At 66.7% G+C, this 113,434-nt stretch carries 101 protein-coding genes and 4 pseudogenes (1 of these 105 cut by a window edge); 49 read left to right on the top strand and 56 right to left on the bottom strand.

Annotation, left to right across the window (positions count from 1 at the left end; translation table 11 throughout):
* Positions 1-693, bottom strand: partial view of a LamG-like jellyroll fold domain-containing protein gene (locus C5O79_RS17080; protein ID WP_122477127.1) — the start only. Its footprint begins 1,581 nt before the window's first position; 693 of the gene's 2,274 nt are visible here — the first part of the coding sequence; its start codon is at positions 691-693; its stop codon lies beyond the left edge, outside the window.
* Positions 694-1,291: 598 nt separating this feature from the next.
* On the bottom strand, positions 1,292-2,782 hold the full coding sequence (locus C5O79_RS17075; RefSeq protein ID WP_046548753.1) for an alanine/glycine:cation symporter family protein: 1,491 nt from the start codon (positions 2,780-2,782) through the stop codon (positions 1,292-1,294).
* Positions 2,783-3,109: 327 nt separating this feature from the next.
* Between C5O79_RS17075 and dapF the strand changes: the two genes are divergently transcribed.
* Positions 3,110-3,934 carry a diaminopimelate epimerase gene (gene dapF, locus C5O79_RS17070; RefSeq protein ID WP_122477130.1) on the top strand — a complete coding sequence of 275 codons (825 nt, stop codon included), beginning with the start codon at positions 3,110-3,112 and terminating at the stop codon, positions 3,932-3,934.
* 92 nt (positions 3,935-4,026) lie between these two features.
* Here dapF and C5O79_RS17065 read toward each other — a convergent pair whose 3' ends face one another.
* The 3 genes from C5O79_RS17065 to C5O79_RS17055 all read right to left on the bottom strand — a co-directional run bounded on the left by C5O79_RS17065 (position 4,027) and on the right by C5O79_RS17055 (position 7,325).
* The gene (locus C5O79_RS17065) at positions 4,027-4,455 is read right to left on the bottom strand and encodes a PRC-barrel domain-containing protein (RefSeq protein WP_122477132.1); all 429 of its coding nucleotides are present in this window, start codon (positions 4,453-4,455) and stop codon (positions 4,027-4,029) included.
* 225 nt (positions 4,456-4,680) lie between these two features.
* The gene (locus C5O79_RS17060) at positions 4,681-5,811 is read right to left on the bottom strand and encodes a 3-deoxy-7-phosphoheptulonate synthase (RefSeq protein ID WP_122477135.1); all 1,131 of its coding nucleotides are present in this window, start codon (positions 5,809-5,811) and stop codon (positions 4,681-4,683) included.
* Positions 5,812-6,008: 197 nt separating this feature from the next.
* Positions 6,009-7,325, bottom strand: coding sequence for a lipase family protein (locus C5O79_RS17055; protein ID WP_122477138.1), 1,317 nt, complete (start codon positions 7,323-7,325; stop codon positions 6,009-6,011).
* A gap of 403 nt (positions 7,326-7,728) precedes the next feature.
* On the opposite strand from C5O79_RS17055, the gene C5O79_RS17050 reads away from it, so the two are divergent.
* Together C5O79_RS17050 and C5O79_RS17045 are read left to right on the top strand one after the other, a co-directional pair.
* On the top strand, positions 7,729-8,178 hold the full coding sequence (locus C5O79_RS17050) for a hypothetical protein (protein WP_236862348.1): 450 nt from the start codon (positions 7,729-7,731) through the stop codon (positions 8,176-8,178).
* Positions 8,178-9,443 (top strand): hypothetical protein, encoded by a 1,266-nt coding sequence (locus tag C5O79_RS17045; RefSeq protein WP_122477561.1) that lies wholly within the window; start codon positions 8,178-8,180, stop codon positions 9,441-9,443. Before C5O79_RS17050 ends, C5O79_RS17045 begins: the two co-directional genes overlap by 1 nt.
* A gap of 91 nt (positions 9,444-9,534) precedes the next feature.
* On the opposite strand, the gene C5O79_RS17040 is transcribed toward C5O79_RS17045, so the two are convergent.
* Positions 9,535-10,242 carry a YceH family protein gene (locus C5O79_RS17040; RefSeq protein WP_047851368.1) on the bottom strand — a complete coding sequence of 236 codons (708 nt, stop codon included), beginning with the start codon at positions 10,240-10,242 and terminating at the stop codon, positions 9,535-9,537.
* 401 nt (positions 10,243-10,643) lie between these two features.
* Here C5O79_RS17040 and C5O79_RS17035 point away from each other — a divergent pair, with 401 nt between their 5' ends.
* Positions 10,644-11,408: an SDR family oxidoreductase gene (locus tag C5O79_RS17035; RefSeq protein ID WP_046548758.1), complete on the top strand. Its 765-nt coding sequence runs from the start codon at positions 10,644-10,646 to the stop codon at positions 11,406-11,408.
* Positions 11,409-11,445: 37 nt separating this feature from the next.
* Here C5O79_RS17035 and C5O79_RS17030 read toward each other — a convergent pair whose 3' ends face one another.
* From C5O79_RS17030 to C5O79_RS17020, 3 genes are read right to left on the bottom strand one after another with little or no spacing between them, the layout of a single operon-like run.
* Entirely contained in the window at positions 11,446-12,153 is a 708-nt protein-coding gene (locus tag C5O79_RS17030) for an MOSC domain-containing protein (protein ID WP_122477141.1), read from the bottom strand.
* Positions 12,150-13,046, bottom strand: coding sequence for a dihydrodipicolinate synthase family protein (locus C5O79_RS17025; RefSeq protein ID WP_122477143.1), 897 nt, complete (start codon positions 13,044-13,046; stop codon positions 12,150-12,152). Before C5O79_RS17025 ends, C5O79_RS17030 begins: the two co-directional genes overlap by 4 nt.
* Before the next feature lie 49 nt (positions 13,047-13,095).
* Entirely contained in the window at positions 13,096-13,878 is a 783-nt protein-coding gene (locus tag C5O79_RS17020; protein WP_122477146.1) for an aldolase, read from the bottom strand.
* A gap of 134 nt (positions 13,879-14,012) precedes the next feature.
* On the opposite strand from C5O79_RS17020, the gene C5O79_RS17015 reads away from it, so the two are divergent.
* Complete coding sequence (locus tag C5O79_RS17015) at positions 14,013-14,555, top strand: XRE family transcriptional regulator (protein WP_039340426.1); 543 nt, start codon at positions 14,013-14,015, stop codon at positions 14,553-14,555.
* A 30-nt stretch (positions 14,556-14,585) separates the two neighbouring features.
* Positions 14,586-15,323, top strand: a complete 738-nt coding sequence (hutC, locus tag C5O79_RS17010; RefSeq protein WP_039340424.1) for a histidine utilization repressor — start codon at positions 14,586-14,588, stop codon at positions 15,321-15,323.
* 82 nt (positions 15,324-15,405) lie between these two features.
* On the opposite strand, the gene C5O79_RS17005 is transcribed toward hutC, so the two are convergent.
* Together C5O79_RS17005 and C5O79_RS17000 are read right to left on the bottom strand one after the other, a co-directional pair.
* Positions 15,406-16,254, bottom strand: a complete 849-nt coding sequence (locus tag C5O79_RS17005) for a phytanoyl-CoA dioxygenase family protein (protein ID WP_122477149.1) — start codon at positions 16,252-16,254, stop codon at positions 15,406-15,408.
* 39 nt (positions 16,255-16,293) lie between these two features.
* Positions 16,294-17,097, bottom strand: a complete 804-nt coding sequence (locus tag C5O79_RS17000) for an ABC transporter substrate-binding protein (RefSeq protein ID WP_047851373.1) — start codon at positions 17,095-17,097, stop codon at positions 16,294-16,296.
* Between the two features lie 477 nt (positions 17,098-17,574).
* On the opposite strand from C5O79_RS17000, the gene C5O79_RS16995 reads away from it, so the two are divergent.
* From C5O79_RS16995 to C5O79_RS16985, 3 genes are all read left to right on the top strand, one after another.
* Positions 17,575-18,054, top strand: coding sequence for a helix-turn-helix domain-containing protein (locus C5O79_RS16995; RefSeq protein ID WP_039340418.1), 480 nt, complete (start codon positions 17,575-17,577; stop codon positions 18,052-18,054).
* Positions 18,051-18,740 (top strand): nucleotidyl transferase AbiEii/AbiGii toxin family protein, encoded by a 690-nt coding sequence (locus tag C5O79_RS16990; RefSeq protein WP_122477564.1) that lies wholly within the window; start codon positions 18,051-18,053, stop codon positions 18,738-18,740. The genes C5O79_RS16995 and C5O79_RS16990 overlap by 4 nt, the downstream gene beginning before the upstream one ends.
* A gap of 190 nt (positions 18,741-18,930) precedes the next feature.
* Positions 18,931-19,791, top strand: a complete 861-nt coding sequence (locus C5O79_RS16985; protein ID WP_046548765.1) for a LysR family transcriptional regulator — start codon at positions 18,931-18,933, stop codon at positions 19,789-19,791.
* Between the two features lie 98 nt (positions 19,792-19,889).
* On the opposite strand, the gene C5O79_RS16980 is transcribed toward C5O79_RS16985, so the two are convergent.
* From C5O79_RS16980 to C5O79_RS16970, 3 genes are all read right to left on the bottom strand, one after another.
* Positions 19,890-20,363: a nuclear transport factor 2 family protein gene (locus C5O79_RS16980; protein ID WP_122477151.1), complete on the bottom strand. Its 474-nt coding sequence runs from the start codon at positions 20,361-20,363 to the stop codon at positions 19,890-19,892.
* A gap of 68 nt (positions 20,364-20,431) precedes the next feature.
* Positions 20,432-21,616: an amidohydrolase family protein gene (locus C5O79_RS16975; protein WP_122477154.1), complete on the bottom strand. Its 1,185-nt coding sequence runs from the start codon at positions 21,614-21,616 to the stop codon at positions 20,432-20,434.
* Between the two features lie 85 nt (positions 21,617-21,701).
* Complete coding sequence (locus C5O79_RS16970) at positions 21,702-22,901, bottom strand: amidohydrolase family protein (protein WP_131931501.1); 1,200 nt, start codon at positions 22,899-22,901, stop codon at positions 21,702-21,704.
* Positions 22,902-23,349: 448 nt separating this feature from the next.
* Between C5O79_RS16970 and C5O79_RS16960 the strand changes: the two genes are divergently transcribed.
* The 4 genes and pseudogenes from C5O79_RS16960 to C5O79_RS16940 all read left to right on the top strand — a co-directional run bounded on the left by C5O79_RS16960 (position 23,350) and on the right by C5O79_RS16940 (position 27,075).
* Positions 23,350-23,997, top strand: coding sequence for a glycine zipper 2TM domain-containing protein (locus tag C5O79_RS16960; protein ID WP_046548769.1), 648 nt, complete (start codon positions 23,350-23,352; stop codon positions 23,995-23,997).
* 324 nt (positions 23,998-24,321) lie between these two features.
* Positions 24,322-24,426 (top strand): annotated as a pseudogene (locus tag C5O79_RS16950) (transcriptional regulator); the annotation flags it as partial.
* 135 nt (positions 24,427-24,561) lie between these two features.
* Positions 24,562-25,071, top strand: coding sequence for a GNAT family N-acetyltransferase (locus tag C5O79_RS16945; RefSeq protein WP_122477159.1), 510 nt, complete (start codon positions 24,562-24,564; stop codon positions 25,069-25,071).
* Positions 25,072-25,716: 645 nt separating this feature from the next.
* Complete coding sequence (locus C5O79_RS16940; protein ID WP_122477161.1) at positions 25,717-27,075, top strand: aspartate aminotransferase family protein; 1,359 nt, start codon at positions 25,717-25,719, stop codon at positions 27,073-27,075.
* A 144-nt stretch (positions 27,076-27,219) separates the two neighbouring features.
* On the opposite strand, the gene C5O79_RS16935 is transcribed toward C5O79_RS16940, so the two are convergent.
* Positions 27,220-28,395, bottom strand: a complete 1,176-nt coding sequence (locus tag C5O79_RS16935) for a M20 aminoacylase family protein (RefSeq protein ID WP_122477166.1) — start codon at positions 28,393-28,395, stop codon at positions 27,220-27,222.
* A gap of 39 nt (positions 28,396-28,434) precedes the next feature.
* Entirely contained in the window at positions 28,435-29,667 is a 1,233-nt protein-coding gene (locus tag C5O79_RS16930; protein WP_122477169.1) for a diaminopropionate ammonia-lyase, read from the bottom strand.
* A 158-nt stretch (positions 29,668-29,825) separates the two neighbouring features.
* Here C5O79_RS16930 and C5O79_RS16925 point away from each other — a divergent pair, with 158 nt between their 5' ends.
* The gene (locus tag C5O79_RS16925) at positions 29,826-30,302 is read left to right on the top strand and encodes an Lrp/AsnC family transcriptional regulator (RefSeq protein ID WP_039340400.1); all 477 of its coding nucleotides are present in this window, start codon (positions 29,826-29,828) and stop codon (positions 30,300-30,302) included.
* Positions 30,303-30,383: 81 nt separating this feature from the next.
* On the opposite strand, the gene C5O79_RS16920 is transcribed toward C5O79_RS16925, so the two are convergent.
* The 14 genes from C5O79_RS16920 to C5O79_RS16855 all read right to left on the bottom strand — a co-directional run bounded on the left by C5O79_RS16920 (position 30,384) and on the right by C5O79_RS16855 (position 48,336).
* Positions 30,384-32,108: a tannase/feruloyl esterase family alpha/beta hydrolase gene (locus tag C5O79_RS16920; protein WP_131931497.1), complete on the bottom strand. Its 1,725-nt coding sequence runs from the start codon at positions 32,106-32,108 to the stop codon at positions 30,384-30,386.
* A 33-nt stretch (positions 32,109-32,141) separates the two neighbouring features.
* Positions 32,142-33,290 carry a porin gene (locus C5O79_RS16915; RefSeq protein WP_122477177.1) on the bottom strand — a complete coding sequence of 383 codons (1,149 nt, stop codon included), beginning with the start codon at positions 33,288-33,290 and terminating at the stop codon, positions 32,142-32,144.
* 62 nt (positions 33,291-33,352) lie between these two features.
* The gene (mhpT, locus tag C5O79_RS16910) at positions 33,353-34,558 is read right to left on the bottom strand and encodes a 3-(3-hydroxy-phenyl)propionate transporter MhpT (protein ID WP_039340395.1); all 1,206 of its coding nucleotides are present in this window, start codon (positions 34,556-34,558) and stop codon (positions 33,353-33,355) included.
* Positions 34,559-34,759: 201 nt separating this feature from the next.
* Entirely contained in the window at positions 34,760-36,652 is a 1,893-nt protein-coding gene (locus C5O79_RS16905; RefSeq protein ID WP_131931495.1) for a feruloyl-CoA synthase, read from the bottom strand.
* 11 nt (positions 36,653-36,663) lie between these two features.
* A complete protein-coding gene (locus C5O79_RS16900) occupies positions 36,664-38,112 on the bottom strand; it encodes an aldehyde dehydrogenase (RefSeq protein WP_046548779.1) in 1,449 nt (482 codons plus the stop codon).
* 71 nt (positions 38,113-38,183) lie between these two features.
* Positions 38,184-39,014 carry a p-hydroxycinnamoyl CoA hydratase/lyase gene (locus C5O79_RS16895; RefSeq protein WP_046548780.1) on the bottom strand — a complete coding sequence of 277 codons (831 nt, stop codon included), beginning with the start codon at positions 39,012-39,014 and terminating at the stop codon, positions 38,184-38,186.
* A 221-nt stretch (positions 39,015-39,235) separates the two neighbouring features.
* Positions 39,236-39,736: a MarR family winged helix-turn-helix transcriptional regulator gene (locus C5O79_RS16890; RefSeq protein WP_046548781.1), complete on the bottom strand. Its 501-nt coding sequence runs from the start codon at positions 39,734-39,736 to the stop codon at positions 39,236-39,238.
* A gap of 172 nt (positions 39,737-39,908) precedes the next feature.
* A complete protein-coding gene (locus C5O79_RS16885) occupies positions 39,909-40,811 on the bottom strand; it encodes an SMP-30/gluconolactonase/LRE family protein (RefSeq protein WP_047851386.1) in 903 nt (300 codons plus the stop codon).
* A 51-nt stretch (positions 40,812-40,862) separates the two neighbouring features.
* Positions 40,863-41,882, bottom strand: coding sequence for an L-arabinose ABC transporter permease AraH (araH, locus tag C5O79_RS16880; RefSeq protein WP_039340382.1), 1,020 nt, complete (start codon positions 41,880-41,882; stop codon positions 40,863-40,865).
* A gap of 32 nt (positions 41,883-41,914) precedes the next feature.
* Complete coding sequence (gene araG, locus C5O79_RS16875) at positions 41,915-43,477, bottom strand: L-arabinose ABC transporter ATP-binding protein AraG (protein WP_047851387.1); 1,563 nt, start codon at positions 43,475-43,477, stop codon at positions 41,915-41,917.
* A gap of 20 nt (positions 43,478-43,497) precedes the next feature.
* Positions 43,498-44,511, bottom strand: a complete 1,014-nt coding sequence (locus C5O79_RS16870; RefSeq protein WP_046548784.1) for an arabinose ABC transporter substrate-binding protein — start codon at positions 44,509-44,511, stop codon at positions 43,498-43,500.
* A gap of 74 nt (positions 44,512-44,585) precedes the next feature.
* Positions 44,586-45,515 carry a Gfo/Idh/MocA family oxidoreductase gene (locus tag C5O79_RS16865; RefSeq protein ID WP_047851388.1) on the bottom strand — a complete coding sequence of 310 codons (930 nt, stop codon included), beginning with the start codon at positions 45,513-45,515 and terminating at the stop codon, positions 44,586-44,588.
* Positions 45,516-45,551: 36 nt separating this feature from the next.
* Positions 45,552-46,481: a dihydrodipicolinate synthase family protein gene (locus C5O79_RS16860; RefSeq protein WP_046548786.1), complete on the bottom strand. Its 930-nt coding sequence runs from the start codon at positions 46,479-46,481 to the stop codon at positions 45,552-45,554.
* Between the two features lie 103 nt (positions 46,482-46,584).
* Entirely contained in the window at positions 46,585-48,336 is a 1,752-nt protein-coding gene (locus C5O79_RS16855; RefSeq protein WP_046548787.1) for an IlvD/Edd family dehydratase, read from the bottom strand.
* A gap of 114 nt (positions 48,337-48,450) precedes the next feature.
* Between C5O79_RS16855 and C5O79_RS16850 the strand changes: the two genes are divergently transcribed.
* Positions 48,451-49,401 (top strand): LysR family transcriptional regulator, encoded by a 951-nt coding sequence (locus tag C5O79_RS16850; protein WP_046548788.1) that lies wholly within the window; start codon positions 48,451-48,453, stop codon positions 49,399-49,401.
* A gap of 24 nt (positions 49,402-49,425) precedes the next feature.
* Here C5O79_RS16850 and C5O79_RS16845 read toward each other — a convergent pair whose 3' ends face one another.
* Positions 49,426-49,902 carry an OsmC family protein gene (locus C5O79_RS16845; RefSeq protein ID WP_122477188.1) on the bottom strand — a complete coding sequence of 159 codons (477 nt, stop codon included), beginning with the start codon at positions 49,900-49,902 and terminating at the stop codon, positions 49,426-49,428.
* 131 nt (positions 49,903-50,033) lie between these two features.
* Between C5O79_RS16845 and C5O79_RS16840 the strand changes: the two genes are divergently transcribed.
* Positions 50,034-50,675, top strand: coding sequence for a GntR family transcriptional regulator (locus tag C5O79_RS16840; RefSeq protein WP_047851393.1), 642 nt, complete (start codon positions 50,034-50,036; stop codon positions 50,673-50,675).
* A gap of 105 nt (positions 50,676-50,780) precedes the next feature.
* Here C5O79_RS16840 and C5O79_RS16835 read toward each other — a convergent pair whose 3' ends face one another.
* Positions 50,781-51,821: a LacI family DNA-binding transcriptional regulator gene (locus tag C5O79_RS16835; protein WP_131931493.1), complete on the bottom strand. Its 1,041-nt coding sequence runs from the start codon at positions 51,819-51,821 to the stop codon at positions 50,781-50,783.
* A 189-nt stretch (positions 51,822-52,010) separates the two neighbouring features.
* Here C5O79_RS16835 and ugpC point away from each other — a divergent pair, with 189 nt between their 5' ends.
* The 7 genes from ugpC (at position 52,011) to C5O79_RS16800 (ending at position 59,407) form a co-directional block, all read left to right on the top strand.
* The gene (ugpC, locus tag C5O79_RS16830; RefSeq protein ID WP_131931491.1) at positions 52,011-53,159 is read left to right on the top strand and encodes a sn-glycerol-3-phosphate ABC transporter ATP-binding protein UgpC; all 1,149 of its coding nucleotides are present in this window, start codon (positions 52,011-52,013) and stop codon (positions 53,157-53,159) included.
* A 9-nt stretch (positions 53,160-53,168) separates the two neighbouring features.
* The gene (locus C5O79_RS16825; RefSeq protein ID WP_131931489.1) at positions 53,169-55,154 is read left to right on the top strand and encodes a beta-galactosidase; all 1,986 of its coding nucleotides are present in this window, start codon (positions 53,169-53,171) and stop codon (positions 55,152-55,154) included.
* Between the two features lie 63 nt (positions 55,155-55,217).
* Positions 55,218-56,477, top strand: a complete 1,260-nt coding sequence (locus C5O79_RS16820) for an extracellular solute-binding protein (RefSeq protein WP_131931487.1) — start codon at positions 55,218-55,220, stop codon at positions 56,475-56,477.
* Between the two features lie 54 nt (positions 56,478-56,531).
* Complete coding sequence (locus C5O79_RS16815) at positions 56,532-57,485, top strand: sugar ABC transporter permease (RefSeq protein ID WP_047851398.1); 954 nt, start codon at positions 56,532-56,534, stop codon at positions 57,483-57,485.
* Positions 57,486-57,502: 17 nt separating this feature from the next.
* Positions 57,503-58,354 carry a carbohydrate ABC transporter permease gene (locus tag C5O79_RS16810; RefSeq protein ID WP_046548796.1) on the top strand — a complete coding sequence of 284 codons (852 nt, stop codon included), beginning with the start codon at positions 57,503-57,505 and terminating at the stop codon, positions 58,352-58,354.
* Between the two features lie 45 nt (positions 58,355-58,399).
* The gene (locus C5O79_RS16805; protein WP_131931485.1) at positions 58,400-58,816 is read left to right on the top strand and encodes a hypothetical protein; all 417 of its coding nucleotides are present in this window, start codon (positions 58,400-58,402) and stop codon (positions 58,814-58,816) included.
* Between the two features lie 48 nt (positions 58,817-58,864).
* A complete protein-coding gene (locus C5O79_RS16800; protein WP_122477202.1) occupies positions 58,865-59,407 on the top strand; it encodes a hypothetical protein in 543 nt (180 codons plus the stop codon).
* 89 nt (positions 59,408-59,496) lie between these two features.
* Here C5O79_RS16800 and C5O79_RS16795 read toward each other — a convergent pair.
* Positions 59,497-59,943: pseudogene (locus C5O79_RS16795) on the bottom strand (DUF6306 domain-containing protein); the annotation flags it as partial.
* Between the two features lie 251 nt (positions 59,944-60,194).
* Positions 60,195-60,965, bottom strand: a complete 771-nt coding sequence (gene glcC / locus C5O79_RS16790) for a transcriptional regulator GlcC (RefSeq protein WP_046548799.1) — start codon at positions 60,963-60,965, stop codon at positions 60,195-60,197.
* A gap of 219 nt (positions 60,966-61,184) precedes the next feature.
* Here glcC and glcD point away from each other — a divergent pair, with 219 nt between their 5' ends.
* From glcD to C5O79_RS16740, 10 genes are all read left to right on the top strand, one after another.
* Entirely contained in the window at positions 61,185-62,684 is a 1,500-nt protein-coding gene (glcD, locus tag C5O79_RS16785) for a glycolate oxidase subunit GlcD (protein ID WP_122477206.1), read from the top strand.
* Positions 62,684-63,760 (top strand): glycolate oxidase subunit GlcE, encoded by a 1,077-nt coding sequence (gene glcE, locus C5O79_RS16780; RefSeq protein ID WP_122477208.1) that lies wholly within the window; start codon positions 62,684-62,686, stop codon positions 63,758-63,760. The genes glcD and glcE overlap by 1 nt, the downstream gene beginning before the upstream one ends.
* A 24-nt stretch (positions 63,761-63,784) precedes the next feature.
* Positions 63,785-65,005 carry a glycolate oxidase subunit GlcF gene (glcF, locus tag C5O79_RS16775; RefSeq protein WP_046548802.1) on the top strand — a complete coding sequence of 407 codons (1,221 nt, stop codon included), beginning with the start codon at positions 63,785-63,787 and terminating at the stop codon, positions 65,003-65,005.
* Positions 65,006-65,025: 20 nt separating this feature from the next.
* The gene (locus tag C5O79_RS16770; RefSeq protein ID WP_122477211.1) at positions 65,026-65,430 is read left to right on the top strand and encodes a heme-binding protein; all 405 of its coding nucleotides are present in this window, start codon (positions 65,026-65,028) and stop codon (positions 65,428-65,430) included.
* 44 nt (positions 65,431-65,474) lie between these two features.
* Positions 65,475-67,649, top strand: a complete 2,175-nt coding sequence (locus C5O79_RS16765; protein WP_122477213.1) for a malate synthase G — start codon at positions 65,475-65,477, stop codon at positions 67,647-67,649.
* A gap of 529 nt (positions 67,650-68,178) precedes the next feature.
* Positions 68,179-69,741 (top strand): sensor domain-containing diguanylate cyclase, encoded by a 1,563-nt coding sequence (locus C5O79_RS16760; RefSeq protein WP_046548805.1) that lies wholly within the window; start codon positions 68,179-68,181, stop codon positions 69,739-69,741.
* A gap of 159 nt (positions 69,742-69,900) precedes the next feature.
* Positions 69,901-71,298, top strand: a complete 1,398-nt coding sequence (locus tag C5O79_RS16755) for a cache domain-containing protein (protein ID WP_046549479.1) — start codon at positions 69,901-69,903, stop codon at positions 71,296-71,298.
* 17 nt (positions 71,299-71,315) lie between these two features.
* Positions 71,316-71,960: a response regulator transcription factor gene (locus tag C5O79_RS16750; protein ID WP_011353642.1), complete on the top strand. Its 645-nt coding sequence runs from the start codon at positions 71,316-71,318 to the stop codon at positions 71,958-71,960.
* 205 nt (positions 71,961-72,165) lie between these two features.
* Positions 72,166-72,729 carry a PAAR domain-containing protein gene (locus C5O79_RS16745; RefSeq protein ID WP_046548806.1) on the top strand — a complete coding sequence of 188 codons (564 nt, stop codon included), beginning with the start codon at positions 72,166-72,168 and terminating at the stop codon, positions 72,727-72,729.
* Positions 72,729-73,355 carry a type VI secretion system amidase effector protein Tae4 gene (locus C5O79_RS16740; protein ID WP_122477215.1) on the top strand — a complete coding sequence of 209 codons (627 nt, stop codon included), beginning with the start codon at positions 72,729-72,731 and terminating at the stop codon, positions 73,353-73,355. Before C5O79_RS16745 ends, C5O79_RS16740 begins: the two co-directional genes overlap by 1 nt.
* 531 nt (positions 73,356-73,886) lie before the next feature.
* Here the strand turns inward: C5O79_RS16740 and C5O79_RS16735 are convergent.
* On the bottom strand, positions 73,887-74,483 hold the full coding sequence (locus C5O79_RS16735; protein WP_039340326.1) for an ABC transporter substrate-binding protein: 597 nt from the start codon (positions 74,481-74,483) through the stop codon (positions 73,887-73,889).
* A gap of 323 nt (positions 74,484-74,806) precedes the next feature.
* Here C5O79_RS16735 and C5O79_RS16730 point away from each other — a divergent pair, with 323 nt between their 5' ends.
* Together C5O79_RS16730 and C5O79_RS16725 are read left to right on the top strand one after the other, a co-directional pair.
* A complete protein-coding gene (locus C5O79_RS16730) occupies positions 74,807-77,440 on the top strand; it encodes an MMPL family transporter (RefSeq protein WP_122477217.1) in 2,634 nt (877 codons plus the stop codon).
* Entirely contained in the window at positions 77,433-78,419 is a 987-nt protein-coding gene (locus C5O79_RS16725; RefSeq protein ID WP_124494005.1) for a VacJ family lipoprotein, read from the top strand. The genes C5O79_RS16730 and C5O79_RS16725 overlap by 8 nt, the downstream gene beginning before the upstream one ends.
* 113 nt (positions 78,420-78,532) lie before the next feature.
* Here C5O79_RS16725 and C5O79_RS16720 read toward each other — a convergent pair whose 3' ends face one another.
* The 5 genes from C5O79_RS16720 to C5O79_RS16700 form a co-directional block, all read right to left on the bottom strand.
* On the bottom strand, positions 78,533-79,189 hold the full coding sequence (locus C5O79_RS16720) for a phosphorylase (RefSeq protein ID WP_236862390.1): 657 nt from the start codon (positions 79,187-79,189) through the stop codon (positions 78,533-78,535).
* Positions 79,190-79,240: 51 nt separating this feature from the next.
* The gene (shc, locus tag C5O79_RS16715; RefSeq protein ID WP_122477224.1) at positions 79,241-81,214 is read right to left on the bottom strand and encodes a squalene--hopene cyclase; all 1,974 of its coding nucleotides are present in this window, start codon (positions 81,212-81,214) and stop codon (positions 79,241-79,243) included.
* Positions 81,215-81,229: 15 nt separating this feature from the next.
* Positions 81,230-82,483, bottom strand: coding sequence for a hydroxysqualene dehydroxylase HpnE (hpnE, locus tag C5O79_RS16710; RefSeq protein ID WP_122477226.1), 1,254 nt, complete (start codon positions 82,481-82,483; stop codon positions 81,230-81,232).
* Between the two features lie 13 nt (positions 82,484-82,496).
* Positions 82,497-83,345 carry a presqualene diphosphate synthase HpnD gene (hpnD, locus tag C5O79_RS16705; protein ID WP_046548814.1) on the bottom strand — a complete coding sequence of 283 codons (849 nt, stop codon included), beginning with the start codon at positions 83,343-83,345 and terminating at the stop codon, positions 82,497-82,499.
* 259 nt (positions 83,346-83,604) lie between these two features.
* Entirely contained in the window at positions 83,605-83,937 is a 333-nt protein-coding gene (locus C5O79_RS16700; protein WP_046548815.1) for a hypothetical protein, read from the bottom strand.
* 174 nt (positions 83,938-84,111) lie between these two features.
* Here C5O79_RS16700 and C5O79_RS16695 point away from each other — a divergent pair, with 174 nt between their 5' ends.
* Positions 84,112-84,996, top strand: a complete 885-nt coding sequence (locus C5O79_RS16695; RefSeq protein WP_122477231.1) for an alpha/beta fold hydrolase — start codon at positions 84,112-84,114, stop codon at positions 84,994-84,996.
* Between the two features lie 54 nt (positions 84,997-85,050).
* Here the strand turns inward: C5O79_RS16695 and C5O79_RS16690 are convergent, their stop codons facing one another.
* From C5O79_RS16690 to C5O79_RS16680, 3 genes are read right to left on the bottom strand one after another with little or no spacing between them, the layout of a single operon-like run.
* Positions 85,051-85,989, bottom strand: a complete 939-nt coding sequence (locus C5O79_RS16690; protein ID WP_046548817.1) for a diguanylate cyclase — start codon at positions 85,987-85,989, stop codon at positions 85,051-85,053.
* Positions 85,986-86,612 (bottom strand): chemotaxis protein CheC, encoded by a 627-nt coding sequence (locus tag C5O79_RS16685; RefSeq protein WP_039344650.1) that lies wholly within the window; start codon positions 86,610-86,612, stop codon positions 85,986-85,988. Before C5O79_RS16685 ends, C5O79_RS16690 begins: the two co-directional genes overlap by 4 nt.
* A complete protein-coding gene (locus C5O79_RS16680) occupies positions 86,605-86,973 on the bottom strand; it encodes a response regulator (RefSeq protein ID WP_039344648.1) in 369 nt (122 codons plus the stop codon). The genes C5O79_RS16685 and C5O79_RS16680 overlap by 8 nt, the downstream gene beginning before the upstream one ends.
* Here C5O79_RS16680 and C5O79_RS16675 point away from each other — a divergent pair.
* Together C5O79_RS16675 and C5O79_RS16670 are read left to right on the top strand one after the other, a co-directional pair.
* Complete coding sequence (locus tag C5O79_RS16675; RefSeq protein WP_236862349.1) at positions 86,961-87,335, top strand: hypothetical protein; 375 nt, start codon at positions 86,961-86,963, stop codon at positions 87,333-87,335. The two genes, C5O79_RS16680 and C5O79_RS16675, sit on opposite strands and share 13 nt — an antisense overlap.
* Positions 87,336-87,443: 108 nt before the next feature.
* A complete protein-coding gene (locus C5O79_RS16670; protein WP_046548818.1) occupies positions 87,444-89,702 on the top strand; it encodes a hybrid sensor histidine kinase/response regulator in 2,259 nt (752 codons plus the stop codon).
* Between the two features lie 46 nt (positions 89,703-89,748).
* On the opposite strand, the gene C5O79_RS16665 is transcribed toward C5O79_RS16670, so the two are convergent.
* Positions 89,749-90,303, bottom strand: a complete 555-nt coding sequence (locus tag C5O79_RS16665) for an NAD(P)H-dependent oxidoreductase (protein WP_122477233.1) — start codon at positions 90,301-90,303, stop codon at positions 89,749-89,751.
* A 367-nt stretch (positions 90,304-90,670) separates the two neighbouring features.
* Between C5O79_RS16665 and C5O79_RS16660 the strand changes: the two genes are divergently transcribed.
* A complete protein-coding gene (locus C5O79_RS16660; RefSeq protein ID WP_122477236.1) occupies positions 90,671-91,270 on the top strand; it encodes an RNA polymerase factor sigma-70 in 600 nt (199 codons plus the stop codon).
* A complete protein-coding gene (locus C5O79_RS16655; protein WP_047851412.1) occupies positions 91,248-91,469 on the top strand; it encodes a zf-HC2 domain-containing protein in 222 nt (73 codons plus the stop codon). Before C5O79_RS16660 ends, C5O79_RS16655 begins: the two co-directional genes overlap by 23 nt.
* Positions 91,470-91,609: 140 nt before the next feature.
* Here the strand turns inward: C5O79_RS16655 and arsC are convergent, their stop codons facing one another.
* Positions 91,610-91,969, bottom strand: coding sequence for an arsenate reductase (glutaredoxin) (arsC, locus tag C5O79_RS16650; RefSeq protein ID WP_122477239.1), 360 nt, complete (start codon positions 91,967-91,969; stop codon positions 91,610-91,612).
* Positions 91,970-92,925: 956 nt separating this feature from the next.
* On the opposite strand from arsC, the gene parA reads away from it, so the two are divergent.
* Both parA and C5O79_RS16640 read left to right on the top strand, forming a co-directional pair.
* A complete protein-coding gene (parA, locus tag C5O79_RS16645) occupies positions 92,926-93,588 on the top strand; it encodes a ParA family partition ATPase (RefSeq protein ID WP_011353621.1) in 663 nt (220 codons plus the stop codon).
* A gap of 23 nt (positions 93,589-93,611) precedes the next feature.
* Positions 93,612-94,673, top strand: a complete 1,062-nt coding sequence (locus C5O79_RS16640) for a ParB/RepB/Spo0J family partition protein (protein WP_039344630.1) — start codon at positions 93,612-93,614, stop codon at positions 94,671-94,673.
* A gap of 90 nt (positions 94,674-94,763) precedes the next feature.
* On the opposite strand, the gene C5O79_RS16635 is transcribed toward C5O79_RS16640, so the two are convergent.
* The gene (locus C5O79_RS16635; protein ID WP_011353619.1) at positions 94,764-96,131 is read right to left on the bottom strand and encodes a replication initiation protein; all 1,368 of its coding nucleotides are present in this window, start codon (positions 96,129-96,131) and stop codon (positions 94,764-94,766) included.
* Between the two features lie 1,822 nt (positions 96,132-97,953).
* On the opposite strand from C5O79_RS16635, the gene C5O79_RS16625 reads away from it, so the two are divergent.
* Positions 97,954-99,135: a DNA-binding protein gene (locus tag C5O79_RS16625; protein WP_131931483.1), complete on the top strand. Its 1,182-nt coding sequence runs from the start codon at positions 97,954-97,956 to the stop codon at positions 99,133-99,135.
* Between the two features lie 136 nt (positions 99,136-99,271).
* Here C5O79_RS16625 and C5O79_RS16620 read toward each other — a convergent pair whose 3' ends face one another.
* The 3 genes from C5O79_RS16620 to C5O79_RS16610 all read right to left on the bottom strand — a co-directional run bounded on the left by C5O79_RS16620 (position 99,272) and on the right by C5O79_RS16610 (position 101,526).
* Positions 99,272-100,291 (bottom strand): tyrosine-type recombinase/integrase, encoded by a 1,020-nt coding sequence (locus C5O79_RS16620; RefSeq protein WP_039344623.1) that lies wholly within the window; start codon positions 100,289-100,291, stop codon positions 99,272-99,274.
* 102 nt (positions 100,292-100,393) lie between these two features.
* The gene (locus tag C5O79_RS16615; protein WP_039344620.1) at positions 100,394-100,774 is read right to left on the bottom strand and encodes a DUF2471 family protein; all 381 of its coding nucleotides are present in this window, start codon (positions 100,772-100,774) and stop codon (positions 100,394-100,396) included.
* Between the two features lie 140 nt (positions 100,775-100,914).
* Entirely contained in the window at positions 100,915-101,526 is a 612-nt protein-coding gene (locus tag C5O79_RS16610; protein ID WP_039344617.1) for an XRE family transcriptional regulator, read from the bottom strand.
* Between the two features lie 161 nt (positions 101,527-101,687).
* Here C5O79_RS16610 and C5O79_RS16605 point away from each other — a divergent pair, with 161 nt between their 5' ends.
* Both C5O79_RS16605 and tdh read left to right on the top strand, forming a co-directional pair.
* Positions 101,688-102,887 carry a glycine C-acetyltransferase gene (locus tag C5O79_RS16605; RefSeq protein WP_122474599.1) on the top strand — a complete coding sequence of 400 codons (1,200 nt, stop codon included), beginning with the start codon at positions 101,688-101,690 and terminating at the stop codon, positions 102,885-102,887.
* A 13-nt stretch (positions 102,888-102,900) separates the two neighbouring features.
* Positions 102,901-103,929, top strand: a complete 1,029-nt coding sequence (tdh, locus tag C5O79_RS16600) for an L-threonine 3-dehydrogenase (protein ID WP_011356765.1) — start codon at positions 102,901-102,903, stop codon at positions 103,927-103,929.
* A gap of 403 nt (positions 103,930-104,332) precedes the next feature.
* Here tdh and C5O79_RS16590 read toward each other — a convergent pair whose 3' ends face one another.
* Together C5O79_RS16590 and C5O79_RS16585 are read right to left on the bottom strand one after the other, a co-directional pair.
* Positions 104,333-104,749, bottom strand: coding sequence for a hypothetical protein (locus C5O79_RS16590; RefSeq protein WP_046548822.1), 417 nt, complete (start codon positions 104,747-104,749; stop codon positions 104,333-104,335).
* Positions 104,746-105,384, bottom strand: coding sequence for a GNAT family N-acetyltransferase (locus tag C5O79_RS16585; protein ID WP_122474600.1), 639 nt, complete (start codon positions 105,382-105,384; stop codon positions 104,746-104,748). The genes C5O79_RS16590 and C5O79_RS16585 overlap by 4 nt, the downstream gene beginning before the upstream one ends.
* Before the next feature lie 181 nt (positions 105,385-105,565).
* On the opposite strand from C5O79_RS16585, the gene C5O79_RS16580 reads away from it, so the two are divergent.
* Complete coding sequence (locus tag C5O79_RS16580) at positions 105,566-106,210, top strand: TetR/AcrR family transcriptional regulator (protein ID WP_122474601.1); 645 nt, start codon at positions 105,566-105,568, stop codon at positions 106,208-106,210.
* A 13-nt stretch (positions 106,211-106,223) separates the two neighbouring features.
* Positions 106,224-106,703 (top strand): annotated as a pseudogene (locus C5O79_RS16575) (nuclear transport factor 2 family protein).
* A 487-nt stretch (positions 106,704-107,190) separates the two neighbouring features.
* Here C5O79_RS16575 and C5O79_RS16570 read toward each other — a convergent pair.
* Positions 107,191-108,276: a tartrate dehydrogenase gene (locus C5O79_RS16570; RefSeq protein ID WP_039344597.1), complete on the bottom strand. Its 1,086-nt coding sequence runs from the start codon at positions 108,274-108,276 to the stop codon at positions 107,191-107,193.
* A gap of 117 nt (positions 108,277-108,393) precedes the next feature.
* Here C5O79_RS16570 and C5O79_RS16565 point away from each other — a divergent pair, with 117 nt between their 5' ends.
* A complete protein-coding gene (locus C5O79_RS16565) occupies positions 108,394-109,317 on the top strand; it encodes a LysR substrate-binding domain-containing protein (protein WP_046548825.1) in 924 nt (307 codons plus the stop codon).
* Between the two features lie 159 nt (positions 109,318-109,476).
* On the opposite strand, the gene argC is transcribed toward C5O79_RS16565, so the two are convergent.
* Positions 109,477-110,424 carry an N-acetyl-gamma-glutamyl-phosphate reductase gene (gene argC, locus C5O79_RS16560; protein WP_122474602.1) on the bottom strand — a complete coding sequence of 316 codons (948 nt, stop codon included), beginning with the start codon at positions 110,422-110,424 and terminating at the stop codon, positions 109,477-109,479.
* 120 nt (positions 110,425-110,544) lie between these two features.
* Between argC and C5O79_RS16555 the strand changes: the two genes are divergently transcribed.
* Positions 110,545-111,429: a LysR family transcriptional regulator gene (locus C5O79_RS16555; protein ID WP_122474603.1), complete on the top strand. Its 885-nt coding sequence runs from the start codon at positions 110,545-110,547 to the stop codon at positions 111,427-111,429.
* Positions 111,430-111,504: 75 nt separating this feature from the next.
* On the opposite strand, the gene C5O79_RS16550 is transcribed toward C5O79_RS16555, so the two are convergent.
* The 3 genes and pseudogenes from C5O79_RS16550 to C5O79_RS16540 form a co-directional block, all read right to left on the bottom strand.
* On the bottom strand, positions 111,505-111,969 hold the full coding sequence (locus C5O79_RS16550) for a hypothetical protein (RefSeq protein WP_089443707.1): 465 nt from the start codon (positions 111,967-111,969) through the stop codon (positions 111,505-111,507).
* 60 nt (positions 111,970-112,029) lie between these two features.
* Positions 112,030-113,247, bottom strand: a complete 1,218-nt coding sequence (locus tag C5O79_RS16545; RefSeq protein WP_039344582.1) for a patatin-like phospholipase family protein — start codon at positions 113,245-113,247, stop codon at positions 112,030-112,032.
* Positions 113,244-113,434 (bottom strand): annotated as a pseudogene (locus tag C5O79_RS16540) (3-hydroxybutyrate dehydrogenase); the annotation flags it as partial. The gene C5O79_RS16545 and the pseudogene C5O79_RS16540, both read right to left, overlap by 4 nt.

The raw sequence follows: 113,434 nt of genomic DNA, 5'->3' as shown, positions 1-113,434 counted from the left end.
GTAGAAGACATTGCGCATCATGGCCTGGAACGCCGCGAGTCCGGCCGGACTCCAGCCGCTGTAGCCGCGCATGATTTCGGCTGCGTTGGCGAACTCGTAGCCGTAGATGCCGGCGGCGAGCGCCACGTCGCTGCCGCCAAGCGTCGTCAGCTTCGCGGCCCATTGGTCCAGATACTCCACGGCTTTGTCGGCATAGCGTGTGTCGTCCGACACCTTCCAGCGCAGCGCGTCGCCATAGGCGGCGGCGATGTCGTTGTAAAGCGCGCCGTAGTTCTGACCATGCGTGGGATCGTTGCCGCGATAGATGCCGACCTGCGGGTTCGGCTTGTTCGTGAGGCGCGTGTGACCGTTGGCGACGAGCACGTTCCAGCTGTCGATCCACGGGGAAGCGTGAGCCCCGACCTTAGCGCGCATGCGTTCGAAATCCGCCTCGGTATGCAGCAAACCGGGATGCGTGAAGGCGCGGGTCTGGGCAATGCCTGCCGACGTCGCCCCTGCGTCGATACCATTCGAAGCTGGAGCACCTCGGGACGCCTGGCCGGTGCCGTTTGCCGATGCACGCTCACCGCCTGAAACCGCGTTGCTTCCGTCGCCGCCGCACCCGGCCAGAAGCGTTGCGCCGAGCGCCGTCACGAAATGGCGTCGTGCAATATTTTCGATGTCGCCGAGTGGGACGATTTCCTCGGGTAGCATCGTCGGTGCTCCGTTGTCTCGCATGTCTGGATCCCCAGTTTTTTAGCTATGGTCGAAGCAACAAAAATGTACGAACCATTCCGTATTCGTCAGGAACGCGTAGCATTCTATCCAATACGATAGGGATGTAATCAAGCGAAAAAAAACATATTCATCAATGACACGCACGTGTCACATCGGTGATGCACGGATTGAGGATTGCGCGAAGCGGCTGGGCGCCGCCGTAGAACAAGACAACATCGATCGTGGGTATGATCTGTTGTCCGTAGCGCGCTCACGGCGGAGCACGCCATCTCGAATCCGACGACCCACCTGCCAATAGAAGTTCGGCGTCGACGGCTGCGGCCGCGATCCCGCCCACATCCTCGCCGTATTACCAGCAGGCTCCTGCGAGCCGCTACGGTCTGATTGATCGCATGTCACGGCAAGCACAAATTCATGCAACCCATCGGAAGGAGCGGGAAACGCGCCGGCCCGCCCGGCGCGGCACGATGCAAAACGGCCGGCAACAGATGTGCCGGCCGCTGGTGTGAAACGAATGAATCCCGCATCGCGCGCCGCCGCCGTCGCAGACGGTGCAGCGCCACGGGATGCGTTGCTACGACTGCCGTTCGGCTGCCGCGACCGGCTCCGCCCGGCCGTCGCGCGTGCCGCTTGCCGCCGCCGGCTTCTCCCAGAACGTCGCATTCGCGATGCCGAGCGCGGCCGGATCGAACGTCGGCTCGCGTCCCGCGCGCTTCTGCGCCTCGTAGTCGCGCAGCGCCTTGAGCGCCGGCTTCTGCAGCAACAGGATCGCGACGATGTTCAGCCACGCCATCAACCCGACGCCGATGTCGCCCAGCGCCCATGCGACGCTCGCGCTCTTCACCGCGCCGTACAGCGTCGCGAGCAGGATCACCGCACGCAGCACGAACGTGCCGGCGGCGCTGCTGCGCGCACGGCTCAGGTACGCGACGTTGGTTTCCGCGATGTAGTAGTACGCGAGGATCGTGGTGAACGCGAAGAAGAACAGCGCCATCGCGACGAACGCCGCACCGAAGCCCGGCAGCACCGATTCGACGGCCATCTGCGTGTAGCCGGGGCCGGCCTCGATGCCGGCCGCGCCCGAGAACAGCGCGCGGCCACCCGGCGCGACCACGTTGTACGCGCCGGTGATCAGGATCATGAAACCCGTCGCCGAACAGACGAACAGCGTATCGACGTAGACCGAGAACGCCTGCACGAGCCCCTGCTGCGCCGGATGCGTCACTTCCGCGGCCGCCGACGCGTGCGGGCCCGTGCCCTGCCCCGCTTCGTTCGAATAGACGCCCCGCTTCACGCCCCACTGGATCGCCATGCCGAGCACCGCGCCGAAGCCGGCCTCGAAGCCGAACGCACTTTCGAATACCAGCCTGACGACACCCGGCAGACGCTCGATGTCGAGCGCGATCACGACGCACGCGATCAGGATGTAGCCGAGCGCCATGAACGGCACGACGATCTCCGCGACGCGCGCGATCCGCTTCACGCCGCCGAAGATGATCATGCCGAGCAGCAGCACGAGCACCGCCCCGGTGACGGGCTTCGCGATGCCGAAGGAATTCTCGATCGCGGACGAGATCCCGTTCGCCTGCACGCCCGGCAGCAGCAGCCCGCACGCGAGCACGGTGGCGATCGCGAACGCCACCGCATACCAGCGGATGCCGAGCCCCTTCTCGATGTAATACGCGGGGCCGCCGCGATACTGCCCTTCGCGCCGCACCTTGTAGATCTGCGACAGCGTCGATTCCACGAACGCGGTGCTCGCGCCGAGGAACGCGACGAGCCACATCCAGAACATCGCGCCGGGGCCGCCGAACGTGATGGCCGTCGCGACGCCCGCGATGTTGCCCGTGCCGACGCGCCCCGACAGCGACATCGCCAGCGCCTGGAACGACGACACGCCTTCCGCCGAGGCCTTGCTGCCCCGCATCAGGCGCAGCATCTCGATGAAGTGGCGAACCTGCGCGAAGCGCGTGCGCAGCGAAAAGTACAGCCCCGCTGCAAGACAGAGAAAAATGAGCGCGGGGCTCCAGATGACACCGTTGAGCGAATCGACGAGTTGTTCCATGGGGCGTTTCTGTTGAAGGTGCGAATGACGCGTGGGCGGACGGTCGGATCCGTTACGCGAGCGAACGGGCGTCACGACTACGGACAAATCCGAATTTGTCTTTCATTTATATTACATGCCTTACGATTTCATTCGGAATCGGGGTGTCCCCCTAGCGGCGCGTGACGCGTCCGGACGGCGTCGCAACGACGTGATCGTCAATCTGGCAGCCCGCCGTGCGTCGGGCTGATTGAATCTTCCGGCGCTGCGCCCCGCGGTGCCCGAACGGCATTGATCCCGGCCGGCGCGCACCGTACAGTGTTCGCCTGCCTCGATACAGGAATCGCCATGCCAATCGGATTTCGGAAGATGCACGCGAACGGCGACGACTTCGCGATCGTCGACCTGCGCGGTCAGGATCACGCGCACGCGATCGATGGCAACCTCGCGCAACGCATGGGCGACCGCAAGCGCGGCATCGGCTTCAATCAGCTCGCGGTCGTGTCGGACTGCGACGACGCAGCAGCCCGCGTCGCGTTCTGGAACGCCGACGGCTCGCCGCTCGACACCTGCGGCAGCGCAACGCGCGGCGTCGCGTGGCAACTGATGCGGGAAACCGGCCTGTCATCGCTCGTGCTGCGAACCCGCCGCGGGTATCTCGAGTGCTCGACGGAGGCCAACGGCCTGATCACCGTCGAGATGGGCCGGCCGCTCACCGGCTGGCGGGACGTGCCGCTCGCGGAGGCACTCGACACGCTCGCGTTGCCGCTGCCCGGCGCCCCTGCCGCGTGCAACATGGGCAATCCGCATTGCACGCTTTTCGTCGACGATCTGCGCACGATCGATATCGCGGCGCTCGGCCCGACCATCGAAACGCATCCGCTGTTTCCGCAGAAAACCAACGTGCACTTCGTTCAGGTCATCGATCGCACGCATATTCGCCTGCGCATCTGGGAGCGCGGCGGCGGCGTGCCGCTCGGTTCGGGATCATGTTCGTGCGGGGCGGTCGTCAATGGCATCCGGCGCGGGTTGCTGGATGCGTCGGTGCGCGTCGAATGCGACGGCGGCGACGTGACGGTGCGTTGGGATGGTGCCGGCAGTGTGCTTCTGAGCGGGCCGGTCGCGTTCGGGTTCAGCGGAAACTGGCTGGGCGAGCAGACGCCCGGAGCCTGACGGCCCGGGCCGGCGGACGCGCCTCGCAGGCGCGCGGCCGACCGGACCCAGCCCGGCGCATTGCGCGCCGGGCCGTGCCAATCCGTGCTGGCTCAGTGCTTGTCGTCGAGCTTCTTCGGCTTCGGCGGCGACGGCACCTTCGCGTACTGGAATGCGGGCGTCGCCTTCAGCGCATCCTTCGTCGCGCCCGGCAGGTAGATGTTGCCGTTGCGCACGTCGAGCGATGCGATCGGCACCGCGACGTCGTGCGCGGCCACGCCGAGGAAGCCGCCGGCCGACACGATCGCCGCCGATACCGAGCCGTCCGGCGCGACGATCAGGTCGCGCACGGTGCCGACCTTCTGGTTCTCGTCGTTGTAGACGGCCTTGCCGAGCACGCTCTTCTTCACGCTCCAGCCTTCGAGCAGCGCCTGCGATTGTTCGACGGTCACGCTGATCGGCTGCGCGCCCGCGATCTGTGCGTGCGCGCTGACGCTCGAGGCGAGGGCGGTTGCTGCGATGAGGGTCTTGTAGAAAGCCATGCTGTTATGCACTCCGGTGAATTGTTGTCGGTGTCGGCGGCCGGCCAAGCCGCCTCCGTGCATGCGCCGCGTGAAACGAGAAGGCCTCTGTACGACGCATCACACCGGCCCATGTTAGCGCCACTCGCGAAACGCTGCATTGGACGTGATGACGCAGTCGCTGTCAGGCGCCCCTTGTGATGGCGACATTACGGACACCGCAGCGAATCGCGTACATCGCCGCCGTCACGCGTTGCGAGAATACACGCGCCGGTGCCGCACCGCCTCCGCCAGCACGTCGAGCACCGGCTCCGTCTGCGTCCAGCTCAGGCACGCATCGGTGATCGACACACCGTACTTCAGCGGCACGCCCGGCTTCAGGTCCTGGCGCCCGGCCTCGAGATGGCTCTCGACCATCACGCCGACGATCCGATGCTCGCCCTGCGCCAATTGCCGAGCGAGATCCTGCGCGACCTCGATCTGCCGCTCGTGCGACTTGTTCGAGTTCGCATGCGAGCAATCGACCATCACCTGTTCGCGCAGGCCGGCCTTGCGCAGCACCGCGCAGCTCGCCTCGACATGCTCGGCGTCGTAGTTCGGCCCGTTCTTGCCGCCGCGCAGGATCACGTGCGCATCGTCGTTGCCGCGCGTCTCGAAGATCGCGGCCATCCCCATCTTCGTCATCCCCATGAACGCATGGCTCGCCGCTGCCGCGACGATCGCGTCGGACGCGACCTGCACGCCGCCGTCGGTGCCGTTCTTGAAGCCGATCGGGCAGCTCAGGCCCGACGCGAGCTGTCGATGGCTCTGGCTCTCGGTCGTGCGCGCGCCGATCGCGCCCCACGCGATCAGGTCGGCGATGTACTGCGGGCTCAGCAGGTCGAGGAATTCGGTCGACGCCGGCAGGCCCAGCGCGTTGATGTCGAGCAGCAGTTGCCGCGCGGCGCGCAGCCCTTCGTTGATGCGGAAGCTGCCGTCGAGGCGCGGATCGTTGATGTAGCCCTTCCAGCCGACCGTCGTGCGCGGCTTCTCGAAGTAGACGCGCATCGTGATCAGCAGGTCGTCCTTCAGCGCATCGGCGGCCGCCTTCAGGCGGCGCGCGTAATCGAGCGCCTGGTCGTGATCGTGGATCGAACACGGGCCGACGACGAGCAGCAGCCGGTCGTCGCGGCCGTGCAGGATGTCGCCGATCGCGCGGCGCGTATCCTCGACGAGCGCCTGCGTGGCGGCCGGCACCGGCAGCTCGTCCAGCAGCAGTGCGGGGGAAATCAGCGGGCGCACGGCGCCGATGCGGACGTCGTCGATGCGCGTGGTGTCCTGCGTCGCGTCGGCGCTGCCTACCTCGCGATCGTGGGAAGGATTGTCGAGGTTCTGCATGGTGATTCTCCGGGGGACGTCTGTCTGGAATGATGGGCAGGCTCGATTATGGCACCCGCGCCGGACGGTGGCGGGTCGCGGCGGGGGAGCGGGCGCGGCTGCATGGCGGCCGCGCGACGCAGATCAACAGGCGAAAAGAAAAAGGCGACCCGCGAAGGGTCGCCCGGCCGTGCGCCGCATCACACGCGGCGTGGCGGCTAGTGCAGCGTCTCGGGCGCCAGCGAATTGCTCGGCAGCATCGACGTCAGCCAGCAATTGCTCGGCGCCGCTTTCCCGTTGAAACGGTCGTAGAGCCACGGCAGCATGCCGACCACCCACGGCACGATCGCGCCCGCATGTTCGAGCGGATACTCGTTGTACGTGACCGGCGTGCCGCCGGCACAGAACTTCTGCGCCAGCGCGCGCACGTCGTACGCCATCATCACGCCATCGCCCATCTGGCTGCTGAAGGTGCCGTCCAGCGCACCCGCCGTGCCCTGGCCGATGAACATCGGAATCGTCGGCGATGCGGCCAATCCCGCATTCACCTTGTTCGCGTATGTCACGTACACGGGAATGCTGTTGATGTCGCTCGCGTATTGCGGCTTGAACAGCGTTCCCCAGTGCAGCCCCGTGTACTTCGGCAGGATGTACGCGAGCGACTGGCTCTGGATGTCCTTGAGCACGGCGACGCCGGTATCGCTGAGATAAGGCGTCAGGTCGAAGCCGTAGCCGCGCGACAGCCCGGCCAGCGCGGCCGCGGCCACGCCGCCCCAGACGATGCTGCCGTCGACGTAGCGCAGGTTGTGCGCGGGGTCGACCAGCACGCCGCCTTCCGCCGCGCCGACGAGCTGCCTGTTGATCTCGGGCGCATAGCTCGGCGCGAGCTGAGCGGCCCAGTTCGTCGCGATCGCGCCGCCGGAATAGCCGATCATCGCGACCTTGCTCGACGGGTTCAGGCCCGTGGACGGCGTATTGAGCGCAGCGCGGATCGAATCGAGCGTGGTCATTCCGTATTCGGGGCCGGCAGCGAAGTCGGCCGTCTGGCCCTCCGTATCGGGCACGATGACGTTGTAGCCGAGCAGCAGCAGTGTCGACAGCGGAATCGATTCCGCGCTGTAGAGCAGCGTGCCGACATTGATGACCTTGGTCACGTCACGGTCGCCGGCGATCACCTGCGACGGCTCGTCGTACGGGTTCAGCGAATCGTAGGCCGACTGGTACGAGATGGCCTGGCCGTTGCTGACCTGGCTCCGGATCACGGACGTCACGTTGACGACCGGCTGGTTCAGCGCATTATTGGTGCGATACAGCAACTGCTGCGCGGTCAGCGCGGTGGGGATGCCGGCCACGTGATAGACGACGTTGCGCGTCTTGAGCACCGTGCCCGGTGGAATCGATGCCAATGGCGTCGCGCCGGTGTATGTGTAGAACGGGTCGGATACGGTCGGCGCGGCGGCGCCGGCCAGCGGAGTAGCAATGGCCAGCGTGGCGGATACTGCCGCCGCGGCCATCATGAAACGTCTGGAGGACATGGTTGGGGCCCCTGGGATAACCTGCTTTCATCGAAGGAAGTTCGCGGTGTTGCAGACCACCGTGTGTGCTGCTTCAAAACCGGTTCCGAGCCATCGACTGTCTCCTGTGAATTAGCAATCCGGGCTGTTCTGAATTCGTCGTTTTAGTAGGAGTACAAACCGGATGAATTGAAGCACAACGAGCACGCACTCGATGGGCGTTTTCCGTTGTTTGAAGGTAAACGTCTAAACCCGTCGGCGCGCGATGCCGAGTCGCTTCGGCGATTCTGCCGACTGTCCGCGTTTTGTCGAAGTGCCGTACGATCACGGCTGTCGGGTACCGAAGGCCACGTCGTGCGATGCCGGCCGCGCCGCACGCCGACTGTCCATAACCGATCGATCCCTGCCCAACCGACACGCCACGATGACCGTCTCCGAACTTCTCCGTGCCATCCGCCAACCGTATGCCGCCCTGCTGCTCTGCGCGTCGCTGCCCGCGTTCGCCAAGGTCTCCACCGAGGTGTACTGCTTCAAGTCGGAGGGCGAAAAACCGGTGCGCTTCGAAATGCGCACCTATTACGACGATGCCATCGATTGGTCGGGCGGCATGGTCCGCTATGCGAAAGCGAAAACGGCGCTGCCGCTGGTGGTCGAGCACGTGGACGAGGAAGTGATCGCCGAGGGCCGCCCGCACCAGTTCACGACGACCTGGGTCGAGATGGTCGACGGCAGGATCAATGGACGGTACGAGATGATGTCGCAGGGCGCGATGATCTATTCGATGACCTATACCAGCGCGCGCACCGGCAAGCAGACAGCGTTCGGCAGGGTACTGGACGTCGACGCGTCCGAACAGACCGGGTGCCGCTGGTGATGCGCCCGATGATCCGGGTCGTACTGGCGCTGATCGCGCTACGCGCGGGTTGCGTCGATGCCGCGCCGCGCACGGTCTACGAAGGAACGCTGCAAGGCGCCGGCGCCGTCGTGATGGAACTCGACGATCGCCCGGCTGCGGATGGTTCGATCTCGGGCCGCTACTTCTATGCGCAGCACGGCGTCGATATTCCGCTGCACGGCACGCCTGCGGAACTGGTCGAACCGCTCGCGCGAACGCAGTTGCCGGACGATGCGCGCAGCCCATTGGGATTCGGCCAGCAAGCCGATTTCGATCATGCCGCAGCCACCTGGCAGGGCACGCGGGACAAGGCCGGCTATCGCGGCCGCTGGACCGATGCGCGCTCTGGCAAGTCACGCACCTTCGCGTTGCGCCGCGTCGCCGCATACGATCCCGACGCAGTCGCGCCCGGCGCCGTCGAAGCGATCACTGCCGTGTCCGGGAGTGGTGTCGGCAGCGGCATCGCGCGCAGCGCGGACATCGATATGCAGCACGCGCCGTATGCCACGCTGAAGCTTGCCGGGCATGCACGGCCGGTGGGCCCGGAGATCGGCGACAGCACGGTCGCGTACCGGATGTGGAGCGACACGCGCACGGTGCTCGCATATCCGCGGCTGACCCGATACCCCGATCCGGCCGTGATGGCGCGAGTCAACCATCTGCTGGAACAACGGCACTGGCAGATGAGTCTCGCGGCGCTCGAATGCGCATCGACGCGCTATAGCGACGACGGGTCGGCATCCGGATCGCTCGGCGGCTACGACGACGAGCAAGTGACGGTCACGTGGCTGTCGCGTGCGGCAATGGGTATCGTGGAATCGGGCAGCCTGTTCTGCGGCGGCGCGTACCCGGACAATCACTACGATCCTGTCACGTTCGACCTACTGCGCGGCGCGTACCTCGACTGGAACCGCGTGATCGACGCAACCGCGGCGGGCAAGGACGGCAATCCGGAAACGAGCCCCGCGCTGGCGGGTTTCATTACGCGATTGCGCGACAAGACAACACACGGCCTGCAAGTGACGGACGGCAAAGGCGATTCGCTGTCGTGCGCCGACGTGTTCCCCGAATATCTGGCGTTCGAGCTCGATGCCCCCGGCAAGCTGTCGTTCGCCGTATCCGGGATTGGCCACGCGGCAGGCGCCTGTCTCGGGCCGCAACTCGATGCGCCATTTGAGGCGCTGGCGCCGATCCTGAAGCCGGGCGGTTCGCGCTATCTCGTACCGGGCGTCAAGCTGAAGTAACGGCGGCGGTGCGGGTAGTCCCCGCAACGCACCCCGACCCGGCTGTGCTGCGACGTGGCCATCCAGTGGCGGGCCACCGCCGCCATCTACATCAGCCCGCGTCGCCTTGCGCATCGACGTCGATGCCCAGCTCGCCGGCCATCCGCAGAACCAGCGCATTCAGCCGCGCCACTTCATCCGCGAGGCGCTTCTGTTCGGCCTTCAGCGCTTCGAATTCGGAAGGCGGCACGGAATCCGCACCGCCGGCATCCGCGCTCGCGAAATCGGCCATGTTCACTTCGCCGCACATCAGGTGCATCCAGCGGTTCTCGCGCGCGCCCGGCGCACGCGGCAACCGGACGACGAGCGGCTGCGTGCGCGCCGCGAGTTCGTCGAGGAACGCCTCGACCGACGAGATATCGGCGAAGCCGTGCAGGCGCGCGCTGTTCAGGCGCAGTTCGGCGGCCGTCTGCGGGCCGCGCAGCAGCAGGATCGTCAGCAGCGCGATCGCCTGGCTCGGAATGCCGAGCACGCGGTTCATGTTGTGCTCGAAACGCGGCACGCGGCTGCTGCTGCCTTCCATCACGATGCTCAGGTGCTTCAGCCCGTCGAGCGCGGTCGTGACCTCATCCTCGCTGACGTTCATCACCGGCGAGCGCGCGGTTTTCTGGTTGCAGCCCGCGGTCAGCGCATTCAACGACAGCGGATAGGTGTCCGGCACCGTGTGCTGTTTCTCGACCAGCACACCGAGAATGCGGGCCTCGAGGGGCGTGAGTTCGCGAAGGGCGCGTGGCGTGGGCGTATCCGGCGTGGTGTTCATGGTGGCGTCGCAGCGTGCAGCAGGTGAAGGGAAACGATCGCGGCCCGTCCGGCATCGCGCACGGGCGAGCCATATGATAGCTCGCGTCGCGTGGCCCGGCGCCGCGCGACGTGCCGGCGCGCGCACTTGCCGCAGCCGGCTTTCGTCCAACGTATCGGCAAGCGGGTGCCGCGCGGCGTGGGATACGCATGGCACAGCGGATTCCGCGTCCGCACGCACGGGGGCGTTTGCACGCCGCGCATGCGGGCGCTACGATATGCGTCACCCCGGCGTCTGCGGCGCCGCGCAACCGCCTTCGCACGCAGTACCACGCATCGCCCGTCACGCACGCCATGCCGCCACGCATGCGCGCCGCTCGTCGACGCCACTCATCCGTTCACCCCTTCGCCCCGTTCATCGCCATGACCGCATCCTCCTCCGCACCGCACGTACGCGCCATCGTCACCGGACACACGCGCGGCCTCGGCGCGTCGCTCGCCGAACAATTGCTGCTGGAAGGCGTCGCCGTGCTCGGCGTGTCGCGCAGCCGCCATCCGTCGCTCGCGTCACAGGCCAGCGACCGCTTCGCCGAAATCGAACTCGACCTGTCGGATACGTCGGCCGTCGCGGCCTGGCTGGCGGGCGACACGCTGCGCCGCTTCGTCGACGGCGCGTCGATCGTGCTGCTGTTCAACAACGCGGGCATCGTCGATCCGATCGGCCCGCTCGCTGCGCAAGACCCGGCGATCGTCGCGCGCGCGGTCGGCGTGAACGTCGCGGCGCCGCTGATGCTGTCGGCCGCGCTCGCGCAAGCGGCATCGGCCACGACCGAATGCCGGATCCTGCACGTGTCGAGCGGCGCGGCACGCAACGCGTACGCGGGCTGGAGCGTCTACTGTGCGACCAAGGCGGCACTCGATCACCATGCGCGCGCAGTCGCGCTCGACGCGAACCGCGCGCTGCGGATCTGCAGCGTCGCGCCGGGCGTCGTCGATACGGGCATGCAGGCGACGATCCGCTCGACCAGCGAAGACAACTTCCCGATGCGCGAGAAATTCGACCAGCTGAAGTCGAGCGGCGCGCTCGCGACGCCCGAGGCGGCCGCGCGACAGCTGATCGGTTATGCACTGAGCGACGCATTCGGCTCGGTGCCGACGGCCGACGTGCGGGAACTGCCGAGCCACTGAGTCACGCGGCTACAAAAACACAAGGACACACGGCCCGTCAATGTCCTTCGAGTCGCTTCGTCCAGTCTTCGACCTGCCGTTCCGTCCGGCGCCTTTCGAGCATCGTGCGCCAGCCGGGCGGCAGGTTCGGGACTTCGTACAGCGCATCGAGCGCGGCCATGTCGAGCGTGCGCCGGTACAGCACATCGAGCACCGTCGCCAGCGGCCATTGCGGGTAGCGGCGCTCATGCAGCGTCAGCACGTCACCCGATTCCACCCAGCCTTCCTGCAGCACGCGGTAGTACCAGCCGGTCCGGCCGCTCTGCTGCACGAGCGCGGCCATCCGCGGATGATCGAAACGTGCGTTGAGCTTCCAGCACGGCTGCCGCGACTGCGACACCTGAAGCACGGCACCGCCCAGCGTGAACGCATCGCCGAGACACACGTCGTGCTCGGTCACGCCGTGCGTCGACAGGTTCTCGCCGAACGCGCCCGGTTGCGCGAGCACGTCGCGCGCGCCGATCTGCTCCGACCACCACGCATAGTGATCGTGCGCATAGTGGTGCACCGCCTTGTCAGGCCCGCCATGATGCCGCGCATCGGCCTGCTCGTCGCCGGCGAAGCCGAGCGTGCCCAGCCACAGACGCACGCCTGCCGGCTGCTTGTCGATCGCGCTGGCGTGCGGCGTGCCGGCCAGCGGCCGGCTTTTGCCGACCCGCACCGCGCCGATGGCGGCCGAGATCAGCGGCCGTGTCGCATCGCTCATGTCGCCGCACCGTCGGGCAGCGCCGCGAGCAGGCGTTCGAGCTCGCGCGTACGCGCGTCGCCGAGCGGCATCAGCGGCTTCCTCGGTTCGCCCGCGTCGAATCCGCGCAGGCGCAACCCGGCCTTCACGGTCACCGGCAATCCGCCGTTGACGATGAACTGCAGCAGCGGCAACTGCGCATGAAAGACCGACCTCGCCCGCGCGAGATCGCCCGCCTGCATCGCGTCGAACAGCGCCAGCGGCAACGCCGCATTCAGGTTCGGCGCGGCCGTGCACCATCCGGCCGCGCCCGCTGCAAGCGCGGCAAGCGCCATCGGATTGCTGCCGTTGTAAAACGGAATCGCGCCGTCGCTCAGCTGCGCGAGCCGGTGCATCCGCCCGATGTCGCCGGTGCTCTCCTTCACCATCGTCACGTTGTCGACGGTCCGGCAGATCGTCGCGATCAGGTCCGGTGACATGTCGACACCGCTCGTCGCGGGGTTGTTGTACAGCATGATCGGAATGCCGATGGCAGCACCGATCGCGCGATAGTGCGCGACGATCTCGTCGTCGGCGAGCTTCCAGTACGACACCGGCAGCACCATCACCGCATCGGCGCCGGCCCGTTCGGCGAAGCGCGCGCGACGCACCGCGCCCGCGGTGGTGAGATCGGAAATGCCGACGACGGTCGACACGCGTCGGCGCACCGCACGAATCGACGCGGAGGCGACCGCCTCCCATTCGGTGTCGGACAGGTACGCGCTTTCGCCGGTACTGCCCAGCGGCGCGATCGCGTGGACGCCGTCGGCAATCAGCCGCTCGATCAGCGCGTCGAGCGTTTTCAGGTCGACGCCGCCGTCAGCGGAGAACGGCGTAACCGGGTAGGCAATGATGCCTTTCAGCAGGATGGACACGATAGGTATTCCTCAATGATGATCGATAACAGAACGACGAATCGTCCGCTCATGCGACGCAGTCCTGATGCGTACGCAACGCCCGGCGTGCGTAGTAGTCGAACGTCACCGCATCGCGCTTCGGCTTCGAGATCCAGTCGTGCGCTTCGCGCGCCAGCGCGGGCGGCACCGGCTTGATCTCGCCGGCCGCCATCGCGAGCAGCTGCAGCTTCGCGGCCCGCTCGATCAGCAGCGCGAGGATGCAGGCTTCCTCGATCGTCTTGCCGACCACCAGCTGGCCGTGATGCGACAGCAGGATCGCGCGCTTGCTGCCGAGCGCCTTCGAGATGATCTCGCCCTCCTCGTTGCCGACCGGCACGCCGGGCCAGTCCTTCAGGAACGCGCAATCGTCGTATAGCGGGCAGGTATCCATGTGCGACACGACGAGCGGCTGCTCGAGCATCGACAGCGCCGCGACATGCGCCGGATGCGTATGAATGATGCAGTTCACCTCCGGGCGCTCGCGGTAGATCCACGTATGGAACCGGTTGGCCGGATTCGGAATGCCTTCGCCGTCGACGACGTCGAGATCCTCGTTGACGCGCAGCAGGTTCGCGGCCGAGATCTCGTCGAAGCCGAGCCCGAGCCGCTGCGTGTAGTACGTGCCGGCTTCGCCCGCGCGGCAGGTGATCTGCCCGGCCAGGCCCGAATCGTGACCGGCGTCGAACAGGATCCGGCACGTGAGCGCGAGCTTCTGCCGCGCGGACCAGCCGCTGTCGCCCACCGCGTTGTCCAGACGCCGCTCCGCCAGCGCGACCAGTGCCTCCTTCGTCAGATTCAGCGTTTCCGCCATGTTCACCTCCTGAATGGATCGGGTCGGTCGCGCCGTCCGCGGCCGCTTTCCCGGGAAAACATGACACACGATACACCACAGGACACGTTGTGTCATGCGTTACAATCGGTTTTTCGAAGGACACCTGGCGCCCCATGACGATTCGCCTGAAGCTGCTCAGAAAACAGAAGGGCTGGACGCTCGACGTGCTGGCCGACGAGACGGGCCTCACCAAGAGCTACCTGTCGAAAGTCGAGCGCGGCCTGAGCGTGCCGTCGATCGCGGTCGCGCTGAAGCTGTCGAAGGCACTGAATGTCGACGTCGAGCAGTTGTTCTCGGAAAGTCACAACCGCGAGCTGATCACGGTCACGCGCGCCGGCGAGCGCACGGCGATGGGCGCGGCAGCCGACAGCCAGGCCCACCGTTTCGAAAGCATCGCGGCCGGCGTCGCGCCGAAGAAGATGTTGCCGTTCGTCGTGCATCCGCCGCACGAATTCGTCGCGTCGACGTTCCGCGAGCACGAAGGCGAGGAATTCCTGTTCGTGCACAAGGGGCGCGTCGAAATCGAATTTCCGAACGAGACGGTGCAACTCAAGGCCGGCGATTCAGTCTATTTCAACGCACTCATCCCGCACCGCACGCGCAGCCTCGGCACCGCGCAGGCGGAGATCCTGGTCATCGTCAGTCACGACGACTAGCATCGTCACCTTTTCGCGCAAGGATCCCCGATGGTCACGAAGGCCACCGCACCGTTCCAGCAGATCAAGACACTCGTTCGCCAGAACGTCGAATCGGGCGACTGGCGCCCCGGGGACCGCATTCCGTCCGAGCTCGATCTCGCCGCCCAGTTCGGCGTCGCACGCATGACGGTCAACCGTGCGCTGCGCGAGCTGACCGAGGAGGGCGTGCTGAAGCGCATCGCGGGCGTCGGCACCTTCGTCGCCGAAGTGAAGCCGCAGTCGAACCTGCTGATGATCGCGCACATCCGCGACGAAATCCGCGCACGCGGGCACGAATATCGCTGCCGCGTGCTGAGCCAGTCGAGCGAGCCCGCGTCGTTCGACGTCGCGGCCGCGTTCGGCCTGCCGGTCAACACGCCGGTGTTTCATGTGGTGTGCGTGCACGAGGAAAACGGCCGCCCGATCCAGCTCGAGGATCGCTACGTGAACCCGGCCGCCGCGCCCGGCTTCATCGACCAGGATTTCCAGGTCGAACCGCCGTCCGAGTACCTGTTCAACAACGTGTCGCACTACGAACTGGAGATCGAGCACGTGGTCGATGCGTCGTTGCCGACCGGCGAGCAGGCGCGGCTGCTCGACATGCGTGCGGACGAGCCCTGCCTCACGCTCACGCGGCGTACCTGGACGAACGGGCAACCCGTCACGTTCGTGCACTTCCTGCATCCGGGCAACCGCTACCGGCTCGGCTCGCGCTTCAAGCCGGGCGCCGGACGCCACCCGACCTGATCCTTTTCCCCGAGTACAAAAGCGTGCGGCGGCCGTTTCGTCAGGAAACGGCCGCCGCGTTCGTCATGCACACCCGCCCACGTCAGATCGCGCGCACCTGCCCCGCGCCGCGCGACCACACGACCGGAAACAGCGGGTGATCGAGCGGCGCGCCGTCGGGCAGCTGCTCGGCGAGCCCCGGGAAATCGGGCGACGTCTTCCAGCGGCGCGGCGCATGACGGATATCGTCGCCGACGAAGCGGATCGAGAACGCGCGCCGACGGTTCTGCGTTCCGCCCGACGCGTGCAGCGTGAGCATCCGGAAGCACACCATGTCGCCGGGCTCGAGCGCCCAGCGACGGATCGGGAAGGCCGCGCGATCGCCTTCGATGTCCGGCAGGTCAGCCAGGCTGCCTTCCGGGAACCACTTCGCTTCCTTGTCCATGAACGTGCGCGGCATCAGCCACGGCCCGAGATGCGAGCCCGCGACGAATTCCAGCGTCGATTCGAGCGGCACGGGATCGACCGGAATCCACATGCTGACGTTGTCGTCGCCTTCGATGTTGTAGTACGGCTGGTCCTGGTGCCACGGCGTGCGTTGCCGCGTGCCGGGCTCCTTCACGAGCAGGTGGTCGTGATGCAGCCGCACGTTGTCGGTGCCCATCAGCGCGGCGGCCACCGACGGCGCCGGCGAGCGCACGATGAAGTCGCGATACGCATCGTTGTGCTGCCAGTTGCAGAAATCCTCGAAGAACCAACCCGGATCGTCGGGCCGGCTCGCGACTTTCGCGCGCTCGCTCGGTTGCGCGAGATTCGCGTCGATGCCGGCGCGCAGCGCGGCGACTTCGTCGGGCGAGAAGATGCCCTTGATGCAGACCGCCCCGTCCTCGCGGAACGCGGCGATCAGTTCGGACGTCACGGCCTGCGCGACGCGATCCTGGATACTCGTCATGGTGTGCCTGTCGATGGAATGAATCACGGAATCACGGATTCACGGTGCGGAAGTCAGCTGCTGCTTCGCGCCGTAGATGTCGAAGTCGAAATATTTGGCGGCGATCTTCTGGTAGGTGCCGTTCGCGCGGATCGCGACGATCGCGTCGTTCAGCCGCTTCTTCATCGCTTCGTCGCCCTTGCGCATGCCCATCGCGACGCCGTAGCCGGTGATCCGCACGTCGGTCACGTCGGGGCCCGCGAATGCGTAGCCCTTGCCGCGCGGCGTCTTCAGGAACGAGTAGCCGGCCTGCGTCTTGTCCTGGAAGGTCGCGTCGAGGCGCCCGTTGACGAGATCCTGATACACCTGGTCCTGGTTCTGGTACGAGACGATCGTTACGCCCTTGGTCGCCCATTCGGCCTTCGCGTACGCCTCCTGCGTCGTGCCCTGGTCGATCCCGATGCGCTTGCCCGCGAGCGACGCGGCGGTCGGCAGCAGCGTCGAGCCGACCGGCGCGACGAGCGCGCCCGGCGACGCATACAGCTTGTTCGAGAAGTCGATCTGCTTGAGTCGCTCGTCGGTAGCCGTCATCGCGGACATGATCACGTCGAACTTGCGCGCGCGCAGCGCCGGAATCATCCCGTCGAAGCCCTGCTCGACCCACACGCACTTCGCATGCAGTTGCTCGCAGATCGCATTGCGCAGGTCGATGTCGAAGCCGGCGAGCGAGCCGTCGGGCTGCTTCGCCTCGAACGGCGGATACGTGGGGTCGATGCCCCAGCGGATCGTCGACGTGTCCTGCGCGAACGACGCGAGCGGCGCGAACGCCAGCGCGGTAACGAAAAGCTTTGCAGTGCGGTTCATGGCGGGTCCTTGAAGGTCTTGACGCGGCGGGCGAACGCCGGCGTCCGATGGGGAGCGCTGCGCCGGATCACCCGGCGCGGTGCGCGAAAGACAGGGACTTCGATGAAACTGCGTTGCAGTCTAGACCGCTCAATTTTCGAGCGCAAGCGGGGGAACCGGGGGCGGGGTGGATGGAGGATCGAATCGGGAAGGAAGAATGCGGCGAGGCTTGGAACATGACTGCCCGACGCGGATTTCATCGCATTCCGAGGTGTTTACCCTGCACGATGCACTCCCGCCACAGCGCGTGTTTTTCCGGATATCTGTGGGATGACGAAGTCTATACCGGCGATCTCGGCGCGGCCTCGACCAAGCTTTTCCGGTGTTATGGGCGACGCGCCCTATACCACGATGGAATTCTCGGAGGACGAAAACCCATCCAAAGATGTAAGATATACCTTACATCCTAGATCGCTGTATCCGCGCCGGGAGGTCACCATGCAACTCTATGAAATCGGTCAAGCCGTTGCGAAACGGCGGGCAGAACTCGACCTCACACAGGCCCAACTTGCGAAACTCGCCGGCTTGTCTCGCCTCACCGTGAACCAGCTCGAATCGGGCAAAGTCAAGGATCTCGGCGTCAACAAGCTGATTCCGCTGCTCAGCGTGCTCGGCATTGAACTCCTTGCGCTACCGCGGCAGCCGCAAAACGGTCTCTACAAGGCCGTCGTGAGTTCAAACGTCAGCTACAAGGGCGAATTGACCGAACGGCTGCTAGCCGACGCGTTGGCTACCGGACGGATTCCCACGGGCTACGAATCGCAGTTTTCCGTCATCCTCGACGAAGTGCCGCTGCCGGTGGTGGTGAAAGCCGCCGAGGAAGCCGCCGAGCGCTCGGGCACGCCCCTCCGGACCATCTGGAAGAATCTCGCCGCATGGTCGAAGGATCTTCACCTGTACCGGGAGGTATGGGCATGACTGCACCATCCACCTCGCCCGACGGCCCATGGCAAGGTCTCTTCCGTCACGCGCTGGCACTGATCGAAGAGATACGGAAGCACGGCACGTCGAATCCGTTCTGGACGTTTGGTGGTGGCACAGTCCTGATGCTGCGCCACGGCCATCGCGTCAGCAAAGACGTCGACATCTTCGTACCCGATCCGCAGTATCTCGGGTACGTGAATCCCCGCATCAGCGATGCTGCAGCCGACATCGCGACGAACTACGAGGAACACGCCGGGTTCGTGAAGCTCGTGCTGCCCGACGGCGAAATCGACTTCGTGGTCTCCCGGAATCTGATGTCTCCCGGCTACGACGAATGGATGCTGATGGATCACGTCGTCAAGGTCGAGACTTCCGCGGAGATCGTCGCCAAGAAAATGTGGCACCGTGGCGATCGACCGACCGCGCGGGACCTGTTCGATCTGTGCCTGGTCATCGAGCGTGAACCGGAGAGCCTGATGGCAGCCGGTGCATTCCTCGTCAGGCATCGTGATACGTTTCTGCGTCTGCTACACGAGCGTCGGGCGTTCGTACGGGCACGCTTCGATGACATCCAGACACTCGGCTATTCGCCATCGTTCGACTATTGCGTCGAACTGGCCGAAGCATTCCTGCAGAAACTTCCCAATGGCGCACCCGAACAAAAATCACGCCGCCGGTGACCCCTTCGGCGCCTGATCGCCACCAGCCTCCGTTTGACCACTCCTTACCCGCGGCGAGCAGGATCGCTTCCAGCACCCCGCACCGCCACGCCCCGTCCGGCGAAACCGCGATTGCCCACGCCGTCCGGCCATGTTAAAAGTCGTCGCACGCATTTGGAAATGAAATGCTCGAATCCGCAAAAGTGCAGAAATGAATAGACCCCTGTTCGACCTCGACCTGCTGCGCGCGCTCGTGATGGTCGCCGACTGCGGCAGCTTCACGACGGCGTCCGCGCGCCTGCATTCGACGCAGTCGACGGTCAGCCAGAAGGTGCGCCGGCTCGAGGAAATCGCCGGGCACCGCCTGCTCGACCGCGGCACGCGCGACGTGCGGCCGACCGACGCGGGCGTGACGGTGCTCAGCTATGCGCGGCGCATGATCGCGCTGAACGACGAAATGCTGGAAGCGCTGTCGGGCGCCACGGTCGCGCTGACGATCCGGCTCGGCGTGCCCGACGATTTCGCGGCAGGCCGCACGACGCATGCGCTCGCGGCGTTCAAGCGCGCGCATCCGCAGGTGAAGCTCGAAGTGATGTGCGGGCTGAGCCGCGACATCAGCGCCGCGTACGACCGCGGCGAACTCGACCTCGTGCTGATCAAGCAGCGGCGCGACAGCCGCGAGGCCGTCGTGCGCTGGCCCGAGAAGCTGCGCTGGATCGACAGCGCGAAGCATCCGTCGATCGACCTCGACCCGGTGCCGATCGTCGTGTTTCCGCCGCGCGGGCTCTATCGCGACGACATGATCAAGGCGATCGAGGAACGCGGCCGCCGCTGGCGGATCAGCTTCACGACGTCGAGCCTGAGCGGCATCCAGGCCGCCGTCGCGGATGGGCTCGGCATCAGCGTGTTGCCCGCGCGCGTGGTGACGGACGAGCACGTCGTGCTGACCGCGAAGCAGGGCTTCGCGCCGATCGAGCACATGGATATCGCGATCCTGCATCGGCCGACGGCCGACCCGATGGTCAGCGAACTGACGAAGGCGCTGGCGACGATGCTGGAGCTCGAGGAGTAGCAAGCAGGCGGGATGCGGCGGCAATGTGAAGGACGCCGCGGCACAGCCGTTGCGACGAGGCCGCCGGCGCGTCGACACGCCCACACGCCCGGTAAGCGTCAGAACATCGTGTTCCCGTTCGCGGCCTGCTCGGGCACGGGTTGGTTGACGTCCCAGTGTTCGACGATCTTGCCGTTCTCGAGCTTGAAGATGTCCACGATCGCGCTGCCGCGCGTGCCGGGTTCGCGCACCGCGTGCACGTGCAGGATCACGTAGTCGCCGTCGACGAACGAGCGCTTGATCTCGCTGTGCGACTGCGGATACTTGTCGCGCAGGAATGCGACGAACTTGCGGAAGCCGTCGCGGCCGTCGGCTGCGTTCGGGTTGTGCTGCACGTAGCGATCGCCGACGTAGGCGAGCGCGGCGTCGGCATCCTTCTCGTTCAGGCCTTTTTCGTAGAACGCGAGCACCGTCCGCCGGTTGGCTTCCTGCTGTGCGCCCGTTGGCCCGGCCGCTACCGCGTGCGCGGCGGTCACGGCGAACAGGGCCGCCGCCATCCATCGTGCGGCCCGTGCCGCTGTCGTGCGTCGCATCGTCGTCTCCCGGGAAATCCCGCTGAAAACCGGATCATACCGGGGGCGACGCCGCACTCACGCTTCATTCAGACCAGCGCACCGTTGCGCGCAACGATCTTCCCCGACGACACGACGAGCCGCCGCACCGGCCGCGCGACGACGGCCTCGGCCAACGTCAGCGCATCGACCAGCACGACGTCCGCGCGGCTGCCCGGCTGCAGCCCGTAACCGTCGAAGCCGCAACCGCGCGCCGCGCCGTGCGTCACGCAGTCGAGCGCGACCTCGAGCGCATCGTCGCGGCGGAAATCGTTGCGCATGCCGATCAGCATCGCACGTTCGAGCATGTCGGGCGACCCGTACGGCGTCCACGTATCGCGCACGCCGTCGTTGCCGCCGATGACCGTCACGCCCGCCGCGCGGCACGCGGCCACCGGCGGCACCGGCACCGCCGCCGGCGCGGTCGTGACGAGCCCGACGCCGAGTTCGGCCATCCGCGCGAGCAGCGCATCGCGCTCGCGTTCGCCGATATCGCCGAGACAGAACCCGTGGCTGATCGTCACCTTGCCCTGCATGCCGTGTGTAGCGGTGCGCTGCAGGATCAGGTCGAGCGAGTACGCGCCCATCGATCCGCGCTCGTGCAGGTGAAGGTCGAGCCCGCGGCCGTGGCGCTCGGCGATTGCGAACAGCACGTCCACCGCCTCGACCGGATCGCCTTCGATCGCGCACGGGTCGAGCCCGCCGAGGAGATCGGCGCCGGCGGCGAGCGCGTCGGACAGCAGTGCGTCGGTGCCCGGCCGCTTGAGCACGCCCGATTGCGGAAACGCGACGATCTGGATTTCGACTGCCCCGCGCAGCGTCTCGCGCGTCGCGAGCACGCCGTGCAGATGCCGCAGCCCGGCTTCGGTGTCGATGTCGACGTGCGTGCGGATGCGCGTCGTGCCGGCCGCGAGGAACGCGCGCGCCAGTGCGAGCGACGCGGCGCCCGCGTCATGGCCACTCGTCGCGCGATAGTGGCGCTCGTTCTCGATGCGGTCGACGAGGCGCGGCCCGACCTGGTTGCGATACCACGGCATCCCCCAGTGCGTCTTGTCGAGGTGCGTGTGGCCTTCGACGAGGCCGGGCAACGCGAGTGCGCCCGCGCCTTCCTCGATCGCGCAGCCGGCGGGTGCGTCGAGCGACGGGCCGATGCGCGCGATGCGATCGCCTTCGATCAGGATGTCGAGCGCAGCATCGGCGCTCGGGCGGACGTTGCGGATCAGCAGGTTCGTCATGTCGGTTCCGGTGGGGTCGGTCAGTGCAGTCAGTGCGTTCGGTGCGAAGGGGGTACGGCGCGTGCCGTGCCGCCGGTCAGGTCGGTCAGCGCGTGAAGCGCAGCGCGGGGGCGAACGGCGCGCCGGTGTCGCTTTCGCCGCGGCGGAACACCCAGCGCTCGGCCGGCACGCCCGCGACGGCCGCCGCCGCATTCGGCGCCCGTACCGCGACGAACGTCGCATCGCAGCCGACTGCGATTCCATAGTTGTCCTTGCCGATCACGCGCGCGCCGGCGTGCGTCGCCATGTCGAGCGCGATACCGAGCGCTTCGTCGGTGTAGAAGCCCGACCGATAGCCGACCATCATCGCGCGCTGCAGCATGTCGCCGTTGCCGTACGGCCACCATGCGTCGCGGATGTTGTCGTTGCCGGCGAACACGTGCACGCCCGCATCGCGCAACGCCTGCACCGGCGGAAACGCGCAGTCGCCCGGCGCATTCGTCAGGATCGACACACCGGCGTCGGCCAGTGCCGCTGCCGTGCGCTGCACGTCGCCATCGCTCACCTGGCCCAGCGCGTACGCGTGGCTCACGTTCACGCGGCCGCCGAGCCCCGCCGCGCGCGTGCGCGCCGCGATCCGCAGCAGTTGCGCGATGCCCGTTTCACCGGGCTCGTGCAGGTGGATGTCGATCTTCGCGCCGCGCTGCTCAGCGATGCCGAACACGATGTCGAGCTGGCCGTCCGCATCGCCGTCGAGCGTCGTCGGGTCGATCCCGCCGACCACGTCCGCGCCTTCGCGCACGGCTGCATCGAGGATCTCGGCGGTGCCCGGGCACGTGACGACGCCCGCCTGCGGAAACGCGACCAGTTCGACATCGACGATCCCGCGCCATTGCTCGCGTGCAGCCATCACGGCCTGCAGGTTCGACAGGCCCGTGGTTGCATCGACGTCGACGTGGCTGCGCATCGCGACCGTGCCGAATGCGGCGGCCTGCGCGATCAACGCGTTCGCGCGCTCGACGATCGGCGGCGCGGCCGCGAGCTGGCGCTTCTCGACCGCGAGCCGCTCGCGCAGCGTGCCGGCCGGTTCGTGCGGCACCCAGCGATCGCCGACGAAGCTCTTGTCGAGGTGGATGTGGCCGTCGACGAAGCCGGGCAGCACGACGCGGCCGTCGAGGTCGATCGTTTCCGCACCGGGCGCGGCCGCACAATCGGCGCCGATCGCGATAAAGCGGCCGTCACGGACGACGAGGTGGATGGGCTGGCCGCCGGCGTCGACGGCGTTGATGAAGATACGATCGGTCATGGCTCGGAATGTGGGCAGTCGCGGCACGTCACCGGCGCGGACTGGGGAAGGCACCGCAGCCTGCACGGCGCGACCGTTGGCAGGGGAATCCGGCCACGATATCGGACGCCGTCGCCCGAGGCCAATTAAATGTCGCGATGCCGCGCATTCGATTTCGCGATGCGCGGCGCGCGCGCCGCCGGGCCATGGCGATGGGGCGGGATCACGGGGAAAGCGACGGAAAAACCGAAGGCCGCGCAGCGTCGGCATCGCCGGAAGGCGGGCATCTCGCGCCCTTGCCGCACGTCGCTCCCACGCCCCGCCCGCGCGGCGATTTACGCGGCAACAGACTTTACACGTTGTTACCCGGCCGCACCGGACGCGCCTCCGGCCATTCCTTATACTCACGCCGAGTTCGCCACCCGTCCCGGCATTCGTCGGCGAACCCGTTGCCGATGCAGGAATCACCATGATGCGCATGCCTTCCACGAAGACCGTTCTGTTCGCCTCGCTCGTCGCCGTCGCGGCGCTTCCGCTGACCGCCTGCGTCGCGCCGGGTTACTACGGCGCGCAGCCGGGGTATCCGCAGCAGCAGCAATACGCAACGCCCGGCTACGCACAGCCCGCGTATTCGCAACCGGGCTACGTGCAACAGCAACAGCCGTATCCGAACCAGGCGCCGCAGCCGTACGATCAGTACGGCAACCAGCAGCAATACGGGTCGCAGCCGTATGACCAGTACGGCAATCAGCAGCAATACGGCAACGGCTACGGCACGCAATACGGCACGGTCTCGAACATCCAGCCGGTCAACGGCTCGGTCGGCCCGTCGGGCGTCGCCGGCACCGTCGTCGGCGCGCTGGTCGGCGGCCTGGTGGGCAACCAGTTCGGCCGCGGTCACGGTCGCGATGCGGCCACCGTGATCGGTGCGCTCGGCGGTGCGGTGGCCGGCAACCAGATCGGCCAGCAGATGGGCGCAGCACAAGGCCCGAGCAGCTACCGGATCGACGTGCAGGTCAGCGACGGCTCGATGCGCTCGTTCGACGTGCAATCGCCGGGCAACCTGCGTCCGGGTGATCGCGTGCAGATCAACGGCAATCAGCTCGCGCGCTATTGATTCGGATGCGGTGCGCCTGAGCTGATCGGCGCATCGTCGCGCGTTCGACGTCGGGCGCCGGTTCTGCGCGACGGCGCGCCTGTTTCACCTCGCCCTCATTCTTCATGCCGACGCGGCGCGCATCACGCGCCGCCGATATCTCCGCGACACCACGCGTCCGTCTCCAACGCACGTCGTCGCACGACCGCTCTCCCGCACTCACAGCCGCGCCCCGACGCCTGGCCGTCACACACGCCCGACGCCGCGCCCGACACGAGTGCGACGCCGTTGCCGGCCATACCCGACAGCACGCGCGCGCCGCCGAACACGATGCCGTCGAAGCTCGACAGCGCGGTCGGGCACGTGTACCCGCGCCTCGGTGACACCGATGCCGAGGCGCTCGCGTGCTGCGTCGACGGCGATGCAAAGCGGCCGCGCGACGCGATCTGACTATCTGCATTCGATCGCGCGGCGGTGCCGAACGTCGCCACGCGACAACCTGATTCCCGTTACGATGAGGACGGTGCATCCCGCGGCCCCAGCGGCCCGCGCCGGCATGCACGGCCTTCAACCGGAACGCCCCCGATGACGATCACGACCCGCCTGCTCGACGCGGCCGACGCCGCCCGTTTCCAGACCGTTCGCCTGCGTGCGGTCGACACCGCCCCCACCTCCTTCCTGCCGACGCTCGCCGAAGAATCGCAGGTGCCCGTCGACGAATTCGCGACGCGCATCACGCCGACTCACGAACGTGCCGTGTTCGGCGCGTTCGACGGCGATACGCTCGTCGGCATCACGGGCGTACGCCGCGATGCGCGCGTGAAGATCGCGCACAAGGCGACGATCTGGGGCGTGTTCGTCGATCCCGCGTATCGCGGTCAACGCATCGCGCAAACGCTGCTCGAATGCGCGACCGCGCACGCGGCGCAGGAATGGGACTGCAAGCAACTGATGCTGTGCGTGAACGAGATCAATGCCAATGCGGAGCGGCTGTATGCGTCGCAGGGGTTCGTGCGGTTCGGTACGGAACCGCGCTCGTTGTTCGTCGATGGCCGCTTCTACGACGAACACCACATGGTCAAGACGCTCGGGTAACGCGTTCGAGCCTGCGTTCGCGCGCATCGATCGAGCGCGCGAGCGACCCTCCCTCTCTGCGCGTCGCGTTATCGCTTGTCGGTGACGTCGTGTTGACGGCCTTGCCCGGCGACCGTCACATCTCAATGTGGAACGTGACATTGCTCCGCAGCACGATCGGCCGCCCCAGCGCAATACCCGTGGCCGGACGGCACGACGACCCGGCCGCGGCCTTCGTGGCAGAACGCGTCGATTTCCGCGAGAGACGCTGGGTGCGGGGATCACAACTCATACGTCGTCACACCATTTAACCCGATGCAGACGTGAGCAACGCAAGGCATGCATTTGTCGCCTCCCCGTTCCTACTGAGTCAACGACCCATATGTGTGCGCACACTCACATTCGAATGGATGACCTATGAGATAAGTTGTCGTATGTTTATGCGCAAAAACTTCAATCGCGAAAAGCCCATTAAAAATCCATGGAAACCTTCACGATTCTTTTCGGTTTCCATTTACCAGTGCCATCTCCAAATCAAATAAAACACGCTCGCCCATTGCCCGACTATCCGGCGCGCGCCCATCCGCCTCGGTAATTTCGCCCCCTGTTCATCCCCCCGCCGCCCGCGCTATCGTTTCCGTACCTTCACAGCCCAAGGAGCTGCCTTTGCCTTCCCGCCACGGAGTCGACCTCGTCCGCGCCCGCGCGCTGTTCGATCGCGAGCGCCACGCGTTCACCGAAGCCATGCCGGTCTCCCGCGCCCTGTCCGCGGAAGCCTCCGAGCACTTGCTGTTCGGCGTGCCGTTGCACTGGATGCAGGACTGGTCGACGCCGTTCTCGCTGTATGTGAGAGAGGCGCGCGGCGCGACGTTCACCGACGTCGACGGCCATCGCTACGTGGACTTCTGCCTCGGCGACACCGGCGCGATGTTCGGCCATGCGCCCGAACCCGTCGCGCGTGCACTCGTCGAGCAAGCCACGCGCGGCTACACGACGATGCTGCCGAGCGAGGACGCCACGTGGGTGTCGCGCGAACTCGCGCGCCGCTTCAGGCTGCCGGTCTGGCAATTCGCGTTGAGCGCGAGCGACGCGAACCGCTTCGTGCTGCGCTGGGCGCGCGCGGCTACCGGCCGCAAGACGATCGTGGTGTTCAACGGCTGCTATCACGGCACCGTCGACGACGTGTTCGTCGATCTCGTCGATGGCCGCCCCGTGCAGCGCGACAGCCTGCTCGGGCAGTCGTACGACCTGCTCGCGAACACGCGCGTCGTCGAATTCAACGACCTCGCCGCGCTCGAAGCGGCGCTGAAAGGCGGCGATGTCGCCTGCGTGCTCGCCGAGCCCGCGATGACGAACATCGGGATGGTGCTGCCCGATCCGGGCTTCTGGGACGCGGCACGCGAACTGACGCGCCGCTACGGCACGCTGCTCGTGATCGACGAAACGCACACGATCAGCAGCGGCCCGGGCGGCTACGCGGTCGCGCACGATCTCGAGCCGGACATGCTGGTAGTCGGCAAGCCGATCGCGGGCGGCGTGCCGTGCGCGGTGTACGGGTTCAGCGCGGAATTTGCCGAACGCGCGAAGCAGGCGAAGCTGAATGCGCCGCCCGGCCATTCGGGGATCGGCACGACCCTCACCGCGAACATGCTCGCGATGCATGCGATGCGTGCAACGCTCGCCGAAGTTGCGACCGACGCGGCGTATGCGCACATGTTCGAACTCGCCGCGCGGCTGGCGGCGGGGCTCGAACAAACGATCGCGAAACACGGGCTGCCGTGGTGCGTGACGCGCATCGGCGCGCGCACCGAATTCCAGTTCGCCTCCACGCCGCCGCGCAACGGCACGCTCGCCGGCGCGCAGCTCGACAGCGAACTCGAACACATCGTGCACCTGTACCTGCTGAATCGCGGCGTGCTGATCACGCCGTTCCACAACATGATGCTCGTGTGTCCGCAGACGACGGCCGATGATGTCGACCGGCTCGTCGCGCAGTTCGACGCGTGTCTCGGCGAGTTGGTTTGATGCAGTGACATTCGCGGCAGGCCACACATCGCGCGAGCGCGGCCACGATGTGTTGCCTGCCGCGCTGCTCGTGTCGCCTGACAGTGAAACGGAACGCCGCACGGCGGGCCGTTTCCCGTCGCATCCGCATCATGCAGCGATGCGCTACGCTGCCTTCAACGCCCGCCGCGCCACTTCCGCGAAATACCGCGCCCCCACCGGCAGGATCTCGTCGTTGAAGTCGTAGCCCGCGTTGTGCAGCGGCACGCCGCCTCGACCGGCCGCCTCCCCGTTGCCGATGAAGACGAAGTTGCCGGGCACCGCCTGCAGGAACGCGCCGAAGTCTTCCGAGATCATCATCGGCTGGACGTTCGCGTCCACGTTCTCTGCACCCGCGATCTGCGCCGCGGCTCGCACGGCCGTGTCGACCCATTCCGGCGAATTCACCGTCGGCGCGAACTCGTGCGTGTACTCGAACGTGCAGGTTGCGCCGTGCGTGCGGCAGATCCCTTCGCTGATCTCGCGCATCCGCGTGGCCAGCAGCGCCTGCACGTCACGCGAATAACTGCGCGTGTCGCCCTTGATCGTCACCGTCGACGGCAGCACGTTGCGCAGCCCGTCGGTGATGAACTCCGTGCACGAGATCACGGCCTGCTGGCCCGGATCGAGATTGCGCGACACGATCGTCTGCAGCGCGAGCACGACCTGCGCGCCGATCACGAGCGGATCGATGCCCATGTGCGGGCGCGCTGCATGCGTGCCGCGCCCGTCGATCCGGATCACGAAATTGTCTTCGCTCGCCATGATGCCGCCCGCGCGCGTCGAGAACGTGCCCGCGCGCATCCCCGGCATGTTGTGCGCGCCGAAGATCGCGTCGACCGGGAAGCGCTCGAACAGCCCGTCGGCCATCATCGCCTTCGCGCCGCGGCCGTGCTCCTCGGCCGGCTGGAAGATGAAGCGCACGGTGCCGTCGAAATCCTTGCGCTCGGCCAGCAGCTGCGCGGCGCCGAGCACCATCGACATGTGGCCGTCGTGCCCGCACGCATGCATCTTGCCGGACGTGCACGATGCGTATTCGCGGCCCGGCGCGTGCTCGGCGATGTTCAGTGCATCCATGTCCGCGCGGATGCCGATCGCGCGCGTGCCGGTGCCGGCCGTCAGGTTCGCGACGAGCCCCGTGCCGCCGATCCCGCGATGCACGTCGAGCCCGAGCGTCGTCAGGATGCGCGCGACGTAGTCCGACGTGTTCACCTCTTCGAATCCCGTCTCCGGAAACTGGTGCAGATGGCGGCGCCAGGTCTTCAGTTGCCCCTGCAGCGTGCTTTCTTCGGTTGCGTCCATGGCGTTGGCCTCGTCGGTCGTGGTCGGTCGGGATGTCGTTCAGGCCGCGACCGCCGCGCGGTCCAGCCAGGCTCGCTGCCTCGCGAGCACGGCGTCGGCCGTCTCGCCGACGCAGCTCCGGTACACGGACGGCGCCGTCGCGCCTTCCGTATTGATCGCCAGCACGCGCGAATGCGCATCGAGCCCCACCTGCCGCGCGAGCGCAGGGTCGCGCATGAGCACCTCGAGCCCCGCGACGCCGGCCGCGCCCGATTCCCCGGCGACGAGCGGCACGTCGCGTTCGCTGCCGGCCGCAAGGTTGCGCATCGCCTGCACCGCGTCTTCGTCGTCGATCAGCATGAAATAGTCGATGCACATCTCGAGGAAGTCCCACGCAAGCGGCGACGCCTCGCCGCACGCCAGCCCGGCCATCACGGAATCGACGCTGCCGGTCGCCTTGGACGCGCGACCTGCCAGCGCACTCTGGTACAGGCAGTCGGCCTGGCGCGGCTCGACCACGACGAAGCGCGGCCGCTGCACGCCGTCGCGCTCCCACAGGTAACTCGCGACGCCCGCGGCGAGGCCGCCCACGCCGCCCTGCAGCAGCACGTGCGTGAACGGCCGCCCGTCGTCCTGCGCCCGCTGCGCGGCGGCCTCGGCGGCGATCACGCCATAGCCCTGCATCACGTCGCGCGGAATCGCCTCGTAGCCGTCGTACGACGTATCCGACACGACATACCAGCCGTTCGCCTGCGCGAGCTGCGCCGCGCAGACGACCGACTCGTCGTAGTTCCCCTCGATGCGCACGATCCGCGCGCCGTACGCCGAGATCGCGCGTTCGCGTTCGGCCTCGACGTTCGCGTGCAGCACGATCACGCACCCGCAGCCGATCGCACGCGCGGCGGCAGCCAGCGCGCGGCCGTGATTGCCGTCGGTCGCGCTGATCACCGTCAGGTCGGCCAGTTCGGCCGCGTAGCGGCCGGTGACGAGCCCGTGCGGATCGAGATCCTGCGTGCGTCGCAGGCGCTTCACGAGCCGCACCAGCGCGATCGGTGCGCCGAGCGCCTTGAAGCTGCCGAGCGGCGAGCGGCACGACTCGTCCTTCACGCTGACGCTCGCGACGCCCAGACGCGCGGCGAGATCCGGCAGCGCGCGCAACGGCGTGCGCGCGTTGCCGACGAGCGGCCAGTGCGACAGCCATGCGCCGCTTTCGTCGGCCGATGCGATGTTCATCACGCGGCGCAGCGCGTGCGGATAGGCGGTGCGCGAGGCACGGGGGTTGGCGATCAGCATGGTGGGCAGCACTCCGTGAGTCGGTTCGGGTCGGTCGCGCACGGGTTGCACGCGCCGCCGGTTCGAAAAATAATATTGCGCATGCGTGTCAATAAAATCGCCAAATCGGCGTCCGCCACGCAAAAATTTCTCATTCTTCCGAGGCTTCACGCGCCATCATGACCACCCCACTCGATGCATTCGATCGCAAGCTCCTGATGGAAATCCAGCGCGACGCGCAAACGCCGCAAAGCGAGCTCGGCGCGCGCGTCAACCTGTCGACCGCGGCCGTGAACCGGCGCCTGAAACGTCTCGCGGACGACGGCGTGATCGAGCGCTACACGGCCGTCGTCGCGCCGGACAAGGTCGATCACCCGCTGACGATCGTCGTCAACGTCGAGGTCGAAAGCGAGCAGATCGACCAGCTCGACGCGATGAAGCGCACCTTCGAGCGCTGCCCGCAGATCCAGCAGTGCTACTACGTGACGGGGGAATGGGATTTCGTGCTGATCCTCGCGGTGCGCAACATGGATCAGTACAACGCGCTCACGCGCGAGCTGTTCTTCGCGAACAACAACGTGAAGCGGTTCAAGACGCTGGTGAGCATGAGCCGCGTGAAGGTCGGGCTCGAAGTGCCGGTCGAACCGGGCGAGTGAGTGTAAGTGAGTGAGCGGTTGCACACATGAGGCGACCGGCGCGCGAATGCATGCACCGATCGCCTCCCATCGACGGCTACGTCAGCGGCAACTGAAGCTCGCCGCCGAATTCACGTCGCCCGACCCGTTGTAGCGCGCCACCTGCGGATACGCGCACAGCGGCCGCGTGCGTCCCGCGCCCCACGATGCCGGCACGTCCGCATTCGGCACCGCGTTCGTCGCATCGCGCGCGGTGGCCACCACCGCACCGGGCGCCTGCCCCTGCTCGACCCAGGCCACGAGCGGCGTCAGCAGGTCGAACTGATCGGCCGCCGGGCCGCCCGAGCAGTGGTTCATCCCCGGCACCGGGTAGAAGCGCGCGAAATCCGACGCATCGCCGCCGTTCGCCTGCGCGACCCGCGCGTACCAGTCACGCGTATCGTCGAACGAGAACACCGGGTCGCCGGTGCCGTGATAGACGAGCAGCTTCGCACCGCGCGCCTTCAGCGCGGACAGGTTGGTCTCGTCGGGCGGCGTCATGAACGACCACGCGGATTGCGTGTACACGCCGCTGGTCGCGAAGATCGCCGGCGCGTCGTTGTCCATGTCGAAGCCGAGCGCGAAACCGGGCAGGTTCGCGAGCACCGCGGCGGTTTTCGGCGGCGACATGAACGTGAACGCCATCGCGGCCGGGTCGAGCGTGATCGAATTCGACTGCTTCCACGCGGCCCAGCCGCCGCCGGCGATGCCCGGATCGTACGGAAAGCCCGCGTAGAGCGCCGTGCCCGCGCTGTTGCGTGCGCCCGTGAACACGTTTCCGAGCGCGGTCTTCTGCGCGGTCGTCAGGCACGCGCCCGTGCGCGTGCCGTTCGCGCAGGTCGGGATGTCCGCGTCGACGCTGAAGTGCGCCTGGCACGCGGCAACGTCCTGCACCATTCCGTCGGCGGCGCCGTCGAGCGCATCGCATTTCTCGAGGATCTTCGCGCCGACGAACTGCCGCTCCGCGTCGGTGAAGCCGCTGCGGATATCCGGCAGCCCGTTCGATCCGGTCGCCGATGCGATCTTCGCGAACTGCTGCGCGCCGTACATCTCGCCGATCGCCGCCTTCGGCAGATGAAAGCCCGGATCGCCCGCGATGATGCCGTCGTAGTCGGCAGGGTTGCGCACCGCCGTGACCATCGCATGACGGCCGCCGTTCGAGCAGCCGCCGAAATAGCTACGGTCGGGCGCCTTGCCGTACGCGAGCCGGATCACCTGCTTCGCCATCGGCGTGAGCGCATCGACCGCGCCGTAGCCGTAGTCGATGCGTGCCTGCGGATCGAGGCCGAACAGCGGATTCTGCGCGGCGCTGTGCCCGGAATCCGAGCTGATCACCGCGAAGCCCTGGTTCAGCGCGTCGGTCAGCGGCCCGCCGCCGCCGATCTCGCCGGTCGCGGTCACGACGTTGCCGTCGAGGCCGCCGTTCGCCTGGTAGAAGAAGCGGCCGTTCCACGCCTTCGGCAGGCGCATCTCGAAGCCGATCGCATAGGTCTTGCCGTCGACCGTGCTCACGCGCTCGTTCATCTTCCCTGCGATCACGCAGTGCTCGGCGATCGGTTTGCCCGCCACCGTGAGCGCGCCGGCAGCCGCGGTCGTCACCGACGTGAACGACGTGTTCGCATACGCCAGCTTCGCGGCGAGCGCGTCGCAGGTCTGCGCCATCGCGGCCGGCGTCGCGGCACTCAGGTGCGTCGGTACGGCATTCACCGAATCATCGCCGCCGCAACCGGCGAGCAGGGCGGCGGCGGACAGCGGCGCAATACAGAGGAATGCAGATTTCCTGTTCAAGATAACTCCCGTTCGGTTCGTCACGCCGGTGAATCAGAACATGTGCCGCACGCCGACCATCGCGCCGAGCTGCCCCATCCCCGCGCCGGGCGTCGTGCCGGGCCCGCCGCCGCTGACCGAGTAGCGCGCATGCGCGCTGTTCCACAGATACGACGATTGCGCATAGACGGCCGTGCGCTTGGTCAGCAGATAGGTCGCGCGCAGCGTGGCCATCGTCGCGCGCGTGTCGTGCGCGCTGTTGACGATCCGGTAGCCTTCGCCGTCGACGACGAAATCGGGCTTCACCGCATACGACGCGCCGACGAAGAACAGGTCCGAATGTGCGCCGGCCGCGGCCGGCGAACCGGTCGACACGCGCCGCCCGATCCAGCCCGCGCCGATCTTCGCGCCGGCCGCCTGCGCATACGCGCTCACGTGCGTGCGCGCGTCCTTGCCGCCGCTGCTGGTGAAGGGAACGGGCGCCACGCCGTCGAAGAAGTTCGCGGCCGCGCCGGTGCCGCCGCGCTGTTCCTCGTACGAGGCCGCCGCACCGAAGTACGCGCTGTCGTACTTGAGCATCACCGACCAGTTGCGGCACTGCACCGCATCGCCCGGCACCTGCCCCGCGCACGTGCCCTGCCCCGGCGAGTTGCCGGTGCCCGCGCCGTCGCGGCCGAACGAATACGCGGCGCCGAACGTCACGCCGCGATACGCACCGACGTAGGTCACCGCGTTGTCGGCGCGGCCATTCGGCACGTACGCGTCGAACGAACCGAGCCCGTAGATGTCGGGGCCGATGATGTCCGCGCCCTGCAGCGCGAGATAGGTCATCGTGTACTGACGGCCGAACGCGAGCGTGCCGAAGCCGCTCTTCAGCCCGACGAACGCCTGGCGCCCGAACAGCCGGCCGCCCTGCCCGAGATCGCCGCCGCGCACGTTGAAGCCGCTTTCGAGCGTGAACACCGCCTGATAGCCGCCGCCGAGATCCTCGGTGCCGCGCAGCCCCCAGCGCGACGGCAGTTCGCCCGTCACGCCCGGCATCCGCACGACGTGGTCGCCTGCCGCGTTCGCGTGCGACACGTATTCGACGCCCGTATCGATGATCCCGTATAGCGTCACGCTCGACTGCGCATGCGCACCGGGCGCGGCAAGCGCGCAGCACGCGCCGGCGGCCAGCAGGCCGTTCCTTGTCTTCGTCTTCATCGTTGCGTCTCCAGACCTTGAGTAAGCGCGCTCTGACGGCGCGCATTGAAAAAATCGAACCATCAGTCGCCTGCTTGAGGGCGGCGAATCAGCACGAATGCAGCGAAGGCCGCGACGAGCGTGACGGGGATGCTCGCGCCGATCACGACCGGCGCGCTGCGGCCCGCGGCCAGCAGCGTCGCGGCCGCGAGCGGCCCGACGACGGAACCGAGCCGGCCGACGGCCACCGCCGCGCCGACACCCGTGCCGCGCATCGCGGTCGGGTAGTAGATCGCCGCGAGCGCATACAGCACCGACTGGCCGCCGACCACGAACATCCCCGCCGCGAACGCAGCCGCCGCGAGCGACGCGAAACCGGGCGCGGCCGCGAGCGCGGCGAGCGACAGCACGATCCCGATATACATGCCGCCGACCACGCGCGACGCGCGCATCCGGTCGAGCGCCGCGCCGATGCCGAGCGCGCCGAGCCCCGCGCCGACGTTGAACGCGATCTGCACGAGGCCGACGTGTGCGCGATCGAGCCCGCGCGAGGCCATCAGCGACGGCAGCCAGTTCAGCAGGAAATAGAGGACGATCAGCGTGCAGAAGTAGCTGACCCACAGCGCGACCGTGGACGTCGTGCGGCCGTCGCCGAACAGCGTGCGTGCGACGCTCGTGCGCGCGGCCTGCGTGCCGGCGACGTCGAGATATGCACGCGATTCCGGCAGGAACCACACGAGCAGCGGCACGAGCAGCAGCGGCCCCACGCCGCCGACGTAGAAGATGTGCCGCCACTCGGTGTCGCCGGCCAGCAGCACGCCGATCAGCGACGCGATCACGCCGCCGAACGGGATGCCGCAGTACATCGTCGCCACCGCGCTGCTGCGCGAGCGCGGCTCGACCGCTTCGGACGACAGCGCGATCAGGTTCGGCATCGCGCCGCCGAGGCCGATGCCGGTCAGCACGCGCACGACGACGAGCATCGCGAACGTCGATACCTGCGCGGTCGCGATCGACAGCAGCCCGAACAGCACGACCGATGCGATCAGCACGCGCTTGCGGCCGATCCGGTCGGCGAGCCGCCCGCCGAGCATCGCGCCCGGCAGCAGCCCGAAGGTGCCCGCGCTGAACGCGATCCCCATTTGCGACACGCTCAGCCCGAATTCGCGCGCCATGCGCGGCGCGGCGACACCGACCGACTGCAGGTCGAGCCCCTCGAGGAGAGCGATCGCGAAACACAGCGCGAGCGTAGTCGCGACCGTGGGTTTTTCGGCAACGTAAGTGTTCATCCTGTCTCCAGTCCCATGTCTTGTAGTCGGTCGGCCCGCCACTGGCCGCCGCGCGCCGTCGCCGGCCAGTGGCGAAGCAGCGCGCAAGGTGTCGTCTGAACGGCCGCCTTTATCAGGCAACCTGATTCACTGGCCGCAAGCATGCCTGCCGGTGTCGTGGCCGGCAGGTCGTTGTATCTGCTTGATTCGGTATGCTTCCGGTTACGCGTAAATCACGTCGGGATCGCGTCGCGCCGGGTCGTACAGCGCGTCGATCGTCGCCGCGCGATGCTGCTGCACGGCCCCCTGGTTCAGCGAACCCTTGTCGGTCACTTCGCCGAGGTCGAGCGACGGCGGCGTGTCGATCAGCCGGATGCGCGCGACGAACGTCGAACCGCCGCTCGCATGCCGGTTCAGCTCGACGAGCCATTGCTCGAACACCGCACGCACGGCCGGCGCGCGCAGCACGTCGGTCACGGACGCATCGGCGGCGAGCCCCGCCAACGCACGGCACGCGTCGACGCGCGGAAACACCAGCAGCCCGATATCGTCGCGATTGATCCCGGTGACGACCACGTCCTGCACGTACGGCGCACCGCTCGACACCGCGTTCGCGCGCAATGGGCCGACGCTGACGAAGGTGCCGCTGCTCAGCTTGAAATCCTCGGTCAGCCGCCCGTCGAACAGCAGCCCGAGGTCCGGCCGCTCCGGATCGGCAAAGACCCCCGCGTCGCCGCTGCGGTAATAGCCTTCGTCGTCGAATACGTCACGCGGATCGACGTCCGCATGCCAGTAGCCGCGCATCACGTTCGGCCCCTTGAAGCGCAGTTCGAGCTTGCCGCCGCACGGCACGAGCTTCGCGTCGCAGCCGGGCGCGGGCAGCCCGATATAGCCGGCGCGCATCAGCGGCCCCGTCGTGAACAGGCACGACGGCGACGCCTCCGTCATCCCGAGGCCCGCCATGATCCGGATCCGCTCGCCGCAATGCGCTTCGGTCACGCGGTCGAGCCGGTCCCACGCGGCCTGCGACAGGCCCGCGCCGCCGAAGAAATACAGCTTCACGCGCGAGAAGAACGTCGCGCGCAACTCGGCATCGCGTTCGAGCGCGACGGTCAGCTCGTCCCAGCCCTTCGGCACGTTGAAGTAGATCGTCGGCGCGATCTCGCGCAGGTTGCGCACGGTTTCGTCGAAGCGGCCCGGCACCGGGCGGCCGTCGTCGATGTACAGCGAGCCGCCGTTGTACAGCGCGATGCCGAGGTTGTGACTGCCGCCGAACGTGTGATTCCACGGCAGCCAGTCGACCAGCACCGGCGGTTCGCGCGTCAGTTCGGGCATCGTCTGGCGCAGCATCTGCTGGTTGCTGCACAGCATCCGGTGCGTGGTCGGCACGGCCTTCGGCTGCTTCGTCGAGCCGGACGTGAACAGGATCTTCGCGAGATGATCGGGGCCGACCGCTTCGTGGAGTGCGTCGATCGTGCGCGGGACGGTCGCAAGAAGCTGCGACAGCGGCACCGCGCTGACCTTCCCGTTCGCATCGGCATCGTCGTCGCGTGCGACGATCAGCGCCGCATCGGCCGGCAACGTGACGTCGAGCGCACGCGCGAACGGCGCACGTTCGGCGACGAACACCGCGCCCGGCTTCAGCACGCCGAGCGTGTGACGCAGCTTGCCGTAGTCGGTCGACACCAGCGAATACGCGGGCGAGATCGGCGAGTACGGCACGCCGGCCAGCATCGCCGCGAACATCAGCTGCAGATGCTCGAGATCGTTGCCGGACAGCACCGCGAGCGGACGCTCGACCGACAGCCCGAGATCGACGAGGCCCTGGCCGATTGCACGCGCACGTTCAAGCATCTGTGCGTAGGTGATCTCGACCCAGCGACCGTCGGCGCCGCGCCTCGCGGCCAGCACGCGGTCGGGGTGTGCTTGCGCGCCGTTCACGAGGCAATCGGTCAGGCGCGTCGGGTAGTCGCCGAGCGGTTCGCGCGAACGCAGATACCACGCGCCGTTTTCCGCGCGACGAATCTCAGCCGCGCCCACGGCGACGGCCGCTGCGCGATAGCGCACGCCGCCCGTGTCGTGTACGGCCTCACCCGGAGGCTTCGCTACATTCATCGTCGCCTCGCTCATATCGGGTAATGACGCGGCGAAGTCTGCACGGTGATCCAGCGCAGCTCGGTGAATTCGGCGATCGACGCACGGCTGCCGAAGCGGCCGTAGCCGCTCGCCTTGGTACCCCCGAACGGCATCTGCGCCTCGTCATGCACGGTCGGCCCGTTGATGTGGCAGATTCCCGATTCGATCCGGCGTGCGACCGCCATCGCGCGTGCGACATCGCGGCTGAACACGCTCGCCGACAGCCCGAACTCGCTGTCGTTCGCGAGCGCGACCGCTTCGTCGTCGCTGTCCGCGCGCAGGATCGCGACGACCGGCGCGAACGACTCCTCGCGATACAGCCGCATGTCGCGCGTCACGCCATCGACGATCGCCGGCTGCATCGTCGCGCCTTCGACGCGACAGCCGAGCGGCAGTTGCGCGCCAAGCGCACGCGCATCCTCGACCAGCGACGCCGCACGCGCGGCGGCCGACGCGTCGACCATCGTGCCCAGCGGATGGCCGGCCAGCGGATCGCCCGCGACCAGCGTGCGCGCCTTCGCGGCGAGGCGTTCGACGAGTGCATCGGCAATCGGCCGCGCGGCGATCACGCGCTCGGTCGACATGCAGATCTGCCCCTGGTTGAAGAACGCGCCGAACGCGATCGCGTCGACAGCCGCGTCGAGATCGGCATCGTCCAGCACGAGCACGGGCGCCTTGCCGCCGAGTTCGAGCAGCACCGGTTTCAGGTGAGCGGCCGCGTGGCGCGCGATGATGCGCCCGACATGCGTCGACCCGGTGAAGTTGATGCGCTTCACGTGCGGATGCGCGATCAGCCGCTCGACGAGTTCGGGTGCGTCGGCCGCCGCGTGTGAGATCACATTGACCACGCCCGCGCCGAGCCCTGCTTCGTCCAGCACCGCGCCGATCAGCGCATGCACGCCGGGGCACGCTTCGGAGGCCTTCAGCACGACCGTGTTGCCGCATGCGAGCGGCATCGCCAACGCTCGCGTGCCGAGGATCACCGGCGCGTTCCACGGCGCGATGCCGAGCACGACGCCGCACGGCACGCGCATCGCCAGCGCAAGGTTGCCCGGCACGTCGGACGGAATCACGTCGCCGGCGATCTGCGTCGTCATCGACGCGGCCTCGCGCAGCATGTTCGCCGCGAGCGTCACGTTGAAGCCGATCCAGCCGGGCGTCGCGCCGGTTTCGGCTACGCCCGTCGCGATGAACGCGTCGATGCGCGCGTCCATCAGGTCGGCCGCCTTCAGCAGCAGCCGGCGGCGCTCGGTCGGCGCAAGCGCCGACCATGCCGGAAACGCGCGGTGCGCGGCGTCGATCGCCGCGTCGGCGTCGGCTGCGCCGGCCGCCGGCGCGCGTGACGCCAGCGCGCCCGTCGCGGGGTTGAATCGGTCGAAGGTGCGCCCATCGCGGGCGGTACACCACTCGCCGGCGATCAGCATCCGTCTGTCGGTCATGTTGTCTCCTGCCTTGCCTGTCTCTTGCGATTACGCCGGCGGTGATGCCGGCGGCTGCGTCCGCGCTTGTATCAGCGCTTGTATGCCTGCAGGCCCGGCTTGATCGTCTTGTCGTCGAGGAACTGCTTCAACCCCTGTTCGCGACCGCGTTCAGGGTCACGCAGTTGCGCCTGGTCGAGCTTCGCGTACAGGTAATCCTCGCACTGCTCCCACGTGAGTTCGCGCGAACGCTTGAAGCCGTGCTTCGCCGCGCGCAGCACGACCGGGTTCTTGTCCATCAGGCGGGCCGCGAGCGCAATCGTCGCGTCGCGCAGTTCGGCGAGCGGCACGCTGCTGTTCACGAGGCCCATGTCGGCCGCTTCCACGCCGGTGAACGTATCGCCCGTCATGATGTAGTGCAGCGCGCGGCGGTGCCCGACCGTATCCGCCATCGCCTTGCTGACGAGGTTGCCCGGCGGGATCCCCCAGTTGATCTCCGACAGCCCGAACACCGCTTCGTCGGCCGCGATCGCGAGGTCGCACGCGACGAGCGGCGAGAAACCGCCGCCGAAACACCAGCCGTTCACCATCGCGATGGTCGGCTTGTTGTACATCCGCAGGCGACGCCATTGCCATTCCGATGCGTCGCGGCGCACTTTTTCCTGCAGCGCATCGGAGCCGCCGTCGATCTCGCGGAAGTACTCCTTCAGGTCCATGCCGGCGGTCCATGCAGCGCCCGCGCCGGTCAGCACCAGCACCTTCGCCTCGTCGTCGAACTCGACCGCGTCGAGGACTTCCAGCATCTCACGGTTCAGCGTCGGGCTCATTGCGTTGCGCTTCTCGGGGCGGTTCAGCGTGACCCACGCGATGCCGGCCTCCACCTTCACGTCAACGGTCTGCCAGCGGTTGTCGTACTTGCTCATATCGTTTCCTGTCGTTCGTTCCTGTGCGATTCGGTGCGCAGCATTCCTGCTGCGGACGGCTTCATTTAATATCAGGCTACCTGATATTGCAAGCGGCACGAGCGCCGGTGTAAACCCGGATCGGAAAGCGGTGAGAGCGACGGAATCGGGGAACGGTCAGGCGACCGGCAAGGCAAACGCGGGCCGCGCGGGCCCTCGCGATGAGGGGGGTCGGAACGGGGTCAGCCGCGCAGGTTGCGCGAGAACAGTTCGAGCGCGCGCTGCACGTGCGCTGCGTCGTCGGCGGATATGTCGCCGAGCATGCGCTTTTCGAGCGGGCGCAGCACGGCTTCGCATTCGCGCAGCATCGCCGCGCCTTCGTCGGTCAGCGTCAGCAGGATGATGCGGCCGTGCGACGGGTCCGCTTCACGCGTGACGAAGCCGCGGGCGGCCATCACGCTCATCACTTCATTCGCCGATTGCGGCGTGATCCACGAGCGCTCGGCCAGTTGCGCGTTCGACGACGCGCCGCGCGCCTCGAGCACCGACAGCGCCGTGTATTGCGCGAGCGTGATGCCAAGCGGTGCGAGCGCGTCGGTCATGTGGCGGCGCAGCAGCCGGTCGAGACCGCCGATCACGTAGGTCAGGCGCTGCTGCACGCGCGGCTTCGGCTTGTCGCCTGTTGAGCGGACGTTCCTCGTGGCGCTCTTCGGATTCGCGGGTTTGGTCGGTGCGGAACTCATGGTGCGGGCGGGATGGAATTGCGGGCCATCTTACCAGCACGTCGGGAGGCGAACGGGAGGTTCCAGGCATACCGGGCAGCCGCAGCGCACTCCCGCGCGCATGGCGAACTGCCGGCCTGGCCGCGAAACCCGCTGCGTCGGCGACATCCGATGAACGGCATCCCGTACGCGATCAGCCGCGCGGCGTCCCCGCAAACCGCGCCGTCGCCATCCCCGCGTGCCGCGTCTGCGCGACGAACACGCCGCCCGCATGCGGGTCGTCGGCCAACGCATCGTCGCTCAACCCGATGCGCGCGCTCGTCACGTAGAGGCGGCCCTCACCGTCGAGCGCCGTGCAACTCGGCTGCGCGGTCGGTACGGCCACGCGATCCGTCTCGACGCCGTCCGGCCCGTAGCGCACCACCCGCCTGCCGCCCCACTGCGCATTCCACAGGCCGCCGTCGCGATCGACGATCGAGCCGTCCGGATCGCCGTCTGGATCGGTCAGGCGCGCGAACGGCCGCACGTTCGCGACATCGCCGCCTGCACGGTAATCGCACACGAAAATCTCGCGCACCAGCGAATCGCAAAAGTACATCTTCGTGCCATCCGGCGAGAACCCGATGCTGTTCGCAATCGCGGCCGCAGGCAACGCAAGCCGTTCGAGCGTGAGATCGGGATTGAGCCGATAGAACCCGCCAACCGCGCGCGGCGGCTCGGCGCCTTCGTCCTTCATCCCGAACACGAACGCGCCGGAACCATTGCAGCGCCCGTCGTTCAGCCGCGTCGGCAGCTCGGGTTCGACGTCGACGATCCGCGTGAACGCACCGCTGCGCAGGTCGAAAAACGCGAGATGCGTCGCGAGCCCGACGAGCAGCACGTCCGGATCGTCGGTCAACGCGAAGCACGCGAGCCGCTCGGGCATCGCCCATTGCGCGAGGTGCGAACCGTCCGCGCGGCAGCGCCACAGTTGCGCACCTTCGATGTCCACCCAGTACAGCGCGTGCGTCCTGTCGCACCACGTCGCGCCTTCGCCGAGCGTGTTGCGGGTGTCGGCCAGCAGCGTCGCCTGCCCGGCCGGATGAATCTGTTGCATGCCGTCTCCCGATATCTGTCGCTTATGCAGGCGGCCGCGCGTTCGCCAGGGTCAGATCTTCATCGCGCGCCGCTGGTTGCGACGATACTGGTCGAACAGCACCGCGAGCAACAGAATTCCGCCGCGTATCAGATATTGGTAAAACGTCGGCACGTTCAGCAGGCTCATCGCGTCCTGCACGGAGCCCATGATCAGCACGCCGACCAGCACGCCGGAAATCGTCGCGACGCCGCCCGTCAGCGACACGCCGCCGAGCACGCATGCGGAAATCACGCCGAGTTCGAGGCCGACCGACGTCTTCGGGTCGCCGAGGCTCATCCGCGACGCGAGCATCACGCCGGCAAAACCGGTCACGAGCCCCTGCAGCACGAACACGGTGATCTTGATGCGCATCACCGGCAGCCCGGCCAGCAGCGCAGCCTCGCCATTGCCGCCCACTGCGAGCACGTTCTTGCCGAACACCGTCTTGCGCAGCAGGAAGCCGAACACGACGAAGCCGACGATGTTGCTCCAGATCGGATACGAGATGCCGAGGAACGAGCCGCCGCCGAGATCGAAGAAGCGTTCCTCGGAGATCATCACCGCGTCGCCGTTCGACGTGATGAACGCGAGCCCGCGCACGACTTCCATCATCGCGAGCGTGACGATCAGCGAGTTGATCCGCCAGCGCGCGATCAGCACGCCGTTGACGAGCCCGACCGCCCCGCCCGCGAGCACGCCGCCCGCGATGCCGAGCACGACGCTGTGCGTCGCGGTGATCAGCGTCGACGCGACGACGCCCGAGAACGCGACGATCGACGCGACCGACAGGTCGACCTCGCCGAGCGCGAGCACGAACATCATCGTCACCGCGATCGAGCCGATCAGCGTGACCGACAGCAGCAGGCCCTGGATGTTGCGCGGCGTGAGGAAGTCCGGCACCGTCAGCGACAGCGTCGCGAACAGCACGAGAAACACCATCACGATGCCGGAGCGGTTGATCAGCTGCCACACGCCGCCGCGCGCTCGCGCGGGTGCGATGGCGGCATCGGGGGAAGGGGAAGTGCGTTGGGGTTGCATTGCCTGGCTCATGTCATTTGCATCCGGTTGATCGTTGCGGGGCGCTAGCGCGGCAGCGCGAGCTTGATCAGCGCGTCGGGCGTCGCGTGCGCCTTCGCGACCTCGCCCGCGATCCGCCCTTCCTTCATCACGATGATCCGGTCCGACACGCCGATCACCTCGGCCAGGTCGCTCGACACGAGGATCACCGTGCGGCCCGCTTCCGCGAGTTCGTAGAACAGGTTGTAGATTTCCGCGCGCGCGCCGACGTCGATGCCGCGCGTCGGCTCGTCCATCAGGAACACGTCGATGCGCTCGGCCAGCCAGCGCGCGAGCACGACTTTCTGCTGGTTGCCGCCGGACAGCGCGCCGATCGGCGTGTCGCCGTCGCGGGTCTTGATCGCGAGCCGCTCGATGTAGCGTTGCGCGAGTTCGCGTTCGCGCCGCCCGTCGAGCAGCACCCGCGCCGGGCTGAAATGCCGGCGCGCGCTGATGTTCAGGTTGTCGGCCACCGACGCGATCGCGACGATGCCTTCCTGCTTGCGGTCTTCCGGGCACAGCGCGAGGCCGGCGCGCACTGCATCGCGCGGGCTCCCGAACGCAACCCGCTTCCCGTTCAGCTCGACGTGCCCCGCGCTCGGGCGCGCGGCGCCGTACAGCAGCTTCATCAGCTCCGAGCGGCCCGCGCCCACGAGCCCGAAGAAGCCGACGATCTCGCCGCGCCGCGCGGTGAACGACACGGGCTCGGACAACCCGGGCCCCGCCAGCCCCTTCGCCTCGATCAGCACGTCGCCGGCCGTGCGCGGCCGGTAGCCGTACACGTCCTCGATCGAGCGTCCGACCATGCAGCCGATCAACCGGTCGCGGTCGAGATCGGTGACGGAATCGAACGTGTCGATGCGGCGGCCGTCGCGGAACACCGTCACGCGGTCGCACAGTTCGTACACTTCCTCCATCCGGTGCGTGACGTAGATGATCGCGCGGCCTTCCGCGCGCAGCGCGCGGATGATCCGGAACAATTGCGTCGTTTCGCGCGCGGACAGCGAACTCGTCGGCTCGTCGAACGCGATCACGCGCGCGTCGCGCATCAGCGCCTTGCCGATTTCGATCATCTGGCGCTGGCCGATCGACAAGTATTTCACCGGGATGCCCGGATCGATGTGCTCGCCGAGCCGCTCCAGCGCATCGAGCGCGCGCGCGGCGAGCGTGCGTTCGTCGACCACGCCGAGCCGGCTCGGCAGCTGCCCGAGCATCAGGTTCTCGGCGACCGTCAACTCGGGCACCAGATGCAGTTCCTGGTAGATGATCGCGATGCCGGCCTCGAGCGCCGCGCGCGTCGACGCGAAGCGCTGCTCGGTGCCGTTCAGCGTCAGCGTGCCGGCCTGCGGCTGGTTCACGCCGGACAGCACCTTCAGCAGCGTCGACTTCCCCGCGCCATTCTCGCCCATCAGCCCGTGCACTTCGCCCGCGCGCACCGACAGCGACACGGCGTCGAGCGCACGCACGCCCGGGAACGTCACCGTGATGCCGTCGAGCGCGAGCAGCGGGCCGCCCGGCGACGTCTCGGCGGCATCGCCGCCGGTGCCGCCATCGTTGTCGGATACGGCCGTCATCGTCTGCGTCGTCATCGCGTTCTCGCCTCGTGCGCTCAGATGCCGAGTTCGGCGCGCACGGCCTGCCAGTTCGCGCGCGTCATCAGCTTGCCGCTCGTCTGCGTGTCGGCCGGCGGCGTCTTGCCGTCGCGAATCCATTCGACGAGGTTCTGCGTGCTGTCCTTGCCGTGGTTCGTCGAGCTGACGGCGATCGTCCCGTAGAAGCCGGTCGGCTCCTTCTTCTGGAACTCGGCGAACGCCTCGCCCGCGCCGTTGATGCCCACGCCGATCACGTCGGCCGCCGGGATATGCAACTGCTCGGTCGCACGCACCGCGCCGAGCACGGTTTCCTCGTTCAGCGCGTAGACCACCCACTTCTTCACGTTCGGATGGCGCGCGAGCACCGGCGCGGCCGCGCTGAAGCCGCCTTCGTCGTCGGTCGTCTTCTGCGGCGCGTCGAAGATGTTCTCCTTGCGGAAGCCGTTCGCGAGCAGCGCCTGCGTCGCGCCGTCGGTGCGCAGCTTCGCGGTCGGCAGCTCGTAGTTCGTGATCCGAAGCGCGCCGACTTCCTCGGGCTTCCAGCCGCGCCGCTTCATCTCGTCGGAAATGGCCTGGCCGACCTGGTTGCCGATCTTGGTCGCCGACATCCCGAGGTGCGGCACGTTCGGCAGCGGCTTGCCGGTCGAATCGACGAGCTGGTCGTCGACGGTCACGAACTTCATGTTGTAGCGCTTCGCGCGCGCGGCGATCGCCGGGCCGAGGCGCACGTCCGGCGCGCAGATCACGAAGCCCTGCGCGCCCTGCGAGCCGAGGTTGTCGATCGCGGCCAGCACCTTCTCGCCGTCGGGCGTGCCGATCTTCACGACCGAGAAATTCTCCTTCTGGCCGAGCGCGGATGCCGCATTCTGCTCGTTGATGAACCAGGCCTGCTCGGGCATCTTCACCAGGAAGCCGATCTTCAGCGGCGCGTCGGCGCGCGCGGCGCCCTGCATGCCGAGCGGCGCGATGCAAAGCGCGGCCAGCAGCGCGCGCAGGGTATGGCGGCGAATCGTGTGAGTCGTGCGGTTCATGCGGTGTCTCCTTGATATCGGCTTGTGCCGTAATGGTTCGTCGTGTGCGATCGCGCCTCGGCGCGACCGCGTGATCAGCGGCCGAACGCGTCCGTCTGCACGCGCCGGCCGAACAGGAATGCATCGGCGACGAGCCGCAACGGCCGTACGTCGACGTCGCTTTCGCCACGCGCGATCAGCGCATGGAAGTGCGCATACAGCGCCGGATATTCGCGTTCGGGACCGAGCTCGACCGGCTCGCCCGCGATCGACAACTGCGCGCCGCCGCGGCTGATCGCGAGCACGCCGTCGGCCGTGTCGACCGCGATCTCCCATTGCTCGACCGGGCCGTGCCGCCAGTCGAATTCCGCACGCACCGGCACGCCGTCGGTATCTGCACAATCGAGCTCGGCGGCAATCGGCGTCTGCACGTCGCTCGGCACGATGAGCGTCGCCTCGCGCAGCACGAGCTCACGCGGCAGGATCCGCGTGACGATCGACAACGCGTTGATGCCCGGATCGAACACGCCGAGGCCGCCCGGCTCCCAGATCCATTGCTGCCCCGGATGCCAGCGCCGCACGTCCTCTTTCCAGCGCACCTGCACCGCGCGGATCGCGCGCGTCGCGAGCCATTCACGGGCCGGTTCCACCGCACTCGCGCAGCGCGAATGCCAGGTCGCGAACAGCGTGAGGCCGCGATCGCGTGCGAGCGCTTCCAGTACCGCCACTTCGCCGAGCGTCGCACCCGGCGGCTTCTCGAGCATGACGTGCTTGCCGGCTTCGAGCGCAGCGCGCGCCTGCGCGTAGCGCACCTGCGGCGGTGCGCACAGCGACACGGCGTCGAGCTCGCGCTCGGCGGCCAGCAGCGCGCGCAGGTCGCGATAGTTGCGCACGCCGGCGACTTCCGCGTGGCGGCTCGCGCACGCGGTCAGCTTGAAACCCGGCTCGGCATCGATCGCCGGCAGATGCTGGTCGCGCGCAATCTTGCCGATGCCGACGACACCCAGCGAAACCTGATCACTCATCGTGCATGTCTCCTTCGCGAATCGTTCGGTGACCGTTCAGTGCGCCCAGCGCAGCACGAGCGGATCGAGCCGGCGCGCGATCGCGAGCAGTTCCGCGCGCGTGTCCGGATGCAGTTCCGGCATCGGATGCCGCGGCCGCTCGCTCGCGATCACGCCGCCTTCGCGCATCAGCGCCTTCGCGGTGAGGATCCCGGACTGGCGGTTCTCGTGGTTGATCAGCGGCAGCCATGCCTGGTAGTGCGCGTAGGCGTCGTCGTGGCGCCCTTCGCGCCATGCTTCGAGGATCGGCCGGATGCCGTCCGGAAACCCGCCACCCGTCATCGCGCCGGTCGCGCCCGCGTGCAGATCGGCGAGCAGCGTGATCGCCTCCTCGCCGTCCCACGGCCCTTCGATGGCATCGCCGCCGAGCCGGATCACCTCGCGCAGCTTGTTCGCGGCGCCCGGCGTCTCGATCTTGAAGTACGCGACCTGCTCGATCTCGCGCGCCATCCGCGCAAGGAACGGAGCGGATAGCGCGGTGCCGCTCGCGGGCGCGTCCTGGACCATGATCGGAATCTCGATCGCGTCGGACACGCGCGCATAGAACTCGAATATCTGCGCTTCGGGCACACGGAACGTCGCGCCGTGATACGGCGGCATCGCCATCACCATCGCCGCGCCGAGCTGCTGCGCGCGCAGGCTGCGCGCCGCGCACACCTGCGTGCTGTAATGCGACGTCGTGACGATCACCGGCACGCGGCCCGCGACGTGCTCGAGGATCGTGCGTGTGAGCACGTCGCGCTCGTCGTCGGTGATCGCGAACTGCTCGGAGAAGTTCGCGAGAATGCACAGCCCGTCCGAACCCGCGTCGATCATGAAATCGACCGCGCGCTTCTGGCTTGCAAGGTCCAGCTCGCCGGTATCGGCAAACGTCGTCGGAACGACGGGGAAAATGCCGCGATAGCGCGGCGTGCTGCTCGATGTCATGGTTCGCGTCCTGCTTCGGCCTCGGTCACGACCGGCCGTCATGCGTTTACGGTTTCACGTTGCGCGGGCCCGAAAGGCCCGCGACCGGCTGCCGCGCAGCCGCTCAATGCGAATGGCTCGGCACCTCCGCGCCGCGCGTGCCGACCAGGAAGTCGAGGTCGCACCCCTCGTCGGCCTGCAGCACGTGATCGATGTACAGCCGTGCGTAGCCGCCCTTGCCGAGCTGGCCGGCCACACCCGGCGCCGCGGTCGGATCGACGTCCGACAGGCGGCGCTGCAGTTCGTCGTCCGTGATGTCGAGATGCAGCGTGCCGGCCTCGCAGTCGAGCTCGATCCAGTCGCCATTGCGCACGGCCGCGAGCGGCCCGCCGGCAGCGGCTTCCGGCGCGACGTGCAGCACGACCGTGCCGTACGCGGTGCCGCTCATCCGCGCGTCGGAAATCCGCACCATGTCCTTCACGCCCTGGCGCAACAGCTTCGGCGGCAGTCCCATGTTGCCGACCTCGGCCATCCCTGGATAACCGCGCGGCCCGCAGTTCTTCAGCACCATCACCGAGCTTGCGTCGATGTCGAGCGCCTCGTCGTTGATCGTCGCCTTGTAGTGGTCGAGGTTCTCGAACACGACCGCGCGGCCGCGATGCTTCAGCAGCTCGGGGCTCGCCGCCGACGGCTTCAGCACCGCGCCGCGCGGCGCGAGATTGCCGCGCAGGATGCGGATGCCGCCGTCCGCGATCAGCGGCCGGTCGAGCGGGCGGATCACTTCTTCGTCATAGTTCGGCGCTTCGCGCACGTTGTCCCACAGCGACTTGCCGTTCACCGTCAGCGCATCCGGGTTCGGCAGCAGCCCGCCTTCACCGAGCCGGCGCAGCACCGCCGGCAGCCCGCCCGCGTAATAGAACTCTTCCATCAGGAAGCGCCCCGACGGCATCAGGTCGACGATCGTCGGCGTGTCGCGGCCGATGCGCATCCAGTCTTCCAGTTCGAGCGGCACGCCGATGCGGCCCGCGATCGCCTTCAGGTGGATCACCGCGTTGGTCGAGCCGCCGATCGCCGCGTTCGCGCGGATCGCGTTCTCGAACGCCGCGCGCGTCAGGATCTTCGACAGCACGAGCCCTTCGAGCGCCATTTCGACGATGCGGATGCCCGACATGTGCGCGAGCACGTAGCGGCGCGAATCGACGGCCGGAATCGCCGCGTTGTGCGGCAGCGCGACGCCGAGCGCCTCGGCCATGCACGCCATCGTCGACGCGGTGCCCATCGTGTTGCAGGTGCCGGCCGAGCGGGACATCCCGGCTTCGGCCGACAGGAAGTGATGGACATCGATCTCGCCGGCTTTCAGCGCTTCGTGCAGTTGCCACACGGCGGTGCCGGAGCCGATGTTCTTGCCCTCCAGCTTGCCGTTCAGCATCGGGCCGCCGGACACGACGATCGCCGGCACGTCGCAGCTCGCCGCACCCATCAGCAGCGCGGGCGTCGTCTTGTCACAGCCGGCGAGCAGCACGACCGCGTCGATCGGGTTGCCGCGGATCGCCTCCTCGACGTCCATCGACGCGAGGTTGCGCGTGAGCATCGCCGACGGGCGCAGGTTCGATTCGCCGTTCGAGAACACGGGGAACTCGACCGGGAAGCCGCCCGCCTCGGAGATCCCGCGCTTCACGTGCTCGGCGAGCTTGCGGAAGTGCGCGTTGCACGGCGTCAGTTCGGACCACGTATTGCAGATGCCGATGATCGGCCGGCCGTCGAACTCGTGATCGGGGATGCCCTGGTTCTTCATCCAGCTCCGGTACATGAAGCCGTTCTTGTCGTTCGTGCCGAACCATTGGGTGGAGCGCAGCCTGGGTTTCGTTGCCGACATCGTCAGTCCTGTGGTGACGGGATACCGGCGCAGTCTAGGCAGAATTTTGATAACTGGCTAATGACGTTTTTGGCGATTACGATATCGATTCCGATATCGATATAAACCCGTACGATGACTGAAGCCAGCCCGTGGGGAAACCGTGGCCGCCTGAAGACGCGCCAGCTTCTGCTGGTCGTCGCGCTCGCCGACGAAGGCAGCATTCACCGCGCGGCGGCCGCGCTGAACATGACGCAGCCGGCCGCGTCGAAGCTGCTGCGCGAACTCGAGGAATCGATCGGCGCGGTGCTGTTCGAGCGCCTGCCGCGCGGGATGCGGCCGACGCTCTATGGCGACGCGCTGATCCGCCATGCGCGCGCGGCGCTCGGCAGCCTCGACCAGGCGCACGAGGAGCTGGCCGCGCTGAAGGCCGGCCACCTGGGCCATGTGGCGGTGGGGGCGATCACGTCACCGGGCCTGCGGCTCGTGCCGCCGGCCGTCGCGGCGGTGAAAGGCACGCATGCCGGCCTGCACGTGTCGGTCGAGATCGACACCAGCAACGTGCTGCTCGAACATCTTGCGCAGGAGAAGATCGACATCGTGATCGGCCGGCTCTCCGCCGAACACGACAAGCTGCGGCTGCGCTACGAACCGCTGACCGGCGAGTCGGTGGCCGCCGTCGTGCGGCCCGGCCATCCGCTGCTCGCACACGCGCCGCTGTCGCTCGCGGACGTGCAGCGCGCCGCGTGGGTCGTGCCGCCGGCCGGCAGCGTGCTGCGCCACCGCTTCGATCTCGTGTTCCAGCGCGCGAGCCTCGCGCCGCCGGCGAACCTCGTCGAGACGTCCGCGCTGCTGTTCATCACGCAGCTGCTCGAACAGAGCGACATGATCGCGGTGCTGGCCGAGGACGTCGCGCGCTACTACGCGCGGCACGGGATCGTCACGGTGCTGCCGCTGGAGATGGATTGCCGGATGGACGATTTCGGGATCATCACGCGCACCGACCGGCTGCATTCGCCGGCCGTCGCGATGATGGCCGATGCGATTCGCGGGGCGGCGCGGGAGGTTTACGGGGTCGCGCCGTGACGTCGTCGCGGCGGTTCCGGCCGACTACGCGGCGGCATACTCGATCACCGGTTCGCAACGAATCGGAAAATTGACCGAGTTCGCGATATAGCACTTCGCGTGCGCATCGTGATGCAGATGCGCGGCCCGCTCGCGATCGTCTCCCGCCAGAATCGTCACATGCGGGCGCAGCACGATTTCCGTGAAGCGGCCTGCATCGGCGCTGTCGAGCATCGTGCCTTCCGCGTTGTCGACATAGGCGAGCACGCGAATACCGGCTTCCGAGCACAGATGCAGGTACCAGAGCTTGTGGCACGCCGATGCCGACGCCAGCAGCAGGTCTTCCGGATTCCAGCGCGCGGCATCGCCGCGAAACGCCGCGTCCGACGAACCGGGAATGTCCGGCTTGGAACCGGCCCGGATCAGATGATCGCGGCCGTACTCGCGGTACCCCGACGTGCCGGTGCCGCGATTGCCCGTCCACTCTACTGCGACGCGATACTTGTGTTCGCCAGATGCCATCTCGCTCTCCATGGATGTGGGTTGCTTCGGCCGGGCCGGATGTCGTTTGACGAAGCCCGCCTGCGCTCGCCATTTTGGCACCGGATTCTCATTTGGTATACCATTATTCCAAATTGACGGAACATGCAGGCATGGAAGCCAAACTCGATTCCACGGCGGACGCAGTCGCCGCCTCGTTGCGGGACATGATCATCAACGGCGAGCTCGAAGCCGGCGAACGGCTTGTCGAGCGCGACCTGGCCGACCGGTTCGGCATCAGCCGGATTCCGATGCGCGAGGCGATTCAGCGCCTCGAGCGCGAAGGCTTGCTGGACATCTTCAGGAATCGCGGCGCCGTCGTGCGCATGCTGAGTGCATCGGACGTGCAGGAAATCTACGATCTGCGCGCGCTGCTCGAAGGCGACGCGATCTACCGGAGCGTGAAGCGGCTCGACGACGAGACGCTCGCGCGCGCCGAGCTCGTCCATCGTTTGCTCGGCGATACGGCCGTGCCGCGCCGGCAGGGAGAACTGAACCGCGAATTCCACGCACTGCTGTATTCATGCTGCGGCAACGCGCGGCAGTTGAAGACGATCGCGGAGCTGCGCAGCCAGGTCGAACGGTACGAGCGCCTGCAGGCCACGCTGCTCGCCGATACGCCGTCGTTCCAGGTCGAGCACGAGGAGATCCTGCAGGCGTGCCGCGAACGCAATGCGCGTGCGGCGCGCTCGATGACGGTCGCGCATCTGGAATCGGCCAGGCGCATCGTGATGCGACTCGTCGAAGGCGGGTGAGGCCGGCGCGCTGCGATTACCGCTTTCAACACGGCGCGCGGCTCCGAACCGGGTCGTACGTAGCGATTGCGGCGGCAACCTCGAGGCACTCGATGCAACCTCGCATCAAACCGGCGGCGTCGCGCCCCCGCCCGGTACACGGCCAGTCGTACCTCGCACCACCAGCCTCGGCAGCGACGCGACACGCACGCGTGACGCCGCGTCGCGCTGGCCACCCGCCTCGCGCAGCGCATTGAGCAGCTCGACCGCCAACCCGGCGGCCTCGGCGGTCGGGATCGCGACGGTCGTCAGCGTGGGCCGCGTGTCGCTCGCCAGGTGAATGTCGGTGATCCCGACGATCGACAGATCATCGGGCACACGCCGGCCGCGATCGGCCGCCGCGTGCATCGCGCCGATCGCCGGCAGGTCGTTGGTCGCGACCAGCGCGGTCAACCGCGGGTGCGCGTCGAGCAACAGCCCCGCCGCGCGCACGCCGCCTTCGATCGAATCGGGCTCGGCCGCGACGATGGACGCGTCGAGCCCCGCTTCGCGCATCACGTCGACGAAGCCGTCATAGCGCGCCGCCTGCACGCCGCTCGCCGACCCGCCGACGATCACGCCGATCTCGCGATGGCCGAGTTCGATCAGATGCCGTGTGGCGATCCGCCCGGCTTCGCGGAAATCGATCGCGACGCACGGCAGCCCGTCTGGCGGCGCCTCCGGCCGCTCCCACAGGCACAGCACGACCGGCACGCCACGCGCTGCCACATCGAGAAGATCCGGCAGATGCAGGTTCGCATTCGTCACGAGTATCCCTTCGGAGATCGTGCCGGCGATCTGGTCGAGATACGCACGCCCCTGCAACGGATCTTCGTTCGTATTGCAGACGATCAGGAACTGCCCGTTGCGCCGCACCGCGCGCTCGACCGCCAGCGCGAACTCCGGATAGAACGGGTTCGCGATGCTCGACACCATCAGCGCGACCGTCGGCGCGCGCCCCTCCGCCAGCGCCCGCGCGGCGAGATGCGGCCGATACCCGAGCGCCTCCACGGCTTCCAGCACCCGCGCGCGCGTCGCCTCGCCCACCCGGCCGCGATCGCGCAGCACGTTCGACACGGTTGCGGCCGTCACGCCGGCGCGGCGCGCCACTTCATCCAGGGTTGCCATCGCTTGCTCACTATATGAGACGTCTATTCAATATTTGCTTCGCTCACCGAAGCGGCGCACTATCGCCGCACACCCTGCCGCCCGACCGACGGGCGAGACTCGGCCGCGATCGCATCGCAGCTTTTTTTGATCGCGATGATTAAGCGCTTAATCACTGATGAAAGCGCATTAGAACATGGAGCGGAGACAATGGCGAGCATCTCGATGCGGCGCGTGCAGAAAGCCTATGGCGATCACGCGCCGGTCATTCGCGACGTCGATCTGGAGATCGGCGCGCACGAGTTCTGCGTGTTCCTCGGGCCGTCCGGATGCGGCAAGTCGACGTTGCTGCGGATGATCGCCGGGCTCGAGGATCTGAGCGCGGGCGAGCTGTCGATCGACGGCCGCCGCGTCGACGACGTGCCGGCCGCCGAGCGCGGTGTCGCGATGGTGTTCCAGAGCTACGCGCTGTTTCCGCACATGACGGTCTACGAGAACATGGCGTTCGGGCTGAAGCTCGCGCGCGTGCCGAAGGCCGAGATCGACCGGAAGGTACGCGATGCCGCGCGCATCCTGCAGCTCGACACGCTGCTCGATCGCAAGCCGAAGGCGCTGTCGGGCGGGCAACGGCAGCGCGTCGCGATCGGCCGCGCGATCGTGCGCGAGCCCGGCGTGTTCCTGTTCGACGAACCGCTGTCGAACCTCGACGCCGCGCTGCGCGGCCAGACCCGCATCGAAATCGCGAAGCTGCACCGCCAGTTCGAACGCGCGAGCGTCGTCTATGTGACGCATGACCAGACCGAAGCGATGACGCTCGCCGACAAGATCGTGCTGCTGCATGCCGGCGCCGATACCGCGCAGCACGGCAGCATCGCGCAGGTCGGTGCGCCGCTCGACCTCTACCACCACCCGTCCAGCCGCTTCGTCGCAGGCTTCATCGGTTCGCCGCGCATGAACTTCCTGCCGGCCGTCGTGACCGCCTGCGATGCGCATCGCACGACCGTCACGCTCACACCGTCCGGCGAAACCTTCGTACTGCCACGCGACGGCTCGGCGCTCGGTGCGGGCGCCACCGTAGCGCTCGGCATTCGCCCCGAACACCTGACGCTCGGCACCGCGCACGACGCGACGTCGCTCGCACGCGACGTCGCACTCGTCGAACGCCTCGGCGAACAGACCTACGTGCATCTCGACCAGCCCGGCGGCCACTCGCTCATCGCGAAGGTGTCCGGCGACGCGCAGGTGCGCAGCGGCGAACGCGTGCTCGTGCATGCGCCGGCCGCGGCCTGCCATCTCTTCACCGAAGACGGCCGCGCGGTGCCCGCGTGCGCCGACGTCCACGTTCACCATTACGCATAAGGATCGGGCATGCGCCTCGGAGTCTGTTACTACCCGGAACACTGGCCGGAAACGATGTGGGCCGACGATGCCCGCCGGATGAAAGCGCTCGGCATCGAGCAAGTGCGGATCGCCGAATTCGCGTGGAGCCGGATCGAGCCGTCGCCGGGCGAATACGACTGGGGCTGGCTCGATCGCGCGGTCGACGTGCTCGGCGCGGCCGGCCTCGAGATCGTGATGTGCACGCCAACCGCCACGCCGCCGAAATGGCTGGTCGACCGCCATCCCGACATCCTCGCGATCGGTGCGGACGGCCGGCCGCGCAAGTTCGGCTCGCGCCGCCACTACGACTTCTCGTCGCCGACCTATCTCGAGGCGTCGCGCCAGATCTGCACGGCGGTCGCCGAACGCTACGGCCGCCACCCTGCCGTGCGCTACTGGCAGACCGACAACGAGCTGGGCTGCCACCAGACCGTCGTCGGCTACTCGCCGGCCGCGCTCGTGCGCTTCCGTGCGTGGCTGAAGGCGCGCTACGGCACGATCGACGCGCTGAACCGCGCGTGGGGCACCGTGTTCTGGAGCATGGAGTATCGCCATTTCGACGAGGTCGACGCGCCCGTCGGCACCGTGACCGAGGCTCACCCGTCGCACCGCCTCGACTACCGGCGCTTCGCGTCGGACGAAGTCGCGCGCTATCACCGGATGCAGGTCGACGTGATCCGCGAGCATTCGCCGGGCCGCCCGGTCGCGCACAACTTCATGCAGCTGTTCACCGAGTTCGATCACTACAAAGTGGCACGCGACCTCGACATCGCGACCTGGGACAGCTATCCGCTCGGCGCGCTCGAGGAGCAATGGTTCGCACCCGACGTGAAGGCGCGCTGGCTGCGCACCGGTCATCCCGATTTCGCGTCGTTCAATCACGACCTCTATCGCGGCATGTCGAAACTGCCGTTCTGGGTGATGGAGCAGCAGCCGGGCCCCGTTAACTGGGCGCAATGGAACCCCGCGCCGCTGCCGGGCATGGTGCGCCTGTGGAGCTGGGAGGCGTTCGCGCACGGCGCCGGCTGCGTGTCGTATTTCCGCTGGCGGCAGGCGCCGTTCGCGCAGGAGCAGATGCATGCGGGCCTGCACACCCCCGATGACCAACTCGACGAAGGCGGCCGCGAGGCGCAACGCGTCGCGAACGAGATCGCGGCCGTGCACGACGCCGGCGCGGATGCGGACGGCGCCGTGCGCGCCCCCGTTGCACTGGTCTTCGACTACGACGCGAAGTGGCTGTTCGAAGTGCAGCCGCAGGGCGCCGATTTCCATTACCCGCGCTTCGCATTCGAGTACTACTCGGCGCTGCGCTCCCTCGGCCTCGACGTCGACATCGTTTCCGCGCACGCGCCGCTCGACGGCTACCGGCTCGTCGTCGTACCGCCGCTGCCGATCGTCCCGGACGACTTCGCCGCGCGGCTCGCGGCGTCCGGCGCGCATGTCGTGCTCGGCCCGCGCACCGGTTCGAAGACCGTCGACCTGCAGATCCCGCCGACGCTGCCGCCCGGCCCGCTTGCGTCGATCCTGCCGGTGCGCGTGTGGCGCGTCGAATCGCTGCGGCCGAACGTGACCGAGCAGATCGACGGCACGCTGCGCGACGGCGCGCCGCTCACCGGCAACGCACGCCACTGGCGCGACTTCGTCGAACTGCACGACGACACGCACAGTGTCGTGCGTGCGCGCTTCGCCGACGGCCATCCGGCTTGCGTGTCGCACGGCATGCTGCACTACTGGGCCGCGCTGTTCGACGACGCGACCACCGTCCGGCTGTTCGCCGACGTCGCGGCCGAAGCCGGCCTCGCGCCCGCCCCGCTCGGCGACGGCGTGCGCGTGAGCCGGCGCGGCGACCTGACCTACGTTTTCAACTATGGCGACGCGCCGCACACGATCGACGCGGTGCCGCCGTCGGCGTTCGTGCTCGGCACGGCGCAAGTCGGGCCGCAAGACGTGGCCGTGTATCGAAGCCGTTCGTAGCAACCGCGACCGGCGCCACGACGTGCCGGTGACGTACAACGACACCCAGAACTGGAGACACGTATGACCCATCGCCCCCTTCGCGCCGCCGCCCGGCTCGCCGCGGCCGCCGCTGTCGCACTGGCATCGCTCGGCATGACGGCGCCCGCCGATGCCGGCACGCTGACGATCAACATCGCGTTCAAGGGCGCCAGCCAGCGCGCGGTCTGGCAGTCGACGCTCGAAGCGTTCCGCAAGGCGCATCCCGACATCGACGTGAAGGCGACCTTCGTCGACGAGGAAGCGTACAAGGTGCAGCTCCCCGCCTGGCTCACGACCATCGCACCGGACGTCGTGAACTGGCACGCCGGCGAACGGATGGCGTACTACGCGAAGCGCGGGCTGTTCGAGGACCTGAGCGGCGACTGGGCAAAGAACGGCTGGGGCGCGATGTACGCGTCGACGCGCGACGCATCGTCATACAACGGCAAGCAGTACGCGGCGCCGACCGTCTACTACTCGTGGGGGCTGTTCTACCGCAAGGACCTGTTCCGCAAGGTCGGCATCGCCGACGAGCCGAAGACGTGGGACCAGTTTCTCGACGCGTGCAAGAAGCTGAAAGCGGCCGGCGTCACGCCGATCGCGATCGGCGGCCGCGACGCGTGGACCCTCGCCGGCTGGTTCGACTATCTCGACCTGCGCCTGAACGGCAACGCGTTCCACCAGCAGTTGATGGCCGGCGACGTGCCGTACACCGACCCGCGCGTGAAGAAGGTCTACACGACGTGGAAATCGCTGATCGACGCGGGCTACTTCATCGACAACGCGCTGTCCTACGATCTCGACGGCGCGCAGCCGTTCCTGTTCCAGGGCAAGGCCGCGATGATGCTGATGGGCACCTTCATCGCGGCGGGCTTCCCGCCGAACGTGAAGCAGGAAATGGGCTACTACCGCTTCCCGATCATCGACCCGAAGGTGCCGACCGCCGAAGACGGCCCGGTGGAATCGCTGCATATCCCGACGAAGGCGAAGAACAAGGCCGACGCGCACACGTTCCTCGCGTTCGTCGAAACGCCCGAGATGGGCGCGAAGCTCGCGGAAGGGCTCGGCTCGCTGTCGGCCAACAGCAAGTCACCCGAGCCGGCCGATCCGATCTCGCGCGTCGGGTTCCGGATCCTTGCCGACACGAAGGGCGGCGTCGCGCAGTTCTACGACCGCGACATGACGAAGGAAATGGCCGACGAGGGGATGAAGGGGATGCAGCAGTTCCTCGCGAATCCCGCGCAGCTCGATACGGTGCTCGCGCAACTCGAACAGACCCGCAAGCGCATCTACAAGAAGTAACCGCGTGACCCAACCGGCGGCCCCGCGCCGCCGTGCCCGTTCAGGAGGCTTGCCGTGTCCAGTCCGATCACGTCCCCCCCGCCCGCCGGCGCGGGCGCCGCGCCGCCGCCACGCGGCGGATCCGCCGCCACCGCCCTGCCCGCGCGTCGCCCGTCGCCCGCCTTGCGGCGCCAGCAGCGCGCCGCGTGGCTCTTTCTCGCGCCGGCCTGCGCGATGGTTGCCGTCTATGTGATCTGGCCGATCCTGTCGACGCTGTGGCTGAGCCTGTACAACTGGGACGGGATGACCGAGCGCACCTTCGTCGGTCTCGCGAACTACGCGGAGCTGCTGCATGCGCCGACGTTCTACACCGCGCTGCGCAACAACGTGATCTGGCTCGCGCTCTTCATGCTCGCGCCGCCGCTCGGCCTCGCGCTGGCGTTGTACCTGAACCAGGCGGTGGCCGGCATCCGGCTCGTGAAGTCGCTGTTCTTCGCGCCGTTCGTGCTGTCCGGCGTGGTCGTCGGCCTGATCTTCTCGTGGTTCTACGATCCGACGTTCGGCCTGCTCGCGCTGATCGCCGGGCACGGCATCCCGGTGCTCGGCGATGCGCGCTACGCAACGTTCGGCATCGTGTTCGCCGCGCTATGGCCGCAGACCGCGTACTGCATGATCCTGTACCTCACCGGCCTCACGTCGCTCAACCCGGAACAGATCGAAGCCGCCCGGATGGAAGGCGCGCGCGGATTCGCGCTGCTGTGGCACGTGGTGCTGCCGCAGTTGCGGCCGACCACCTTCATGGCGATCGTCGTCACGGTGATCGGCGCGCTGCGCAGCTTCGACCTGATCTCGGTGATGACGAGCGGCGGCCCGTTCGAGAGCTCGACCGTGCTCGCGTATTACATGTACGACCAGGCGATCAAGTACTACCGGCTCGGCTATTCCGCGTCGATTGCGGTCGTGCTGTTCGCGATCATGCTCGTCTACATCGTGTTCCAGTTGCGCCGCCTGCTGCGCAACGAGCAATAACCTGACCGGTGGCCATCATGTTTCCGACTCCCGTTGCTCAATGGAAGCCTGTGTCGCGCAGGCTGTACAAGCTGTCGTTGCCGGTTGCGCTGTTGATCTGGCTGCTGCCGATGATCGCGGTGTTCGTCACGTCGGTGCGCTCGACCGAGGAACTGGTCGAAGGCCACTACTGGGGCTGGCCACGGCACTTCTCGATGATCGAGAACTATCGCGATGCGCTGACGACGTCGCCGATGCTGCATTACTTCTGGAACAGCGTGCAGATTACGGTGCCTTCCGTTGTCGGGTCGATTGCGCTGGCGGCAATGGCGGGCTTTGCGCTGGCGACCTACAAGTTTCGCGGGAGTACGGCGCTGTTCGGGACGTTCGTTGCCGGTAACTTCGTGCCCGTGCAAGTGTTGATGATTCCGGTGCGGGATCTGTCGCTGCGGCTCGGTGTGTTCAATACGGTCGAGGCGCTGATTCTTTTTCATGTGGCGTTTCAGACGGGGTTCTGCACGCTGTTTCTGCGCAATTTCATCAAGCAGCTGCCGTTCGAATTGATCGAGGCGGCGCGGATCGAAGGGGCGGGGGAATGGACGGTGTTTTACCGGATCGTGCTGCCGCTGATCCGGCCTGCGTTGGCCGCGCTGGCGATTCTCGTTTTTACGTTCGTGTGGAACGACTACTTCTGGGCGCTGTGTCTCACCCAAGGCGATGAAGCCGCGCCGATCACGGCGGGCGTTGCGGCGTTGAAGGGGCAATGGACGACGTCGTGGAATCTCGTGTCCGCCGGGTCGATTCTGGCGGCGTTGCCGTCCGTCGCGATGTTCTTCGCGATGCAGAAACATTTCGTGGCGGGGCTGACGTTCGGGGCGACCAAAGGCTGAACGCGCAGCTTCGCGTATTCGTATCTCCCCCTCCGCATCGTGAGGTTGCCCGCTTCGGCGGGCTTTTTTCTGGCCGTCGCAGAGCGGCGAAGCACGATACGCGCTGCCCGCGTTCGCAGGTTCGAAGTGTTCGACACGGCGGCTTCGATCGTCGACAATTCCGGGGGCGGCCCAACAACCCTGATCGACACACCTGACGACCCGACGTTCAACAGACACGAGCCATCTATGCTGATTTGGGCGCCGACACGGAAATCCCTTGATCGTCGATGCGAAAGCGAAGGCACGACCGTGAAAGTCGCGATCGAACAACTCGACGACGGCGTCTTTCTACTGATGCGGTACGAATCCCTGGACGCGTCATTTCCGACATCGGATCATTTATATCTTTCACTCGAAGTGATATACGACGAATGCGAGGAAGTCTATGGAATCGGTCGCGCGGACTGGCTTCAGCCGTGACCGCTTCCTGACCATTGCACGCGGTCGCAGGACGAACGCCGATTTCACATGCAAAACTTCGACACATCATTCGGCACGCTTGGCGTGGTGAACGAGCCGACCTATTCATTCAGTTCGATGACCAACACGCGGTTTTACGCCCACGAGGTACTGCTCACCGAATATGGCCCGGCATCGATCCATGGGGTGACGTTGAACGGTCATGGTCAGATGGTTATCGGTGCTGGCGGGGGATGCTCGACAGTACATGACCATTCTTCAGTGATCGTCGACGACAAGCTTTACCTGGCCGTTGGCGACCATGCCGTCTGCATTTCCCTGTCGTCACCTCATGAATTGACGTGGGCAGTACGAGTCGATCAGGCCACTTGCTTCGGTCTCCACTGGGACGCCGGCCGGCGTGCACTTATCGTGCACGGGGAACTCGAAATTTCCCGCCTATCGCTGGATGGCGATCTGATATGGCAGGCCTCTGGCGCCGACATATTCACTGAAAGCGTTCGGTTACAGCCCGATCATGTTGAGGCCGTCGATTTCGAGCGAAGGGTATATCGATTCGATTACGCGACGGGCGACGTGATGCGTGATTAGCATTCGGCCTTTGAGCCGTATCTCAACGCCCCTGAGCTGCATTCGGGTCGAGAAACGACATCTTGCGACGCACTTCTTTCGCACCACCGCTAAGCCCCTCCCGGCCCGGCACCGCCATCCTTGATCCGCAACCGCGCATCTACCACCCCAATGTTCTTCTCATGCGCCACAAGCATCTGCGTAAGCGCATGGTGCATGTCGGGCTGCGCAAGAGTCGGCAGCAACGCTTGCAGCTTCCGCACAACCCACCGCTGTCCACGATTCAAAAACGCCAGCCGCTCCGGCAAATCCTCGATCGCCATCGCCTTCTCATAGAACGCCCCGGTAGCATGCGTCGGCGTCGCATCGAGCGACCGAATCGCATCGACCAGTACCGCACACCAGTGCGCCTCATCCTGCCGAATACTCGCCACAAGCCGATGAAGTTCGGGATCCTCGATTTCCGCCGCCGTCTCCGACGCAACCCGCGCACCTGCGCGCTCGGCTTCCAGCAGTTCATTCAGCAACGCAAGCAACGCGTCGCGCTGCGCATCCGCGGATTCGTCCGCTGCTTTGGCACGACGGGCGTCGTGCCCGTCATCGTGGGTCCGGTTCGACATGCGATGTCCTCCGTTTCAGGAAGGGTGGCGCACCGGTTCGTCCGACGTGGTTCCGTCAGGCATTGCTCACGCGACAGCGGGGCCACACGAAGAATGGCTCACAGTCTGACATAGCACCGTGACACGCGTTGCCAGACGACCCGCTGCGCGTGATGCACCTCAAGCCACATCGCCACGCACAGCCGACATCACGTCCACCCTTCAAGCCTCAACGTCGACCGCACCAGCCGCTGCTCCTCCTGCTCGATCTCCCGCAGATACTCGACACACTGGCGAATATGTTCGCTAGCCGCCTTGCGCGCCTGATCGGGCAACCGCCCCGTCACCGCGTTATAAAGCCGCGCGTGCTGCCGGTCGATCTGCTTCTTCAACGGCTCACGGTGATAAAGATTGTTCACCGACGCAAACACCGAACTCAGCAGCAGATCCGTCAGCGACTGCAGCGTATTCACCAGCACCGGGTTATGCGAAGCCTCGCAGATCGCGAGATGAAACGCGTGATCGAGCTTCGCGCGCGCGGCGGGGTCGAGATCCTGCGCATCGGCCGCGGTCATCTCCTCATAGCGACGCTTGATCAGGATGAAATCGGCCGGCGTGCCGCGCAGCGCCGCGAGCCGCGCGGCCTCCGTCTCGAGCATCCCGCGCACCTCGAACAGGTCGTACAGCGTGCGCGGCTGCGAACCGAGCAGATGCATCATCGGCGTGATCTCGCGTTGCGGGGTCAGGCTCGCAACGAACGAGCCCTTGCCGTGCGTGGTGTCGATGATGCCGCGCGCGCGCAGCAACTTCATCCCTTCACGCACGGCCGTACGCGACACGCCGAGCTTCTCGGTCAGCCGCCGTTCGGACGGCAATGCCTGCCCGGCCTTCAGCACGCCGTCGACGATCAGCTGCTCGATGCGCTCTGCAACGACGTCGGCCACGTTCCGCGCCGAGCCCGCCTGTTCCTGCATTTCCATACTGGTATGACCACTTCGGAAGGATATCGGTGATTTTCCCACAAACCCGTTTAGACATTCAGTTTCAAGGCGATCGACACAGCTGCTTTCCGGCCACCTCGCAAAAACTGGTATGACCACGCCCGCCATGTCTGGACACGCACGCGCCGGCCGCCAAGAATCCTTCCCTTCCGGCGTGCCGCGCGTCGCGCAGCCGCCTGCATGGTGGAGACAACCCCGATGAGTTTCACCTACGACGAACGGATCGACGGCCCGCTGGCGACCGTCGGCCGCGACACACTCGTCGCCGCGCTGCACGCGGCGGCGCCCGGCCTCGACGTGCTCCACGAACGCGAGGCGCTCAAGCCGTTCGAATGCGACGGCCTCGCCGCATACCGCACGGTGCCGCTCGCGGTCGTATTGCCCGATACGGTCGAGCAGGTGCGCGCGGTGCTGCGCGTCGCGGCCGCGTTCGGCGTGCCGGTGGTCGCGCGCGGCGCGGGCACCGGCCTGTCGGGCGGCGCGATGCCGCTCGAAAAAGGCCTCCTGCTCGTGATGGCGAAGTTCAACAGGATTCTCGACATCGACCCCGATGCCGGCATCGCGCGCGTGCAGCCCGGCGTGCGCAACCTCGCAATCTCGCAGGCGGCCGCGCCGCACGGCTTGTACTACGCGCCCGATCCGTCGTCGCAGATCGCGTGCTCGATCGGCGGCAACGTCGCCGAGAACGCGGGCGGCGTGCACTGCCTGAAATACGGGCTCACGGTGCACAACATCCTGAAGGTGGAGATCCTGACGATCGACGGCGATACGCTCACGCTCGGCGCCGATGCGCTCGACGCGCCCGGCTTCGACCTGCTCGCGTTGTTCACCGGCTCGGAAGGAATGCTCGGCATCGTCACGGAAGTCACCGTGAAGCTGCTGCCGAAGCCGCCGAGCGTGAAAGTGCTGATGGCAAGTTTCGACGACGTCGCGGAAGCCGGCGCGGCGGTCGCACGGATCATCGGCGCGGGCGTGATCCCCGGCGGCCTCGAGATGATGGACAACCTCGCGATCCGTGCGGCGGAGGATTTCATCCACGCGGGCTACCCGGTCGATGCGCAGGCGATCCTGCTGTGCGAGCTCGACGGCTCGCCGACCGACGTCGACGAAGACACCGAACGCGTCGCCGCGCTGTTGCGCGACGCGGGTGCAACCGAGATCCGCGTCGCACGCGACGAAGCCGAGCGCCAGCGCTTCTGGGCCGGCCGCAAGAACGCATTCCCGGCGGTCGGCCGCATGTCGCCCGACTACTACTGCATGGACGGCACGATCCCGCGCCGCGAGCTGCCGCGCGTGCTCGAAGGCATTGCCGCGCTGTCCGCCGAATACGGGCTGCCGGTCGCGAACGTGTTCCACGCGGGCGACGGCAACATGCACCCGCTGATCCTGTTCGACGCGAACCGGCCCGGCGAACTCGACCGCGCGGAAGCGCTCGGCGGCAAGATCCTGGAGCTGTGCGTCGCGGCGGGCGGCAGCATCACCGGCGAGCACGGCGTCGGCCGCGAGAAGATCAACCAGATGTGCGTGCAGTTCAACGCCGACGAGATCACGTTCTTCCACGCGGTGAAGGCCGCATTCGATCCGCAGGGCCTGCTCAATCCCGGCAAGAACATCCCGACGCTGCACCGCTGTGCCGAATTCGGCGCGATGCACGTCCATCACGGCAAGCTGCCGTTTCCCGAACTGGAGCGCTTCTGATGCGACGCGACATCGAATCGATCGACGACAGCGCGGCGCTCGTCGCGCAGGTCGACGCGGCGATCCACGACCGCCAGCCGCTGTACGTCCGCGGCGCCGGCACGAAGGCGTTCCTCGGCCGCCCCGTCGAAGGCCGCACGCTCGACGTGCGCACGCATCGCGGCGTCGTGTCGTACGACCCGACCGAACTCGTCGTCACCGCGCGCGCGGGCACGCCGCTCGCCGATCTCGACGCGATGCTCGACGCAGCCGGCCAGATGCTGCCGTGCGAGCCGCCGACGTTCGGCGGCGCGGCAACGGTCGGCGGCATGTTCGCGGCGGCGCTGTCGGGCCCGCGCCGCCCGTGGGCCGGCGCGGTGCGCGACTTCGTGCTCGGCTGCCGCGTGATCACCGGCCACGCGAAGCACCTGCGCTTCGGCGGCGAGGTGATGAAGAACGTCGCGGGCTACGACGTATCGCGGCTGCTCGCGGGCAGTTTCGGCTGTCTCGGCGTCGTGACCGAGGTGTCGTTGAAGGTGCTGCCGAAGCCGCGCGCGACGGGCGATCTCGCGTTACAGCTTGCCGTGGGCGAAGCCGTGCAGCGCGTCGCCGCGTGGCGACGCGCAGGACTGCCGCTCGCGGGCGCCTGCCATGCGGACGGTGTGCTGCGCGTGCGTATCGAAGGCGGCGAGGGCTCGGTGAAAGCCGCGCGCGACACGATCGGCGGCGAGCGCATGGACGATCGCGACGATGCGTTCTGGGCTCGGCTGCGCGACCTGGCGCTGCCGTTCTTCGACGATCCTCGCCCGCTGTGGCGCGTATCGGTGCCGGCCTCTGCGCCGCTCGACGCACTGCCCGGCGCACTGCTTGCCGACTGGGGCGGCGCACAGCGCTGGATAAAGAGCGACGCGGCACCGGCCGACGTGCAGCAGTTCGCCGCGCAATGGGGTGGCCACGCGACCTGCTGCACGCGGGGCGCGACGCGCGAGCCGTTCCAGCCGCTGCCGCCCGCGCTGCTGCGCGTGCACCGGCAGCTCAAGGCGCAGCTCGACCCGCACGCGATTTTCAATCCCGGCCGCCTGTACGCCGACTTCTGACGCGAACCCGATTCCGACCCGCCGATGCAAACCAATCTCAGCGAAGCAAGCAAGGCCCTCGCCCGGGCCGACGAAGCGGAAGCGATCCTGCGCGCGTGCGTGCACTGCGGCTTCTGCAACGCGACCTGCCCGACCTACCAGGTGCTCGGCAACGAGCTCGACGGGCCGCGCGGGCGCATCTACCTGATCAAGCAGTTGCTCGAAGGCGAGCCGTGCGGCGAGCGCACGCAGCAGCATCTCGACCGCTGCCTCACGTGCCGCAACTGCGAGACGACCTGCCCGTCCGGCGTGCGCTATCACACGCTGCTCGACATCGGCCGCGCGGAAGCCGAGAAGCGTGTGCAGCGGCCCGCGCGCGAGCGCCTGCTGCGCGCGGGGCTGCGCCACGTCATACCGCGCCCGGCGACGTTCGCCGCGTTGCTGAAGGCCGGCCGCGCGCTGCGCCCGCTGCTGCCCGGCACGCTGCAGGCCAAGATCCCGGCCGCCGTCTCCGCGGTCGCACCGCGCCCGCCCGTGCGCCACGCTCGGCGCGTGCTGATGCTCGAAGGCTGCGTGCAGCCTTCGCTGTCGCCGAACACCAATGCGGCCGCCGCGCGCGTGCTCGACCGGCTCGGCATCAGCGTGAGTCCGGCGCGCGAAGCCGGCTGCTGCGGCGCGACCGAATATCACCTGAATGCGCAGGATGCCGGCCTCGCCCGCGCACGCCGCAATATCGACGCATGGTGGCCCGCGATCGAAGCGGGCGCCGAAGCGATCGTGCTGACGGCGAGCGGCTGCGGTGCGTTCGTCAAGGAATACGGCGACCTGCTGCGCTCCGACCCCGTCTATGCGGAGAAAGCGCAACGCGTCAGCGCGCTCGCACGCGATCTCGCCGAAGTGATCGCGGCCGAGCCGCTCGACGCGCTGGCCGGGTCGACGCCACGCCGCATCGCGGTGCATTGCCCGTGCACGCTGCAGCATGCGCAGCGCCTCGGCGGCGCGGTCGAGCGCATCCTGACGCAGCTCGGCTTCGATCTGACGAATGTCGTCGACGGCCATCTGTGCTGCGGCTCGGCCGGCACGTATTCGCTGACCCAGCCCGAACTCGCGACGAAACTGCGCGACAACCGGCTCGACGCGCTCGAAGCCGCGCGGCCGGACCTGATTGTCACGGCCAACGTCGGCTGCCAGACTCACCTGAACGGCGCGGGCCGCACGCCTGTGCGCCACTGGATCGAGCTCGTCGACAACCACCTCGTCAACTGACCAGATTCCGGAGGAATGCCATGCAGACGAAACCCGAACTCGAACTCGCCGATGCCGACCGCATGCTCGCCGCCGCCCGCGCGGAAGCGGAGCGTCACGGCTGGGCCGTGTCGATCGCCGTCGTCGACGACGGCGGCCACCTGCTCGCGTTCGCCCGCCTCGACGGCGCATCGCCGGCCAGCGCCGCCATCGCGCAGGACAAGGCGCGCGCGGCGGCGCTCGGCCGTCGCGAGACGAAGGCGTATGAGGATATGATCAACGGTGGCCGCACCGCGTTCCTGAGCGCGCCGCTGACGGGGTTGCTCGAAGGCGGCGTGCTGGTCACGGTCGGCGGCCGGATCGCAGGCGCGATCGGCGTGTCTGGCGTAAAGTCCGAACAGGACGCGCAGATCGCCCGCGCCGGTACACAAAGCGTCGTGGCATAGCCAGCCAACGCGCGCGCGTTTTTCATTCCCCGGGAGGAATCACGATGATCGACCAAGCAGGACTGCAAGTCGCGCCAGCGCTGAGCCAGTTCATTGAAAACGAAGCGCTGCCGGGCACCGGCATCGACAAGGCCGCGTTCTGGAGCGGTTTCTCGGCCCTGGTGCACGACCTGGCGCCGCGCAACCGCGAGCTGCTCGCCGAACGCGACCGCCTGCAGCAGGAACTCGACACCTGGCACCGCGCGCACCCCGGTCCCGTGCGCGACCACGCCGCGTATCGCGCTTTCCTCGAACAAATCGGCTACCTCGTGCCGGTCCCGTCGAGCGTCGCGGCAGCCACCGCGAACGTCGACAGCGAGATCGCCACGCAGGCCGGCCCGCAGCTCGTCGTGCCGCTGTCGAATGCGCGCTACGCGCTGAACGCCGCGAACGCCCGCTGGGGCAGCCTGTACGACGCGCTGTACGGCACCGATGCGCTGCCTGAAGACGGCGGCGCCGAACGCACCACGGCCTACAACCCGACGCGCGGCCAGCGCGTGATCGACTACGCGCGCAACGTGCTCGACAACGCGGCGCCGCTCGCGAGCGGCTCGCATCGCGACGCGCTGCGCTACCGCGTGCAGGACGGCCAGCTCGCCGTCGAAACCGCGAAGGGCGTCGTGCATCTCGCGCAGCCTGCGCAGTTCGTCGGCTACCAGGGCGCGGCCGATGCGCCGTCCGCGATCCTGCTGAAGCACAACGGCCTGCACCTCGAGATCCAGATCGACGCATCGACGCCGATCGGCCGCGCCGATCTCGCGAACGTGAAGGACGTCGTGCTCGAAGCCGCGGTCAGCACGATCATCGACTGCGAGGATTCGGTCGCGGCGGTGGACGCGGAAGACAAGGTCCAGCTTTACCGCAACTGGCTCGGCCTGATGCAGGGCACGCTGGTCGAGGAAGTCGCGAAGGGCGGCAAGACCTTCACGCGCCGCCTGAACGCCGATCGCGAGTACACCACGCCCGCCGGCGGCACGCTGTCGCTGCACGGCCGCTCGCTGCTGTTCGTGCGCAACGTGGGCCACCTGATGACCAACGGCGCGGTGCTCGACCGCGAAGGCAACGAGATTCCGGAAGGGATCCTCGACGGCGTCGTCACGGTGCTGTGCTCACTGCACGACCTGAAGGCGAAGCGCAACTCGCGCACGGGCTCGATCTACATCGTGAAGCCGAAGATGCACGGCCCGGCCGAAGTCGCATTCGCCGATACGCTGTTCGCGCGCATCGAGGATCTGTACAACCTGCCGCGCAACACGCTGAAGATGGGCATCATGGACGAGGAGCGCCGCACCAGCGTGAACCTCGCCGCGTGCATCGCCGCGGCTGCCGCACGCGTGGCGTTCATCAACACCGGCTTCCTCGACCGCACCGGCGACGAGATGCACACCGCGATGGAAGCGGGCCCGATGATCCGCAAGGGCGACATGAAGTCGTCGGCGTGGATCCAGTCGTACGAGCGCAACAACGTGCTCGCGGGCCTGTCGGCCGGCCTGCGCGGCCGTGCGCAGATCGGCAAGGGCATGTGGGCGATGCCGGACCTGATGCATGCGATGCTCGAGCAGAAGATCGCGCATCCGCGCGCCGGCGCGAACACCGCCTGGGTGCCGTCGCCGACCGCCGCGACGCTGCACGCGCTGCACTACCACCTCGTCGACGTCCAGGCCGTCCAGCAGGAACTCGAGAAGACGCCGTACGCAAGCGAACGCGACGCGCTGCTCGAAGGCCTGCTGACCGTGCCGGTCGTCGAGCGCGCCGCGTGGAGCGAGGCCGAGATCCTGAGCGAAGTCGAGAACAACGCGCAGGGTATCCTCGGCTACGTCGTGCGCTGGGTCGAACAGGGCGTCGGCTGCTCGAAGGTGCCCGACATCCACGACGTCGGCCTGATGGAAGACCGCGCGACGCTGCGCATTTCGAGCCAGCACATCGCGAACTGGCTGCGCCACGGCGTGATCACCGAAGCATTCGTGCTCGACGTGTTCAAGCGGATGGCGCGCGTCGTCGACCAGCAGAACGCCGGCGACCCGAACTATCGCCCGATGGCGCCCGGCTACGACCAGTCGACCGCGTTCAAGGCCGCGTGCGCGCTCGCGCTGCAGGGCACGTCGCAGCCGAGCGGCTATACCGAGCCGCTGCTGCACCGGTTCCGCCTCGCGTTCAAGGCGCAGCAGCACGGCGGTTAAGCGTCAGGGTGCTTCACGAAACGGGCGGCCGCCACGGCCGCCCGTTTTCATTTTCGTGTTCACCCGGCCGTTGAAACAGATAATCGGCGCATATCGTCCGCCTTCATTTTTGGCATGCGTGTGCCGTTAACCAGGTGGAATCGACAGCGGCATGCCGCCCGCCACGGCCCTTCATGTCGCGAAGCCTTGCGCCACAACGCTCTGCCCGGGATTCGGAAGGGCGGGATTACACGGTAATTTGATCCGGATCAACCGTCTGCAAGATTTCTCGCGTGCGCGGACGCGCGCGTTATACTCCGTTGAATTCGCGTTGCCCGATTCGTCGGATCGTTGAATCGGCGCAGATGTCACCAGTAAATGCTTGATTTACCGGTATATCTGGCCGCGATTACCGATAATCGACGCCCATTTTCCCCGCCGGCCGGCAGAAAGGCGTCGGAATGGCCGCGTAACGGATCGCCGCCGGCACGACATACGAACAATCGCATCGGCCCGCCTCCCGGCGGCAATGCCCACCGATCCACAGATCATGGCAGAAACCGACTACGCAATGCCCAGCGAATCCGGCCTGACGAGCCGTGTCGCCGCACATCTGCGCCGGTTCCTGCTGCCGCACCTGATCTTCTACACGGGGCTGCTGATCGCGCTGGTCCTGCTCCTCCTGTGCGGGATCGTGCTGTACGAAGGCCGCATCGACGCGCGCGACCGCTCGATTGCGATGCAGCAGAATCTGGCGCTGATGGCGTCGTGGGACATCGAGCGCAACATCGAGATCTATTCGCTGTCGCTGCAGGGTGTCGTCGACAGCGAGAACGACCCCGCGGTCGTCAACCTGCCGATGCCGCTGCGCCGCCAGGTGCTGTTCGACCGAGCGACGACGGCCAAGTACCTCGGCGGCATCTACGTGCTCGACGCGAAGGGCGACATCGCGGTCGACGGCAAGAGCGACGTGCCGCGCAAGGCCAACTTCGGCAACGAGCCGTACTTCACCGTGCACCGCGACCACCCCGACATCGGCCTGTACGTCAGCCCGCCGTATCACTCGCGGCTGCGCGACGGCTCGCCGAGCATCGCGCTCAGCCGGCGGATCGCCACGCCCGACGGCTCGTTCGACGGTGTCGCCGTGATGTCGATCCGGCTCGAATATTTCCAGAACCTGTTCTCGCGCCTGTCGCTGGGCGATCGCGGCTCGATCGCGCTGATCAACACGGACGGCAGGATGCTCGCGCGCGAGCCGTACGACCCGAAGATCGTCGGCCGCGACATCAGCCGCGCCAGCACGTTCCGGCGGTTCATGACCGCCAATGAAGGCAGCTTCGCCGATACCGCATCGATCGACGGCGTGCGGCGCCTGTACGTGTTCCGGCACCTCGACCATCTGCCGCTCATCATCATGGTCGCGCGCTCGGAAGCGGACACCTACGCCGCGTGGCACGACCGTGCGGTTCCGATCGGCTCCGCGATGGCAGCGCTCGCGATCGGCTTCGTCGGCCTGTCGCTGCTGCTCGACGTGCAATTGCGCAAGCGCCACCGCGCGGAAACCGAGCTGCAGGCGCTCGCGCGCACCGACGGCCTCACGGGCCTCGACAACCGGCGGATGCTCGACGTCACGCTCGCGCGCGAATGGCGCCGTGCCGCGCGCTCGCAGCACGCGCTGTCGCTGCTGTTCATCGACGTCGATCACTTCAAGCGCTACAACGATACGCAAGGGCACCAGGCCGGGGACGACGCGCTCGCCGCGGTCGGCCACTGCATCGCCGGCTGCCTGCGCCGCCCGGCCGACTATGCGGCACGCTACGGCGGCGAAGAGTTCGTCGTTGTGCTACCCGACGTCGACACGGACGGCGCGGTGTCGATCGCCGAGACGATCCGTACCGGCATCCTCGATCTCGGCATCCGGCACGACGCCGGTACGTCCGGCCGCCTGACGGTGAGCATCGGCGTGACGACCGGCTATCCCGAACACGACGACGACATGCAGGGCGCGCTGAAGCTGGCCGACGTCGCGCTGTATCGCGCGAAGGAAGGCGGGCGCAACCGCATCGTCGTGCACCCGGCCGCTTCTGGCGGACTCGCGGCGCGGCAGGCCTGAGCGGCCGGACGCGCCACGCCGCCGAGCGACGGCCGGGCGGCCGCCGGGCCGCCGTCGCCGCCCGTGCGCAAAATCGCCGACAATGTCGCCTCGACATGCCGCCGCACGGCTGACGCGCCCGGCGCGGCCCGCGCGGGTGCGCGGCTGCTTCGCACCACCATGAGACTCAAGGCAAAGATCTTCCTTCTGGCCATCGTGCCGTTCCTGCTCGCGATCGCCGGCATCGGCTTCGGCGTGCGCCAACAGGCGACGTCCCTCGCGCGCACGCAGCACGCGACGATCCAGGCCGCGTACCTGTCGAGCAAGGAAGTCGAGCTTAAGCACTATGTCGAGCTGGCGACGAGCGCGATCATGCCGCTCTACGACGCGAGCGGCCGCAACGCGCGCGACGACGCAATGCTGCGCACGCAGGCGCTCGCGATGCTGCAGAAGATGGATTTCGGCCCCGATGGCTATTTCTTCGTGTACGACCTGCACGGCAATTCGTTGATGCATCCGCGCGAGCCCGAGCGCGTCGGCCACAACTACTGGTCGATGCGCGACCCGCAAGGCGCGCTGACGATCCAGAAGCTGATCGGCGCCGCGTCGAGCGGCGGCGGCTACGTGCGCTACGCATGGCAGCGGCCGTCGACGGGCCGCGTCGCGCCGAAGCTCGGCTACGTCGTCGCGCTCGAGCGCTGGGGCTGGATGGTCGGCACCGGCATCTATCTCGACGACGTCGACACCGCGCTGCAGCGCATCGACGCACGCGCGTCCGCGAACATCGAGCGCACGATGAGCTGGCTCACCGCGATCGCGCTCACCGGTGCGGCGGCGATCGCCGTGTGCGCGCTGGTGCTGAACGTCAGCGAGTCGCGCAGCGCCGACGCCAAGCTCAAGCTGCTCGCGCAGCGCGTCGTCGAATCGCAGGAGCAGGAGCGGGCGCGGCTGTCGCGCGAGCTGCATGACGGGATCAGCCAGATGATGGTGTCCGCGAAGCTGATGCTCGAATCCGCGCTCGCACGCTTCGAACGCGGCTCGGCGCGCCTGCCCGAAGCCGAGCAGGCGCTGGCGTCGGGCGTCGGGCGGCTCGGCGACACGCTGCGCGAAGTGCGGCGCATCTCGCATGCGCTGCGACCGTCCATGCTCGACGACCTCGGTCTCGCGGCCGCGCTCGAGCAGCTGGTGCGCGAGCTCGGCGCCGAAAGCGGCATCGACATCGGCTATACGCAGGTCGCGCACAGCGGCACCCGGCCGCTGCCGGAAGCCGTCAACACCGCGCTGTTCCGGATCGCGCAGGAAGCGCTCAGCAACATCGTGCATCATGCGCAGGCATCGCGCGCGGCCGTCACGCTCGACGTCGGCGCGCAATCCGTCACGCTGACCATCGCCGACAACGGCTGCGGCTTCGACGCCGAACGCTCGCAGGCCGACGCGCGCCGCGGCATCGGCCTGCGCAACATGCGCGAGCGCCTCGACGCGCTCGGCGGCATGCTGACGATCACGTCGCAGGTCGGCCACACGATCGTCGCCGCGCGCGTACCGCTGCCCGGCGCCGCGTCACGACGCGCCCCATAACAGGAGACCTTTCACGCATGAGCGCCCCCGACACCGCCCGGCCCGTCGCCCGACTGCTGCTCGTCGACGATCATCCGCTCGTGCGCGACGGCTTGCGGATGCGGCTCGAAGCGGCCGACCTGTCCGTGGTCGGCGAAGCCGGCAACGCCGACGAGGCGCTCGCGCTCGCCGCGTCGCTCGAACCCGATCTCGCGCTGATGGACGTCGGCATGAACGGGATGAACGGCATCACGCTCGCGGGCGTGTTCCACGAGCGCTTTCCGGGCATCCGCGTGCTGATGCTGTCGATGCACGACAACGTCGAATACGTGACGCAGGCCGTGCGTGCCGGCGCGAGCGGCTACCTGCTGAAGGATTCGCCCGCGAGCGAGATCGTGCGCGCGATCGGCGCGGTGCTGGCCGGCCAGACGTTCTTCAGCGAAGGGCTCGCCGCGCGGATGATCCACGCGAGCGCGACCGCGTCGCCGCTCGACCGGCTCACGCCGCGCGAACGCGACATCCTCGACGCGCTGGCGGAAGGGCTGTCGAGCAAGCAGATCGCGCAGCAGACGGGGCTGTCGGTGCGCACGGTCGAGACGCACCGGCTCAATCTGAAGCGCAAGCTGGAAATCGAAGGGCAGGCGGAGCTGATCAAGTTCGCGGTGGAGCATCGACGGAGGTAGGGCGCCATCCCGGTTGCGCGAGTCACGCGCAAGTTAGCTTCCAATTTCATACTTGTCCAATCGACCTCACCCCAAGGGCGATGGAATCCTTTCGCTTGCCGGAGCGAGCGTCGTGCTCGTGTTTCGCATGACGCCTGCATGAACTCGTCGTGCTGCAACCGGCATCACCGGCAGATATCGGTGATCCAGGCCGAGGAGCGAAATCATGATGCGCCGTATCGCCGTTGTCGGTGACGAGTTGGAAACCGGGGGACACATCGTTGCATACGCAGGGCCGCCATTCACGTTTGGCGACGCTGCCCATCAGGTTGCGCTAATCGGCGGCCTCGCGTTCTGCGAAGCATGCGGAAGTACTGGACAGATTGCCAAGGCCGGCGGACCGAAGCGTATCGAATTCATGGGCGAAACGGCCGTCGATGGTGACATCGTTTTGTGCCGGTGCGCGACACCGCCACGCATCGTCGCGGTGCTCTCCGGCAATTCATGGTGCGATGATGAAGCGGAAACGGAAGGCATCGCTTGTTCCGGATCGAATCCGCAACGCAATATGGCGGCCGTAGCCGCGGGCGTCTATGACGAATGCGTTCGCGCCGTCGGAAACGGCGCAGTGCCGGATTATCCGTACATCATCGAAACATCGGACGGGCGTGTTCACTCGGGCCGACTCGATGCCACCGGATACCTGCCGCGTGTTCATACGAGCCATGAGGGCACGTACACGGTCTATTGGGGCGACGAAGCGCTCGCACGACTGAGCGGGGATGCGTAATGCCAAACGCAAAAACAGTCGTGAGGACGACCACCGTGCAAAACTCGCACAAGGAAGTCCAACTGAAGTCGGTGACGTTTTCCGAACTCTGGAACAACTATGCTCACGGAAATCCGTACGCCGATCCAAACGGACAGTACCAGAACCAGTGCGCCATCCGGATGAGTGTAACGCTGCACAACGTCGGCATCGAGATGAAGTCGTTTTCGCAGAAGCGGGTCTGGCCAATGCCAGGCAAGCCGACACTGGGTCGCCTCATGCTCAATGGCAAATCGACGGCCACACGCGCATACGAGTTTGCGGAATGGTTGAAGCTGCGCCCGATCGCAGGACTACCCGCTCCGGAGAACGTGACCGGCCCCGATTGGGAAAGCCGGGTCAGAAATCGCACCGGCATCATTTTTTTCTTCGGGTACTGGCAACAACAGGGCGACGCTGCCGACGACTTTAGCGGTGGACATATCGACCTCTGGAACGGTTCTCGCCTCCCGGTATCCAGTACGAGAGGTATCTTCGCCTCGATAGGCCGACGAATCGGAATATCCAGCCTGCAGATTCCGCTCACGGATCTCGGCTACTCCGATCTGGCGAAATCGAAAACCATCCTTTTCTGGGAGATCAGGTGAAACGTGCCGGATTTTCGCTTGCGTACTGGATCGCGGGCCTGATCACGACCTGGTTTGCATGCTGGATCGGGAGCCGAATCGACTGGCGCATTCATATCGGTTTGCGGTGGCCTTCCGATCGGAATTCTTGCCATGAAATCGACCTCTGCTCTCCGCCGTGGCCGACTACCATTCTGCTCATTGCGTTTCTGATCGGGCCATCACTTGCATTCGCCTTCACGGGTTGGAGAATCAGTCGGCACCGCGTCACAACAAAAAAATTGATATCTTCTTTGATGGCCTTGGCAGTTCCCACGATGCTCGTGTACATCGGCACCTATGTCATTCGATAGCTTGATCGAATGAACAACGGTGAGAATGCGCTCTTCGTCGGATGGCCGGAAACGGATGGTGCCGCGTGCGTCGATGCGGTCATCGACGATTGCCTGCGGATGCTCGGCGCCCGCGCGTAACGCGCCGTCGGCGCACAGCCATGAAAAAGGGCGCCCGAGGGCGCCCTTCGTCCATCCGGACCGCTTTGCCAGTGGCCGATCAGTTCGTCCGCGAATTGTGCTTCTGCAGATACGCGATCAGCCCGTCGATCCCGCCCGACGCGAGCTGGCTCTTGAACTGGCCCTGGTAGACCTGGATCAGCCACGCGCCCGACATGTCGATGTCGTAGATCTTCCAGTCGTTGCCGACCTTGCCGAGACGATAGCCGACCGACTGGCTGTCGCCCGGCGTCGTGACCGTCGACTGGACGAGCGCGTCGGCGCCCGACGCACCGCCGGCCTTGAACGAGAACTTCGCATCCTGGCCGCCGAGCTGCGCGAGCGATGCGGCGTAGGTACGCGTCATCAGCAGCTTGAACTGCTTGTACAGCTCCTGCTGCTGTTGCGGCGTGGCCTGCTTCCACGCGTCGCCGACCGCGATGCGGGTCGTGCGCTCGAAGTTGGTCGCGGGCAGGAAGCGCTGCTCGACGACTGCCGAGACCTTCGCCATGTCACCGCCGCGTGCGGCCGGATCGGCCTTCATCGCGTTGACGGTGCCCTCGACCGCATTGCGGACGATGTCGACCGGCGCGCTCTGCGCGAAAGCGGAAACCGACACGGCGGCCGCCGCGACGAAAGCAAACAGATGACGTTTCATACGAATATCGCTCGATGAGAAAAAACGACCGGTTCATTGCACCGGCCGACGAAGCAAAGTATACCGGGCCTGACGCCTCGGTGTGCCGACGTGACCGACTGTTACCTTTCAGCCTCCTTTGTCACAGGCGTGCAGCGGCGCGTCGAGGCAGCGCGGCGCCGATTATGTAAATATCCCCTTACAAACCGGCCGGCCACCGGTATCGATTCCGCCGCCGCGAACAAATCTCCTTCCCTCCCCGAAACCCCCAACGTCACGACCGCCGCCACGCTGCGCCGGTATACTTGGCTACTTTGCCCTTGCCAGCCGCTCCCCACCGCCACATGGTGACATCTCTCATCGTCCGACTCGTTGCATGGTCGGTACGCCGCCCCGTCTGGGTCGTCGTGCTGTCGCTCGTCGTCGCCGCGCTCAGCGGCGTCTATGTCGCGCAGCATTTCAAGATCAACACCGACATCAGCAAGCTCGTCGATGCGGAACCGCAATTCGCCGCGCTCGGCCAGGCCGTCGACAAGGCGTTTCCGCAACGCAACGGCACGATCCTCGCGGTCGTCGAGGCGCCCGCGCCCGAATTCGCGAATGCCGCCGCGCAGGCGCTGACCGAAGCGCTGCAGAAGGATGCCGACGCCGGCCGCATCGGCCAGGTCGCCGAGCCCGGCGGCGGGCCGTTCTTCGAGCACAACGGGCTGCTGTTCCTGTCCCCGCAGGAAGTCACCGATACGACCTCGCAGCTCGCGAGCGCGCGCCCGCTCGTCAACGAACTCGCGAAGAACCCGAGCCTCACCGGGCTCGCCACGACGCTGTCCACCACGCTCGGCCAGCCGCTGCTGACCGGCCAGGTGAAGCTGCCCACGATGGCGAAGCTGCTCGCCCGCAGCGCCGCGACGGTCGACGACGTGCTGGCCGGCAAGCCGGCCGCGTTCTCGTGGCGCGCACTGGTCGACAACGATGCCGCGCGGCAACCCGCGCGCGCGTTCGTCACCGTGCAGCCGGTGGTCAACTACGGCGCTCTGAAGGCCGGCGCGGCAACCAGCCAGGTGATCCGCGACGCGGCCCGTTCGATCGACCTCGAGAAGCGCTACGGCGCCGTCGTGCGCCTGACCGGCGAACAGCCGCTCGCCGACGACGAATTCGCGTCGGTCGAGGATGGCGCGGCGCTCAACGGCGTCTTCACGCTGCTTGCCGTGCTCGTCATCCTGTGGCTCGCGCTGCGCTCGAAGCGGATGATCGGCTCGGTGCTCGTCACGCTGTTCGTCGGCCTCGTCGTGACCGCCGCGCTCGGCCTCGCGATGGTCGGCTCGCTGAACATGATCTCGGTCGCGTTCATGGTGCTGTTCGTCGGCCTCGGCGTCGATTTCTCGATCCAGTACGGCGTGAAGTACCGCGAGGAGCGCTTCCGCGATCCGCGCATCGATCACGCGCTGATCGGCGCCGCGCACTCGATGGGCATGCCGCTCGCGCTGGCCACCGCGGCCGTCGCGGCGAGCTTCTTCTCGTTCATCCCCACCGCCTATCGCGGCGTGTCCGAACTCGGCCTGATCGCGGGCGTCGGGATGTTCGTCGCGCTGCTCACCACGCTCACGCTGCTGCCCGCGCTGCTGCGCCTGTTCGCGCCGCCGGGCGAATCGAAGACACCGGGCTTCCCGTGGCTCGCGCCGGTCGACGATTACCTCGACCGCCATCGCAAGCCGATCCTGATCGGCACGCTCGTGGTCGTGGTCGGAGCGCTGCCGCTGCTCGCGTTCCTGCGCTTCGACTTCAACCCGCTGCACCTGAAGGATCCGAACAGCGAATCGATGGCGACGCTGCTCGCCCTGAAGGATTCGCCGGAGGCGGCCGTCAACGACGTCACGCTGCTCGCGCCGACGCTCGCGGAGGCCGACGCGGCCGCGAAGCGCCTCGACGCGCTGCCCGAGGTCGGTCGCACGACCACGCTGTCGACCTTCATCCCCGCCGACCAGCCGGCCAAGCGCGCGGCGATCGCCGCCGCCGCGAGCGACCTGCTGCCCGCGCTGACTCAACCGCCCGCGCCGCCCGCGACCGACGCGCAGCGCGTCGCCGCGCTCAAGCGCGTATCGGACCTGCTGAGCTACGCGGCCGAGGATCACCCGGGCCCGGGCGCGGCCGCCGCGCAGCACCTGTCGGCGTCGCTCGCGAAGCTCGCCGCCGCGGATGCCGCCACGCGCGACCGCGCCGAGCGTGCGTTCTCCGACACGCTGCGTATCGCGCTCAACCAGCTCGCGTCGCTGCTGCAGCCGCAGGACGTCACGCGCGAATCGCTGCCGCCGCAGCTCGTGCGCGACTGGGTCGCGCCGGACGGCCATGCGCTCGTGCAGATCTCGCCGAAGGTGCCGAAGGGCGTCGACCCGAACGACGACACGATGCTGCGCCGCTTCGCGAAGACCGTGAAAGCCGCGGAGCCGGGCACGACCGGCGGGCCGATCTCGATCCTGCATTCGGCCGACACGATCATCAACGCGTTCCTGCATGCGGCGCTGTGGTCGATCATCTCGATCACGGTCCTGCTGTGGGTCACGCTGCGCCGCTTCGGCGACGTGCTGCGCACGCTGGTGCCGCTGCTCGTGTCGGGCGTCGTGACGCTCGAGCTGTGCGTCGTGCTCGGCATGCCGCTCAACTTCGCGAACATCATCGCGCTGCCGCTGATGCTCGGCGTCGGCGTCGCGTTCAAGGTGTATTTCGTGATGGCATGGCGCGCGGGGCAAACCGGGTTGCTGCACTCGAGCCTCACGCATGCCGTCCTGTTCAGCGCCGCGACGACGGCGACCGCATTCGGCAGCCTGTGGCTGTCGCACCACCCGGGCACGTCGAGCATGGGCAAGCTGCTCGCGCTCGCCCTGACCTGCACGCTGATCGGCGCCGTGGTGTTCCAGCCCGTCCTGATGGGCAAACCGCGCGTCAAACGCGCCAAGAACCAATCGCAAGGAATCAATGAATAAGGTGCGAATCATTGCGGCGACCGTTGCCGCCAGCGCAGTGCTGTCCGGCTGCGCGACGGGACCGGACCGCAACCCCAACGACCCGCTCGAGCCGATGAACCGGGCGATGTACAAGTTCAACGACACCGTCGACACGAACATCGCGCAGCCGATCGCGAAGGGGTACCAGAAGGTCACGCCGACACCCGTGCGCACCGCGATCAGCAACTTCTTCTCGAACCTCGGGGATCTCGGCAACATCGCGAACAACCTGCTGCAGCTCCGCATCACCGATGCCACCGAGGATCTGATGCGCGTGGCGATGAACTCGGTGTTCGGCGTGGCCGGCCTGATCGACATCGCGACGCCGGCCGGGCTGCCGAAGCATCACCAGGACTTCGGCCTGACGATGGCGCGCTGGGGCGTGCCGTCGGGCCCGTATCTCGTGCTGCCCGTGTTCGGGCCGAGCACGATCCGCGACGGCGTCGGCCGCGCGGTGGACGTGCGCTTCAACCTGCTGAACTACATCGAGCCGGCCGCGCGCAACCCGATGTACATCGCGCAGTTCATCAGCGCGCGTTCGGACCTGCTCGGTGCGACCGACCTGCTGAAGCAGGCCGCGCTCGATCCGTATTCGTTCGTGCGCGACGCATACCTGCAGCAGCGCAAGTCGCTGACGTATCGCAGCCAGTCGTCGTCGGCCGCGCTGCCGACCTACAACGAGCCGGGTGAAGCGGGCGCCGTGCCGGCCGCAACGCCGGCCGTGCCGGGGCTGCCGAACTACGAGGATCCGGGCGAGTCGGGCGGTGCATCGGGCGCCACGCCGAACAATGCGCCGGCCGCGCCGGGGCTGCCGCAGTACGACGATCCGGGCGCGGACAACGCGATGCCGGCGAGCGCGCCGGCCGCTGCTTCGGCCGCTGCGCCGGCGGCGGCATCGGCGGCGGCATCGGCGGCCGCACCGGCGACGCCTGCGAGCGCGCCGGCCGTGCAGCAGTAACGCTGCACCGGCGGTCGCCGCAAAGACAAAGAGCGCTGCATCTGCAGCGCTCTTTTTTTGTCCGTGAGAAACGGAAAACCGGGGGAGAAGGGCGAGACAGGCGCGCGCGCCGCTCAGGCGATCCGCATCGCGCCCGCGCGCTCGAACGCATGCCGCGCCTGGATCAGCGTCGTGCGCGCCGCACGCGCGTCGCTCGCGACCTGCAGCAGCGGGCCGAGCTGCGACGGCTGCTTCAGTAGTTCGCGCAGGATCGGGAGGATCGCCGTGCTGCCGTCGTCGCGCAGGCCGGCCGTCGCCGCGCTCGGCAGCGTGCGCCACGCCGGATCGACGATCGCGCGGCACACCGCAAACGGTACGCCGCGCGCGGCCGCGAAGGCCGCCGCGATATGCGACTCCATGTCGACGGCGAGCGCGCCCTTCGCGCGATGCAGCGACGACTTGTCCTGTTCGCTGATGACCGGTGCGCCGACGGCCGCGATCGTGCCGCGCGTGACGCGCGCCCAGACCGGCGTGTCGTGCAGCGCGGCGACGAGCCGTGCGCTCCAGCCCGCGTCGGTCTCGACGCGGCCGAACGGCCCGTCGATCGCGTTCGCGACCACCAGCGCGCCGGGTGCCAGGTCGCGCGCGAGCCCGCCTGCCGTACCGAAGCTCACGATGCCCGCGCAACCGCGTGCGGTCGCCTCGGTCAGCGCGCGTTCGAGGCGGTCGGCCCGTGCTGCAAAGACGGCTTCGACGCCGTCGCCGCGCGCGATGCGCGCCTCGAACGCCATCCCCGTCACGGCGATGACGGGCAACGAGCCGGTGGATTTCGGCGCCACGCGTTACAGCCCGACCGTCACGCGCGTCGTGTTGTCGCGCTTCAGGTTGCGATAGCGGGCGAGCGCCCACAGCGGGAAGAACTTGCGATACCCGTGGTAGCGCAGGTAGAACACGCGCGGGAAGCCCGTCGCCGTGAAGCGCGCCTCGTCCCACAGGCCTTCTTCGTTCTGCTCGGCGATCAGGTAGTCGATGCCGCGCGCCACCGCCGGGTTGTTCACCTCGCCGGCCGCCATCAGGCCGAGCAAGGCCCACGCGGTTTGCGACGCGGTGCTCGGCGCCTGCTCGAAGCCGCGATAGTTCAGCTTGTAGCTGTCGCCGTCCTCGCCCCAGCCGCCGTCCTTGTTCTGGATCGACAGCAGCCACTGCGCGCCGCGCTTCATGCGCGGATCGTCCGGCGTCAGGCCGGCCGCGTTCAGCGAGCACAGGGCCGTCCACGTGCCGTACACGTAGTTCATCCCCCAGCGGCCATACCAGCTGCCGTCCGGTTCCTGCTCCTTGAGCATGTAGTCGAGTGCGCGTCGCGCCGGCTCGCTGTTCAGCGGCGTCTCGCCGAGCTGCGACAGCATCGACAGGCAGCGGCCCGACACGTCGGCCGTCGGCGGATCGAGCAGTGCGCCGTGATCCGAGAACGGGATGTTGTTCAGGTAGTACTGCGTGTTTTCCGGTTCGAACGCGCCCCAGCCGCCGTCGCTGCTCTGCATCCCGACGACCCACTCGCGCGCACGCGCGATCGAATCGCGATACGCATCGTTCTGCTTGAGTTGCTGCGCGCGCTCCATCGCCACCGCGACCACCGCCGTATCGTCGACGTCCGGGTAGTGCGCGTTCGCGTACTGGAACGCCCAGCCGCCGGGCCGCACGTGCGGGCGGCGCGAAATCCAGTCGCCGCGCACGTCGAGGATCTGCAGCGGACGCAGCCATTCGAGGCCGCGGATCGCGGCGTCCTCGGCACGCGCGTCGCGCGTTTCGAGCAGCGCATGCGCGGCGAGCGACGTGTCCCACACCGGCGACAGGCACGGCTGGCAATATGCTTCGTCCTCCTGCACGACGAGCAGCTTCTCGATCGACTTGCGCGCGATCGCGCGGTTCGGGTGATCTTCCGCGTAGCCGAGCGCGTCGTACATCATCACCGAGTTGGCCATCGCCGGATAGATCGCGCCGAGGCCGTCCTCGCCGTTCAGGCGCTCGTCGACGAACGACACGGCCTGGCGGATCGCGCGTTCGCGCGTGTAGTTCGGGAACAGGCCGTCGACCGCGCGCAGCGCATGATCCACCACGCGGAAGAACGCGAACCAGCCGGCGCTCTGGTGGCCCTGGCGCGGCAGCAGCCCGGCGTTGACGGGCGGATCGATGAACAGTTCGTCGATGCGCACGCCGCGCGGGTTCTTCGCGAGCGGGCGCTTAGCGTTCAGCACGAGCAGCGGCACGATCACCGTGCGCGCCCAGTACGACACCTTCGACAGATGGAACGGGAACCACTGCGGCAGCAGCATGATCTCGACCGGCATCATCGGCACCGCGCGCCACGGAATCGCACCGTACAGCGCGAGCTGGATGCGCGTGAACACGTTCGACATCTCGGCGCCGCCCATCGCGTGGATGGCACGGCGCGCACGCTGCATGTGCTCGGCGTTCTCGTCGTCGCCGATCACCTTCAGCGCGAAATACGCTTTCACGCTCGCGCTGATGTTCGGCGCGCCGTCGGTGAACAGCGGCCAGCCGCCGTCGGCCTGCTGGATACGGCGCAGATACTTGCCGATCTTCTGTTCGAGCTCGAGGTTCGGCGTCTCGCCGAGATAGTGGACGAGCAACACGTATTCGGCGGGAATCGTCGAATCGGCTTCGAGTTCGTAGACCCAGTGGCCATCCGCGTTCTGCGCAGCCAGCAGCGCGTCGGTCGCACGCGCGACGGCCGTATCGACGCCGGCCGGCACGGCGCCGGCGGCCAGGGTAGCCATTTCGGTGAGATCGTTCATCGGTCCCTCTTTTACTTACTGTGTCTGGAGCACGTCCGCGGCCAGTTGGCCGGAGCGGATCGCGCCCTCGATCGTGGCGGGCAAGCCGGTGGCAATCCAGTCGCCCGCCAGCACAAGATTGGTCCAGCGCGTACGTACGGCCGGACGTTTCATTTCCTGCGACGGCACCGCCGCAAAGCCCGCGCGCGGCTCGACGACGAGCTGCCACGCGGGGATGGTTTCCGGGTTCGCGCCGGTCACGCGCGCGACGTCTTCCCAGATACGCCGCGCGAGCGTGTCGCGCGGCGTATCGAGCCAGCGGCCCGCGTCGCGGATCGTCGCCGCGAGCTGGCCGCCACCGGTGCGCACCGCATCGACGACGCCGTTGATGACGCTGGTCTGCAGCGGATTGCCGGCCTGCGCTTCACCCGCAAAATATGCGGTCACGACCGCGCTGAACGTGTCGGGCGCGGTGAGCTCCGGCACGAGCGGCTGCGCGACCTCGGGCGGCACGGCCAGCACGACGGCGTCGCCCGGTGCGAGATCGATCCGCTCGCCGCCGACCGAAACCGCATCGACCGCGTTGCCGTGCGCGCCGAATTCGAACGCGTCGAGCCGCGAGTTCAGCCGGATCTGCGCGCCGCCGTGCTGCAGCATCCGCAGCGCCGGTTCGACGAATGCGCTGCCGAGGCCGTGTCGCGCGACGAGCGGACGGCAAGCGGGGCCGCCCGCGGAAAACGTGCTGCACAGCGCCGCGCGCGCGAGTTCGGCACTCGCATGGCGCGGCTCGACGTTCAGCACACCGAGGAAATACGGCCGCAGCCAACGTTCCCACAACATGCCGTCGCATCGCATCGTCTGTGCGAGCGAGCGGCCCATGCGCGCGAACGCGAGCGGGGCGAGCGCGAGGTAGTCGAGCGGCGTCGTGGCCGGCGCGCGCGACGCGGCATCGAACAGCCACGACGGCCAGCGCCCGTTGCCGAAGCGCAGCGTCCAGCGCTGCTGCGACGCGACGTCGACGACCAGGAATTCAGGCAGCGCCGGCCCGGCGAGCTGGTCGGCCGCGCCGATCGCGCGCAGGTAGCGCTGCGTCGCGGGCTGTCCCGCGAACACCGTGTGCAGCCCGCTGTCGAGCGTCGTGTTCAGCGTCCCGTCGAACCAGGAGCGGCAGCGGCCGCCCGCATGCGCGTGCGCGTCGTGCAGCACGATGCGCCGCCCGCGGCGTTGCAGTTCGACCGCGGCCGACAGGCCGGCAACGCCGGCGCCGATCACGTGGACGGTTCTGGGCATCGACTCGGTCGGCTCAGAACAGCGCGTAGCGCGCGGCGATCATCAGCATGCGCGCTTTCGGCTTGCGCAGCGGCGCGCGCGGGAAGGCAAAGCCGCGTGCGATCGCGGCTTCGAGAATGCAGCGATACGCGCCCGACATGATGCGCGGCGCCTTCACCTGCGCACGCGGGCAGGTGTCCATCACCGCGTCGGCCTCGCGGAAGTGCTCGAGCGCGCGCTCGACGAGCGTCGCGCACACGCGCGGCAGCGCAGGATCACGCACGATCGTCGCCGGGTCGGTGATCGCGATGCCTTCGCGCGCGAGCAGTTCGCGCGGCAGGTAACAACGGTTGATCGCAGCATCGTCGTCGATGTCGCGCAGGATGTTCGTCAGTTGCAGCGCGCGGCCGAGGTGATGCGACAGCTTGATCCCTTCGGCTTCCGGCATCCCGAAAATCCTCACCGACAGACGGCCGGCCGCGCTCGCCACGCGATCGCAGAAGAGGTCGAGCGTCGGTTCGTCGGGTGCGCAGATGTCTTCGACCGCATCCATCGCCATCCCGTCGATCATCGCGTGGAAGTCGTCGCGCTGCAGGTTGAATGCGCGGATCTCGCGGTCGAGCGCGACCAGGTGGCGCGGCGGGCGGCCCGCGAAGCACGCGTCGATGTCCGCGCGCCAGCGATCGAGGCCCGCGTTGCGCTCGACGCGCGGCAGGTCGCTGTCGGCGATGTCGTCGACCGCGCGGCAAAACGCATAGACCTGGAACATCGCATCGCGCTGCACGGCCGGCAGGATGCGCATCGCCAGATAGAAAGAACTGCCCGATGTGACGGCAGCGGCGTCGGTTTCTTGTTCGTCCACGACGGAATTGGAAACGGCCAAGACGAGCTCCACGGAGACACCCACGCGGGGCGATTGAAGAAGCCATGCCCGGCGGGGATGGTCAGGGTGTCAAATGCATGCGAGATGTGCGAACGATCGACGCAGACATGCACAAATTACCGGCCGGAAGCCGGAATTGGGCGAAAGTATAGCAATCTTTGAAGTTCGATGGCGGACACGCGCCACGGGCGGCGGCATGCCGGAAGCCGTTGGCCGGCAAGCGCGGCCGGCGTGGGCGGGCCCCGGTGCCGGCGGCGCGTCAGCCGTAAACGATGTCGCGTTGCAGGTCGAGCGCAATGAGCCCCATTTCGCGGGTGAGCTGCAGCATCGAGCGGCGTTCGAGGCGCGAGCCCATGAAGCTGGTCACGCGGCCGTCGGGCTCCGCGGTGAACTGGAATGTCGCGCCGCCCGTGCCGAACCATGCGCCCGGCACATCAGGCGATTCCTGCCAGTCGATCTGCGCGAACACGCGTGCGATGCCCGCACGCACCAGGTCGCCCGGGCCGATCGGCGGCGCGATGTCGCCGAGATCGTCGAGCGAATAGGGGCCAGGCTTGTCCGGCCTCCGGTAGAAGAGATAGTCGACGTTCATGGGGCGCAATCGGAGGCAAAGCAACAAATTAGCGCGGTTCGCGATAAATTCAAATCAGATACGAACGAAATGTGGCCTGTACGAGACAAGAGGACGGATCGAAGCCGGCCCGTCTGGGCGCACACGGGTTCGTCTAAGATGACACCTTTCTCAAAATCTGAAGAGCCGGACATCATGGAGACGAACGTAAGCGCCACCCCGCAGTCCGATCATCCCGTTTTCGTGCTCGTGCACGGCGCCTGGCACGGCGCGTGGTGTTACGCGCACGTCGCGGCCGCGCTGGCCGCGCGCGGCCACCTGTCGATCGCGCGTGACCTGCCCGCGCACGGCATCCACGCCCGCTTTCCCGCCGCCTACTTCGCGCGCCCGCTCGACAAGGACGCGTTCGGCGCCGAGCCGTCGCCGGTCGCGAACACGACGCTCGACGATTACGCCACGCAGGTGATGCAAGCGGTCGACGATGCGTACGCGCTCGGCCACGGCAAGGTCGTGCTCGTCGGGCACAGCATGGGCGGCCTTGCGATCACGGCGGCCGCCGAACGCGCGCCGGACAAGATTGCGAAGATCGTCTATCTCGCGGCCTTCATGCCCGCGTCGGGCGTGCCTGGCCTCGATTACGTGCGCGCACCTGAAAACAAGGGTGAAATGCTCGGCCCGCTGATGCTGGCGAGCCCGCGCGTTGCCGGTGCGCTGCGCATCGATCCGCGCAGCAGCGACGCCGCGTATCGCGAGCTCGCGAAGCGCGCGCTGTACGACGACGTGCCGCAGGCCGACTTCGAGGCCGTCGCGAACCTGATGAGCTGCGACGTGCCGGCCGCGCCGTTCGCGACCGCGATTCCGACGACCGCCACGCGCTGGGGCGCGATCGACCGTCATTACATCAAGTGCCTGCAGGATCGCGTGATCCTGCCCGCGCTGCAGCAGCGCTTCATCGACGAAGCCGACGCGTTCGTGCCAGGCAACCCGACCCACGTGCATCAGCTCGACAGCAGCCATTCGCCGTTCATGTCGCAGCCGGCCGTGCTCGCCGGCGTGCTGGCCGACATCGCGAAAAGCTGAGCGCGGCACGCGCCCAGGGGCATCCGCCCCACGCACGGCGGGCGGATGCGCTACCTATGCATACGCGACCGACCGGTCGCGCCCGAGCCGCTTCGCGCGATAGAGCGCGGCGTCGGCCTCGTTGACGAGCACGTCGCAGGTCGGCGCGCCCGCCTTCGCACACGCGCCGCCGACGCTCGCCGTCACCGGCACGCTGACCCCTTCGGCATCGACCGGCACGCTGCCGATCGCATCGCGCACCTTGTCGGCCACCAGCATCGCCTCGTCGAGATTCGTGCACGGCAGCAGCAGCGCGAATTCCTCGCCGCCGAAGCGGCCGAACGTATCCTGCGCGCGCACGATCGACGCGACGCGGCGCGCGGTCTCGCGCAGCACGGCATCGCCGGCCGCATGCCCGAAACGGTCGTTGATCGTCTTGAAGTGATCGAGATCGAACAGCAGCACCGACAGGTCGCCGCCATAGCGCTGCCAGCGCGCGAATTCGTCGCCGAGCCGCGCCTCGAAGAAGCGCCGGTTCGCGATGCCGGTCAGCCCGTCGCGATTCGCGTGTTCGCGCAGCTTCGCGACCGCTTCCTCGCGCTCGCGCTGCATCACGCTCACGTGCGTGACGTCCGAGATCGTCACGCACACGGCTTCGACGTCGCGGCCGCGCGTGAGCGGCATGAACGTGCAGTCCTGCTGCATGTAGTCGACGCCGCCCGTGATCGGCCGGTCGTGCTCGAAGCGAAACAGGTAGGGCCGCTGCTCCCACGAGCTGAACGCGAAGCTGCCGAGCTGGAACACGCTCTCGAGCTTGCGCGACAGCCACGCGCGCGGCAGGTCGGGAAAACGGTCGAACAGGTTGCGGCCGATCACGTCCGCGGCGGGGATGCCGCTGTGGTCCTGCATGAAGCGATTCCACATCAGCACGGTCATCGCGCGGTCGAGCACGAACAGGCCGAAGCCCACCCGCTCGATCACGAGGTCGCTCAGCGACGAGGTGGCGGCCGTCATAGCGCGGACAGCAACGCGTCGAGCGCGTCGCCCATCAGCCGGATCGAATCCTCGGCCATCAGCATCACGAAGTGAGCCCGGAACGCGTGGTCCTCGAGCCCGAAATTCACTTCCAGCAGCAATGCCACGCTCCATGCCAGCTCGGTCGGCTGGAATACGTCGTCGAACGACACGTTCGCGCCGAGCAGCCCCGGCGGAAAGAACACGGGCTTGCGGCCGAGCTCGTCGAGGATCGACGCGACGCACGCGCCCATCAGCACGTTCGCGACGTCGAACACGACTTCGTCGGGTGTCGCCATCCCGCCGTACACGCCATCGCCGAATGTGCGGTCGACGACCGACATGAGCCGCGCGATGCTCGCGGTGCGGCACAACACGATCGCTTCGCCCTTGATGTCGGAACGAAACCCCTGGCGCACGGCGGTCACGTTGTCGTGAATGCCCGTCATCTCGCGCAGCGCGTCACCCGCGTCGGTCGCTTTCACGACCCGCACGCGCGGCACCGACAGCTCGATGAAGTGCCCGAGCAACAACGCGAGCCGCGCGGCGGCGCGGCCCATTGCGAGGTTGGCGATTTCCTGCAACGCGTCGCGTTGCTCCGCCGTGAACACCGAGTCAGGCATACAACCCATACTCCTTGAGAATGGGCAGCAATGCCTCCGACGTCACGGGCTTGGCTACGAATGCGATCGCGCCCAATTCGCGCACGCGTGCTTGCGCCTGCGGCTGAATATCGGCGGATACCACGATCACGAACGTGTTCAGATCTTCGTGGCGCAGTGTCTCGAGAACCTGATATCCGCTCATGTCGGGCATCGTCAGGTCCAGAAACATCACGGAAGCTTTGCCGTCACGATAGAGCGCCAGGGCCTCTCGACCATTCGCGGCATACGCGACTTCGACGTCCCAGCCTCCCGGCAGCGCCTTTGTCAGAAGTTTGCGAGCGAGCAGCGAATCGTCGGCAATTACAATTGGCAAAGGCATGGGGCGATGCGGTGTACGGAATGGTCTCTCTCGCGTTAACGACCGCGCGGCGCACTTCTTTAGGCGCTATGCGTTCGGGTGCGGGCAACCGTCTGGCGGCCACGCGCGGGCGCCGCGACGCGGGTGCGCGCGACGCACCGCGCGGCGAACGCCGGCGGGCGCATATATCTGTCATAGGGAAAGCAAGGCGCGATTCTCTGAGTAAACCGGAGGCGATGCAACTCGCCATTTTCACCATTTCGAACAGAATTGATCCGAACACGCGCCATTCCGAAAACAGCCACGACCATTTTCGAGATAAGCACGCAAAATTTTTCCTTGTGTACGTTTGCGCTGCCGGATTCGTCGCGTTTTCAATCTGACAATTTCCCCCTGTCGAAATCGACAGGATGGCCGGCGTCCCGGGCCGTGCGGCGGCCCGTCGCAACTCGTTTATGATGGCAGGCACCTCCGCCTCACCCGCTTTCTCGATGACGTCCGACCGGCCCGCCGATTCCCACGCTCCCGCCTCCCCGCCCGCCGACGACTGGCAGGACGACGGCAACTATGCGTCCGGCGCGCCCGAGCACGACTTCGCGGTGCGTCGCGTGACGCTGATCGTGCTGCTCGTCGCGGCGATCGTGCTGCCGTGCATCTACGTCGTAGTGATGGCGTACAACGACCTGAAGACACGCGAGGCCGCCGCGAGCGACGTGACGATGCGCACCGTGCGGGTGGCCGAGGAGCACGCGCTCAAGGTGTTCGACCTGAGCGAAACGCTCGATGCGCGCATCGTCGATCTCGTGCAGGACATGGACGACGCAACCGTGCGCAACCGGGAGTCCGACATCCACGAAGCGCTGAACACGATCGGCGGCGGCTATCCGCAGGTGGCCGCCGTGTCGATCTTCGGCGCGAGCGGGATGCTGCTCGCGAACAGTCTCTACTATCCGGCGCCCTATGCGTCGATCGCGAACCGCGACGACTTCGCCGGCATCCGCGACGGCAAGGTCATCGAACACATCTCGCGGCTGATGATGGGGCCGCTCAAGCTCGAGAACATTCCCGTGTTCAACACGGGCGTCGCGCGGCGCCATAGCGACGGTTCGTTCGCCGGGATGGTGTCGATCGCGTTGAAGTCGTCGTATTTCAACGCGTTCTACCGCGACCTGCTCGGCGGCGCGAGCACGCAGATGACGATGGCGCTCGCGCGCTCGGACGGCGCGGTGATCGCATCGTATCCGCCGCCGCCGGCGCTCGCGCACACCGATCGCGCCGTCACGTTCGGCGACGCGCGCAACGATCCGCGCGCCGGCGTCGTGCACGTGCGCCACGACGGCGCGAGCAGCGAGATCGTCGCGTATCGCCAGGTCGGCAGCTATCCCGTCTACGTGACATGCTCGTACCGCACGTCGGCGATCTGGCATGAATGGTACGAACACCTGAGCGTGCTGTTCATCTCGATGTTCGCACCGTCGGTCGCGCTGTGGTCCGTGATCTGGCTGTCGCTCAAGCGGCTGAAGGCGGAAGAGGAGGCGTGGGACCGCTGGCAGGCCGAAGCGTCGATGCGGCGCTCGATCGAATCGGCGTACCGGCAGTCGCGCAAGATGCAGGCGCTCGGCAATCTCGTCGGCAGCGTCGCGCACGACTTCAACAACCTGCTGATGATCATCTCGAGCAACGTGCAGATCGCGCGGCGGCGCGGGGTCCAGCATCTCGACAAGGAACTCGGCGCGATCGAACGCGCGCTGAAGAACGGGCAGTCGCTCACGCGCCAGCTCCTCGGTGTCGCGCGCAAGCAGCCGTTGCACAACGAAACGATCGACGTCGGGCACTGGATCGGCACGTGCCACGAACTGCTGAAGACTTCGCTCGGTTCGAAATCGTCGCTGGTCGTCGCGATCGAGCCTGGTGTCTGGCCGATCCGCGTCGACGTCGCGGAGCTCGAACTCGCGGTGATCAACCTCGCGGTCAACGCGCGCGACGCGATGGTGACGGGCGGGCGCTTCACGGTCGGCGCGCGCAACGTGACGCTGCGTCGCGAGGACGGCTTTCCGCTGACCGGCGATTTCGTGCAGATCTCACTCGACGATACGGGTTCGGGCATGGCGCCCGACGTGCTCGCGCGCGCGTTCGAACCGCTGTTCACGACGAAGGCGCAGGGGATGGGGACGGGGCTCGGCCTGCCCCAGGTGTTCGCGTTCTGCGAACGCTCGGGCGGCCTCGCGACGATCGACAGCGCGGTCGGCGCCGGCACGTCGGTGCGCCTCTACCTGCCGCGCGCACGCGTCGAGGATATCGTCGCGCGGCCGCCGGCGGCCGTGCAGGATGCGGGGGCAGGGGCGCTCGCCGGGCTGCACGTGCTGCTCGTCGAGGACAACAGCGAAGTCGCAGCCGGCACCGAAGCGCTGCTGTCGCTGCTCGGGCACCGCGTGACCTACGCGCCCACCGCCGACGACGCGTTGCGCCTGATCGAAGGTGCTGCCGCGAACGACGCGTTCGACCTCGTGATTTCGGATATCCACATGCCGGGCCGCCTGAACGGCATCGACCTCGCCGAAGCGGTCGAACAGCGGCCGGAGAAACTGCCCGTGATACTCGTCACGGGTTACGCGGAGGAACTCGACCGCACGCGCACCGTCAACGTCCGCGTGCTGTCGAAGCCGTTCGACATCGCGCTGCTCGACGAGATCCTGCTGGGCATCCGTGAAGCGCGCGATGCACGACACGCGCGGCACGCCGGCACGTGACCGGCTGTGAGCGGGCCCGTGCCGGCGGCGTGATCGGCTGTGGCGCTCAGGCCGACTTCAGCAAGCGCACCCAGCCTGTGTAGCGATCGACGAAGCCCTGCAGGAACTTGCGGGTGTCTTCACTGACGATCTGGCCCTGATCGTCGATGCGCGCCGGATCGTGCTTGATGAACATTTCGGGCTGCCCGAGCGTCTTCACGTCGAGATACGCGAGCACGTTACGCAAGTGCTGTTGCGCGAGCGCGGTGCCCGTCGCACCCGGCGACGTGCCGAGCACGGCACCCGGCTTGCCCGACCACGAGTTGGAACCCCACGGGCGCGAGCCCCAGTCCAGCGCGTTCTTCAGCACGCCCGGAATCGAGCGGTTGTACTCGGGCGTGAAGAACAGCAGCGCGTCGGCGGCCTCGATCGACTGCTTGAAGCGCTTCGCGACTTCCGGGAAATCCGCGTCGTAGTCCTGGCTGTATAGCGGCAGCTCGCCGATCTCGACGAACTCGAACGAGAAATCGACGGGGGCGAGCGAGATCACGGCGTGTGCGAGCGCGCGGTTCGACGAAGCGCGACGCAGGCTGCCGACGACCACAGCGATGCGATAGGACATGGCATTCTCCTTCCGGTGAGTGAGGAATCGGATCGATTGCTTCCGATCGAGCGACAAAGGTCTGTTTATAGGCAAGCCAGCCCGCGAACCGCCCCACGGGGCCGTACGGCCGACTTTCCACAAGGTTTTCCACAGAAATTGTGGATAACTCGGCCGTTATGTTCCGACGTTACAGATTGCCTACCGCGGGTCGTTGACGACTCGCGACACAGGGTTCGGCAAGCATAGCGCAGCGCGTCGGCCGGTTTCGTGAATTCGTGACGGAACATGCATTGCAGGCCGGCACCGCGCCCAGTAAGCTGCTGGCACTGCGATACGCCCGCCTGTGGCGCACGCGCGATCGCTTCGAGACACTTGCAACCCATCCATGCCGTCCGCCTACGACGATCCCGTTTATCTCGCGCAACTGCGGCGCGACCTGCTGCGCTTCGCGCGGCTCCAGCTCCGTGATGCCGACGCGGCCGAGGATGCGGTTCAGGAAGCGCTTGCCGCCGCTTGGTCCCATGCGGGCGATTTCGCGGGGCTGTCGGCGCACAAGACCTGGGTGTTCGGCATCCTGCGCAACAAGCTGATCGACGTGCTGCGCGCGCGGCAGCGGACGGTGAGCCTGTCCGCACTCGATGCCGAGCTCGATGGCGAATCGGTACTCGATCGCGAGCTGTTCAAGGAAAACGGGCACTGGGCCGCGCATGCGAAGCCGCGACCGTGGCCGCGCCCCGACACGCTGTTGCAGCAGCAGCAGTTCTGGACGCTGTTCGAGGCGTGCCTCGATCACCTGCCCGAGCAGATCGGGCGCGTGTTCATGATGCGCGAATTCCTCGACTTCGAAATGACGGACATCTGCAGCGAATTGACGCTGACGACGAATCACTGCAGCGTGCTGCTTTACCGGGCGCGCACGCGCCTGCGAACCTGCCTGAGCGAACAAGGACTGACGACCAAAGATGCTGCCGGGGAAATGTACTGACGTGACGCGACTGCTGTCGGATGCGCTCGACCGGCATCTGACCCTGCATGAGCGCCTGCAGGTGCGCGTACACCTGCCGACCTGCAGTGGCTGCAGAGCCTATCGCGGGCAGATCGCGCTGCTGCGGACGGCCGCGAAAGCGGCGGCGGGGCGGGGGCCTGCCCCGGATGATGACGGTGCGTCGCCCGGGGAAGGCTAGGCCCGGATCGCGTTGACGGCGATCGTCAGGTCGGGGCCGTGGTCGCATGCTGCCCGGTGACCGGGCTGACTTCGATTGCCGATGCTCGTGCGAGTGCTTGCGCCCGGCTGACGCAATCAGAAAAATACGGCGGACAAGAATTATTCGAACAGTGCCTGCACCGATTCGGGCGGCCGGCCGATGGCGGCCTTGCCGCGATAAACGACGATGGGCCGCTGCAGCAGAATCGGATGAACGGCAATTGCCGCATAGGCATCCGCATCAGTCAGATCGACGCGGGCAAGATTCAGCGCCTTGTATGGCTCCTCACCGTCGCGAAGCATGTCGCGAACCGGGCGACCAAGCTGCCGATGCAGCGCTTCCAGTTCCTCGATCGTCGGCGGCGTCTTCAGATACTCGACGACATTCAACGGCGCACCGGTGGTATTCAGCGACTCGACCAACGCAAGCGTCTCGCGCGACTTCGAGCATCGGGGGTTGTGATAGATCGTGATCATCATTCAGGCCTGGAGGGTAGAGCCCTGTATTGTAGCCAGTCTGTATTGAGGGCCTGGTGGGGCGAGCGGCGAGGAATCGGGAGATCGGGTGCGGATTCGCTGCTTCGCAGAGGCAGGTGGATGAGGCGATGCGATGGACCGCGAGAGGGGAGTGCTGGTCGGGGCGCACTTAAATGAATTGGTTGGTTTATGCGCATAAAGGCGCGCGGGATTCTTTCACGGGATGGTGAACGAAGGTGCGCACGCTTGGCCAATACAATGGGGTTTGGCCTGCAAAGGGTGTCGCCGGTGGCGTCGCAGGCCGGTTGGTTTATGCGCATAAAGCGGCCGATTGCCAAGCGCGGGGACCTCGCGATTCGCAGCGCGGTGAATGCAGACGCTTCGGCGCGTCGGTGTGATGCCTGCTCGGTGTGATTGCTGCGTCGGTATGCTGCCTCGCAAGTCGGTCGCCCCGCACTGGATTCCGGCGGTCGGGGTGACCTTCGTTACTCGCCCTCTAGCGATCACGGTTTATGCGCATAAACGTAGCGCCTGGATAGCGCGTTGGGTCGACGTACACCGGTCAAGTGGGATACGTCGATGCGGCATAACCAGCCAGGGTGTACCAGTCACAACCTACGATCAGACGCACCAGCCCTCCCGGTACGATCGCGCGCCACGCTTTCCGCGGGGAGTTTATGCGCGCAAACTCCCCAGCTCTCAGCCAAAGCTACCCATCGAACGATAGGGCAGTGCACGCGGTACGCGCGGCAACTCGCTACTCTCACCGACGACGACACACTCGACGCCGCCGAGTCGCTCACCGACCTCTCGGATATCCGTCACGCCATCAGATCGTCGCTTCGTTTATGCGCATAAACCGATAGCCCAAATGGCCAATGCGTAGATGTCGAACGACAATTTCATTGAAATTCAAATATCGTCCTGTAGAATTCCAACGACCAAAATAGGAGTGAAAATTGGCCGCGGAAATCATTGCAGTCACTCAACAAAAAGGTGGCGTCGGCAAAAGCACGATTGCCATGCACCTCGGTGCCGCGTTCCATGAAAAAGGGAAGCGCGTCCTCGTCATCGACGCAGACCGTCAAAACACACTGGTTCACTGGTCGAGCGCATCCGGCGACAGCGACACCGGCATTCCATTTCCGGTCGTCAACCTCGCCGAAGCCGATGGCCAGATCCATCGCGAGATCAAGAAGTTCATCAACGACTACGACATCATCGTCGTGGACTGCCCGCCGTCGATCACCGAGAAGGTATCGGGTGTGGTCCTGCTGGCTGCATCGATTGCCGTGATCCCGACGTCGTCGTCGCCGGCCGATTACTGGTCGAGCGTCGGGCTGGTCAAACTGATCCAGCAGGCGCAGGTCATGAACGAAGACCTCCGCGCCGTCTTCCTGCTGAACAAGACCGAAGAGAAGCGCATGCTGACCCGCGAGCTCAAGCGTGCGCTCGAGGAACTCGGCTTCCCGTTGCTGAAAACGCAGATCCCGACCCGGGAGGCGTACAAGCAGGCGATGGCGCTCGGTCAGACCGTGCTGCAGATGAACGATCGTGGCGGCAAGCTGGCCGCCGCAGAAATTCGCGCATGCGCCGACGAAATCGTCGCCATGCTGCCCTGACTTTATGCGCACAAAGGAGTCACATGAAACCCTCCCAATTTGCCAAAGGATTCCAAGCGCGCCCGGATATCACGACGAGCGAGAAGCGCACCGCGCTCGATCGACTCAATGCGATCGACGGCATCGTCAAGTCCGAGACGCCCACTCCGGCGCCGACCAAATCCGCGAAGAAAGACATCGCGCCGCCGCCCGCTCCCGACTTCACGCTCGATCCGTCGATCGATGAATCGGCGCAATATCGCGCGTGGCGTCTCGAGAACCGCTATGCGCCGGGGCAGGTGATCGAGCTGCCGCTTAAGGCGATCAAGCATAGCCCGTTCAATCCGCGGCACTTCTATCTGAAGTCGTCGATTGCCGAACTCGCGGTCAACCTCGCAAAGCAAGGTCAGCAGCAGGCGATCCACGTGATTCCGGACTACGAGAACCCGGGCACGTACTTCGTCAGCGACGGCGGCCGTCGCGTGCGGGCATTGAAGGAAGCGAACAAGGAATCCGTCAAGGCGATCGTGATCGACGTGCCGATCGGCATCCAGAGCTACAAGCTCGGCTACGATCTCAACGTCCAGCGCGATTCGCAGACGGTGTTCGACAACGCGGTCGTGTGGCGCCGCTTCCTCGACGACAAGCATTTCCAGAGCCAGAAGGAGCTCTCCGAGCACCTCGGCCTCGACGAATCGACGGTGGCCGTCGCGCTGTCGATCGGCAAGCTGCCGGAAGCGATCATGCAGGAAATGGTCGCGCGCCCTGATCGCTTCGGTTCGAACATGGCGTATCAGGTCGGCCGCTATCACAACGCGCGCGGCACCGAGGCCACGCTGCGACTGATCAACAAGATCGTGTCGGACGATCTCAGTACGCGTCAGGTGTCGGACATCGTCAAGGGCCGCGTCGCGGCGCAGGAAACGCCGAAGGCCGCGGGCCGTCAGCGCTATGCGCAGCGTCTCGAGATCAAGCTCGGCGGGAAGTCGGTCGGCGACCTGAAGTCGTATGGCGAAGATCGCATCGAATTGCGCCTGCGCGGTCTCCCGAAGGACAAGCGCGACGCGATCCTCGAGCAGCTCGAGCGGATGCTGTTGTCGGAGTGATGGAAACGGCCGGCAGGGCCTGGTGAGGACGCCGGGCCCGCCAATCGAGGGCGGGGCCGGCGGCGGCCCGTCAGCGGGCCTGAGCGGGCCTCAAGCGGCCCGCGACTGGTTCAGCGTGAACGACAGCAGGTCGCCGTCCGTCGGCTCACCCCAGGTCCTCTGGGCCAGCCAGTCGAAAAAGGCCGTCTCGGCCAGCTTGGAATCGAGGCCGCGCTTGCGCCAGTCATCGCGCAGATGCGTGCCCATCGTCGGCAGCGCCTCCGATTCGAACGACTCGCGGGCCACTTCGCGCTCCGCGTCGCCCTGCTCTTCGTACAGCACCTTTGCTTCCTTGCGCCGGAACGCCGCGAACTCGCTCAGCAGGCGTGCCTTCAGATCGTCCGGCTGGGCTGCCGCAATCTTCGGGGACGGCGTGCCGGCAGGCAGCGCGTCGACCGACTCGACCGGCGGCGCATAACCCTTCTTCAGTGCATCCTTGAACAACGCCGGCGCGCTGCGCACCGGCGGCAGCGTCGTGCTGCGCATCCGCTGCTCGGTCATCTGCAGCGCGGCACGAATGCGGTTCTCCTCGCTATCCGCGTAGAGCGTCTGCGCTTCCTTCAACGGGATCCCGAGCTTCACCATCCGGTCGACCAGCGTGCTGTCGAACACGTTCGGGTGTTCGTCGAGCGCGAGCATCGGCTGCTTGCGTTCGGTCACGCGGAACTGGATCTCCGCGACCCGGCGCCCTTCACGGTGCTCGATCAGCTCAACGAAGATGTTGGTGACCGCATTGACTTCCGCGATCGCGGGACGCAGATAGTCGCGCTTGAAGTACTTGTACTCGCGCTTCGCCTCGTCGCCGGCTTCCGTGTCGGGCGTGCCCGACAGGATCGGCCGCCACCATTCCCACGGCTCGCGCATCGTCAGGTGGCTCGGGTTCGTCAGGTAACGCACGCAGATTTCGTACAGCGCGAGACCGGCGCTGCTGCGCAGCTGGCTCTGGAACTGCAGGCTCAGACGCGCATACTGGACCGGGTCGAGCAGCTTCTTCTTGATCTTCGGCGCGAACGAGAATTCGACCCACACGCGGCGGGTCGCCGGATCCTCGAGAATTTCCGCGTCGGCGATCAGCGTCGAGATCCCCCACTTGCGGCCCGGCTTCTGGCTCGACGTCCCCGTGCTCCATTCGACCTGCACCGACACCATGCGGCGCAGGTGTTCCTTCACCAGCGCGGTGTCGTTCGAATCGAAGGCGGAGTTGGCGACGATATCCGACAGCAGCGCACGATACGTATCGCCCGAGTCGTCGGCCTGCTGCGCCACGGCCAGCAGGACATTGAACAGCTTGCGAGTGAGGAGCGTGATCTTGCCGCTCTTCGGCTGAATTGCGATCGCCTCGACGGCCTTCCGCAATTCGGCTGAACTGGCACTCACCACATCCACATCGGTTTTCTTGGCGCGCTTCGTCGTGGCCATACGTCGGGTCGGAGGAGAAGTTTTCCGGAAGGATAGCGCCTGCGGTGAAGTGCGTCCAGAACGACATGCTCACCATAGCGGGTGAAGTGCGCGTGCAAAACGGCACTCACCCCAGGCGCTCCCGAAAACCCTCACCGCTCCGGATTTGCAGCGTTCCGGACTCGTCCAGACGTGCTGCGGGATGCGCCGATTCACAGAATTTCACCTGTGCGCGATACGTGCGAAATGACCTCCCGTATCGGCTCACCTTTCGATTTGTCGTAATTTTACGACTGCGCAGCCGTGCATTCGGCACAGGGTTGCGATCCCGCGTCGGCGCGCCTCCCGATCACCCTCCATCGGCCTGTATGCATGTACAGGCGTGACTTACCGGGAGATCGGAATCGGATCCGGCATCCCGAAAGACGCCTGCGAAACCGGCCGGCGCGACCCGATCAGGCGTGCTTTGCCGGCCCGGGCGCGCATTGTACAGCGCACAAACCGTATCGGGTCCCGAAAATACTCACCTCGAGCACAGTGCCTTTATTCGTCCGAATATCGGCGAATGCCCGACACGCGCGGGATTCGCTACCAAGGTCTCCCGAAAACGCTCACCTTACCGAAAAATCGCTGTGCGTCCCGGGGCAAGGAAACGACTCCCGAAAAATCTCACCGTAACCGCCTCGGTATCAAAAATCCCAATGCGTTCCGATACTTATGCACAGAATGCATTTGGCTGTGCGTCGCCGACAGCCCCCGAAAAGCCTCACCTTTCGACGGAAATCCTTCATACGACAACCTCGTGTCGGGCCCCGAAAAATCTCACCTGTGCCAAAAAGTGGCACAGCAAAAACGAGATTTCTCCCAGTCCTGGCGGGCTTTTCGATGAACCCAGTCGTTCACAGGTCCCGAAAAGCCTCACCTTTGACCATTTTTCGGGCAAATTCCATTCCCGAAAAGTCTCACCTGTGGCCGGAATCACAGCCTGTGATCAGGGCCCCGAAAAATCTCACCTCAAGGGGATCCGGGCAGGAAAACCCGGATTTCCCTCCCGAAAAGCCTCACCTTTGGGGCTTCACAGGCCCTCACGAGCGCTTTTGCTGTGCAAAATGGCGGTCGTTTCCCGGAAATCCTCACACCAAAAACCCGTGGAGTCCCGTGAAACCTCACCTTTCAGAAAAACTGCCCAAAAGATGGGCAGAATCGGGGCGCGAAGAAGGTCCTGCAAATTCTCACCTATGTCTGCACAGGCAGAAAACTGTGCAGTCAGGCACCGCGCGGGTTCTATGGCTGTGAGGCCCCGAAAAACCTCACCTTTGGTAAATCTCGTGTTTCACTGTGATCCCGAATCCGCTCACGACCTTTCCCGCAACGGCTCACGCAGCTCCCTGAACCCCATCACTTCAGCTCCCGCAGAAGATCACCTTGACTCCCGTAAAACTTCACCTTGTCGGCCGGAAAGCCTTGCAGCATAAGGCTGTGCCGTGGCGTTAACGTTTTTAACTAAGGGTTCAAGGGTGTTTACTTCTAATACTCTCAAGACATCAGGCTGCCGAGTTTTCCACAGACACCCCAACCCCTGAACACCCACGAGCAATCGGATCCGCCGTCATGTGAAACAAATGCCGAAATTCGGGGTCTGCAGGAAAATGCTTGTGAGACAAGGACTTGGCTAACTTTCTTCGCTTTGTTTCACGGAATCCTGGACCACAGTCGTCCGAATTGGCTCACAGGCCTGATTTCCGTACAAAGCGACGTAAATTCACAACGACAAGCCGAAAAAGGTATCGATAGATACGTATTTCGTTATGATTGCCACATTTCAATGTCTGTGAGCACAGCGATGACCCTGGACGAAATACGCCAAGCCATTCGGGACGAACTGGAATCGCTGCGTGCGAACGGTGCACGACGACAGGAATTGTCGCTGCACGCGTGCAAGCGGTTGTTCTTCGATCTCGGCATCAGGCCGTCGGCTGCCAACGTCCGCGATCTCACCCAGACCGGCAGCGCCAGCGATATCCCGAAAGACATCGACCATTTCTGGGAGCGCATCCGTTCCGCCTCCAAAATCAGGCTCGACGGCGCCGCAATCCCGAAAGCCGTCGAGGAAAAGGCGGGGGCGTTGCTCGGCGCACTCTATGAAGAAGCGTTGAAATCCGCACGGGATAGTCTCGACGAAGATCGCGAGCAGGTTCGCGCCGGCATTGCCGACGCCGAACAGCGGTTGCGCGACGCAACCATCCGCCAGGAGACGCTTGAAGGCGCGCTCGCGCGGAGCGACGCGAAAAACGAGCAGTTACAGGCTCGTGTGACCGAGCTCGAGGTCCAGCTCGCGTCGCAAACGACGCACGGTTCGGCCAGTGAAGCGTCGTTGCTCACCACAGTCGCCCGACTGGAAATGGAACTGGCCGCGGCCGCCGGCCGCATCGAAGCCGAGCAGACGCAAAATGCAACGCTGCGCGACCGCATCGATGCGCTGCAGGCCGAACTCCAGCAGCGCACCGAGCACTACGCGCAGCAAATCAAGGATGCAGTGGCCGAAGCCGAACGCCGCGTGAAGCCGATGCTGGTCGAGCTGGATTCGTTGCGCAGCATGGCGTCAACCTACCAGAGCGGTTTGCGCGACGTTCAACGCAAGGAATTCGATTTCCTGCAGCAACTGAGTTCGGCCAAGGCACGTGCCGACCGGCTCGAAGAACAGTTGCGCAGCCAGGGTGATGAACTGGAACGTGCGACGCGCGATGTGAGTTCGCTGCGCGCGAGCCGCGGCATGAATCCGGAAATCGCCGCGCTGATCCGCCGCCTGGCCGATGCCGGGCAACTGGATGCGGACGCGTTTGCCGCGATCGGCACCTCGCTGGATCAGGAGATTCCGGTGCCGGCCCATTGTCCGCATTGCGACGGTGAGCCTGAGCTGTCACACAGCGAAGAAGGTTTCGAAGTGGCCTGCCCCGAGTGCGAGCATGCTTCGGGCGCTTGGCCGTCCCGATTCGAAGCGGTCGCGCGATTCGCGCACACGTGACGCCCGCATAGGCCACGCCGCACAGGTGAGACTATCCGGGGAGCTTGGGGTGAGGTTTTTCGGGAGCTGTGAAACGGTGAGGCTAAGCCACACAAGGCTGCTCACGGATCGCTTCGCGTGAGCAGCCCATTAGTGATCAGTGAGTTTCGTCGCTGTCCGACGCGTCACCGTTGCTGTCGGCCAGACCATCGCGCCAGTTCTTCCAGGCGCGGTGCAGGCGGTTCGACGAGATCGGCCGCATGAAGCCCAGCCATTTGCCGACCCGCTCGGGCGGCACGTCGTGTTCGAACAATTCAGCCGCATAGGTATTGCGCAGCGTTTGCGGGCTCGCGCGCGCGGTGCGCGACGACGTGAGTCCGGCGGATTCGACGATCGCGTCGATCGCGCGCAGCATCGTCGCCTTGTGCATCGGCCGCCCGGCATGGGATGCGGGGAACACGAGCTCCCCCGGAATCTCCTGGCGCTTGCGCTCGGTGAGCCAGGCTTCCAGCAGCGCGATCGCGAACGATGCCAGGTGGGTTTCGCGTGCAAAATCCGGATGCGTCGACTCGATCCGCAGTGACGTTCCGCTTGTATTGATGCAACTAATCGTGAGTGCTCGCGCTTCGCCGGTCTTGATGCCTGCACCGAGAAAGGCGGCAACGAGTGCGCGGTCGCGCCGCTCTTTCCAGTATGCGGAACCGGATACGCCGATCGGCGAAAAAAGATACGCGAGCAATGTTGCGCGCTCGGCCGGCGTGAGGAAACCGGTCGGTTCGTTGTCGCGCGCCTTGCGCCAGTTCGCTTCGCCATCCTGAGCAATGAATCGGGCCGGGTTGGTCGACGCGTATTCGGTGCGCCGGATGTGGTCGAGCACGCGCTCGATCAAGCGCAAATAGCGCATTCTCTGGGTTTTCCGGATCGGCAGTTCGCCGACGAAATTCGCGATGGTTGCGGTATCGACCGTGGCCAGATTCTTCTGGTGCGCGCGCATCCATGTGAGAAACGCGCCCCATTGCGCGCGGTAGACGTCGGCTGACGAGCGGCGATAGTCCTGCATCGCGAGCCAGGCATCGAATGCGGCTTCTGGCGAGACGATCCAGTCGGATGCACCGCGGTCGAACAGATCTGTTTCTTCCGGGCGTGCCGGGGTGTCGGGAGAGGCGGGAAGAGACATGTGATTTATTCCGTTAGTTGCGTATATGGTAGCCCTTTCCGCAACGTCTCGGGCAGCAAGAGGCTGATCAAAGCCGCCATACGCAGCGGCCCGGGCTCGGAGTCAGTCGCCCCATGCCTTGGACGGGCGATGAACGCGCGCGTGCGACGCTGTGTCGTTCGACGCAGTTGACGCTGCTTCATAGGCGAGAACCGCGAACGAAAATACGGCGGGCAGCGCATTCGAGCGCCCGAAGTCGATCGGGTCGTCCGTTTCGGGAAACGTCATGTCCAACTGTCGTTCGAACAATTGGCGCATGCCGGCGTCGTGCCGGCTGGCAAAGCCGAGATCGGCAAGCGCCTCGGCCTCGATGGCGTGCAGTAGCCGCCACGTCAGCGGGACGCGCTGGTGGATGTAGCGCCCGGCGATATGCCGGACGATCAGCTCGAGGTCGTGCGCGGCAGCCTTGAAGCTGAGCGCGGCCAAATCTTGTTCTTCTGTCATTGCAGGCTCCTGTCGACCGGGCAGGCGCCTCGGTGCGCCGGCTCCGGCCCATGCATGGCGGAATGTCCGTATACTGTACAAACATACAGTACTTTCCGCAACTGGCCTGCAATTGGCCGTTTGGCCAGCTGTTCGCGCCGTCAGCGATGGATCACGATCAGCAATGCCCGCGCCTCGGCCTTGCCGGGATTGCGGATTGCGTGCGGCTCATCGGCCGGGTAGCGCGCGGTGTCGCCCACCTTCAGGCGCCGGCTGGCTGCCGCGGCTTCGATTTCCATCGCGCCCTGCAGCACGGTGAGGTGTTCGCGCGTGCCGGGCTCGTGGGCGTTCGATATCAGTGCGCCGCCGCCTGGCAGCGTCAGCTCGTACCACTCGAACTTGCCGGCGAGGTCGATCGGGCCCCACACACGCAACTGGTAGCGGCCGTCATGGCCGGCGAGCGTCGGGATGTCGTGCGGGCCGTCTACCCGGATGGTCTCGGGTGCCTTCGGCTGAGAGAACAGCTCGTCGAGCGTGATGCCGAGCGCGTTCGTCAGCCGCCACGCCACGGCGATCGTCGGGTTGGCCTTGTCGCGCTCGATCTCGGAGAGCATCGATTTCGATACGCCGGCCGCGCGCGACAGGTCGTCGAGCGTCAGCTTGCGTTCGTTGCGCAGCCGCTGGATCTGCTCGCCGACACGCGGCGGCGTTGCGGCCGGCTGTTGCGGCGCGGCGCTGGCAGGCGTGCGCCGCGAACCGGAGGAACTTGCCATTTGGATTCCGTTCGCTTAGAGTTGTTCGATATTTCGAATTCTAGTTCGGAATATCGGATAAATGCGGTCAACCGAACGACCGACTATAACAGTAGCAGGCCGTTGCGCCGCCGCCACGAGTGGCGCGTTGCGGAATGCGAAACCCTGTCAGGAGCTTTGCGATGCGTGATGCCTTTCTCGCCCAGGTGCGCGGGACGCTGGACCAGATCCGCGTGGACGGTTTTTACAAGACCGAGCGCGAGATCGCGAGTCCCCAGGCGGCGGACGTGCGGCTCGCCGATGGTGCCGGCGTGCTCAATTTCTGCGCGAACAACTATCTGGGTCTGGCGAACGATTCGCGCCTGATCGACGCGGCGAAGGCCGGCCTCGACCAGGACGGCTTCGGCATGGCATCGGTGCGCTTCATCTGCGGCACGCAAACCGTGCACAAGCAACTGGAAAGCGCGCTGGCCGCGTTTCTCGGCACCGAGGACAGCATCCTCTATTCGAGCTGCTTCGACGCGAACGGCGGGCTGTTCGAGACGCTGCTCGACGAGAACGACGCGGTGATCAGCGACGAACTGAACCACGCAAGCATCATCGACGGCGTTCGCCTCTGCAAGGCGAAGCGCTTCCGCTACAAGAACAACGACCTGGCCGACCTCGAGGCGAAGCTCAAGGAAGCCGACGCAGCGGGCGCGCGCCACAAGCTGATCGCGACCGACGGCGTGTTCTCGATGGACGGCATCATCGCCGATCTCAAAGGCATCTGCGATCTCGCCGATCGTTACGGCGCGATCGTGATGGTCGACGATTCGCACGCGGTCGGCTTCATCGGCACGCACGGCCGCGGCACGCCCGAGCACTGCGGCGTCGAAGGCCGCGTCGACATCATCACGGGCACGCTCGGCAAGGCGCTCGGCGGTGCATCGGGCGGTTATGTCGCCGCGCGTCGCGAGGTCATCGAACTCCTGCGCCAGCGCTCGCGCCCGTACCTGTTCTCGAACACGCTCACGCCAAGCATCGCCGCGGCCTCGCTGACGGTGCTGGCGCTGCTCGGCAGCGACGAAGGCGCGAAGCTGCGCGAGCGCGTGCGCGAAAACGGCGCGCGGTTCCGCAAGCAGATGACCGAGGCCGGCTTCACGCTCGTGCCGGGTGCGCATCCGATCATCCCGGTGATGCTCGGCGACGCGCAGCTCGCGACGAACATGGCAGACAAGCTGCTCGACGAAGGTGTCTACGTGATCGGCTTCTCGTTCCCTGTCGTGCCGCGCGGCCGCGCGCGCATCCGTACGCAGATGAGCGCCGCGCACACACCCGAGCAGATCGACCAGGCGGTCGCCGCGTTCGTGCGCGTCGGCAAGTCGCTCGGCATCATCTGACGGAGGCGCGATCATGAAAGCACTGGCAAAGCTCGAGCGCGGCCCCGGCCTCACGCTCACGCGCGTGAAGCGCCCCGAAGTCGGCCACAACGATGTGCTGATCAAGATCCGCCGCACGGCGATCTGCGGCACCGACATCCATATCTGGAAGTGGGACGACTGGGCGCAGAAGACGATTCCCGTGCCGATGCACGTCGGTCACGAGTATGTCGGCGAGATCGTCGAGATGGGGCAGGAAGTGCGCGGCTTCGCGATCGGCGATCGCGTGTCCGGCGAAGGCCACATCACGTGCGGTTTCTGCCGCAACTGTCGCGCGGGGCGCCGGCATCTGTGCCGCAACACGGTCGGCGTCGGCGTGAACCGCGAAGGCGCGTTCGCCGAGTATCTGGCGATTCCTGCGTTCAACGCATTCAAGATTCCGCCGGAGATCTCCGACGATCTCGCATCGATCTTCGATCCGTTCGGCAACGCGACGCACACGGCCCTGTCGTTCAACCTCGTCGGCGAAGACGTGCTGATCACCGGCGCGGGCCCGATCGGCATCATGGCCGTCGCGATCGCGAAGCATGTCGGTGCGCGCAACGTCGTCATCACCGACATCAACGACTACCGGCTCGAACTCGCGCGCAAGATGGGCGCGACGCGCGCGGTCAACGTCGCGCGCGAGTCGCTGCGCGACGTGATGTCCGACCTGCACATGACCGAAGGCTTCGACGTCGGCCTCGAAATGTCGGGTGTGCCGAGCGCGTTCACGAGCATGCTCGAGGCGATGAACCACGGGGGCAAGGTCGCGCTGCTCGGCATTCCGCCCGCGCAGACGGCGATCGACTGGAACCAGGTGATCTTCAAGGGGCTCGAGATCAAGGGCATCTACGGCCGCGAGATGTTCGAGACCTGGTACAAGATGGTCGCGATGCTGCAGAGCGGCCTCGACCTGTCGCCGATCATCACGCACCGCTTTGCGGCCGACGATTACGAGAAAGGCTTCGCCGCGATGTTGTCTGGTGAAAGCGGCAAGGTGATTCTCGACTGGACGGCCTGAGTGCCGAGAAGGGGCGGTGCGGCATGTTTGCCGCCTGCCCCGTGTTTGTTTGACGTCTGCGTTTCCGAGTCGAAACACGCGAATCCGCGCTCAAGGTGAGATTATTCGGGAGCTGTGTTTGCGCGCCGAATCGCGACACGATCGCACATCGGTGACCTGCAATCGCACGTTCACTTCACCTGTCGGCAGTCGTCCCGCTTCCCGACATCACGCCATCACGCCATTCGGCACTTGCCCCCTCTTCCAGGCACTTCCCTCTTGGTTGCCCGCGTGATCGTTCGCCACGCACGCCATGCGATGCCATGCCGAACCGCATCGTCAACCGTGAGCCTTCACGCGTCGTTGCGACTCACTCATGCGTGAAGCGATCGACATCGATAGATATCGACCGGTGCGCGGGCCGCTACTCGATCCGTTCACCATTCAACCCTCGCGGGTCGAGCTGAAGACTCAACACGACGAGCCAGCGCTTCGGGCACTGTGGCGCGATGTCGGCCGGATCGCCGTGCGCGCCGGGAACGGTGACGAACCCGTGTTGCGCCGCGTATTGATATGCGCGCAACGCGTCCGCCTGCAGCCAGAAGCTGACGAGCGCACACGTGACGAAGCGGAACAGCAGCACCGTCGCGGCATCCGGCGCGAAGCCGGCCATGACCAGCAGGCTTTCGAACGCGAATGCCAGCGCCTGGGCGACCGCGATCGTGAGAATCGTCAGCTTCAGCACACCGCGCAGCCGTTGCGCCGCGCGCACGCGGGCGTGCCGGACGTCAAGCCGGGTGTGATCGTCGCCGCCCTCGCGCTTCGGCATATCGTGTTTCATGACACTGCTCCGACGTGCCGCGCGATGTCGAACTGCGCCGTATCGCCGGCAACGATGCGACCGCTCCCGACGCCGACGGATTTGCACAGGATCGTGCTGTCGTAGTTGTGTCCCGGAAAGCGCATCACGTCGACCGGTTGAAATCCTTCGCGTCGATAGAAATCGATGAGCCGGACTGCCGCATACGGTGCATCGAGTGCGAGATGCGTCGCGCCGCGCGCGGCGGCCCGCCGTTGCGCGAACGCGAGCAGCGAACGGCCGATGCCGCGATCCTGCCAGACAGGATCGACGGCCAGTTGGCAGAGTGTCGCGACGTGCCGGCTGCGGTACGGATCGCAGCAGGAATGGGGATCGTGCGAACGCATTGTCATCGTCGCGACCAGGTGGGCATTGCCGAGCGCGACGAAGCACTCGCCGGTGAGCATGCATTCGCGTGTCGTCGAGGGCGGCTGATCGACGCCAGGGCAGTTGAAGCCCAGTGCGCCGAGCGGTGCGAACGCGCGATGCAGCAGCGCGGTCAACGTGTCGTACGAATCGCTGCGCGGGTCGAAGCGCCGCACGACGACGCGGCCGTCGAGCCGCTTCGCATAAGCCGCATAGGCGCGCACAGGGCGCGCGGATTCCGGTCGCTGCATGATGTCCTTTCGCCCACACGGGGTGACCGAAGTGTAGTGAGCGTCGCGCGTCCGCTTCAAGAAAAAATGTCGTAAACGGGGCGGCCCGCATCGCCGTCCAGGCCGTGATTCAGTCCTCTCGCCGACAGGGCTTTTGCATCCGGGTGTTGACGACGGAGAACGATCGTTCTGCCGTAAATCCATGAACACACCTCACGACTCCTCCACCGAACCGGGCGTTCGCGACCAACTGCTCGAAGCAGCCGAAGCATTGATCTATTCGGGCGGCATCCATGCAACCGGCGTGGATGCGATCGTCAGGCGATCCGGCGCGGCCCGAAAGAGCTTCTATTCGCATTTCGAATCGAAAGAGGCGCTGGCCGCGGCCGCGCTCGAACGTCGCGACGAACGCTGGATGCGCTGGTTCGTCGATGCAACGCTGGCGCGTGGCAAGGCGCCACGCGTGCAGTTGATCGGCATGTTCGACGTGCTGCGCGACTGGTTCGGGCAGCCCGACTTCCACGGCTGTGCATTCCTGAACGCATCGGGTGAGATTCCCGACGCGGATGATCACGTGCGCGTCGTCGCACGTGAGCACAAGGCACGCCTGTTGGCATTCGTACGCGAGCGGTTCGATGCGTATGCCGACGAAACCGGCATCGAGCGCCGCAGGCTTGCGCGACGGGCGCGCCAGTGGCTCGTGCTGATCGACGGTGCAATCGGCGTGGCACTCGTAACCGGCGATGCAAACGCCGCGCGCGACGGCCGAACTGCTGCTCGACGCGGTGTCCCGCTAGTCGAAGCAGCGATCCCGAACCGGCCGCGATTGTCCGCGGCTGGAACCTGAACAGGAGCAATCCATGTCCGCTTCCCCCGAAGTCCGTCCGCCCGTTCCGCCCTTCACGCTCGAAACGGCGCGCCAGAAGGTGCGCGCCGCCGAGGACGGATGGAACACGCGCGACCCGCAGCGCGTGTCGCTCGCCTGTACGCCGCAAAGCCGATGGCGCAATCGTGCGGAATTCGTGACCGGCCGCGACGAGCGCGTCGGGCTGCTGCAGCGCAAGTGGGCGCGCGAGCTCGCCTAACGGTTGATCAAGGAGCTGTGGGCGTTCGACGGCAATCGCATCGCGGTGCGTTTTGCATACGAATGGCATGACGATGCCGGCAACTGGTTCCGTTCGTACGGCAACGAAAACCGGGAGTTCGACGAGAACGGCCTGATGGCGCATCGTCACGCGAGTATCAACGACCTGCCGATTCGCGAGCAGGATCGTCTTTATCACTGGCCGCTCGGTCGCTGTCCGGACGATCATCCGGGGCTGTCCGACCTCGGGCTGTGAGGCGCGCGTCGGCTCGACGAACGCATCAACGGGATGCAACGGTGAGGAAATTCGGGAGTCGGTGCGCTGAAGGTGAGACTTTTCGGGACGAGGTGAAATGTCGCGTCGGACTGTGTGCAACGAGCCGTTCGACGCGTCAGCGCATCGGGCAAACCGGACGTGCCGCACACATTGGCATCGCGTGATGCACGTGTTTGCACGCCACGGTGTGCTTTATCACGTGATGCATCTCACCGATCGCACAGAGCCGACAGTGAATTGACGATCGGTGTGCATACGCGCGATGTGCAGCTCACCGATCGTGTCGACGTCGACAACGGATGGCGAGAGCCTTTAGCGTTGTGGTGCGGTGTTGTTCACCACTCGACGTCACCGTCCAGGCGACGGAATCAGCACGGGTGCGCAAATGCGTTGCGTGTTGCTCACCGCCCATCGATTCACGCAGTCACTATCCGGCGCGTGCGAACGCACGCGCCGGGCATGATCGTCAGCCCGCGATGCGCGCGGCGATCGCCTCGCCGACTTCCTGCGTGCCCGCATTGCCGCCGAGATCGCGCGAATGCGGCCCCGTGCGCAGCACATCCTCGATCGCGGCGACGATCGCGTCGTGGGCTTCGCGTTCGCGGCCCGCGCCGTTGCCGAGGAAGTCGAGCATCAACGCTGCCGACCAGATCATCGCAACGGGGTTCGCGATGTATTGCCCCGCGATGTCGGGCGCGGAGCCGTGCACGGGTTCGAACAGCGACGGAAACTTGCGGTCGGGGTTCAGGTTCGCCGACGGTGCGATGCCGATCGTGCCCGTACAGGCCGGCCCGAGATCCGACAGGATGTCGCCGAACAGGTTTGACGCAACGACGACGTCGAAGCGGTCAGGCTGCAGCACGAAGCGCGCACACAGGATGTCGATGTGCTGCTTGTCGACGGCGATGTCGGGATAGCGTTCGGCCATCTCGGCCGTGCGCGCGTCCCACCACGGCATGCTGATCGCGATGCCGTTGCTCTTCGTCGCGACGGTGAGGCGCTTCGCGCGCCGCTGTGCGAGGTCGAACGCGAATTTCAGCACGCGCTCGGTGCCGTGACGCGTGAAGATCGACTGCTGCATCACGATCTCGCGTTCGGTGCCTTCGAACATCGTGCCGCCGACCGACGAATACTCGCCCTCGGTGTTCTCGCGCACGATCATGAAGTCGATGTCGCCCGCGCGGCGGCCGGCGAGCGGCGACGGCACGCCGTCGAACAGGCGTGCGGGCCGCAAGTTGATGTACTGGTCGAATTCGCGGCGGAATTTCAGCAACGAGCCCCACAGCGAAATGTGATCGGGCACCGTCGCCGGCCAGCCGACCGCGCCGAACAGGATCGCGTCCATGCCCGACAGCTGCGCCTTCCAGTCGTCCGGCATCATCTTGCCGTGCTGCGCGTAGTAGTCACAGCTCGCCCAGTCGATCTGGACGAAGTCGAAGCGCACGCCGAAGCGCGCGGTCACGGCCTCGAGTGCGCGCAGGCCCTCGGGCATCACTTCGCGGCCGATGCCGTCGCCGGGAATCACGGCAATCTTGTAAGTCCTGTCGGTCATGCAAATCTCCTTGGCTGGGCGGCCGGCTGCCTGGGGCGGTAGCGGCGCGTTACGTCATTCTATTTATTTCCATTCAGATTAAAATCGTGCGAAAGGTTAATCGACTTTACACGAATCGTGAACAAATCGCCGAATCTGGACGACCTGCGCGTGTTCAGCCTGGTCGTCCGCCTGACCAGCTTCAGCGCGGCCGCCGAGCAGCTCGCGGTATCGCCCGCCTATGTCAGCAAGCGCATCGCGCTGCTCGAGGCGCAGCTCGGCACGCGCCTGCTGCATCGCTCGACGCGCCGCGTGACGGTGACGGAAGCCGGCGAACGCGTGTACGCGCGCGCCGAGAAGATCCTCGACGACGTCGATCACCTCGTCGAGGACGTGTCGACCACGCGCACGGTGCCGCGCGGGACGCTGCGCATTTCGAGCAGCTTCGGCTTCGGCCGGCACATCGTCGCGCCTGCGTTGCTCGACTTCACCGTGCGTTTTCCGCAGCTGAACGTGCGGCTCGATCTGTTCGACCGGCTCGTCGATGTCGCGGGCGAAGGCTACGACCTCGACGTGCGCATCGGCGACGAGATCGCCGATCACCTGATCGCGCGCCGCCTCGCCGCGAACTACCGCGTGCTGTGTGCATCGCCCGACTATCTCGCTCGGCGCGGCACGCCGCGCTCGCTCGCGGATCTCGCGTCGCACGACTGTCTGGCCATCAAGGAGCGCGATCACCCGTTCGGCGTGTGGCGGCTGAACGTGCGCGGCGAAACGGCAACGGTGAAGGTCGGCGGCGCGCTGTCGACGAACCATGGCGAGGTGGCGGTGCAGTGGGCACTGGCCGGGCGTGGAATCGTGTTGCGTTCGATCTGGGAAGCCGCGCCGCTGATCGAACGCGGCGCACTGTGTCGCGTGCTGCCGGACGCAATCCAGCCCGCGAACATCTGGGCTGTGTACCCGGAACGCGTTGCGGCGTCGGCGAAAGTGCGCGTGTGCGTGGATTTTCTGGTGGAGACGCTGGCCGGCTTGAATGCCGCCGCGGGTGACGAGACGGCCTGAAACCGCCTAAAGGTGAGCTTTTACGGGGGCTGTGCGGAACGTCGGCAGGCACTCGGTTCCGGCTCGCAATCACGTCGCGAGCCGGTAGCGTCTACCTTGCACCCATGCATTGGCGGCTGCAATGTGCCGGGCCCGCCGACGATGGTGCCCGCACGTGGCTTATGCCGCTTTCGCCACGTCTGCCGCGCCGAGCATCAGGTCGAGGTTCTGCACGGCCGCGCCGGATGCCCCTTTGCCGAGATTGTCGAACACGGCGGACAGCAGCACCTGGCCGTGATCGGCATTGACGAACACGCCGAGCCGCAGGTCATTGGTGCCGTTCAGCGCTTGCGGATCGAGATGCGTGATCGCTTGCGTCGCCGCGAGCGGCGTGACGTCGACGTGACGCGCGCCGGCGTAATGGTGCGCAAGACACGCATGCAGCCGCTCACCGGTCACGCCGGCAGGAAGCAGGCGCAGCTCGATCGGCACGGTGAGCACGATGCCTTGCCGATAGGCACCGTAGGCCGGCACGAATATCGGGCGATTCGTCAGACCGGCATGCAGCTGGATCTCCGGCACATGCTTGTGCGCGAGTGCGAGGCCGTAGACCTGTAGCGGTTTCGCTTGCGAAGCATCGTTCGACTCGAATGCGTCGACGGCAGCCCGTCCGCCGCCGGAGTAGCCGGAGACGGCATGGATGCTCACCGGGTAGTCGCGCGGCAGCAGGCCGGCCTGTTGCAAGGGGCGCAGCAGCGCGATCGCGCCGGTCGGATAGCAGCCGGGATTGGTGACGCGCCGCGCATGCGCAATCGTCTGTGCGTGCCCGTTCGCCATTTCGGGAAAGCCGTAAACCCAATCCGGCTGCGTGCGATGGGCCGAACTCGCGTCGATCACGCGCACCGCCGGATTCCGGATGAAGCCGACCGCTTCGCGTGCGGCCGCATCGGGCAGGCACAGGATCGCGATGTCGGCTGCGTTGATTGCTTCGGCGCGCCGCACGGGATCCTTGCGCTCGGCGTCCGGCAGCGTAACGAGCTGCAGGTCGTCACGCCCGCGCAGGCGTTCGTGGATCAGCAATCCGGTCGTGCCTTGATCGCCGTCGATGTAGACAGTGGGCTGGCTCATGATGGTCGCGTTCCTTCGGTTCTGTCGTCGGGAAAGCCGTATCGTCCGCCGAACACCTAGAATAGGAAAAGTTGAATTTGCTGACTGCGAGATTCAGTTTTCATGAACGAGGGGTGAAGGATGCGAGAGATCAGCCTGGACCGCCTGCGCACGCTGGTCGCCATCGCGGACCACGGGTCCTTTGTCGCCGCGGCGCAATGGCTTCATCTCGCGCCGCCGACCGTCAGTCTTCACATTGCCGAACTGGAAAGCCGGATCGGCGCGCCGTTGCTGTCCCGCACGCGTGGAAACGTGCGGCCTTCGCCTGTCGGTGAAGTGCTGGTGGAGCGGGCGCGTCGCCTGCTGGCCGAGGTCGAATCCACGCTGGACGATGTGCAGCGGCAGGTGCAGGGGTTGACCGGGCGCGTACGCCTCGGCGCTTCGACCGGAGCGATCGCGCACCTGCTGCCGCAGGCGGTGGCCGGGTTGCGCGAGCAGCATCCGGACATCGATGTCCAGATCGCGGTGCTCACGTCGCACGATACGCTGGCGCGCATTGCGCAGGGCACGCTCGATATCGGACTGGTGGCGCTGCCGCAGACGGCTGTCGCGGGGTTGTCGATCCGCGCGTGGCGGCGCGATCCGGTGATGGCGTTTCTGCCGGCGGACTGGCCGCTCCCGGCGCGCGTGACGCCCGGCTATCTGGCCGCCCGCCCGCTGATTCTCAACGATGCGACCACCCGGCTGTCACGGCTCACGACGGAATGGTTCGCGCAGGGCGGCCACCGGCCGGAGCCGCGGATCGAACTCAACTACAACGATGCGATCAAGAGCCTGGTCGCGGCAGGTTACGGCGCGACGCTGTTGCCGCACGAGGCGGGCGCCCCGCTACCCGACGCACGCATCGTCATGCGGGCGTTGCGCCCGGCGTTGTGGCGGGAACTGGGTATCGCCTATCGGGCGGGGCCGGTCGAGCGGGCGACGCAGCACGTGCTCGACGCGTTGTGGGCGCTGAAGGCACGATAGCGCGCCGGCATTCGGGAACGTCGGTGCGGCCGGTCGTTCGTGCCGGCAGTACCTGCACATCCGCGGCATGGCGCTTCAAAGCCGGTTGTCCTTCGCGAGCGTCAGCACGCGCGCCCAGCGTTGCGCATCGCGCTTGTCCGTCATCGGCAGCTTCCATTCGCTGCGCACGGCATCGCGCACGCGCACGACGAGATGCCAGCGGCCGCCGATCGGCGCGGCCTGGCAGCCGTCGAGCTGCGACAGCGTATAGCGGCCGTCCGCGCCGTCGTGCGACAGCCACAGCAACCCCTGCGTCGCGGACACGCGCAGCTCGCCCCACGCGCGATGCACGACGTGGGTCCAGCCTTCTTCCTTCGTATTCGGTGCGATGTCGCGGCGGCGCTTGATCCACCACGCGACCAGCGCGATCAGGATCGCGGCGGCGAGCACGGCGGCCGCGATCGCGACCGGCCGGCCGAACTGTGCGGCGATGACATGAAACAGGTGAACCGCGCCCCATCCGAGAGCGATGAGCGCGAACAGTGCAATGAAAATCGGCATGTCTGAACGGAGAAGTGGACGGACCGGCGCATGCGTCGCGCCAGTCCGTCGCGCGCGGCATTACCGTTTGCGGTGAATGTCGTGCGTCACGAAGCCCGCGTCGTTGTTGGGCAGCGCGAGGCCGTCCTTGACTGCGAGCGTCTTGCGGATGTCGTCGAGACCCGCGGACCAGTGGTCACGCATCGTCGACAGACCGAACTGATAGTCCTTGTAGTGATGCTCGTACGCCTTCTGCTGGTAGATCAGGTGCTGGATGTTGTACTTCTTGCTGCACGACATCGCATCGGCCTCGATGCACCACGGATCCGCCTTGCGCTGCTCTTCCGGCACCTGGTCGAGCACGTGGCGCAGCACGTTGCGGTAGCGCTGTTCGCGCTGCAGCGTGTCGGTGACGAAACGCGTGCGGCTCGAATACTGCACATCCTTCGTGCGCTCAGCGACGTCGGCCATCGTGCGCGGCAGCGGCCCGCGCGCGCTCCACAGATCGACCTGGAACGCGAGCGTGTCGCGGCGCGGCCGTGCGCGGAGCACTTCCATCAGCGGCGTATTCGACACGACACCACCGTCCCAGTAGTACTCGCCGTCGATCTCGACCGGCGGGAATGCGGGCGGCAGCGCACCGGACGCCATGAAATGCTCCGGCGCAAGACGGATGCGCGAGTTGTCGAAATACACGAAGTTGCCGGTACCGACGTTGACCGCGCCGACCGACACGCGCGTTTCGCCCGAATTGATCCGGTCGAAATCGCACAGCTTCAGCAGCGTCGCGCGCAGTTGCGACGTGTCGTACCAGCTGATCTTCTCCGGGTGATCCGACACGCCCGGCAGCGGCGGCGGGAAGCGCGGCACGAAGAAGCCCTGCTGGCCCTGCATCATCGCGCTCGCGGCCTGCGACGCGGTGAAGAACGTGCGGACCTGGTCGATGCTGTTGAACAGCGCGAACTCGAATGCGGCCGGAATCGTCGGGAAGAACGCCGGCTTGCAGATCGTTTCCCAGAATTCGCGCAGCCGCTCGACACGATGCTCGGGCGCATTGCCCGCGATCAGCGCGGTGTTGAGCGCGCCGATCGAGATGCCCGCGATCCAGTCGAGCGGGATGCCCGCCTCGTGCAGCCCTTCGAACACGCCGGCCTGGTACGCGCCGAGCGCGCCACCGCCTTGCAGCACGAGCGCGATCGTCTCGTACGGCAGCGTGCGCGCGGCGGCCGGTGCGCCGGCCTCGTGATGCAGGTCCGCCGCATCGACGGCCTGCTTTTCGGTGCGGGCGTGCGGCTTCATTGCATGAACCAGCCGTGGCTGACGATGAACGACTGGCCCGTGAGCGCGGCGCTCGGGAAGGCCGACAGGAACAGCACCGTCTGCGCGACGTCCTGAACGGTCGTGAACACGCCGTCGACCGTATTGCCGAGCATCACCTTCTTCACCACTTCCTCTTCGCTGATGCCGAGCTCCTTCGCCTGCTCCG

This window comes from Burkholderia sp. SRS-25, from assembly GCF_004343765.1.
GTDB lineage: Bacteria > Pseudomonadota > Gammaproteobacteria > Burkholderiales > Burkholderiaceae > Burkholderia > Burkholderia contaminans.
The sequence above is the reverse complement of the archived record's forward strand: the minus strand, read 5'-3'. Positions and strand labels throughout refer to the sequence as shown.

Excerpts from the sequence above, each read along its gene's own strand:
- C5O79_RS17075 (WP_046548753.1), bottom strand. The coding sequence starts at position 2,782 with ATGGAACAACTCGTCGATTCGCTCAACGGTGTCATCTGGAGCCCCGCG.
- dapF (WP_122477130.1), top strand. The coding sequence starts at position 3,110 with ATGCCAATCGGATTTCGGAAGATGCACGCGAACGGCGACGACTTCGCG.
- C5O79_RS17065 (WP_122477132.1), bottom strand. The coding sequence starts at position 4,455 with ATGGCTTTCTACAAGACCCTCATCGCAGCAACCGCCCTCGCCTCGAGC.
- C5O79_RS17060 (WP_122477135.1), bottom strand. The coding sequence starts at position 5,811 with ATGCAGAACCTCGACAATCCTTCCCACGATCGCGAGGTAGGCAGCGCC.
- C5O79_RS17055 (WP_122477138.1), bottom strand. The coding sequence starts at position 7,325 with ATGTCCTCCAGACGTTTCATGATGGCCGCGGCGGCAGTATCCGCCACG.
- C5O79_RS17050 (WP_236862348.1), top strand. The coding sequence starts at position 7,729 with ATGACCGTCTCCGAACTTCTCCGTGCCATCCGCCAACCGTATGCCGCC.
- C5O79_RS17045 (WP_122477561.1), top strand. The coding sequence starts at position 8,178 with ATGCGCCCGATGATCCGGGTCGTACTGGCGCTGATCGCGCTACGCGCG.
- C5O79_RS17040 (WP_047851368.1), bottom strand. The coding sequence starts at position 10,242 with ATGAACACCACGCCGGATACGCCCACGCCACGCGCCCTTCGCGAACTC.
- C5O79_RS17035 (WP_046548758.1), top strand. The coding sequence starts at position 10,644 with ATGACCGCATCCTCCTCCGCACCGCACGTACGCGCCATCGTCACCGGA.
- C5O79_RS17030 (WP_122477141.1), bottom strand. The coding sequence starts at position 12,153 with ATGAGCGATGCGACACGGCCGCTGATCTCGGCCGCCATCGGCGCGGTG.
- C5O79_RS17020 (WP_122477146.1), bottom strand. The coding sequence starts at position 13,878 with ATGGCGGAAACGCTGAATCTGACGAAGGAGGCACTGGTCGCGCTGGCG.
- C5O79_RS17015 (WP_039340426.1), top strand. The coding sequence starts at position 14,013 with ATGACGATTCGCCTGAAGCTGCTCAGAAAACAGAAGGGCTGGACGCTC.
- hutC (WP_039340424.1), top strand. The coding sequence starts at position 14,586 with ATGGTCACGAAGGCCACCGCACCGTTCCAGCAGATCAAGACACTCGTT.
- C5O79_RS17005 (WP_122477149.1), bottom strand. The coding sequence starts at position 16,254 with ATGACGAGTATCCAGGATCGCGTCGCGCAGGCCGTGACGTCCGAACTG.
- C5O79_RS17000 (WP_047851373.1), bottom strand. The coding sequence starts at position 17,097 with ATGAACCGCACTGCAAAGCTTTTCGTTACCGCGCTGGCGTTCGCGCCG.
- C5O79_RS16995 (WP_039340418.1), top strand. The coding sequence starts at position 17,575 with ATGCAACTCTATGAAATCGGTCAAGCCGTTGCGAAACGGCGGGCAGAA.
- C5O79_RS16990 (WP_122477564.1), top strand. The coding sequence starts at position 18,051 with ATGACTGCACCATCCACCTCGCCCGACGGCCCATGGCAAGGTCTCTTC.
- C5O79_RS16985 (WP_046548765.1), top strand. The coding sequence starts at position 18,931 with ATGAATAGACCCCTGTTCGACCTCGACCTGCTGCGCGCGCTCGTGATG.
- C5O79_RS16980 (WP_122477151.1), bottom strand. The coding sequence starts at position 20,363 with ATGCGACGCACGACAGCGGCACGGGCCGCACGATGGATGGCGGCGGCC.
- C5O79_RS16975 (WP_122477154.1), bottom strand. The coding sequence starts at position 21,616 with ATGACGAACCTGCTGATCCGCAACGTCCGCCCGAGCGCCGATGCTGCG.
- C5O79_RS16970 (WP_131931501.1), bottom strand. The coding sequence starts at position 22,901 with ATGACCGATCGTATCTTCATCAACGCCGTCGACGCCGGCGGCCAGCCC.
- C5O79_RS16960 (WP_046548769.1), top strand. The coding sequence starts at position 23,350 with ATGATGCGCATGCCTTCCACGAAGACCGTTCTGTTCGCCTCGCTCGTC.
- C5O79_RS16945 (WP_122477159.1), top strand. The coding sequence starts at position 24,562 with ATGACGATCACGACCCGCCTGCTCGACGCGGCCGACGCCGCCCGTTTC.
- C5O79_RS16935 (WP_122477166.1), bottom strand. The coding sequence starts at position 28,395 with ATGGACGCAACCGAAGAAAGCACGCTGCAGGGGCAACTGAAGACCTGG.
- C5O79_RS16930 (WP_122477169.1), bottom strand. The coding sequence starts at position 29,667 with ATGCTGATCGCCAACCCCCGTGCCTCGCGCACCGCCTATCCGCACGCG.
- C5O79_RS16925 (WP_039340400.1), top strand. The coding sequence starts at position 29,826 with ATGACCACCCCACTCGATGCATTCGATCGCAAGCTCCTGATGGAAATC.
- C5O79_RS16915 (WP_122477177.1), bottom strand. The coding sequence starts at position 33,290 with ATGAAGACGAAGACAAGGAACGGCCTGCTGGCCGCCGGCGCGTGCTGC.
- mhpT (WP_039340395.1), bottom strand. The coding sequence starts at position 34,558 with ATGAACACTTACGTTGCCGAAAAACCCACGGTCGCGACTACGCTCGCG.
- C5O79_RS16905 (WP_131931495.1), bottom strand. The coding sequence starts at position 36,652 with ATGAATGTAGCGAAGCCTCCGGGTGAGGCCGTACACGACACGGGCGGC.
- C5O79_RS16900 (WP_046548779.1), bottom strand. The coding sequence starts at position 38,112 with ATGACCGACAGACGGATGCTGATCGCCGGCGAGTGGTGTACCGCCCGC.
- C5O79_RS16895 (WP_046548780.1), bottom strand. The coding sequence starts at position 39,014 with ATGAGCAAGTACGACAACCGCTGGCAGACCGTTGACGTGAAGGTGGAG.
- C5O79_RS16890 (WP_046548781.1), bottom strand. The coding sequence starts at position 39,736 with ATGAGTTCCGCACCGACCAAACCCGCGAATCCGAAGAGCGCCACGAGG.
- C5O79_RS16885 (WP_047851386.1), bottom strand. The coding sequence starts at position 40,811 with ATGCAACAGATTCATCCGGCCGGGCAGGCGACGCTGCTGGCCGACACC.
- araH (WP_039340382.1), bottom strand. The coding sequence starts at position 41,882 with ATGAGCCAGGCAATGCAACCCCAACGCACTTCCCCTTCCCCCGATGCC.
- araG (WP_047851387.1), bottom strand. The coding sequence starts at position 43,477 with ATGACGACGCAGACGATGACGGCCGTATCCGACAACGATGGCGGCACC.
- C5O79_RS16870 (WP_046548784.1), bottom strand. The coding sequence starts at position 44,511 with ATGAACCGCACGACTCACACGATTCGCCGCCATACCCTGCGCGCGCTG.
- C5O79_RS16865 (WP_047851388.1), bottom strand. The coding sequence starts at position 45,515 with ATGAGTGATCAGGTTTCGCTGGGTGTCGTCGGCATCGGCAAGATTGCG.
- C5O79_RS16860 (WP_046548786.1), bottom strand. The coding sequence starts at position 46,481 with ATGACATCGAGCAGCACGCCGCGCTATCGCGGCATTTTCCCCGTCGTT.
- C5O79_RS16855 (WP_046548787.1), bottom strand. The coding sequence starts at position 48,336 with ATGTCGGCAACGAAACCCAGGCTGCGCTCCACCCAATGGTTCGGCACG.
- C5O79_RS16850 (WP_046548788.1), top strand. The coding sequence starts at position 48,451 with ATGACTGAAGCCAGCCCGTGGGGAAACCGTGGCCGCCTGAAGACGCGC.
- C5O79_RS16845 (WP_122477188.1), bottom strand. The coding sequence starts at position 49,902 with ATGGCATCTGGCGAACACAAGTATCGCGTCGCAGTAGAGTGGACGGGC.
- C5O79_RS16840 (WP_047851393.1), top strand. The coding sequence starts at position 50,034 with ATGGAAGCCAAACTCGATTCCACGGCGGACGCAGTCGCCGCCTCGTTG.
- C5O79_RS16835 (WP_131931493.1), bottom strand. The coding sequence starts at position 51,821 with ATGGCAACCCTGGATGAAGTGGCGCGCCGCGCCGGCGTGACGGCCGCA.
- ugpC (WP_131931491.1), top strand. The coding sequence starts at position 52,011 with ATGGCGAGCATCTCGATGCGGCGCGTGCAGAAAGCCTATGGCGATCAC.
- C5O79_RS16825 (WP_131931489.1), top strand. The coding sequence starts at position 53,169 with ATGCGCCTCGGAGTCTGTTACTACCCGGAACACTGGCCGGAAACGATG.
- C5O79_RS16820 (WP_131931487.1), top strand. The coding sequence starts at position 55,218 with ATGACCCATCGCCCCCTTCGCGCCGCCGCCCGGCTCGCCGCGGCCGCC.
- C5O79_RS16810 (WP_046548796.1), top strand. The coding sequence starts at position 57,503 with ATGTTTCCGACTCCCGTTGCTCAATGGAAGCCTGTGTCGCGCAGGCTG.
- C5O79_RS16800 (WP_122477202.1), top strand. The coding sequence starts at position 58,865 with ATGCAAAACTTCGACACATCATTCGGCACGCTTGGCGTGGTGAACGAG.
- glcC (WP_046548799.1), bottom strand. The coding sequence starts at position 60,965 with ATGGAAATGCAGGAACAGGCGGGCTCGGCGCGGAACGTGGCCGACGTC.
- glcD (WP_122477206.1), top strand. The coding sequence starts at position 61,185 with ATGAGTTTCACCTACGACGAACGGATCGACGGCCCGCTGGCGACCGTC.
- glcE (WP_122477208.1), top strand. The coding sequence starts at position 62,684 with ATGCGACGCGACATCGAATCGATCGACGACAGCGCGGCGCTCGTCGCG.
- glcF (WP_046548802.1), top strand. The coding sequence starts at position 63,785 with ATGCAAACCAATCTCAGCGAAGCAAGCAAGGCCCTCGCCCGGGCCGAC.
- C5O79_RS16770 (WP_122477211.1), top strand. The coding sequence starts at position 65,026 with ATGCAGACGAAACCCGAACTCGAACTCGCCGATGCCGACCGCATGCTC.
- C5O79_RS16765 (WP_122477213.1), top strand. The coding sequence starts at position 65,475 with ATGATCGACCAAGCAGGACTGCAAGTCGCGCCAGCGCTGAGCCAGTTC.
- C5O79_RS16760 (WP_046548805.1), top strand. The coding sequence starts at position 68,179 with ATGGCAGAAACCGACTACGCAATGCCCAGCGAATCCGGCCTGACGAGC.
- C5O79_RS16755 (WP_046549479.1), top strand. The coding sequence starts at position 69,901 with ATGAGACTCAAGGCAAAGATCTTCCTTCTGGCCATCGTGCCGTTCCTG.
- C5O79_RS16750 (WP_011353642.1), top strand. The coding sequence starts at position 71,316 with ATGAGCGCCCCCGACACCGCCCGGCCCGTCGCCCGACTGCTGCTCGTC.
- C5O79_RS16745 (WP_046548806.1), top strand. The coding sequence starts at position 72,166 with ATGATGCGCCGTATCGCCGTTGTCGGTGACGAGTTGGAAACCGGGGGA.
- C5O79_RS16740 (WP_122477215.1), top strand. The coding sequence starts at position 72,729 with ATGCCAAACGCAAAAACAGTCGTGAGGACGACCACCGTGCAAAACTCG.
- C5O79_RS16735 (WP_039340326.1), bottom strand. The coding sequence starts at position 74,483 with ATGAAACGTCATCTGTTTGCTTTCGTCGCGGCGGCCGCCGTGTCGGTT.
- C5O79_RS16730 (WP_122477217.1), top strand. The coding sequence starts at position 74,807 with ATGGTGACATCTCTCATCGTCCGACTCGTTGCATGGTCGGTACGCCGC.
- C5O79_RS16725 (WP_124494005.1), top strand. The coding sequence starts at position 77,433 with ATGAATAAGGTGCGAATCATTGCGGCGACCGTTGCCGCCAGCGCAGTG.
- C5O79_RS16720 (WP_236862390.1), bottom strand. The coding sequence starts at position 79,189 with ATGGCGTTCGAGGCGCGCATCGCGCGCGGCGACGGCGTCGAAGCCGTC.
- shc (WP_122477224.1), bottom strand. The coding sequence starts at position 81,214 with ATGAACGATCTCACCGAAATGGCTACCCTGGCCGCCGGCGCCGTGCCG.
- hpnE (WP_122477226.1), bottom strand. The coding sequence starts at position 82,483 with ATGCCCAGAACCGTCCACGTGATCGGCGCCGGCGTTGCCGGCCTGTCG.
- C5O79_RS16700 (WP_046548815.1), bottom strand. The coding sequence starts at position 83,937 with ATGAACGTCGACTATCTCTTCTACCGGAGGCCGGACAAGCCTGGCCCC.
- C5O79_RS16695 (WP_122477231.1), top strand. The coding sequence starts at position 84,112 with ATGGAGACGAACGTAAGCGCCACCCCGCAGTCCGATCATCCCGTTTTC.
- C5O79_RS16690 (WP_046548817.1), bottom strand. The coding sequence starts at position 85,989 with ATGACGGCCGCCACCTCGTCGCTGAGCGACCTCGTGATCGAGCGGGTG.
- C5O79_RS16685 (WP_039344650.1), bottom strand. The coding sequence starts at position 86,612 with ATGCCTGACTCGGTGTTCACGGCGGAGCAACGCGACGCGTTGCAGGAA.
- C5O79_RS16680 (WP_039344648.1), bottom strand. The coding sequence starts at position 86,973 with ATGCCTTTGCCAATTGTAATTGCCGACGATTCGCTGCTCGCTCGCAAA.
- C5O79_RS16670 (WP_046548818.1), top strand. The coding sequence starts at position 87,444 with ATGACGTCCGACCGGCCCGCCGATTCCCACGCTCCCGCCTCCCCGCCC.
- C5O79_RS16665 (WP_122477233.1), bottom strand. The coding sequence starts at position 90,303 with ATGTCCTATCGCATCGCTGTGGTCGTCGGCAGCCTGCGTCGCGCTTCG.
- C5O79_RS16660 (WP_122477236.1), top strand. The coding sequence starts at position 90,671 with ATGCCGTCCGCCTACGACGATCCCGTTTATCTCGCGCAACTGCGGCGC.
- C5O79_RS16655 (WP_047851412.1), top strand. The coding sequence starts at position 91,248 with ATGCTGCCGGGGAAATGTACTGACGTGACGCGACTGCTGTCGGATGCG.
- arsC (WP_122477239.1), bottom strand. The coding sequence starts at position 91,969 with ATGATGATCACGATCTATCACAACCCCCGATGCTCGAAGTCGCGCGAG.
- C5O79_RS16640 (WP_039344630.1), top strand. The coding sequence starts at position 93,612 with ATGAAACCCTCCCAATTTGCCAAAGGATTCCAAGCGCGCCCGGATATC.
- C5O79_RS16635 (WP_011353619.1), bottom strand. The coding sequence starts at position 96,131 with ATGGCCACGACGAAGCGCGCCAAGAAAACCGATGTGGATGTGGTGAGT.
- C5O79_RS16625 (WP_131931483.1), top strand. The coding sequence starts at position 97,954 with ATGACCCTGGACGAAATACGCCAAGCCATTCGGGACGAACTGGAATCG.
- C5O79_RS16620 (WP_039344623.1), bottom strand. The coding sequence starts at position 100,291 with ATGTCTCTTCCCGCCTCTCCCGACACCCCGGCACGCCCGGAAGAAACA.
- C5O79_RS16615 (WP_039344620.1), bottom strand. The coding sequence starts at position 100,774 with ATGACAGAAGAACAAGATTTGGCCGCGCTCAGCTTCAAGGCTGCCGCG.
- C5O79_RS16610 (WP_039344617.1), bottom strand. The coding sequence starts at position 101,526 with ATGGCAAGTTCCTCCGGTTCGCGGCGCACGCCTGCCAGCGCCGCGCCG.
- C5O79_RS16605 (WP_122474599.1), top strand. The coding sequence starts at position 101,688 with ATGCGTGATGCCTTTCTCGCCCAGGTGCGCGGGACGCTGGACCAGATC.
- tdh (WP_011356765.1), top strand. The coding sequence starts at position 102,901 with ATGAAAGCACTGGCAAAGCTCGAGCGCGGCCCCGGCCTCACGCTCACG.
- C5O79_RS16590 (WP_046548822.1), bottom strand. The coding sequence starts at position 104,749 with ATGAAACACGATATGCCGAAGCGCGAGGGCGGCGACGATCACACCCGG.
- C5O79_RS16585 (WP_122474600.1), bottom strand. The coding sequence starts at position 105,384 with ATGCAGCGACCGGAATCCGCGCGCCCTGTGCGCGCCTATGCGGCTTAT.
- C5O79_RS16580 (WP_122474601.1), top strand. The coding sequence starts at position 105,566 with ATGAACACACCTCACGACTCCTCCACCGAACCGGGCGTTCGCGACCAA.
- C5O79_RS16570 (WP_039344597.1), bottom strand. The coding sequence starts at position 108,276 with ATGACCGACAGGACTTACAAGATTGCCGTGATTCCCGGCGACGGCATC.
- argC (WP_122474602.1), bottom strand. The coding sequence starts at position 110,424 with ATGAGCCAGCCCACTGTCTACATCGACGGCGATCAAGGCACGACCGGA.
- C5O79_RS16555 (WP_122474603.1), top strand. The coding sequence starts at position 110,545 with ATGCGAGAGATCAGCCTGGACCGCCTGCGCACGCTGGTCGCCATCGCG.
- C5O79_RS16550 (WP_089443707.1), bottom strand. The coding sequence starts at position 111,969 with ATGCCGATTTTCATTGCACTGTTCGCGCTCATCGCTCTCGGATGGGGC.
- C5O79_RS16545 (WP_039344582.1), bottom strand. The coding sequence starts at position 113,247 with ATGAAGCCGCACGCCCGCACCGAAAAGCAGGCCGTCGATGCGGCGGAC.